A 91,407-nucleotide genomic window follows, 5' to 3' on the forward strand; every position below is an offset into this window, starting at 1 on the left:
CACGGAACGCCTCCCCCCGCACACCCCCGACCCCCCCCCGACCCATCCCGGCGCAAGCCGACGAAGGAGCACCCCATGCCGCAGAAGTACGCCCCACCGGGCCAGTTGTGGCTCTTGCCGCAGTCCCAGCAGGAGAGCCTTGACCTCGACCGCCGCCAGGTGATCGCGGTCGTCGAGCAGGCCTACCGCGCGCTGCGCGACGGAGGCTCGGACAACCCGGTCAAGACGATCATCGACGGACCCGACCACCGCTCGCTCAGCTACTCGATGGTGGCGAGGGACGCCGGCAGCGGCACCGTCTGCTTCAAGGCCGTCCACGAGTTCGACCCGAGACGCACCGAGGACGCCTACTCCTTCCACTCCTTCGTCTTCCTCGTGGACGACACGACCGGGGCGCCGATCGCGCTGATGGACGTGGTGAAGCTCGGTCCCCTGCGGTCCTCCGCCACCACCGCGCTGTTCGCCCGCGCCGCGTGCCCCGACGCCCGGACCGCGCTCGTCGTCGGCACCGGGGTCCAGGGCCAGGCGGCCCTGCCGATGCTCGTCGCCGCGATGCCGGACCTGGAGCGGCTCCAGGTGTTCGGTACGTACCCCGAGGGCCTGCGCGCCGTTCAGGACAGCGTCGAAGGCCGCGAGGTCGAGATCGTCACGGACCTGAGGAAGGCGGCCGGCGAGGCGGACATCGTCATCGGCGCCGCCGGCCTCTCGGCCAGGGAGGAGGTCCGGCGCGACTGGATGAAGCCGGGCGCGGTCGCCGTACTCCTCGGATACGGCGTCCATGCCGACGTCTGCCACGGCGCCGACTACCGCATCGCCACGGACACCGCCCAGATGCACGCCACCTGCGACGACCTGCGCGGCGAGGACGGCACCCCGCCGTCGGTCGACGCGCAGCTGCCCGACATCCTGCTCGGCCTGGCGCCCGCCCGGCGCCGCCCGGAGGACGTGGTCTTCGCCTACAACAGCGGCATGGCGGTCACCGACGCCGCGCTGGGCCGGTACATAGCCGACCTCGCGCTGGCGGCCGGGCGCGGGGACAAGGTCGACTTCTGGTGAGCGGTACCGAAACGACCCGTACCCCCCGAGCCGGCGCGGCGGGCGCGGGCCGGTGGACCGGGAAGTCCCGCGCGCTGCTCAAGCTCGCCTTCCCCCTGATCCTCACCAACTTCGCCTATGTCGCCCTCACCACCGTCGACATCGTCATGCTGGGCCGGCTCGGCGCGGTCGAGATCGCCGCCGCCGGTCTGGCCCTCGCCCTCTTCAACCAGCTGCGCACGACCGGCACCGGCCTGGTGACCGGGGTGAGCAACCTGGTGGCCGAGGCGCGGGTGCGGGACGACAAGGAGCGCGTCGGCGCCCTGCTGTTCGCCGGGTTCTTCTGGGCGACCGTCTGCGGTGTGGTCTTCTGCGCGGCGCTGCTGCTCGTCGGCCCGCTGCTCGTGCTGCTGGGCCAGGACCGGACCGTGGTCGACAAGGCCGGCGAGTTCCTGGTGGTCCTGGCGCCGGGCATGCTGCCCTGCCTGTGGTTCCAGAACCTGCGGCACTTCACCACCGGCCTCAAGCGCCCCGGCCCGCTGCTGGCCATCACGCTGGCCTCGGTCGGCGCCACGATCGGCCTGAACTACGTCCTGATCCACGGCGAGTTCGGCCTGCCCGCCTTCGGATTCGTCGGTGTCGCGATCGCCACCGTCACCGTGTTCCTGCTGTCCTTCCTGGCGTTCGTCGCGGTGATCATGCGTGACGACACCCTCCGTCCGTACCTCACCTCCCCCCACGCTCGGCGCTGGAACGGGGACGCGGTCCGCTCGGTGTGGCGGCTGGGGCTGCCCATCTCGGGCACCTACGCCTCGGAGGCCGGGTTCTTCAGCGTGCTGACCCTGGTCATCGGCTCCCTGGGCGTCGAGGCCCTGGCGGCGCAGACGGTGCTCAACCAGATCGTCTACATCGTCTTCATGGTCTCCGCCGGACTCTCCCACGCGGCCTCGATCCTCATCAGCGAGGCCGACGGCCGTGACGACTACCGGGAAGCCCGGACGCTGGGGCTGCTGGGCACCGCCTGGGGCGTGATCGCGACGCTGCTCGTCGCCGCCGTGTACCTGGCGGTCCCGGAAGCGATCGTGTCCCTGTTCGTCTCGGCCGAGCACGCCGGAAACGCCGACATCGTCGCGCTGACCGTCACGGGACTGCTGATCGCCGCCCTCATGCAGGTCTTCGACGCCACCCAGAACATCGGCAACGGCATCCTGCGCGGCATCGGCGACACGGCCGGTCCCTTCCGCATCTCCCTCGTCGGCTACTGGCTGATCGGCCTCCCCGCGGGCTACCTGCTGGGGATCACGGCCGGCTGGGGCGTCGAGGGCGTCTGGACCGGCCAGACCATCGGCCTCGCCGCCACCGCGGCCATCCTCCTCGCCGCGTTCCTCCGCCGCGTCGAACGGCTCCACCGGGAGACGTCCGGCGCCCCCGCACCCGAACCGGAGCCGTCATGAACCCCCTCCTCGCACCGGCGTCCTCGGCCCCCCTGATCCGCCGGGAGGTGGCGGGACTGCCCCGCTACGATCCCGGCGCCGACCCGGACGAGGTCGCCGCGCTCAGCGGCTCCGGCCGCGTCATCAAACTCTCCAACAACGAGAACCCGTTCGGCGCCTCCCCGGCGGTCGCCGAAGCGGTCCGCAAGGCCCTGGCCGACGGAGTCTCCCGCTATCCCGACCCCTCCGGGCGACGGCTGGCGCAGGCCATCGGGGCGAGCCTGGACGTGCCCGCCGAGCGTGTCGTGCTCGGAAACGGCTCGGAGAACATCCTGGAACTGCTCTGCCAGGCCGTTCTCGACCCCGGTGACCTCGTCGTCACCCAGGCGCCCGGGTTCAGCCTGCACGAGACCTTCCCCCGCGTCATGGGCGCCCGCGTCCGCAAGGTCCCGGTCACCGACGGGTTCGGGTTCGACGCGGACGCCTGGCGCGACGCGCTCGCGGAGGGCCCCAAGCTCGTCTTCCTCGCCAACCCCTGCAACCCCACCGGCGCGATGCTCGCCGCGGGCGAGCTGGAGCGGATCGTGGCCGGCCTCCCGGACACGGCCCTGCTGGTGCTCGACGAGGCGTACGGGGAATTCGCCCGGTCCTGCCCCGGCTACCCGGACGGCCTCGAAGCCCTGCGCCGTCTGGACCGGCCGTGGATCGTGCTGCGCACCTTCTCGAAGGCGTACGGCCTGGCGGGCGTCCGCGTCGGATACGGCATCGCCTCCGACGAAGCCCTGATCCAGGCCCTGGACCGGGTCCGTACCCCGTACAACGTGAACCATCCGGCGCAGGAGGCCGCGATCGCCGCGCTGGGGGACCCCGCGCACCTGGCGGACACGGTCCGTCGCACCGCCCTGGAGATCGCCCGGGTCTCCGGCCTTCTGCGCGACGCGGGACTGAAGGTCGTGCCGTCCGCGGCCAACTTCCTCTTCATCGACACCGGCCGGCCCGCCGACCACGTCGCCCGGGAGCTCCACCACGCCGGGGTCATCGTCAAGGCCTGGCGCGAACCCGGCTACGAGACCTGCATCCGGGCCTCCCTGTCGACGCCCGGGGACAACGACGTCTTCGTCCGCTGCCTGACCGACATCTGCGCGAAGGACACGCCGTGATCACCACCAGGATCTCCGATCTGATCGGACGGACGCCGCTGCTCAGGCTGCCCGTCGCGGAGGGCGGGGCGACCGTCCTGCTCAAACTGGAGCAGTTCAACCCCACCGGAACCGCGAAGATCCGGATGGCCAGGAACATGGTCGACGAGGCGGAGGAGGCCGGTCTCCTCGCTCCCGGCGGCTGGGTGGTGGAGTCCACCTCCGGCAACACCGGGCTCGGTCTCGCCCTCATAGCCGCCGAACGCGGCTACAAGTTCACCGCCGTGGTCGACAACCACTCCAGCGTCGACAAGCTCCGGGGCATGCTCGCCTACGGCGCCGACATCCTCAACGTCGCCGGGGACGAGGGCGGTCTGGCCACCGCCGAACGCGACACCACGGCCGAGCGGCTCGCCGCGGAGCACGGCGCGTACTGGACCGCCCAGCACCGCAACGAGGGCAACCCCAACGGCTACCGGCCGCTCGCCCGCGAACTCCACGACGACCTGGGCGACGACATCGACTACCTGTACGGCGCCGTCGGCACCGGCGGTTCGCTCTGCGGAACGGGCCGCTTCCTCCGTGAACGCATCCCGGACCTGAGGATCGTCGGCGTCGAACCGGTGGGCTCCGTCGTCTTCGGCGGCCCGGGGGCGCCCTACCACCAGTCCGGCACGGGCACCCCCGAGGGGTCGGAGATCGGCCGCGTCGTCGACTACGACGTCTTCGACGAGGGGCTCAAGGTCAGCGACTCGGAAGCCTTCGAGACCTGCCGCCACCTGGCCCGGAACTTCGGTGTCCTGATCGGGGGTTCGGCCGGAGGCGTGGTGTACAAGGCGCTGGAGCGGGCCCGGACCGCGCCCGCCGGCACCACCATCGTCGTCCTGGTCTGCGACGGCGGGGACAAGTACCTCGACACCGTCTTCAACGACGAATGGATGGCGGACCACGGCCTGTTCGACGAGCAGGTCGCCCGCCGGCTGGACGCCCTTCTGCGGTAGCCGCCGACCCGAGGGCACCGTTCCGACGGTGCCCCCGGAGGCACCGGGCACAGCATTTTCTCCCTCCCTACCACCTGATAATGTGCGGACGATGAAAACGAAAACGATTACCATTACTTGTGTGGCGGCGACACTGCTCGCCCTCACCGGATGCGGCACGGACACGGCCTCGGGCGGAGGCAAGCAGGACAAGCCGTCGGCGGCCGCGTCGAACGCGACGTCCTACCCCCTCACGCTCAAGAACTGCGGCACCGACGTGACCGTCAAGGCCGCGCCGAAGAAGGCCGTCACGCTCAACCAGACCGCCGCCGAGATCCTCATCCACCTCGGGGTGGGCGACCGGATCGCCGGCACGGGCTACGAGATCGAGAAGACGCCGCCCGCGATCGCGGAGCGGTACGAGAAGATCCCGGTCCTCTCCGCCCCCGGAGCCGAGATCAAGCACGAGAAGCTGCTGGAGGCCCAGCCGGACTTCGTGTACGGCTCCTTCGCCAGCATGTTCACCAAGGAGCAGTCCGGCGAGCGCAAGCAGCTCCACGACCTGGGCGTGCCGACCTACCTCACCGAGTTCGACTGCACCTACCACGAGAGCGTGGCGAACGCGGACTTCTCGATGCTGTTCGAGGAGTACCGCCGCCTCGGCAGGATCATGGGCGTGCCCGAGGCCGGCCAGAAGCTGGCGGCCGAGCAGAAGGCCGTCGTCGACAAGGCGGTGGGCGCCGTCGAGAAGCGGGACAAGCCGCTCAAGGTGATGTGGTTCTACTCCACCTACGAGGGCACCCCCTGGGCCGCCGGCCCCGGTGGCCTGCCGCAGCACATATCCGAGCTCGTCGGCGTCGAGAACATCTTCGCCGACGCCAAGACCAAGTGGGCGGAGGTGAGCTGGGACGAGGTCGCCGCGCGGAACCCCGACGTCATCATCCTGGCCGATCTGACCCGGGGCGAGCCGAACGACACCGCCGAGGAGAAGATCGAGCTCCTCAAGAAGGACCCGCTCACCAGCAAGCTGGCCGCGGTGAAGGGCGACAGGTTCATCACCATCCCCGGCAGCCACATGGACCCCGCGTACGGCAGCGCGTCCGCCGTCCCCGCGCTGGTCGACGGCCTCAACAAGCTCGGGTGAACCGTCCCACCATGACGTCCAGCCCGCTCAGGACCGTCGCGCGCACCGGAGCCCCGCTCACCACGGGGGAGAAGGCTCCGGTGCACCGGCGGCGCGCCTCGACGGTGGCGCTCCTCCTCCTGGCCGGCACCGCGCTGCTGGTCTCGATCGTCCTCGCGTCGCTGTTCGGGAGCGCGGACATCCGGCCGCTGGACGTCGTCTCGACGATCCTGCGGCACATCGGACTGGGCGGCATCGCCCCCACCGCGCCCCTGCCGGGTCTGCTGGACGCCCTCATCTGGGAGTCCCGCTTCCCGAGGGTCCTGCTCGCCGCCGCCGTCGGCATGGCCCTGGCGGTCTCCGGCGCGGTCCTCCAGGCGGTCACCAGGAACCCGCTGGCCGACCCGTACCTGCTCGGCGTCTCGTCCGGCGCCTCCACCGGAGCCGTCGCGGTCCTCGTCCTCGGCATCGGCGGCAGCGTCTCCCTCTCCACCGGCGCCTTCGCCGGCGGACTGGTCTCCTTCGGCCTGCTGCTGCTCCTGCTCCGCGGAGGACGTGTCGCCAGCCCGTCCCGCGTCGTGCTCACCGGAGTCCTGGTGTCGCAGTTCTTCGCGGCGGTCACCTCGGTCATCCTCATGGTCAACGGCGACGCCAACTCCACCCGCGGCTTCACCTACTGGCTGCTCGGCACCCTCGGCGGCGCCCGCTGGGAGGGGGTGACGGTCACGGTCGTCATCATCCTGGCCGGAGTGGTCGCCGTGCAGTTCTTCGCGCCCGCCCTCGACGCCTTCACCTTCGGCTGGGACTCGGCCACCGCCCTGGGGATCAACGTCACCGCGGCCCGCGTCTGGCTCATGGTGCTCACCTCCGTGATGACGGCGGCGGCCGTCGCCGCCTCCGGCGCGATCGGCTTCATCGGACTGCTCGTCCCGCACGCCGTCCGGATCCTGGCCGGCCCGACGCACCGCTCCCTGCTGCCGCTGTCCGCGATCTCCGGGGCCGTCTTCCTCATCTGGGTGGACGTGTTCGCCCGTACGGCGTTCGCGCCGCACGAGCTGCCCGCCGGCGTCATCACCGCTCTGCTCGGCGCCCCCGCCTTCGCCCTGGTCCTCAAGCGTCTGGAGTCCTGATGGGACGCATCGACACCACGGAACTCCGCTTCTCCGTCAAGGGCAGACGCCTCCTCGACCGCATCGGCATGGAGGCCCACGACGGCAAGGTCACCGGTCTCCTCGGACCCAACGGCTCGGGCAAGTCCACCCTGCTGCGGCTGCTGGCCGGACTGCGCCGTCCCGAGGGCGGAGCCGTCCGCTACGACGACACCGACCTGACGGCGCTCGGCCGCCGGGCGCTGGCACGCCGGCTCGCCGTCGTCGAGCAGGACGTGACGGCCCACCACCAGGTCACCGTCCGGCAGGTCGTGGAACTGGGACGCACCCCGTTCCGCGGCCGCTTCGACGCCCTCGGCGAGGAGGACCGGAGGATCGTCGACGCGGCGCTGGAGCGGACCGACCTCACCGACAAACAGCGGCGCAGCTGGCACACCCTCTCCGGAGGCGAGAAGCAGCGCGCCCAGCTCGCGCGGGCCCTCGCCCAGGAGCCCCGGGAGATCCTTCTCGACGAACCGACCAACCACCTCGACATCCGTCATCAACTCGAACTCCTCGACCTCCTCACCTCGTTGGACGTCACCTGCGTCGTCGCCCTGCACGACCTGAACCTCGCCGCGCGGTACTGCGACCACCTGGTCCTCCTCCAGGACGGCGGGGTGGTCGCGGCGGGTGCCCCGGAGAGCGTGCTGACCCCGGACCTGATCAAGTCCGTCTACGGCGTCGAGGTCCTCGTCGACCGCGAACCGGCCACCGGAACCCTCCGCGTCACCTACCTGGCCACGGCCACCCGGTCGACCACGGAGCGGGAGAAGGAGCGCGACCCCAGGTAGGGAGCGGCGTCCGCAGCCGCTCACCACAGCCCTGACACCCTTGACGGCGCCGGCAGGACGGCGAAGGGACCACCGATTCCGAACCGGTGGTCCCTTCGCCGTCCTGCCTGTCGTCGTGCCCCGCTGCGCCGCACTGCCGCGAGGCCCGATCGCGCGCCGAACCCCTCGGGGGGCGTTCACCACCCGAGGGGTGTCGATACCTAGCGGGCGCTGCTGCTGTAGGGGAGGAGGGCCATCTCGCGGGCGTTCTTGATGGCCGCGGCGATCTGGCGCTGCTGCTGGGCGCTGACCCGGGTGACGCGGCGGCTGCGGATCTTGCCGCGGTCGGAGATGAACTTCCGCAGCAGGTCGGTGTCCTTGTAGTCGACGTAGGTGATCCCGGCGGCGTCCAGCGGGTTGGGGCGGGACTTCAGCGGCTTGTGGGGGGTCTGTCGGCGTGCCATGGGTGTGGGTGGGTCCTTCGGTGGTGTCGGTGGGTCAGGTCGGAGGTGTCGGTGGGTCAGGAGACCGGGTCGAGAAGGGAGTCGAAGGCGGCGGGGAGGGCCTTCCACGCCTCGGGCCCCGCCGCGTACTCGGCGTCGGTGAGCAGGCAGGACTCCAGAAGCTGCTCCAGCCCCTGACGGTCGAGGCCGGGGGAGGTGAAGACGAGGTGCTGGCCGCAGTCGCCGTGCTCCGGGTGCCAGTCGAGCGCGGCCGCCGCCCGGCGCATCGGCGGGACCAGCTCCCAGGCCGCGTCGGGCAGCGAGGCCAGCCAGGGGCCGGCGTTCTCCACGCACAGGGCGCCGCCTGCGGCGTCCCAGGCGAGGAGGGTGTCGGGGCGGTCGGCGAGCCAGAACCGGCCGCGGCTGCGGGCCGCCGCGCAGCACAGGTCCTCCAGTGCCTCGTACAGACGCCCGGGGTGGAAGGGGCGGCGGCGGTGCCAGACGAGGGTGGTGACCCCGGCCTCGTCCGCCTCCTGGGGCAGCAGCGCGCAGGCCGGGTGCTGGGCCGCCGCCGCGGCCTCCACGTCGAAGCCCGCGAAGGCGAGCTCGGCGAGTTCGCCGGAGCCGGCGGCCACCTGTCGGGCGGTCGGGTGGAGCTGGGCGAGCAGCGCGCGGTCCTCGTCGTCGGCGTCCTCGCTGTCGACGAGGGCGAGGACGGGGGCGTACTCCAGCTGGCGCGCCCAGGTGTCGCCGACCGTGCGCTGGTCGGTGGCCGCGGCGGCGAGGCCGGCCTCCGCCAGGTCGTCGCCGTTGGCGAGATAGGGCAGGACGAGGGCGGGGTCGACCGCGGTGATGACGCCGGTGAGGTCGAGGGCGCCGGCGCCGTGGGCGACGACGACCTCGGCCATCGCCCTGGGCTCCACGGAGTCCCACAGTTCGACGACGGCGAGCCGGGTCAGCCCGCCGTGGGCCAGCCGCTCCAGCTCGGGCACCAGGTCCTCGCGCAGCGCGCAGCAGGCGCAGTCGTTGACCAGGGGCGTCTCGCCGCGCGACAGCTCGCCGCCGGAGTCGCGCACGACCCGCTGCACGGTGCCGTCCGGTGCGGTGGACAGGTCGTGGTGCAGGGCGACGCTGCCGGGGACGGAGCGGAGCAGCCGCTCCACGACCTCGGCGCGGGCGTCGGAGTGGAGTCCGCCGACGATGACGACGGGAAGGGTCACTTGCGGCCTCCGTAGCGGCGCTCGAAGCGCTCGACGCGGCCGGCGGTGTCCAGCACGCGGGCGGTGCCCGTGTAGAAGGGGTGGCTGACGTTCGAGATCTCGACGTCGACCACCGGGTAGGTGTTGCCGTCCTCCCAGTCGACGGTCTTGTCGCTGGTCATGGTGGAGCGGGTGAGGAAGGCGTGATTCGCGGCCTTGTCGCGGAAGACGACGGGGCCGTAGGCGGGGTGGATGCCGGGCTTCATGGCGGTGTCCTTGCTGGGGTCGAGGTGAGGGGTGGGGTCGGGGTGGGGGGTGGGGTCAGCGCTCTTCGCGGAAGTCGACGTGACGGCGGGCCACCGGGTCGTACTTGCGCAGCACCATCCGGTCCGGGTCATTCCGCCGGTTCTTGCGGGTGACGTAGGTGTAGCCGGTGCCGACGGTGGAGCGGAGCTTGATGATCGGGCGTACCTCGTTGCGAGCCATACGGGTACTATACGGGAATGGAAATCATTTCCAACAAGCCCCATCGTGTAGAGAGCAGGTAGCACCTTGTCCGCCCACTGCCAGCTGACCGGCGCCGAGCCGGGCTTCGGCAACAAGATCTCCCACTCGCACCGGCGTACCTCGCGCCGTTTCGACCCCAACATCCAGCGCAAGCGCTACTGGCTGCCCAGCGAGGGCCGTCACGTCCGCCTGACCCTGAGCGCGAAGGCGATCAAGACCGTCGACGTGATCGGCATCGAGGCCGCCGTGGCCCGCATCCGCGCCCGGGGAGTGAAGGTCTGATGGCGAAGAAGAGCAAGATCGCGCAGAACGAGAAGCGCAAGGCGGTCGTCGCGCGGTACGCCGCCCGGCGGGCCGAGCTGAAGGAGATCATCCGCAGGCCGTCCTCGACGGACGAGCAGCGCGCCGAGGCCGTGGCGGAGCTGCGCGGGCAGCCCCGCGACGCGAGTGCCACCCGGGTGCGCAACCGCGACAGCGTCGACGGCCGCCCCCGCGGCCACCTGCGGAAGTTCGGACTCTCGCGGGTCCGGACGCGCGAGCAGGCTCACGCCGGCTTCCTGCCCGGAGTCACCAAGTCCTCCTGGTAGGCGCGGCTCCGGAAGGCGTGGGCCCACACCTTCCAGGGGGGTGTGGGCCCACGCCCTTCCCCGCCGGGGCCCGGACATCGCCGGCGGAATTCGGAAATTGGATTTTCCGATTCCCTGAATTCAAAGTGAAAATCGTTACCGAATTCAGAGTGCGGGATATTTCCGCGGGGAGTGTGTCTCGCGTGGCGACAGTGCGGACAGCGGCGTAGAAAAGAGGTCGTGCGCCGCACACGGGGTGCGGCGACGGAGATCGTGGAGATGAGAGACGTGGCGACTGCTCTGGAGCACCGACCGCACCCCGGACACGACCACCGGCACGGCGAGGGGTGCGGGCACGTGGCGCTTCCCCATGGTGATCACGTCGACTACGTGCACGACGGCCACCTGCACCGCGACCACGACGGGCACGTCGACGAGTGCGAGGCCGCGGAGCACCACGCGCACGCCGATCACGCCCATGCGCACGGAGAGGGCTGCGGGCACGTGGCCGTGCCTCATGACGGGCACCTGGACTACGTGCACGACGGCCACCGGCACGCGGCGCACGACGGCCACTGGGACGACCACTGAATTCTCTCGCCGGCCCCGATAATCCTCCCTGAGGCAATGCACCCCGCGCGGGGTGCATTGTTTTTTGCCCTGAGATCGGCGCGACTTCTCTCGATTTCCTCGCCGTCCGGATCCGGGCCTCAGGTGGCGGGAGCCGTGCGTTCCCGTGCCCCCTGGTCGGCAGGCGCACCCGCGCCGCGGCCCGACGGGGCGGCACCCCCTGTCCCGGTTCCGGCAACGAACGTTGTCCGTCCACGGCACCCGCTTCCAGCATGGGGACGCGTAGTCACCACCGCGGTCGAGCGGATCACCGGCGCCCCGGCCCGCCGCGCGCGGCGGGCCCGGACCTCCTCCGGCGCCCCGCCGCGCACGCCCGGCGAACCGGTGCGCGCCCACCCTGATCCGCCCGATCCCCGCCGCAGGAAGAGGAGTTCACCCATGCGTCCCACGACCGCCCGACCGTCCGGCGGAAGCCGATGAGCGTCCGGACCGACACCCCCGAGGCGGCACCCCGGAAGTCCGGCGACCGGCTGCCGTTCGCGGTCCACCTGCTCGCGTTCAGCCTCTTCGCCATGGGCAGCGCCGAGTTCCTGCTCGCCGGAGTGCTGCCCGACGTCGCCGAGGACCTGGACATCACGCTCTCCTCCGCCGGGGTGCTGATCTCGGCCTTCGCGATCGGCGTCGTCATCGGAGGGCCGCCCCTCGCGGTCCTCACCCTGCGCTGGCCGCGCCGCACCACCCTGGTCGTCTCGCAGGGCGTGTTCGCGATCTGCGTGGCCGTCGGCCTGGTCACCGACAGCTTCGCGCTGCTGACCGTCACCCGCTTCCTGTGCGGTCTCGCCTACGCCGGGTTCTGGGCGGTCGCCGCGGTCACCGCGATCAGCCTGGTCACCCCCGACCGCACCGCGCGCGCCTCCGGGGTCGTCGTCAGCGGACTCAGCGTCGCCATGGTCGGCGGAGGTCCCGCCGGCGCCCTGCTGAGCCACTTCACCGGCTGGCGGGGCGGGTTCTGGGCGGTGGTCGTCCTCACCGTCCTCGGCGCGGTCGCGACCGCCGCCGCCGTCCCCGCGACCAGGCCGGCCCGGGAGCCGAGCGTCGGCCGGGAGCTGCGCACCATGCGCAGGCCGCAGCTGTGGGTCGTCTACGCCGCGACGCTGCTGAGCACCGCCGCGTACATGATCTCGTACAACTACCTCGCCGCCTTCCTCACCGACGTCACCGGCGTCGACGCGGTGTGGGTGCCCCCGGTCCTGGTCCTCTTCGGCATCGGTGCCTTCGTCGGCCTGTCGATCGGAGGCCGGATCGCCGACCGCCGTCCGCACCAGGCGCTCCTCCTCGGCGCCGTCGGCATCCTGGTCACCTCGGTGCTGCTCGCGCTCCTCGCCGACCACACGATCCCGGTCGTCGTCCTGGTCCTGCTGCTGGGCGTCGCCGGCTTCGTGCTCAACCCGGCCGTCTACGGACGGGTGTTCGCGGTGGCGGCGGACGCGCCGACCCTCGCCGGCGCCACCGCCGTCTCCATGTTCCAGCTCGGCATCAGCATCGTGCCCGTCCTGGCGGGCGTGGCCCTCGGCGCCGGTGCCGGACTGACCGCCCTCCCCTGGCTGGGGGCCGCCCTGGCCGCCCTCACCGTCCCCGTCGTCCTGATCGACCGGACGATGACCCGCACCGGGGCGCGCGCCCCGCACCCGGGCGAGGGCTGACAGCTCCCCCCGTCGCAGGTCCGCGCCGCGCTCCCGGCCCGCCCCCGTGCCGGGAGCGCGGCGCGTGGTCCGAAAGCAGCACCCCTGGTTGCGACTTGGGGGACCGGAGGCTCTCATACGGACATGCAGCAGTCGTCGTCCCTCTCCCAGGTCCTGTCCGCCGTCGGCCCCCGGCTCAGGAGGGTCCGCACCACCCGCGGCGTCACCCTCGCCGCGCTCGCCAGGACGACCGGCATCTCCAAGAGCACCCTGTCGCGCCTGGAAGCGGGGCAGCGGCGCCCCAGCCTTGACCTGCTGCTGCCCATCGCCCAGGCGTTCCAGGTCCCGCTGGACGAGCTGGTGGGCGCGCCGGAGGTGGGCGATCCGCGGGTCAGGCTGAAACCCCATGCGGTCGGCGGCAACACCGTGCTGCCTCTGACACGTCAGCCGGGACCGCTGCAGAGCTACAAGATGATCCTGCCCGCCACGCGGGACACGCCCGACCCGTGCACGCACGAGGGGTACGAGTGGCTGTACGTGCTCTCGGGCCGCCTCCGCCTCGTGCTGGCCGACCACGATCTGGTGCTCGACCAGGGGGAGGTGGCCGAGTTCGACACCCGCCTGCCGCACTGGTTCGGCAGCACGGGGCAGGGGCCGGTCGAGGTGCTGAGCATCTTCGGGCGGCAGGGCGAGCGGATGCACGTCCGTGCCCGACCCTCGCACCGGACGCCCGCCTCCGGCACGTGAACCGGAGGCGGGCGTCCGGGTGCGGGGGAGCGCCGAGGGGTGGGGAACGGGCGGAGTGGGTAGCTCGTGGGGCGTCCGGGGTGCGCCCGGTCCGGTGGACGGGCGTTCGGTTAGGGTGACCTTGCTGGACGTCCGGCTCGGTGGTGGGGGCGGGTTCGGGTGCCGGTACGGTGGGATCCAGGCGACGGAACGGGCAGAGGCGGAGCGCAGGTGAGAGGCGGAGACCGGGCTGGTGCCCGTCGCGGGACCGGTGTGGCGGGACCCTCGCCGCGGGTGACCGGAGCGAGGCGCCGTGGGTGAGATCCTGCGCGTGGCCGGAGCCCTGTACGTGATCGTTCTGCTCCGGGCCGGGGGGACCTTCGCCGTCGGCTGGCTCGCCGGCGCCGGCGCCAGGCGCGGCAGGTTCGCCGAGCGGATGTCCTCCGCCAAGTTCCAGCGCGCCGAACGGGCCATCCAGCGGTGGGGCGCGCCCGTCGTGGCCGTCTCCTTCCTGACCGTGGGCTTCCAGACCGCCGCCAACTTCCTCGCCGGCACCATGCGGATGCCGCTGCCGCGCTACCTTCCCGCGCTGTTCGTCGGCGGAGCGGCCTGGGCCCTGCTCTACGCCGTCTTCGGGATCGGCGCGATCGCCGCACTGGGCGCGCTGTTCGCCCGGCACACGGCACTGGGCGTGGCGGGCGTGGCCGTCCTCCTGCTCGCCGCGTGCGGACTCGTCGTCCTCCGGAGGCGCAGGGCGGTGGCGACCGCCCCTGAGGCGGACGCGCCCGGACAGTCCTGAGGGCCGGGACGCGTCGTCCGCCGCGGGACCCCGGTCAGGAGACGCCGGCGTTCACCACGTCGAGGGCGGGCACCGGACGGGGGGAGCCGTCGGTGTCTATGGCGACGAAGGTGAGGAAGGCGGTCGCGACCTCGGTGGCGGGGCCGGAGCTGTTCCAGCGCTCGGCGGTCACGCGGACGCCGACGGTCATCGAGGTCCTGCCCGCCCGTTCCAGACCGGCCTCCACACTGAGCAGGTCCCCGGCCCGGACCGGGGCGAGGAAGGTCATCCGGTCGACCGACACGGTCACCGCCGGTCCGTCGGCGTGACGCCCGGCGGCCGCCGCGGCGGCGTCGTCGATCAGCTTCATCATGACGCCACCGTGGATGGTGCCGTACAGGTTGGTGTCGTGCTCGCTCATGATGTGGGCGAGCACCACCCGGGAGTCGTCCGGGGTCTTGGCGGGACGGGGGGATGCGGAGACGGCACGATCGGCCACGTCAACTCTCCTTCGCGAGTCGCGGCGGGCTGCACCGCGCGCACGGGTCGCCGGCGCGCGGACAGCGGGCAGGTCTTCGGACTCGCGGGCCCGCCCACCGGATCTCCACCCGGCGGAACCCCTACTGGCCGTCGCTTCCCAGACCCTTCCAGGACCCAGTGCGTAGGACGGCGGTCGTTCCCGCTCACCGCTGCGGGGCAGTCCCGGATTCCCACCGGGTTCCCTCTTACGACGCGTCCCGTACGGCTGACGGGGGCGAACCAGCTGCACCTGCCAGCGTACGCGCCGCCGCCGCCCCCGCGGACCCTCCCCCCGGCTTGACCTGCTATTCCGTGCGCAGAGCCGTGGCCGTGCGGGTCCTGGCCGCCCACCCGGCGGGGAGGAGGGCCCCCAAGACGGCGATGAGCGGCCCGCCGAGGGCCAGGGGGAGGAGTTCGGCCGCGCCGTACACGTCGACGACGGAGGCCGGGAGGCGGAGCCCCACGCCGTCGGCCATCGCGGGCATGATCCGGCCGTGCAGGGCGACCCCGAGCGGCACGCCCAGGACGCCCGCGACCGTCCCGGTCACGGCGACCGAGGTGAGGACCATCGCCACGGTCTGACGGGGGGTCATGCCGAGCGCCTTGTGCACCCCGATCTCCCGGACGCGCTCGCGGGTGTCGAGCAGCACGCCGTTGAGGACGCCGAGCGCGGCGACGGTGACGAGGACCAGGGTCAGGAGCGCGGCCAGCGCGTTGAGCGTGACGACCATGTCGCCGCCCGAGCGGAGCGCGCCGGCCCGTGCGGTGAGTCCCAGGGGGGCCAGGCGGGCGTTCAGCGCCTCGACGTAGGCCGGTACGCCGGTGCCCGGGGCGACCGCGACATGGTGGCTCGTCGAGGTCCGGTCGGGGTGCGCGGGGGCGACGGTCGCGAAGTCGGTGAACACCTGCATGCCGTCGTTGCGCGGGTCGAGGACCTCGCCCACGATCCGTACCGTGACCGGTTCGGCCATGCCGCTCAGGGTGACCGTGTCGCCGACGCGGGTGCCGGTCGCGGTCAGGAAGGGGGTCGGGACCACGGCCTCGCCCGGCTTCCCGAACCAGCGGCCCGAGACCATCGTGTAGCCGCCCCAGGAGGCGTCGCCGGTGAAGGCGACCACCTCGACCAGCCCGGTGAGGCCGGCCACCGTCGCCCGTACCGTCGTGGCGCTGTACTGCCTCCCGGTGCCCGCGGTCCCGGCGATCGCCGCGGTGACGGCGGCGGGATCGGCCTTCGGGGTCCGCTCCGGCGCCGCCGTGCCGGGCGGCCCGAGGGCGGGCCGCGGCTCGGGCACGGTGACGTCCGCCACGTCGTGGGTCCTGGCCTTCATCACCTCGCCGAGCGAGGCGCCCATCCCCACGGTGAACGTGACGGCGGCCGCGCCGAACAGGATCGCCGTGCCCATGGCCAGCGCGCGGACCGGCCGGGCGAAGGGCCGCATCAGGCCCAGGGCGACCGGCTGCGGCAGCGGCAGGCGCCCGGCCGCGCGGGCCGCCCGGCCGCCGCGCCCCGCCGGTACGGCCCGCCCGACGGCGAGCGCGTCGACCGTGCGCAGCCGGCCCGCCCGCCAGGCGCTCGCCCACGCGGTCGCCGCCACCAGACCGAGCACCCCGGCGATCACCGCCAGGTCGACGGAGGGCGTCACGGCCAGGGAGGAGGTGCCGTACACCTCCTCCGCCTCGGCCAGCACGGGCACCGCGAGCAGATGGCCGACGAGCACACCGGCGGTCGTGCCGACGGCGGCCGGCACCAGCGCCTGGCCCAGATACGCCCGTACGACCTGGGCCGGGGTGCAGCCGACGGCCTTCAGGATCCCGATCCGGCGCGTCCCCGTCCCGACCGCCGACGCGACGACGTTGCCGACGACGAGCACCGACATGACCAGGCCGAGCGCGCCGAACGCCACGAGGAAGGGGACGTAGAGCGCGGTGTCGCGCTCGGCGCCCTCCGCGACGGCCAGCCACGACCGCTCGCCCACGGCCGCCCCGGCCGGCAGCCCGGCCGTCACCGCCCTCCCGCCCGCGGCGACGGCCCCCTCGGTGCCCGCGTCGGCGAAGCGGTACAGCATCTGGAAACCGCCGCCGCCGGGCGGGATCAGCGCCGGCGTCTGGTCCGGGACCACCCACGCGTCGGCGGTCCCGGTGACCGAGCGGGCGATTCCGACCACCGTCAGCGCCTGACCGCCGGACGGCCCCGGGAACTCGATCCTCAGACCCAGGACGGGGCGGACCGGGGCGTCGGGGGAGAGCACGATCTCGCCCGGGCCCGCGGCCCACCGCCCGTCGACCAGCGCCACCGCGTCCACCTCCCGGCCGGGGTCGGGCCGCCCGACGACGGTCACCGGCCACCCGGGGCCCGACGCGTCCGCCCGCGGCGCGATCGTCGCGGTACGGAACGGCCCGGCTGCCGCGCTCACCCCCGCGGCCCCGCCGGAGCCCGCCAGCCGCCCGGCGCTCACCGCGCCCGCGTCGAACTCCACGGACAGGTGCGCGCCGTGCTGCCGGGCGAAGGCGTCACGGAACGGCGCGCCGGAGACCATGATCAGGGAACCGGCCAGGACGGACGCCGCCACCGCCGCCATCGTGGCGAGCCCGATCACCACCGTCTGCACCCGGCGTCGCCGCACCCCCGCGCGCATCACCCTGCCGAGTGCGCTCACCGGACCTCCCCGGCGGCGCGGGCCCGCGCCGGACGGACGTCGGCGGTGGCGGACGGCGACGGGCCGCCCGCCGGGCCGTCCTCGGTGAGCCGGCCGTCGGCGATCCGCACCGTGCGGTCCGCGCAGGAGCGGGCGAGGGCCAGATCGTGGGTGACGACGACGAGGGTCTGCCCCTCGGCGTGGAGGCCGGCGAGCAGCGCGCCGACGTCCTCCCCGGCGGCCGTGTCCAGCGCCCCGGTCGGCTCGTCGGCGAGGAGCAGCGCCGGCCGGTTCATCAGCGCCCGCGCCACGGCGACACGCTGGCGCTCACCGCCGGACAGCCGTCCGGGCAGGGCGCGGGCGTGCCGGTCGATGCCGAGGCGCTCCAGGAGCCCGGCGGCCCGCACCTCGGCCTCGCGCCGTCCGGTGCCCGCGAGACGGGCGGGCAGCACGACGTTCTCGGTGACGGTCAGATCGTCGAGCAGGTGGAAGAACTGGAAGACCATGCCGATCCTCGCGCGCCGGTGCAGCGCCGCCCCGGCCTCGCCCAGCCCGTCCACCCGCACCCCCTCGACGGTGACGGTGCCCGCGTCGGGCCGGTCCAGGCCCGCGATCAGGTGGAGCAGCGTCGACTTGCCGCTGCCGGAGGGGCCGAGGACCGCGACGGCCTCGCCGGGCATCACGGTCAGCGACACGTCCCGCAGAGCGGGCGGCCCGTCGTCGTAGCGGCGGGTCACCCCGCGCAGTTCGATCACCGGTGCGGTCACGGAAGGCTCCTCGGATACGTCGGATTCATCGGATACGGGGGAGGGGCGGGTGCGGCGAGGGACACGGACGCCACGGGGACGGGGGCGGAGGCGCGGCCCGGTCACGGCGGCGCAGGCCACCGGGTACGGGCAGCCCGCGCCGGTCGTCCGAACGCTAGGAGCCGGGCCGCCCGGCCCGCGTCCGCCGCCCGGACCGCATTCCGTACCGCGTCGGCATGACGCCCCGGGACGTCATCCCCGCGATGTAGGCGAGCGGTGTACGCGCGCCGCCGGAACCCGCCTCCGAGGCGGATCCCACCGGAGCGGGCGACGGTGACAATGAGCCGGTGATGAACGTGCGTACGACCGCGACCCGGCTGCGGGGTCTGGCCCGCGACGCGGTCCGCGACGCGATGGTCCCCACCGGCCCGCCCCCGCGGCTCAGCCGCCGCGCCCGGTACGCCGACCTCGTCCTGGCGCTGTTCTTCGGCGTCGCGACCGTCCACTACGGCATCGACAACATCGGCGTCGTCGTGATCCGCGAGAGCCCGCCCGGTGACGTGCACATCCTGGCCCGGCCGTCCGGTCTCGCCGGCGGCGCCCTGATGGTGTCGCTCGCCGCCCTCGCCTCGGGAGCCCTCGCGCTCCGCCGCCGTCAGCCGCTCGCCGTGCTGTGCGTCGTGACGGCCGCGACCCTGGCGACACCGCAGAGCGTGCTCCGGCTGACCTTCTACGCGTTCGTCCTCGCCGTCTACAGCGCCGCCGTGTACAGCCCGTACCGGGTGGCGACCCTGGCGGCGCTGCCGGTGTCGGTCCTGCTCGTCGGCACGTCGGGGAACGCGGTGACGCCGATCGTCCCCAACGAGTACATCGCCCTGCTCATCGTGGTCCCGCTGGCGATGGCCGCCGTCGGCGTGCGCACCTGGAGGCTGCGCACCGACGAGAGCCGCACCCGGATCTCCGCGCTGGAACGCGAACAGGCCGAGGCGCTGAGGAGGGCCGTCGAGCACGAGCGGGCCAGGATCGCCAGGGAACTGCACGACGTCGTCACCCACAACGTCAGCGTCATGATCATCCAGGCGGGCGCGGCCCGCACCGTCATGAAGACCTCGCCCGAGCAGGCGGGCGAGGCCCTGCTCGCCGTCGAGGCGAGCGGCCGGTCGGCCATGACCGAACTCCGGCACGTCATGGGGCTGCTCACCATGGCCGGTGAGGACGGGGGACGGGACGGGGAGGCGGAGCAGGACGGCGCTCCGGCGGAGGACCTGGCCCCGCAGCCGGGCCTGGAGCGGCTGGACGCGCTGGTCGGACGGGTGCGGGACACCGGGCTTCCGGTGTCGGTGACGGTGTCCGGGGCGCCCCGCGAACTGCCGTCCGGCATCGGGCTCGCCGCCTACCGGGTGGTGCAGGAGGCGCTGACCAACGCGGTGAAGCACGCGGCGGGCGCGTCGGCCGCCGTGACCGTCGCGTACGGCCGGGGCCGGCTGCGGGTGGAGGTCACCGACACCGGCGGCCGGCCGGGCCCCGGCGCGGCCACCGGCGACGGCCGGGGCCTGATCGGCCTGCGTGAGCGTCTCGCCGTCTACGGCGGGACGCTGGCCGCGGGCGCCCGGCCGGCGGGCGGCTACCGTGTGGTGGCCGTGATCCCCTTGGAGGCACCGTGACCGAGCCGCCGCCGCGTGTGGTGCTCGCCGACGACCAGACCCTGGTCCGCACCGGTTTCCGGATGATCCTCGGCGCCGACGGCATCGACGTCGTCGCCGAGGCGACCAACGGCGCCGAGGCGGTGGAGGCGGTCCGCCGCACCCGTCCCGACGTGGTCCTGATGGACATCCGGATGCCGGAGATGGACGGCCTGGAGGCCACCCGCAGGATCCTCGCCGGAGGTCCGGACGAACCGCGCGTCATCATCCTGACCACCTTCGACCTCGACCGGTACGTCTACGCCGCCCTGACCGCCGGGGCCAGCGGTTTCCTGCTCAAGGACGTCACGCCCGAGCACCTGGCCTCCGCCGTCCGCACGGTCCGCGCCGGAGACGCCCTCCTCGCGCCCGCCATCACGCGCCGGCTGGTGGAGCGGTTCACCCGGCGCGGCGACGAGGCGGTCGCGCTCCACCGCGACCTCGCCGCGCTCACCCCGCGCGAGCTGGAGGTGCTGGGGCTGCTGGCGCGCGGGCTGAGCAACGCCGAACTCGCCGCCCGCCTCCACCTGGCCGAGGCGACCGTCAAGACCCACGTCGCCCGCATCCTCGCCAAGCTCGGACTCCGCGACCGCGCCCAGGCCGTCATCGTCGCGTACGAGACGGGGCTGGTGAGCGCGGGCGAGGGAACGGCGGACGAGCAGGGGACGGGGTAGCGGTAGGCGAGCGGGGGACTCGGTAGCGGCGCGGCCGGGCACGGTCCCCGTCGCACCGGCCGACAGGGGCCCCCGAGACGCCGGGTGCCCGTGAGGCGCGTCTCATCGGCGTCCGCCCGCCTTGCTATGCAACCAGTTGCATAGCAAGATCGGAGGCATGGCGCTCGAACACGCGATCCTCGTCTCCCTGCTGGAGAAGCCGGGGTCCGGATACGAACTGGCCCGGCGGTTCGAGCGGTCCATCGGCTACTTCTGGACCGCCACCCACCAGCAGATCTACCGCGTCCTCAAGCGGATGGAGAACGACGGCTGGGTCGCCGCCCGCGAAGTGCCCCAGCAGGGCCGGCCGGACAAGAAGGAGTACTCCGTCGCCGACCTCGGGCACGCGGCGCTCAGCTCCTGGCTGCACGAGCCGATCGAACCCGAGAGCGTACGGCACGACCTGGCCGTCAAGATCCGCGGCGCCGCCTTCGACGACCCCGCGGGCCTCGTCCGCGAGGTCGAACGGCACCGGCGGACGCACACCGACCGCCTCGCCCACTACCTCGCGGGCGAGGCACGGGACTTCCCGCCGCACACCGGCCCCGCCACGCCCCCGGACTCCGGCCTCGCCACGTCCACGGAGGGCGACCGCATCACCTCCACGGACTCCGGCCCCGCCGCCCGCCCGGACGCCGAGCGCGAGCTCCAGCACGTCGTGCTGCGGGGCGGCATCGCGTACGAACGCATGATGATCGCCTGGCTCGACGACGTCCTCGCCACCCTGCACCGCTTCTGAGACCCTCCCGGTCCTCGCCCCTCATCCACCCCTCCTTCCCTCAAGGCGGAACCCATGGCCGACGCGCTGCTCTTCAACCCCCGCACCTACGACCCCGCGCACTTCGACCCGGAGACCCGCAGGCTGCTGCGCGCCACCGTCGACTGGTTCGAGGAGCGCGGCAAGCGCCGGATCATCGAGGACTACCGCAGCCGCGCCTGGCTCGGCGACTTCCTCGACTTCGCCGCGAAGGAAGGGCTCTTCGCCACCTTCCTGACCCCCGCCGCCGAGGCCGGCGACCACGCCGACAAGCGCTGGGACACCGCCCGCATCGCCGCCCTCAACGAGATCCTCGGCTTCTACGGGCTCGACTACTGGTACGCCTGGCAGGTCACGATCCTCGGCCTCGGCCCGGTCTGGCAGAGCGACAACGCCGCCGCCCGCGCCCGCGCCGCCGAACTCCTCGACCAGGGCGAGGTGTTCGCCTTCGGCCTCTCCGAGAAGGCGCACGGCGCCGACATCTACTCCACCGACATGCTCCTCACCCCCGACGGCGAGGGCGGCTTCCGCGCCACCGGCTCCAAGTACTACATCGGCAACGGCAACAAGGCGGGGCTCGTCTCCGTCTTCGGCCGCCGCACCGACGTCGAGGGGCCCGACGGCTACGTCTTCTTCGCCGCGGACAGCCGCCACCCCGCCTACCACCTGGTCAAGAACGTCGTCGACTCCTCCAAGTTCGTCAGCGAGTTCCGCCTGGAGGAGTACCCGGTCGCCGCCGAGGACGTCCTGCACACCGGCCGCGCCGCCTTCGACGCCGCCCTCAACACCGTCAACGTCGGCAAGTTCAACCTCTGCACCGCCTCCATCGGCATCTGCGAGCACGCGATGTACGAGGCCGTCACCCACGCGCAGAACCGGATCCTCTACGGCCGCCCCGTCACCGCCTTCCCGCACGTGCGGCGCGAACTCACCGACGCCTACGTCCGGCTGGCCGGCATGAAGCTCTTCAGCGACCGCGCCGTCGACTACTTCCGCACCGCCGGACCCGACGACCGCCGCTACCTCCTCTTCAACCCGATGACGAAGATGAAGGTGACCACCGAGGGCGAGAAGGTCGTCGACCTCATGTGGGACGTCCTCGCCGCCAAGGGCTTCGAGAAGGACAACTACTTCGCCCAGGCGGCCGTCGAGATCCGCGGCCTGCCCAAGCTGGAGGGCACGGTCCACGTCAACCTCGCCCTCATCCTCAAGTTCCTCCGCAACCACCTCCTCGACCCGGTCGACCACCCGGCCGTCCCCACCCGCCTCGACGCCGCCGACGACGCCTTCCTCTTCCGCCAGGGCCCCGCCCGCGGTCTCGGCTCCGTCCGCTTCCACGACTGGCGGCCCGCCTTCGACGCGTACGACCGGCTCCCGAACGTCGTCCGCTTCCGCGAACAGGCCGACGCGCTCTGCGACTTCGTCCGGACCGCCGCCCCCGGCGAGGCCCAGAGCCGCGACCTCGACCTGCTCCTCGCCGTCGGGCAGCTCTTCGCGCTCGTCGTCCACGCCCAGCTCGTCCTGGAGCAGGCCGCCCTCACCGGCCTCGACGACGACGTCCTCGACGAGCTCTTCGCCGTCCTCGTCCGCGACTTCTCCGCCCACGCCGTCGAGCTCCACGGCAAGGACTCCGCCACCGAGGCCCAGCAGACCTGGGCGCTCGGCGCGGTCCGCCGCCCCGTCGTCGACGAGGCCCGCACCGCCCGCGTCTGGTCCCGCGTCGAAGCCCTCTCCGGCGCGTACGAGATGCGGCCCTGACCCCCGCCGCCCGGGCGGCGCGTTCCGACGCGCGGCCCGGGCCACCGGCTGTCACCCCCACCGCCTACGATGACCGCCCATGAGCACGAGTGACGACGACGGCAGACCTCTCGTCGACGGACGGTTCCGGCTGATCTCCCGCCTCGGCAGCGGCGGCATGGGCACGGTCTGGCGCGCCCGCGACATCGCCCTCGACCGGGACGTCGCCCTGAAAGAGGTCCGGCCGCCGGATCCCGCCGCCGAGGCGGCCCACCCCGGGCTCACCGCCCAGCTGCGCGCCCGGGCGATCCGCGAGGCCAGGGCGCTCGCCCGCCTCTCCCACCCGCACGTCGTGACCGTCCACCACATCGTCGAGCCCGCCGACGGCTCCGCCCCGTGGATCGTCATGGAACTGGTCGAGGGGAACTCCGTCGCCGACCGGCTCGCCGCCGGACCGCTCTCCGTCCCCGAGGCCCTCACCCTCGGCCGGCAGGTCCTCGGCGCCCTGCGCGCCGCCCACGCCGCCGGCATCCAGCACCGCGACGTCAAGCCCGCCAACGTCCTCCTGCGCGCGGGCGGCGGCGCCGTCCTCACCGATTTCGGCATCGCCGTCCTCGACGAGGCCACCTCCCGGCTCACCGCCTCCGGCGACCTCATCGGCTCCGCCGAGTTCATCGCCCCCGAGCGGGTGCGCGGCGAGGAGGGCAACCCGGCCTCCGACCTGTGGTCCCTCGGCATGCTCCTGTACGTGGCGACCGAGGGCCACCACCCGCTGCGCCGCGCCACCAGCCTCGCCACCGTCGTCGCCGTGCTCGACGACCCGATCCCGGCGCCGGTCCGCTCCGGCGCCCTCGGGCCCGTCCTCACCCGGCTCCTCGTCCGCGACCCGGCCCGGCGCCCCGACGGCGCCGAGCTCGACCGCCTCCTCGCCGAGGCGGCGACCGGCCCGGCGGACCCCAGGACCCCCGCCGACGCCACTCCGGCCGTCCCCGCCGACGCCGCCCCCGCGGGCTTCGGCCCCCCGACGCCCACCCCGACCCCGACCCCGACCCCGACCCCGCCGGCGTACACGCCCGCCCCGGCCCATCCGTACGCCCACCCCCACCCCGCCTACCGGCCGCCCGCGCCGCCCACCGTCGCGGCGGGCCGCGTCCCCGCGCCCTCCCGGAAGGGCCGGATCACGATCGCCGCGGCGGGCCTCGCCGCCGCCGCCGGCCTCGCGGTCCTCGCCGTGCAGTTCCTCCCCCTGGGAGGCGACGACGGAGACGGCGGGAACCGGGACGCGAAGGGCGGCACCACCGCCTCCCGCACCCCCGGCACCCCGACCACCACCGCGACGGCCCCCTCCACCGCCCCCACCACGCCGCGCGCGACCCCCGTCGCCACCGGCGACCTCCTCACCCCCGACGGCGTGCGGACCGTCATCGCCGCCTTCGAGCAGGCGACCGGCACCACCACCTTCAAGAACATGAACGTCTACGGCGAGTACGCCTTCGCCGAGATCCCCACCCGTCCCGGAGCCCGCTCCTACGACCGGTACGAGTACCGGAACGGCAAGGTGACGAAGTCCGACTTCGGAAAAGGCACCATCAGCACCTCGCCGGACCAGCAGCCGCTCGACGTCAACGGCCTGCCCTGGGACGACCTGCCCGCCCTGAGCAAGCGCGCCGACCGCGAGCTCAAGGTCGAGGACCCCACCATGCGGTACCTGATCATCGACCGCTGGACCTTCAACGAGAACCGGCCCACCCTGCGCCTCTACCGCATCAACGAGTACAGCGCCACCGGCTACCTGGCCGTCGACACGAGCGGGAAGGTGGTGCACAAGGTGACCGCCGAGGACTGAGGGCAGCCGCCCGGGGCGCACGGGGGACAATGGCCCGCGTGAACCAAGACGACCCGTACCTGTGGCTGGAAGACGTCGACGGCGAGGCGGCCCTCGCCTGGGTGGCCGAGCGGAACACCGAGACCGAGGCCGAGCTCGCCGCCGGGCCCGGCTTCGAGCCCCTCGCCGACCGCCTGCGCGAGGTGCTCGACGCCGTCGACCGCATCCCGTACACCACCCGCCGCGGCCCCCACCTCTACAACTTCTGGCAGGACGCCGAACACGTACGGGGTCTGTGGCGGCGCACCACCCTGGAGCAGTACCGCAAGGACGCCCCCGAGTGGGAGACGCTGCTCGACGTGGACGCGCTCGCCGAGGCCGAGGGCGAGAAGTGGGTGTGGGCCGGGGCCGGGGTGCGGCGCCCCGCCCACGACCGGGCACTGGTCCGCCTCTCCCGCGACGGCGGCGACGCCGTCGTGGTCCGCGAGTTCGACCTGACCTCCCTCGCCTTCGTCGAGGACGGCTTCACCGTGCCCGAGGCCAAGACCAGCATCGGCTGGATCGACGCCGACACCGTCTTCGTCGGCACCGACCACGGCACCGGCTCGCTCACCGACTCCGGCTACCCGCGCACCGTCCGCCGCTGGCGGCGCGGCACCCCGCTCGCCGGGGCGCCCACCGTCTTCGAAGGCCAGGCAGCCGACGTCTCCGCCTGGGCCTGGCACGACGACACCCCCGGCTTCGAGCGCTCCTTCGTCGGCCGCTCCCTCGACTTCTTCCGCAGCGAGACCCACCTCGTCACCGACGACGACCGGCTCGTCCGGATCGAGGTCCCCGAGGACGCCGAGGTCTACGCCCACCGCCGGCACCTGATCGTCACCCTCAAGTCGCCCTGGCTCGGCCACCCCGCCGGCGCCCTCCTCGCCTTCGGCTTCGACGCCTTCCTCGCCGGCGACCGTACCGCGGAGGCGCTCTTCACCCCCGACGAGCGCACCGCCCTCGCCGGCCACTCCTGGACCCGGCACCACCTGATCCTGGAGACCATGCGCGACGTCAGCACCCGCATCGAGGTGCTCACCCCGCGCGAGGAGGGCGGCTGGTCGCGCTCCCCGCTCGCCGACGTACCGCCGCTGTCGGCGGTCTCCGTCACCGACACCGACCCGGACGTCTCCGACGAGTACTTCCTCGACGTCTCCGGCTTCCTCCAGCCCTCCACCCTCACCCGCGGCACCATCGGCGGCGACAGCGAGATCCTCCGCCAGGCCCCGGCCCGCTTCGACACCGCGGGCCTCTCCGTCGAGCAGGCCTTCGCGGTCTCCGACGACGGCACCCGCGTCCCCTACTTCGTCATCGGCCCCGACCGCGCCCAGGGCCCCGGCCCCACGCTCCTCTACGGCTACGGCGGCTTCGAGGTCTCCCTCACCCCGTCGTACGCGGCGCTCACCGGCCGCGGCTGGCTGGAGACCGGCGGCACGTACGTCATCGCCAACATCCGCGGCGGCGGCGAGTACGGCCCCGACTGGCACCAGGCCGCCCTCGGCGCCCACCGGCACCGCGCCTTCGAGGACTTCGCCGCCGTCGCCCGGGACCTCGTCGCCCGCGGCCTCACCACCCCGGCGCAGCTCGGCGCCGCCGGCGGCAGCAACGGCGGCCTCCTTATGGGCGCCATGCTGACCCGCTACCCGGAGCTGTTCGGCGCCATCGTCTGCCAGGTGCCGCTGCTCGACATGGTCCGCTTCCACAAGCTGCTCGCCGGCGCCTCCTGGATCGCCGAGTACGGCGACCCCGAGGACGAGGCCGACCTGCCGCACCTGCGGGAGCTCTCCCCGTACCACCGGCTCGCCGCCGACGCCCCCTACCCGCCGGTGCTGCTCACCACCTCCACCCGCGACGACCGGGTCCACCCCGGGCACGCGCGCAAGGCGGCGGCGCGGCTGCGCGAGCTGGGCCACCCGGTGCTCTTCCACGAGAACACCGGAGGCGGCCACGCGGGCGCCACCGACAACGCGCAGGCCGCCCGCAACAAGGCCCTGATGTACACCTTCCTGCGCAAGCACCTCACCCCGGAAGGGTGAGGGGAGGGCTCAGAGCCAGCCGTGCCGCTGGGCCTGGAGCGCCAGCTGGAAACGGTTGGTGGCGCCCAGCCGGGCCATCAGCACCTGGATCCGGCGGAAGAGGGTGCGGCGGCTGACCCCGATCTCCCGGGCGATCACCTCGTCCGCCGCGCCCCCGGCGAGCAGCCACAGCAGCCGCCGGTCGGCCGGCGGCAGCCCGCCCGGGAGCGCGGTGCGGCCGTGCAGCGGCAGCGCGTCCCGCCAGGACTGCTCGAAGAGCGCCACCAGCGCCGAGAGCAGTCCGCACGGCTGCACCACCAGCATCGTGTGGTGCACGTCGGCCTCCCTGATCGACAGCGAGACCAGCCCGTAGGCGTCGTCGATCAGCACGAGCTTCACCGGCACCGAGGGCAGCACCCGGGCCTTCTCGCCCGCCGCGATCACCGGCTCGATCGACTCCTCCAGCTGCCCCGGCCGCTCCAGCGAGGCCCGCGAGTAGATCACCCGCTGGGTCACGCCCCGGGCGAGCGTCGCGAGGGCGTCCTCGGTCGAGTCCGGGATCAGCAGGTACGGCGGCGAGTCCATCTGCCGGATCTGCTGCCGGGCGCTCGCCCACGCCTGCCGCAGCCGGGGCGCGATCGCCGCGCCGGTCACCACCTCCACCGGATGGTCGTCGTACCCGGCGAGCCGCTGCCGCCGGAACGCCTCGAAGGCGCCGCCCACCGTGATCCGCGACTCGTCCAGCTCGGCGGCCCGGTGCCGGCCCAGGATCTCCAGGCCCGCCGCCGGCGGCACCGGGGCCACCGTGCCGCCCCGCTCCACCACCGGGCTCGCGAGCCCCGCGTCGACCAGCTCCCCGTACGCCTCCGCCAGCGCGGGCCCGGTCAGACCCGCCGCGGCGCCGACCACCTCCAGCGGCGCCGGAGCCCGCTCCAGGAGCGCGTGGTACACCCGCGTCGCCGGCTCGCCGAGGCCCAGGAGCAGCAGGGCCTCGCCCAGTCTCGCCTTCGTCATGGCACCCATTCTGGCCGTCGCCGGCGCCGCCGGGTGTCCGATCGGTGCCACTGGCACGAACGGGCCCCATGGCGGTCCCGAGCGGTCTACGGTCCGTGACAGCCGCCGGCGCCCGGCGGTTCCCCGGCACACACGCACACACGCACACACGCACTCACGCACTCACGCACTCACGACGAAGGAGCCCGACGTGGCGAAGGGTCGCAAGAACGGCCTGTACACCGGCATCTCCGAGGAGCTGTCCGCGCTGATGCGGACCGGCTGGGCCGACACCGAGCGGCACGACCTCCAGCTCTCCGAGCAGGCGCCGTACGCCGCCGCCCGCCGTGCCGCGCTCTCCGCGCGGTTCCCCGGCGAGCGCCTCGTGATCCCCTCCGGCAACCTCAAGGTCCGCTCCAACGACGACACGTACCCCTTCCGCCCGTACTCCGGCTACGTCCACATGACCGGCGACCAGGCCCGCGACTGCGCGCTCGTCCTGGAGCCGCGCGAGGACGGCGGCCACGACGCGTACTGCTACCAGCTGCCCCGCGACGGCCGCGACGACGACACCTTCTGGATCGGCTACACCGCCGAGCTCTGGATGGGCCGCCGGCTCTCGCTGGCCGAGGCCGAGACCGTCCTCGGACTGCCCTGCCGGGACGTCCGCGAGGCCGCCGCCGAGCTGGCCGCCGGCGCGGGAGTGCCCACCCGGATCGTCCGCGGCGTCGACCCCGCCCTGGAGGCGGCCGTCACCACCGACGAGGAGCGGGACACGGACCTGGAGGACGTCCTCAGCGAGCTGCGCCTGGTCAAGGACGCCTGGGAGATCGGCGAGCTCCGCAAGGCCGTCGACTCCACCGTCCGCGGCTTCACCGACGCCATCGGCGACCTCTCCACGGCCGTCGCCACCTCCGAGCGCTGGATCGAGGGCACCTTCTTCCGCCGGGCCCGCCTGGAGGGCAACTCGGTCGGCTACGGCTCCATCTGCGCCGCCGGCGAGCACGCCACGATCATGCACTGGACGTCCAACGACGGCCCGGTCCGCCCCGGCGAGCTGCTGCTCTTCGACGCCGGTGTCGAGACGAACTCCCTCTACACCGCCGACGTCACCCGCACCCTCCCCATCAGCGGCACCTTCACCCCCGTCCAGCGCCAGGTGTACGACGCCGTGTACGAGGCCCAGCAGGCCGGCTTCGACGCGGTGAAGCCCGGCGCCCCCTACCGCGCCTTCCACGAGGCCGCCCAGCGGCACCTGGCGGCCCGCCTGGTGGAGTGGGGCTTCATCGAGGGGCCGGTGGACCGCGCGTACGAACTCGGCCTCCAGCGGCGCTTCACCATGGCGGGAACCGGCCACATGCTGGGTCTCGACGTGCACGACTGCGCCACCGCACGCACCGAGGAGTACGTCGACGGCGTCCTCGTGCCGGGCATGGTCCTCACCGTCGAACCGGGCCTCTACTTCCAGTCCGACGACCTGACGGTGCCCGCCGAGTGGCGCGGGATCGGGGTCCGCATCGAGGACGACCTGCTGGTCACCGAGACGGGCCACGAGAACCTGTCGGACGGCCTGCCCCGCACCTCCACCGAGGTGGAGGAGTGGATGGCCCGCGTCGCGGGCTGAGCCCGACACCTCCCCGGCGGACCGGAGTACGGCTCCGCCGGGGTGGGCGACGGCCACGCGCCTGCGTGCGAGGCCGCCGTCCGAGCCCCCGCCGGGCTCACGGCTCCCTCGCGGACACCCGGTCGACCAGCTCGGCCAGGGCGTCCGCGAGGGCGTCGAGCCCGGGACCGGCCGGGCCGCCCGGCTCCGTCATGTACAGGTCCCGGCGGATCTCCACCATCAGGGCGGTGACCCGCGGGTCACGCCCGTAGTGCCGCAGCGGCACGTACGTCCCCGCGAAGGGGCTGTCGACGCCCGTCCCGCCGCACCCGGCGAACGCCTCGCGGGCCGCCTCCAGGAGCCACGCGGGGGTGTGGAAGGGGTCGGTGCCCAGGCAGACGGGCGGCCTCGGGCCCGCGCCGTGCAGCTCGTACGGCAGTGCCCGGCTCGGGTACGAGTGGACGTCGACGAGCACCGCCCGCCCCGTCGCGGCGAGCCGGTCGTCGACCGCCTCCGTCATCGCCCGCGCGTACGGCTCGAAGTACCGCTCGATCAGGGGCCGTCCGTCGAATCCGGCCGGCCGCAGCTCCTCGCCGTGGGTGGTCCGCGTGTACACCGCGCCCATCCCGCTCGCGAGCATCTCCTCCCGCTCGTCCGGGAACCGCTCGGGGTCCACGACGAGCCGGGAGAGCCCGTTCACGAACCGCCAGGGCGCGAGCCCCGCGGCGGCGGCCGCGAGGCCGGCGATCTCCTCGGTGTGGGCGTCGGTGATGTGGTCGAGTTCCCGGCCGAGCGCCGCGTCGTCCGGCACGAGCCCGGACCTCACCTCGGCCGGTATCTCCCGTGCGGAGTGCGGGACATGGAGAAGGACCGGCGAGTCGGCGGCCCCCGGGTGGAGCCGGAAGGGGGTGGCGGGGGAGCGGGTGGCGGAGGGGGTGTCGGGCACGGCGTTCGTCTCCCTGCTGCTGGACCGGGACCTGCTCGTCAACCCGATGATCATGACACTCCGGGGCCCGGGTGGTTTACGGATGATCTTCGCCGGATCGGTGATCATGACCGGTCGGCGAGCCGCGAGAGTGACGCCCGTGAACCCCCAGAACCCCCAGAACGTCCCGCACGGGAACCTCCCGGCCCGCCGCGCCGTGCTCGCCGGTACGGCCGCCCTCGCCGCCGCGTCCGCCGTCCCCGCTTCCGCCCTCCCCGCGTCCGCCGCCGCTTCCTCCCCGGCACCCGCCGCCGCCCCCGGACGGGCCCCCGCCTCCGCCCCCTCCGCCGACTGGCGGACCTGCCTCACCGTCGCCCGGGCCGTCCTGGTCCGCGACGAGGACGACGAACCCCTCGTCCCCCGCTACCTCGACATCCTGGTGAACGGCGGCCTGCCGCGCTCGGGCCGCCCGCCCCGGAGGATCCTGGTCGTCGGCGCGGGCCCCGCCGGACTCACCGCCGCCCACCTGCTGCGCGCCGCCGGCCACCGGGTCACGGTCGTGGAGGCCAACGCCAACCGGGTCGGCGGCCGGATCAAGACCTTCCGCACCGGCGGCCACGAGAACGCCGCACAGCCCTTCGCCGACCCCCTCCAGTACGCGGAGGCCGGCGCCATGCGCATCCCCGGCAGCCATCCCCTGGTCACCGGGCTCGTCGCCGACCTCGGCCTCACGCTCCGCCCCTTCCATCTGGTCGACGTCGACGCCGGGGGCCGCCCCGCCTCCCGCACCTGGCTCCTCGTCAACGGCGTCCGCGTCCGTCGCGCCGACTACGCCCGCGACCCGCGCGCGGTCAACCGCTCGTTCGGCGTGCCCGCCGCGTACGAGACCGTGCCCGCCGCGCAGATCGTCCGCGCCGCGCTCGCCCCGGTCCGCGCCGAGATCGACGGCAAGGAGGGGAGTGCGCTCGTCGAGGGCTGGGCGCGGGTGATCCAGCGCTACGGCCACATGTCGATGTACCGCTTCCTCACCGACGAGGCGAAGCTGGACGAGCGGACCGTCGACCTGATCGGCACCGTCGAGAACCTCACGTCCCGGCTCCACCTCACCTTCCTCCACTCCTTCGTCAACGCCGCCCTGATCAGCCCCGACACCCGCTTCCACGAACTCCCCGGCGGCAGCGGCACCCTGGTCGACGCCCTGTACGAGCGGGTCCGCGACCTGGTGCGCCTCGACCGCAGGGCCACCCGGATCGTGCAGGACGAGCGGCGGCGCACGGTCACCGTGGAGACCGTCTCGGAGGGCCGCGACGGCGCCCCCGTCGTCCGCGAGAGCTTCACCGCCGACCTCGCCGTCGTCACCGTCCCGTTCTCCGGGCTGCGGCACATCCCGGTCAGCCCGCCGTTCTCGTACCACAAGCGCCGTGCCGTCACCGAGCTGCACTACGACGCCGCCACCAAGGTCCTCCTCGAATTCAGCCGCCGCTGGTGGGAGTTCGACGAGGACGACTGGCGGCGCGAGCTGGACGCCATCCGCCCCGGGCTGCACGCCGACTACCGCCTCGGCCGCACCCCCACCGACGGCTCCCTGATCGGCGCCCACCCCTCCGTGCCGCGCGGCCACCTCACCCCCGCCCAGCGCGCCCACTACGCCGCCTGCCGGCCCGTCGCCCGCGACCAGCCCGAGGCGGCCGGGGTGATCGGCGGCGGCTCCGCCACCGACAACCCCAACCGCTTCGCCTACCAGCCGTCGCACCCGGTGGAGGGGAGCGGGGGCGGGGTCCTCCTCGCCTCCTACAGCTGGGCCGACGACGCCCTCAAGTGGGACTCCTTCGACGACGCCGAGCGCTATCCGCGCGCCCTGGCCGGACTCGCGGAGCTGTACGGGCAGCGCGTGGAGGTCTTCTACACGGGCGTCGGCCGCACCCAGTCCTGGATGCGGGACCCGTACGCGTACGGCGAGGCGTCCGTCCTCCTCCCCGGCCAGCACACCGAGCTCTTCCCGCACGTCCGGGGCCCGGAGGGCCGTCTCCACTTCGCCGGCTGTCACACCTCGGTCAAGCCGGCCTGGATCGAGGGCGCCCTGGAGTCGGCGGTACGGGTGGCCCTGGAGGTGCACCAGGCCGGGTGAGCGGGCGGCGGCGCCCGTCGGCAGCCGCCGCCGCCGGCGCCCGCGCCCGCGCCGGCGGCTGACGGTCCGGCCCGGTGAGGCGACGGCCGGGCCGCCGCTGCGGCGGTCGGGGGGAACGGCACAATGCGATCATGATGCAGTCGTTCCTGCCCGTCCTCGAACGGGTCGCCGAGGAGATCGAGGGCCTGGCCGGCCGGGGCCGGCCGGCCGACTACATCCCGGCGCTCGCGGCCGGTGATCCCCGCAGCTTCGGGATGGCCGTGGCCGAGGTGGACGGCAGTGTGTACGGGGTGGGGGAGTGGCAGCGGCCCTTCTCCACCCAGTCCGTCACCAAGGTCTTCAGCCTCGCCCTCGCCCTCGCCAAGGAGGGGGAGGAGCTGTGGGAGCACGTGGGCCGCGAGCCCTCCGGCAACCCCTTCAACTCGCTCGTGCAGCTGGAGTACGAGCAGGGCATCCCCCGCAACCCCTTCATCAATGCCGGCGCGCTCGTCGTCACCGACCGGCTCCACCGGCTCACCGGCGACGCCTCCGGAGTCCTGCGGGACTTCCTCCGGGCCGAGAGCGGCAACCACGACCTCGACTTCGACCGGGACGTGGCCGCCTCCGAGGGCGAGCACGGCGACCGCAACGCCGCCCTCGCCCACTTCATGGCCTCGTACGGAAACATCACCACACCCGTCCCCACCCTGCTGCGCGAGTACTTCCGGCAGTGCTCGGTCGAGGCGTCCTGCGCCGACCTCGCCGTCGCCACCGGTTTCCTCGCCCGGCACGGCGTCCGCGCCGACGGCAGCCGGCTCCTCACCCGCAGCCAGGCCAAGCAGATCAACGCCGTCATGCTCACCTGCGGCACGTACGACGCCGCCGGCGACTTCGCCTACCGGGTGGGGCTGCCCGGCAAGAGCGGCGTCGGCGGCGGGATCATCGCCGTGGTGCCCGGCCGCTGCACCCTGTGCGTGTGGAGCCCCGGCCTCGACGAGCGGGGCAACTCGGTCGCCGGGGTCGCCGCCCTCGACCGCTTCACCACCATCACCGGCCTCTCCGTCTTCTGATCCGCGCTCCCGGAGGGCCGCCGGTCCCGGCCCGGCTGGCGAGGGCGTCCTCCACGGGGTACAGATCCGGTGGGGGCGCCGTGCGCGCCCGGAGCGAGGAGGTCGCCGTGGACAACCGCACCACCGGATTCGTGCAGTCCTTCAACCGCCGCGCCGGCTACGGGTTCGTGCTGCCCGTCGGCTCCGAGGAACCCGTCCACTTCCGGGCGGAGGACATCGAGGGCGGTGTCCGCTCGCTCTCCGAGGGCCAGCAGGTCACCTTCGTCCTCGTCCTCGGAGAGGGCCGGTTCGAGGCGCGGGAGATCCGCACCTGACCCCCGGGTCGGGCCTCCCCCGGACGGAGCAGCCGCCCGCCGCCGCCCCGGGACCGAGCGGCACGGCTCCGGCCGCCCGGGGGCGGCGCTCTCGGGCCGGTGCATGACAAGGCGGGTACGGCCTGCCGGGCGGCGGCGCCCGTGCCAGGGTGGAGGCATGACCATCGAAGTGCGTCCGGCCTCCGTCTACGAGGACGTCCGCGCCGTGATCGGCCCCAAGTCGCCCACGGCCAACGTGTGTTTCTGCCTGAGCTACCGCATCCCGTCCAAGCTCAACAACGAGCTGCGCGGGCCGGCCAGGGGCGAGTACGTCGCCGGCCTGTGCGCCGAGGAGCCTCCGCCGGGCGTCCTCGCCTACGAGGACGGCGAGCCTGCCGGCTGGGCGGCCGTGGCGCCGCGCTCGGAGACCACGTTCGCCCGGAACCGGAAGATCCCGCACGTCGACGACCTGCCGGTCTGGTCGCTCTGGTGCGTCCGGGTCCGCCCCGGCCACCGCAAGCGGGGCGTCAGCCACGCCCTGATCGCGGGGGCGGTCGACTTCGCCCGCGCGCACGGGGCGCCGGTCGTGGAGGCGTACCCGCTGGACAACGGCGACGCCCGGGTGGACATGACGATGGCGTACGCCGGGCTGCGGAGGAACTTCGAGCGGGCCGGCTTCGTGAAGGCCGCCGACACCACCTCGGTACTCGCCGGCCATCCCCGGATCCTGATGCGCCTCGATCTGCGCCGATGACGGATCCCGCGCTCTCTCCCTCTTCAACGTATAGCGCACGGGGGGCCTTGCGGCAAGGCCCCCGGAGTGACGCACAATCGGCGACTGAACAGCACAAACAGATGGGGGAACCTTCATGTTCGATGCCGATGTCCTGGTGATCGGCGGCGGGCCGACCGGGCTCGTGCTCGCGTCCGAGCTGCGCCTGTGGGGCCTGCGGCCGCTCGTCCTGGAGAAGGCGGCGGAGCCCAGCGGGCACAGCCGCGCGCTCGGGCTGCACGTCCGCAGCATCGAGGTGATGGACCAGCGCGGTCTCCTCGACCGCTTCCTCGCCCGGGGACAGCAGTACCGGGTGGGCGGCTTCTTCGCCGGGCTCGGCACCAGCTGGCCCGAGGATCTCGACACGGCCCACTCCTACGTCCTCGGCATCCCGCAGAACGTCACCGAGGAGCTGCTCGACGAGCACGCCCGCGAGGTGGGCGTGGAGATCCGGCGCGGCCGGGAGCTCGTCGGGTTCGACCAGGACGCGGGGGGCGTGACTGCGGAGCTCGCCGACGGCACCCGGCTGCGGGCCCGCTGGCTGGTCGGCTGCGACGGCGGCCGCAGCACCGTGCGCGCCCTGACCGGGATCGGCTTCCCGGGGGTGCCCGCGCGGTACGAGACGCTGATCGCCGAGGTGCGGATCGGGGTCCCCTGGGAGGAGGTCGTGCCCGTCGTGGCGGAGGTGCGCAAGACGCAGATGCGGTACGGCGTGATGCCGCTCGGCGAGGGTCTTTTCCGCGTGATCGTGCCCGCGGCCGGGCTCTCCGGCGACCGCTCCGCGCCGACGCTCGACGAGCTGAGGGAGCGTCTGATCGCGGTGGGCGGAACCGACTTCGGGGTCCACGAGCCCCGCTGGCTGTCCCGGTTCGGCGACGGCACCCGGCAGGCCGAGCGGTACCGCGAGGGCCGGGTGCTGCTCGCCGGCGACGCCGCGCACATCCACCCGCCGACCGGCGGCCAGGGCCTCAACCTCGGGGTGCAGGACGCCTTCAACCTCGGCTGGAAGCTCGCCGCCGAGGTGCTGGGCTGGGCGCCGGAGGGGCTGCTCGACACGTACCACTCCGAGCGGCACCCGGTCGCCGCCGCCGTGCTCGACAACACCCGTGCCCAGATGGAGCTGATGTCGGAGGAGCCGGGTGCGCGGGCGGTGCGCCGGCTGCTGGCGGAGCTGATGGAGTTCGACGAGGTCAACCGGCACGTCATCGGGAAGCTCACCGCCGTCGACCTCCGCTACGACTACGCCGGGGAGGGGGAGGACCCGCTGGTCGGGCGGCGGCTGAAGGACGTGCCGCTGAAGGAGGGGCGGCTCTTCGAGGCGGCGCGCGGCGGGCGCGGACTCCTGCTCGACCGGACCGGGGCGCTCTCGGCGGAGGGCTGGGAGGACCGGGTGGAACGCGTCACCGGGTCGGACGTCGGACCCGACGTACCGGCGGCGCTGCTGCGGCCCGACGGGCACGTCGTCTGGGTCGGCGACGACCCGGCCGAGCTGCGGGAGCGCCTGGAGCGCTGGTTCGGGGCGCCGGCCGCGAGCTGACCGCGCCGCCCGCCCGCCCTCCGCGCCGATGGCGAGGGCAGGCGGGCGGCCGCCGGGGTGGGGAGGTGGGTCGGAGGGCGGACGGTCGCCGGTTCGGGGGCGTTCTTACGCGGGAGGCCGAGGGTGTCGGGGACGAGCCGGCGGCTCCCACGACTCGCCCCCTGGACCCGGGCCCCGGCCTCCGGGCCCTGGGACCGGCCTCCCGGCCCCGGACCCGCTCCGCCAGGAACCGCGCCCCGCCCTGACCCCCTCGCATGCCCGTCCGGCAAACCTTTGGCCGCACATTCACCGAATCAGGTGACTGAGGTCGAGGCGAAACGTCCCTCCCGCCCCGCCTACGGCCACGCTCGACGTGACACTTGGACCCACCCTGTGGAGCGTCCGATGCAGCTGATCCCCCGTCACGACCCCCACCTGTCCGTCCGCTCGGCCGGAGCCCTGACCGTCGCCGTCATCAGCGGCGAACTGGACCTCGTCCTCGTCCGCCACCTGCGACCCGAACTCGACGCCCTCGTCCGCGAGGCCGACGCCCTCGCCGTCGACATCCGCCCGCTCGCCTTCTGCGACGCCACCGGCCTCGGCCTGCTCGCCCACTGTGCCCGGAGCGCCCGCGCGCGCGGGGCGCACTGGCAGCTCGTCTGCGACCAGCCGTGGATCCTCCGCCTGGTCCGCCTCACCGGCCTCGACGACCTGCTCGCCCCCGATCCCGTCCTGCGCCCGCTGCCCGCGCCGCCGCTGCTCTCCGGTCCCCGCGCGCGGGCCGAGCACCCCGTCTGAGGCCCCGCGATACGGTCGGCCCCATGTCTGAAGTCCGGTTGACCACGCCCTCCTTCCTCGTCCTCGGCATCATCGACAAACTGGGCGAGGCCAGCCCGTACGACGTCAAGGTCGAGGCGGCGCGGACCGTGGCACCCTTCTGGTCCGTGCCGCACGCGCAGGTCTACGCCCAGTGCGACCGGCTCCTGAAGGCCGGACTGCTGTCGGAGGCGCGCCAGGAGGGCGGCCGCAACCGCCGTCTGATGCGGCTCACCGAGGAGGGGGCGGCAGCGCTGCGGGGCTGGCTCGCCGACCCCTCCTTCGTGCCGGTCGAGGCGCGCGAACGGGGCATCCTCAAGCTCTGGTTCGGAGCGAGCCCCGGCGTCCACGCCCCCGTCCAGGCCGAGGAGCACCGGCGCACCCTGGAGGAGTACGAGGGGCTGGCCGCGGAGGTCGGCGAGCTGCTCACCCGGGGGCAGCGCGAGGCGCTGGAGTTCGGCATCCGGTACGAGCGGATGATGGTCGACTTCTGGAGCTGGGTCGGCGACCGCGCACCGGAGGACGGTGGCGCCGAGAGTGTCGACCAGCACTGACCCCTGGTAACAGCTGTTTGTTACCGACCGGTTGACCCCGGCCTCGACCGGCCCTACCTTCCTCCATAGTCCAGAGTGGACTATTGCCGAGGGGGAGGAGCCGCCATGGGGCGTCCGACCAGCACCAGACGCGGAAGGGTCGCCATCGTCGCGCTGACGGCGGTCTGCCTCGCGTACGCACCGATCGCCTTCACCGAGCTCTGGCCCTACGCCCGGCCCGGCGCACCCGCCCTCGGTGAGTGGGTCCTCGGCCGCACGGTCTCGCCCGAATTCGTCGCCGAGGCCGTCCGCGACCGGATGGGACCGTACGAGCGCAGCCTGGTGCCGCTCATCGTCCACTCCGTCCTCGGTGGCCTGCTGATGCTGCTCGGCCCCGTGCAGCTGCTCACCGCCGTCCGCCGCCGCATCCGCCTCCACCGGGCCCTCGGCATCGTCTTCGCCGTCACCGTGTACGTGTCGATGGCCGGCGCGGCGCTCTACCTCGTCCGTACACCGCCGGAGCAGGCGTTCAGCGGCGCCGCCTTCTGGGTCGTCCTCGCCGTCATCCTCGTCGGCACGGTCGGCAGCGTCACCTTCGGCATCCTCGCCGCCCTCACCGGCTACCCGGACCTCCACCAGCGCTGGCTGCTGCTCTGCTACGGCTTCCTGATGACCGCTCCGCTGCTCCGCCTCGAATGGGGCTTCCTGCCCACGCTCTACCCGGGGCTGACGATCCAGGAGATCAACCGGGTCGCGATCATGCACCTCGGCGCGCTGGTCTCCTTCGGCGCGCTGCTCGCCACCCGGGCCCTCGACCGCCGCACCTCCGTCCCCGGCCTCACCGGCAGCTGGGCGCCCGGACCGGTGCTGGTCCTCGCCCACCTCGCGGGCGCCGCCGGCCTGGCCGCGCTCGTCCCCGCCTTCCTCGACCAGGGAGCCGAGGGCCGCCGGCTCCTCCTCGCCTACGCGGTGCCGTACGCCGTCATGTACGCCGTCCTCGCCGCCCGCGCCGCAGGGGCGCGGCGCGCCGGCAACGGCTGGGCCCGCGAGGAGTGGCGCCTCCACCTCGGCGCGCTGCTCCTCGCCCCGGCCTTCTCGGCGGTCATGGTGCCCGTCCTGGAGCGGGCCATGGACCTGGACCGCGCGACCGCCCTCGTCGCCGCCGCCGGGATCGGCTGCGGCATGCTCGCCTACACCGCCGTCACCGTCGTCAGCCTCCGTGTCCTCGCGGGCCGTGAACTCCTCCGCCGGCGGCCGGGCCCGCAGCCGGCGGCGGCCACCCCCGCTCCGGAATCCGCCGTCGTCGCCCCGGCCGGGGAGGAGGTCCGATGAGCACGTCCGCCGCCACCCCGGCCGGGGCCGCCCCCGCGGCCGTCACCGGGCCCGCGCCCGGGCGCCCCGGGCGCGAACTCTCCGCCGCCGTGGCCGTCCTGAGCACCGTCGTCGCCGTCGTCAGCCTCGGCGTCGGCTCCCTCCTCGCCGTCGCGGGCGCCGCCGGACACGGGGCAGGGGCCTGGGCCTCGCCGGAACCGCTCAGCCCCGCCCTCATCGGCGCGGCCATGGTCGGCGTCGCACCCGCCCTGTTCACCCTGCGCCGGGCCGCGACCTGGGAGGAGGTGCGGAGCCTCTACCTGCCGCTGGTCGTCGTCATGGTCGGCCTGCTCGCCGTCACCCTCCTCAACGCGGGCTCGCTCCGCGTCGCCGAGGGCGGCCCGCTCTTCCTGGTGCTCTTCAGCCTGGGCTGGGTGCCGGTGGTGGCCGTCCTCGCGCTCGCCGCCGTCGGCTGCCTCGCCGCCCAGTACCGCAAGCCGGCCGGGGAGCCCTCCCGTACCCCGCTCGCCCCGGTCCCCGGCTGGTCCAAGCCGCCGCTGGCGGTCCTCGGTTCCGGCTGGCTCGGCATCGGCGCGGGACTCCTCGTCCTCCCGGGCTTCTGGAGCGCCTTCGTACCGTGGACGGTGAACCGCGCCGACGCCCAGGGCCTCGGGGTGTGGGCGCTCGCCCTCGGCGTCGGCGTCCTCACCTCGCTCGCCGAGGACGACCTGGCCCGCAGTCGCCCCGCCGTCCGTGCCGTGCCACTCGTCGCCGTCGTCTGCGGGGTCGTGCTCGCCGTGCGCGCACCCGCCGTCGACTGGACGTCGGGCGGGGCCGTCTCGCTCCTCGCGCTCCTCGCCGGGCTGCTGGTGACGGGGGTGACCGGACAGCTGCTGCTGGGGCGGGCGGACCGGGCGGCCGGAGATCCCGGGCTCCGCGTGCGGTGATCGAAACCCCGTGGAGGGGGCGGGGGCGGAAGCGTGATGATGGCCGGATGACCGCGCAGACGCTCCCACCCGTGGACACCCTCATCGTCGTCGACGTCCAGTCGGCCTTCGTCACCGGCGACGGCGCCGTGCCCGACGCCGCCCGGCTCGTCGACCGCACCGCCGGGCTCCTCGCCCGCGCCCGCGCCGCCGGCGCGCTCGTCGTCCACCTCCAGAACGACGGGCCGCCCGGCGCGGAGGACGAACCCCACACCCCCGGCTGGGAGCTGCACCACCCGGTCGTCCCCGGACCCGCCGAGGCCGTCGTCCGCAAGCCGTACGACGACGGCTTCCGGGAGACGGGGCTCGGTGCGCTGCTGGCCGGGCACGGCACCCGGGCCGTCGCCGTCTGCGGCGTGATGTCGGAGATGTGCGTCCAGGCGACCGCCCGTACGGCGCTCGACCGGGGCTATCGCGTCGTGGTCCCGTACGACGCCCACGCCACCCAGGACTGCCCGCCCGTCCCCGGCGTCGCCGACACCGTCCCCGCGGCGGTCGTCTCCCGGGTCGCCGCCTACGCCCTCGGCTCCGACGCGGAGGTCACCGACCCGGCCGCCGCCGTCTCCTTCACCGCCCCGGCCGGCCCGCGCGGCCCCGGGGACGCCGGGCGAGGAACGGCCGCATGACCGCGCCGCGCCACCGCCGGGCCGGCGAGGCCGACCTCGCCACGCTCGTACGCCTCCGCGACGACGCCGCGCGCTGGATGCTGTCCCGGGGCATCACCGGCCAGTGGAGCCCCGGCGAGCTGGGCGAGGACCACTTCCGCCGGGTCATGGACCACGGCGAGGTCTGGATCGCCGAGTGCGCCGGGCGGGTCGCCGGAGCCTGGGAGCTGTGGTGGGACGACGAGGCGGCCTGGGGGCCGCAGCCGCCGGTCGCCGGCTACGTCCACCGGCTCATGGTCGACCGTGGCGCGGAGCCCGGAACCGGACGGCTGCTGCTGGCCGCCGCCGAGCACCGCGTCACCGAGGCGGGCCGCACGCGTCTGCGCCTCGACTGCCTGACCACCAACACCGCGCTCACCTCCTACTACGAGCGGGCCGGCTATCGGGCGGTCGGCCGCAAGGACGGCAAGCCGCAGCCGGGCGGCCCGCCGAAGTCCTTCACCCTGATGGAGAAGGTGCTGGTGGAGACGGAGCCCCCGGCCCTCGTGCCGGTCTAGGAGGCGCTCTCCTCCCCGGCGGCCGGCTGGATGCCGGCGAGGAGGTTGAAGGCGCCGGTGAGCAGGTTGAGGCTGACGACGCCGACCACCTCGGCGATGACCCGGTCGCTCCACCCGTGTGCCCGCACCTCGGCGACGTCCGCGTCGCCGAGGCCGCTCGGTTCGGCGAGGACCTTCAGGGCGAGGGCGATGAGGGCGGCCTCGCGCGGGTCGGTGGACGTGCCCTGCCGGGCCAGCGCGAGGTCCGACTCGCTCAGCCCCGCCGCCCGCCCCGCGGCCTCGTGCGCCTCGCGGCAGGTGCCGCAGCCGATCCACTCCTGGACGGCGAGCGACAGCTTCTCGCTCAGCGCACGGGGGATCCTCACCCGCTTCATCGCGCGCGACAGCCCGAGGTAACCCTCGATCACCGCAGGCGAGTTGGCCATCGTGGAGACCATCTCACCCGCCGAACCGTGCCGTTCGACGATGTCCGCGAGCAGGTCGCGGGCCCGCCCCTGGGCCTGGGCGGGGGTGAGCGCCGGCAGGCGGCGGGCGGTGGCGCCGGTCGTGGTCATGGAATCCTCCTCGTTATACCCATGGGGGGTATAACGAGACGGGGTCGGAGATCGTTCCCGGGGGGTGACCGCCGATCCCCCGGATCGTTTGGCCGGGCATGAACGCGCCCCTCCCGGCCGCCCTGCTGGCCGCCCTGTTCCTCGCCGCGCCCACGGCCGGAGCCGTCCCGCCCGGAGCCGTCCCGCCCGCCGCCACCGGAGTCCCCGACGCCCCCGTCACCACCCTCCGGCTCACCGTCTCCGGCCCCGCCCCCGCCCCCGCCACGACGGCGCCCTCGCCCGACGCCACGACCCCCTCCGCTCCCGCCGCACGCTCCGTCACCCTCCACTGCGACCCGGCCGGCGGCGACCACCCCCGGGCCGCGTCCGCCTGTTCCGACCTGGACGCGAGTCAGGGGCGGGTCGAGCGCGCCTCCGACACCGCGTGCACCCTTCTTTACGACCCCGTCGAGGTCCGCGCCGAAGGCGTGTGGCGCGGCAGGCCGGTCTCCTTCACCCGCCAGTACGGCAACACCTGCGAGCTGAACGCCCGCACCGGCGCCGTCTTCGCCTTCTGGCCCCGCCCCGGTCCCGCCCCGGTCCCGCCCCCGGCCAAGGCGCCCGCGCGCGGGGGCGGCCGTACGCGGCCGAACGGATGCGCCGCGCAAGCCCCCCGAAGGCACCTCGGTTAGGGTGAGGCGGTAGGGATCGCCCCCAGGGCCAAGCCGATGCGTAGGTCGATGCGTGGACGCTCATCAGTCGTCGCCGAGCAGGGTTCCGCAGCCGCCGCGAGCGGCCGTCGGGGACGCGGGCGTGCTCCGGGAACTGCTGCCCATCGCCCTGTGGCGCGAGGACGCCGAGGGCCGCATCGTCGAGTGGTCGCTGGCCGCCCAGGAGCTCCTCGGCCACCGTCCCGAACACGTTCTCGGCCTCCCCGCCGCCCCCCTCCTCGTCCCGGACGCCAACCGGGAGCTCGCCGAGGGGCTCACCCGCCGCGTCCAGGCCGGCGAGACGATGGTCGGCACGCTGCCGGTCCGCCACCGCGACGGGCACATGGTCCCGATGGAGATGTGGATCGTGCCCGCCGCCGATCCCACGGGCCGGCCCGGCGCGATGCTCATCGCCGTGGAGACCTCCGAGGTCCTGCGGATGCGGGAGAACCTCGCCGCCATGGAGAGCCTCTTCACCCAGTCGCCGATAGGGCTCGCCCTGCTCGGCCCCGACCTGCGCTTCCTGCGGGTCAACGACGCCCTGGCCCGGATGAACGGCGTCACCGCCGCCGAACACGTCGGCCGCCGCCTCACCGAGGTGGTGCCCGGCGTCAACGCCGCCGGGCTGGAGGCCCTGATGCGGCAGGTCCTCGACTCCCGTACGCCGGTCGTCGACGCCCGGCGGGTCGGCCGCACCCCCGCCGACCCCGACCGCGACCACATCTGGTCCTGCTCCTACGCGCCGCTCGTGGACCGGGGCACCCGCTCGGCGGCGGCCTCCGGCACCACCCCCGGCCGCTCCGACGGCACCGACCGCGCACCCGGCGTCAACCACACGGACGCCGCCGCCGACCCCACGGGCCGGGCCGGGCGCCCCCTCGGTCTCATCGCCTCCCTCGTCGACATCACCGAGAGCCAGGAGGCGCACATCGAGGTCGAGCGGGCCCGCCACCGCTTCGCCCTGCTCTCCGAGGCGGGCGCGCGGATCGGCACCACCCTCGACCTGCGGCAGACCGCCGAGGAGGTCGTCCGCTTCCTCGTGCCGCAGCTGTGCGACTCCGCCGACGTGCAGATGCTGGAGTCCGTCCTGGAACCCGACGACCCGGCCGCCTCCTCCCGGGGCGTACTGCGCCGCATCGCCGCCGTCTTCCCCGAACCGGTGCCGCCGAGCCCGCTCCTGGCACCGGGCCAGACTTTCCAGCTGCCCGCCGGCTCCGCGTACGAGCGGCTGGTCCTCGACGGCCGCCCCACCTTCCTGAGCGCCGCCGACATCCCGGTCCTCTTCCCCGGCAAGGCCGCCGCGTCGCTGCGCGACTACCTGTCGACCGGCTTCGGGTCCGCCCGTACTGTCCCGCTCGTCGCCCGGGGCCAGGTGCTCGGCGCCGTCACCGTCACCCGCCTCAAGACGCGTGAACCCTTCGACGACCAGGACGCGGTGCTCATCGACGAGGTCGTCGCCCGGGCGGCGCTCAACATCGACAACGCCCGGCTCTACACCACCCAGCGGGCAGCCGCCCTCGCCCTCCAGCGCAGCCTCACCAACAGCGCCCTGCCCGCCGTCACCGGTCTCGAACTCACCGGCCGCTACCTTCCCGCGAGCGCCCACGACGTCGGCGGAGACTGGTTCGACGTGATCGCGCTGCCCGCGGGGCGCACCGGCCTCGTCATCGGCGACGTGATGGGCCACGGCATCCACGCCGCCGCCGTCATGGGCCAGCTCCGTACCGCCGTGAGGACCCTGGCGCGCCACGACATCCCGCCCACCGAGATGCTGCGCTCCCTCGACGCCGTCGTCGCCGACCTCGGCGAGGACACGATGGCGACCTGCCTGTACGCCGTGCACTCCCCGGCCACCGGCCTCTGGACGATCGCCCGGGCCGGCCATCCACCGCCCGCCGTGGTCTCCCCCGACGGGTCGGTCTCCTTCCTCCAGGGACCGCCCGGGACCCCGCTGGGCACCGGCGCGCACGACTTCGGCACCGAGGAGTTCCCGCTGCCGCCCGGGGGCCTGCTCGCGCTCTACACGGACGGTCTGATCGAGGCCAGGGACCGGGATCTCGACGAGGGCATGCGCCAGCTCGGCCGCGCCCTCGGCCGGGCCGACGGCCCGCTGGAGGAGATCTGCGACGCCGTCCTCGGCCGGCTGCTCGTCGGCCCGGCGCAGGACGACGTGGCCCTCGTCCTCGCCCGGACGACGGCCGGCTGACGCGTCCTCCGGGGAACCGCCGTCACGCGGTCCGGACCGCGTGACGGATCCGGTACAGGTCGCGCAGGAGGGCGATCTCGGCGCCGTGGTGCAGAAGTTCCTGGTTGACCCACCAGACGATCTCCAGGAAGGGCTCCTCGGCGTCGCTGCCGTGCGGGTAGGTGCAGTGTCCGACGGTGTCGAGCTCCTCGTCGCCCACCGAGAGCAGCGCCGTGCGCCACGCCTCGGCGGCCGTGTCGAAGGCGGCGATCGCGCCGGCGGCGTCACCGGCCGCCCGGTGGTCGTCACGGGTCAGCGAACGGGTGCCGTTCGTGTGGTCGGCGCGGAGCTCCAGCAGCTCGCCGAGATGCGCCAGCCGCCAGGCGAGGGTGGTGAAGGGCGGCGGCACGGGATGCGGGTACGGGGAGGTCTCCCGGCCCCATTCGCCGGCGCCGGTCAGCAGCTCGGCGGCGGGACCGGGGCCGTCGGCCGACCGCCGTAGCGACCAGCAGCCGGGCGCCGGCTCCCACAGGTACTCGTCGTCCGTCATCGGGCCCACCGGCACGTCCGTGCCGTTGCCGCTGTCCACCACAGGACCGGACAGACGGTCCGTCAGCCGCTGCCGCGCGAAGTCGAACTGGGCGAGGAGGGGGACGAGTCGGGCGGGGATCGCCATGGTGCGGCTCCGGAAGGGTGCGGGGACGGGGCGCCCGTACCCTGCCACGCACCCGCCCACCCCCGCACCCGAGTTACCGGCCCCCCGACCGGCGCTCGGCGCCGCCCCGGCCCATCGACTCCACCAGCGGCAGCATCCGGTGGGCGACCCGCTCGCGCAGCGCGATCTCGGTACGGGTGCGGACCACCCCGGGCAGCTGGATCAGCCGCTGGATGACGTCCTCCAGATGGCCGGCGTCGCGGGCCACCACCCTGGTCAGGAGATCGCCCCCACCGGTGATCGAGAACGCCTCGACGATCTCCGGCACCGCGGCGAGCGCGTCGCCGACCTCGTCCAGATGCCCCTGGGTGACCTCCACGTGCACGAAGGCCAGCACCGGATGCCCCAGCGCGGCGGGGGAGAGGACCGGGCCGGTGGCCGTGATCACCCCGTCCCGTTCGAGCCGGTCGATCCGGGCCTGGACGGTGCCCCGGGCGATGCCCAGGATCCGCGCGTACTCCCGCACGCTGGTGCGCGGCTGCTCGATCAGCAGCCGCAGGATGCGGGTGTCGAGTTCGTCCACCGCCATGACGTGCCGGCCTTCCTGTCTCCCGCCGGGCCGGCCCCGGCGGGACGGTCCGCCCGGCGGGCCGATCCGCCGGGACGGTCCCGACTGTAACCGGCGCGGAGGCGGTGGCTCCGGAGGGGCGCGTACGGCCCCTCCCCGCGCGCTCATCCCGTCCCCGGCCGGGTCGGGGTCGTCCGATCGGCTGACCCCGCGGTCCGCCGGGCGGGGCCGCACGACCATCCGCCGGGCCGACCGTACGGCCCTCGGACCGCACCCAGGATGGAGTGCAGAGCGGGACGGCGCGACGGCCTCCCGGTCGTGCGGGCCGGTTCTCCACCGGCCCGATCCCGCCCCGTAGCAGTCCGAGGAGTGACCGACCATGAAGCAGATCTCGAAGCGAGCCCGTGTCCTGACCGGTGGCGCGGCCCTGGTCGCCCTGGGCGCCGGCGCCTTCGGCACGGTCTCCGCCAACGCCGCCGCCCCGGCCGCCGCTCCCGCCGCCGCCGTCGCCAAGGCCGACGCGAAGAAGAAGAACACCACCACGAGCACCCACCTGACGATCGACGCCGCGACCGAGGCCGCGCAGGCCGCCCTCGACGCCGCCGAGAAGGAGAACCAGCGCGTCTCCGTCGCCGTCGTCGACCGCGACGGCAACACCCTCGTCACCCTCCGCGGCGACGGAGCCGGCCCGCAGTCCTACGAGTCCGCCGAGAAGAAGGCGTACACCGCCGTCTCCTGGAACGCCCCGACCACCGAACTGGTCAAGCGCCTGGAGCAGGCCCCCAACCTCAAGGACATCCCCGGCACCCTCTTCCTCGGCGGCGGCGCCCCCGTCACCGCGAAGAACGCCCCCGTCGCCGGCATCGGCGTCGCCGGCGCCCCCTCCGGCGACCTCGACCAGAAGTTCGCCCAGGCCGGCGTCGACGCCCTCGCCAAGTAGGCCGGCGCCCCCGGGGTTCCCGACCCCGACGGTGTCCGGGCACGCCCGCCCGGACGCCGTCGGCCCCCTCCCCGGGGCCGTCCGGCCCGTCCGCCGCACGGCCCCGGCGACGCGACCGCCCCGGACTGCCCACCCCCGCGACCGCCGCGGTGTCGCCCCGCCCGGCCCCGCCCCCGCGACCGCCCGCCCCCGCACCCGCCCCCGCGCTCCGCCCCCCGCACGCCCCCGCCAACGACCCTGAGGAGACCGCCGTGACCGCCACACCCGATCGCCGGCTCCTCGCCGCCGCCCGCCGGGGCGACGCCGTCGGCGTCCGCGCCGCGCTCGCCGACGGCGCCCGGACCGAGACCCGCGACGAGGAGCTGCGCTCCCCGCTGCTGCTCGCCGTGGCCGGCGACCACGTCGAGGCCGCCCGCGCGCTCGTCGCCGCGGGCGCCGACGTCAACGCCCTGGACGCCCGGCACGACAGCCCCTGGCTGGCGACCGGCGCCACCGGCAGCGTCACCATGCTGCGGGTGCTGCTCGCCGCCGACCCCGCCCCCGACTTCCGGCTGACCGACCGCTTCGGCGGCACCAGCCTCATCCGAGCCGCCGAACGCGGCCACGCGCCCTACGTCGGGGCCGTTCTGCGCGACACCCCGACCGACGTCGACCACGTCGACGACCTCGGCTGGACGGCGCTCCTGGAGGCGGTCATCCTCGGCGACGGCGGCCCGGCCCACCAGAAGGTCGTCGCGCTGCTGCTCGCGGCCGGCGCCGACCCCGGGCTGGCCGACGCGTCCGGCACCACCGCCCAGGAGCACGCCCGGCGGCGCGGCCACACCGCGCTCGCCGACCGGCTGCAAAACCCCCAGGCGGCCCAGGCGGCCCAGGCAGCTCAGGCAGCTCAAGCAGCCCAGGCCGCACAGGCGGCCCCGGCCGCACCCGCCGCCCTCGCCTGACCTGGTCCACTGGCCCGCAGCCGGGCCAATGCGACGCGCGAAGACCGAGCCAATGGCCCACTGGTTCTCCGTCGATTTGAGCCAAGGGCCCGGTCGGTGTTTCCCTTGTATCCATCAGACAACTTCGGCGCCGCGGCGCCGGGACGGCGACGAGGCCGTCCCGGACGGCGGCGCCTTCGTCGTGTCCGTGCGCGCCCCACCACCCCGGGGACCGCCCGCGGGCGGGCGAGCGGCAAGACGAGGGGGCGGCCGACCGTCGTGAAGAGGATGTTCATGGCTCCGGACCCGGGGCTTCTCCGGCTCAGGACCGGCCTGCGGGCCGTCCTCGGCATCGGGCTCGCGGTGACCGTGGCCGAGCTGGCCGGTTTCTCGCTGACCGCGTCGATCACCGGAGGACTGGCGGCGCTGCTCGCCCTGTTCACCGTCACCGACGCCACCGTCCGCCGCCAGGCCGCCACCACCCTGCTGCTCCCGCTCGCCGGCTTCCCGGTCCTCGCCCTGGCCACCCTGCTGCACGACCACACCCTCCTGCGGGACGCGGCCTTCCTCCTCGTCGTCCTCTGCGGCGTCTACGCCCGGCGCTGGGGCCCGCGCGGCCACGCGCTCGGCATCTTCGCCTTCATGAACTTCTTCAGCACCCAGTTCCTGCACGCCGTCCCCGGTCAGCTCCCCGAGCTGTACGCGGCCGTCGGCATCGCCCTCGCGGCTGCCGGGACCGTGCGCTTCGTGCTCTGGCCGATCGAGCGGCGCACCCCGCCGCCGGCCGCCCCCGCCCCGCTCCCCGGCAAGGGCCTCGCCCGGATCACCACCCGGCAGGCCGTCCAGGCGACCGCCGCCTGCGCGGTGGCGCTCGGCATCGGCCAGGTGCTCTCCGAGGACCGCTGGTACTGGGCCGTCGGCACCACCTGGTGGATCTTCGTCAACACCGTCTCCCGCGGCGAGACCCTGGTCCGCGGCTTCCGCCGTTTCCTCGGCACCCTGCTCGGCATCGCCGTCGGCATGGTCGTCGCCATCCCGCTGCACGGCGCTCCGCTGCCCACCGCCCTGCTGGTGGCGGTCTGCGTCTTCGGGATCTTCTACACGGCGCCGCTCTCCTACAGCTGGATGATGCTGGCCGTCACCGTGATGGCCGGCCTGCTCTACGGCCTCCTCGGCGTCCTCGACCCGGCGCTCCTCGTGCTGCGCCTGGAGGAGACCGCCGTCGGCGCGGTCTGCGCCGCCCTCGCCGTCCTGCTGATCCTCCCGGTCACCACCCACGCCATCAACGACGCCTGGATCCAGCGCGCGCTGCGGGCCGTCCACGCCGCCACGGCCGCCTCCGAGCGGCGGCTGGCCGGCGACGAGCGGGCCGACCCGAGCCCGCACGTCGCCGAGCTCGATCTGCTCCTCGGCCGGGTGCGGCTCTCCGTCGCCCCGCTCGTCCACCCGCTCAGCCCGTTCCGCGAGCGCAAGGGCCGCGCCCGCCAGGTCCTCGCCCTGCTCGACGAGTGCGCCGCCGAGGTGCGCGGCCTCGCCGCCGGCGCCGCCGACCCGGACGCCAGCCACGACGCCCGCCTCGCCGCCGCCTGCTGGCGGGTGGAGACCGCCGTCGAAGGACTCACCTCGCCCGGCGCGCCGGAGCCCGCCCCGGTCCGGCAGGCCGAGGGGCCCGACCCGGCCCACCACCCGGCCCCCGCCGCCCTCGGCCACGTCAGCGGCCTGGAGCGCCTGCTCGCCGCCCTCGACGAGCCGCTGCGCACCCCGCCGGGCTCCCTCCTGGTCCGCTCCTGACACCGCCGGCCGACAGCTGATCGAACTTGGTCTAGACCGCCTGCTACCGTCGGCCCGAGACGGCCGGTCGCAGCGACCGGCCTTGGGGCAGGGAGGCGCCGTGGGCGGGACCGACGAGACACGTGAGCGGGGAGCGGGACCGGCCAGGGCCTACCTCGGCTCCTTCACCTCGGCCGGCGGCCTCGGCGTGCTCGCCGCCGACGTTGACCCGGGGACCGGCGCGCTCACCGTCACCGGCTCGACCGACGCCGTCGCCGACCCCTCGTACCTCGCCCTCGCCGACGGCGTCCTCTACGCCGTCTCCGAGACCGAGCCGGGCGCCGTCGCGGCCCTCGCCCCCGGCGGGCCCGCACCGCGCCCGCTCGGCGCCCCCGTACCCGTCGACGGCGCCGGCCCCACCCACCTGGCCGTCGCCGCCGGCCACCTCCTCACCGCCAACTACACCTCCGGCAGCGTCACCGTCCTGCCCCTCGGCGCCGACGGCACGCCCGGCCCCGCCACAGGCGTCCTGCACCACGAGGGCGGCGGCCCGGTCGCCGACCGCCAGGCCGGGCCCCACGCCCACCAGGTCCTGCCGGACCCGAGCGGCCGCTGGACGGTCAGCGTGGACCTCGGCACGGACTCGGTGCGGGTCTGCGCCCTCGACCCCGCCGACGGCACCCTCCGCCTGCACCGGGAGACCGCGCTGCGGCCCGGGTACGGCCCCCGCCACCTCGCCTTCCACCCCGCGGGAGGCCACGCCTACGTGGTCGGCGAGCTGGAGCCCGCCGTCACCGTCTGCCGCTGGGACGCCCAGCGCGGCGAGCTGACGCCGCTGGCGGAGATCCCGCTCGTCCACGCGGACACCGCGGGGCCCGCCTACCCCTCGGCCGTCGTCGTGGCGCCCGACGGGCGGTTCCTGTGGGTGGCCGTGCGCGGGACCGACACGATCGTCGTCCTCGTGCTCTCCCCGGCGGGCGACGAGGCGATCCGCTCCGCCACGGTGCCCTGCGGCGGCCGCTGGCCCCGTGACCTCGCCCTCGACCCGTCCGGGCGGCGGCTGTACGCGGCGAACGAGCGCTCCGGCGACGTCACCTGGTTCGACGTCGACCCCGGCACCGGTACGCCGGTCCGCGCGGGCTCCGTCGAGGCCCCCGCGGTCACCTGCGTCGTCTTCGGCTGACGCGCCCCGCCCCCGGCACACGCGAGGGCCCGCACCGGACGGTTCCGGTGCGGGCCCTTCGGGTGGTTCCGGGGCGGGTCAGAGCGCGGGGGCCGCGCCCTGCTGCGGCAGGCCGAGCACCGACGCGTACTGCGACAGCACCAGCTTGCCGATGGCCGGGTAGGCGCCCAGGGCCTCGGCCGCGGGGCAGCCGGCCTCCTTCGACGCCTCGTCGAGCAGACCGTCGGCCAGCTCCGGGCCGATCAGGTACGGGGCGAGCGCCAGCTGCACCGCGCCCGCCTCGCGCAGCTGCTCGGCCACCGAGGCGATCGAGCCCTCCTGGTCGAGCGCGGCGGCCATCACCGGCACGGCGAGCCGGGCCGCGAGCAGCATGCCCGTGATGCCGGCCGCCTGCACGGCCTCCTCGCCGCCGACGGTCGCCAGGACGATGCCGTCCGCGGCCGTGGCGACGGTGAAGAGCCGGGCGCGGTCGGCGCGGGCGAGGCCCGCCTCCGACAGGCGCACGTGCAGCGCCTCGGCGAGCAGCGGGTGCGGACCGAGCACGTCGGTCAGCTCGGCGGTGTTCCCGCTGTCCATGATCGCCTGGCGGATCTGGCGCATCACGGCGCTGTCCGGGCCGGCGAGCAGCGGTACGACGATCGCGGCCGGGCCCTCGGGGGCCCCGACCTCGCGGCCGGCCGCCACGGCGATCCGGTACCGCTCCTCACGCAGCTCCGCTGCGGCGGTCAGCACGCCGGCGAGCGTCGGGTACTCCGCGCCGTCGCCGTCCACGAACCCGATCGCGGCCTCCAGGCCGGGCAGCTCGGACCGGGCGATGCTGACCAGCTCGTCGGCGAGTGAGCGTATGGCGGCCGAGGGCGCGCCGGGAACGGCGAGCACCAGGGCGGGAGCGCCCTCGGGCGCCGCCGCCGGGTCGGGGCGACGGTGCCGCCCGGACGGGCGGGGGCGCGGCATTCGTACAGGCAGGCCGTTGGCGGGCCCAGTGGGGGAGCTCATGGCGCCGCATGCTACTGGCTTTGCGGACGGCGGCGTTCGGTGAGGTGGCGCCCCGCGCCTTCTGTCCCCCTATGTCCGGTCCCCTGTGCACCGCATACCGGACTCGGACCCCGTGCGGAGCCTCGGCACGCCTTCGACCAGCGGCGATGCCTCCGGCCCGGGTGCCGCCGTCAGGCGATCCGGAGCAGCGCGGGGTCCTCGGGGAGCCGGATCCCGGCGCCCGCGAGCCCGGTGGCCAGCGTCACCGCCCCGTCCAGCGGATCGCCCGCGGGGGCGACGGCGACGACCCCGGGCAGTCGGTCCGCGAGCGCCGCCCGCAGCGGTACGAGGAGCGGCTCGCCGAGCCGGAACAGTCCGCCGGTCAGCGCCACGGCGGAGCCGGGGCCCGGCGGGCAGGCCGCTTCCGCGGAGTCGGCGATGTGCTCGGCGGCCCGTTCCAGGATCCCGGCGGCCACCGGGTCGGACCCGGCATGGGCCGCGACCTCCGGGGCGAAGGCGGCGAGGACGGCGGGCCGGTCGGTCCGCGGGTAGAGCGCGGCGGGCAGCCCCGCCGCCGGGCCGTGCAGTTCCTCCGCCCGGGCCAGCAGCGCCGCGGAACCGCCGCGCCGCCCGTCGTACGCCCGCATCGCGGCCTCCAGGCCGGCCCGGCCGATCCAGGCGCCGCTGCCGCAGTCGCCCAGGAGGTGGCCCCAACCGTCGGCCCGGCGCCAGCCCTTCAGGTCGGTGCCGAGCGCGATGAGGCCGGTGCCGCCGGCCACGACCGCGCCGGGCCGCGCGCCGAGCGCCCCGGCGTAGGCGGTGACGGCGTCGGCGGCGAGCGCGGTGCCGCGTACCCCCCAGGCGTCCGCGAAGGCCCCGGGGAGGACCGCCCGCAGCTCCTCGCCGAGGGTGGCCATCCCGGCGGCGCCCACGGCGGCGGCGAGCACCGGCCGTCCCTCCGCGCAGCGCGCCCGCAGCGCGGCGACGGCCGGCAGCACCGTTTCCAGGAAGTGGCCGGCCGAGATCCCGCCGGGACCGGTCCGCACGGGGCCTGCGGCGGCCTCCCTGCCGAGCACCGCGCCGTCGGAGGCCCGGGCGAGGGCGACCCGCAGTCCGGAGCCTCCCGAGTCGACGCCGACGACCACCGCGTCCGGCGGCCCGCCGGCGCTCGCGCTCCCGGGCTCGTGCCGGGGCTCGTTATGGGACTCCACGCTCGTGACCGTCCTCACCGGGTGGGGTGTCTGGGGCCCGCAGTCTAGGCCGGGGGCCGGTGTCGGTGTAGGCCGCTAGAGTGACGGACCGTGACTGCGAGACCGTTGAACGAACTGGTGGAGCCCGGTTGGGCGAAGGCCCTGGAGCCCGTCGCGGGCCGGGTGGCCGAGATGGGGGACTTCCTGCGGGCGGAGGTCGCCGCGGGCCGGACGTATCTGCCGTCGGGGGCGAACGTCCTGCGGGCGTTCCAGCAGCCCTTCGACGACGTGCGGGTCCTGATCGTGGGTCAGGACCCCTACCCCACGCCGGGGATGGCGATCGGTCTGAGCTTCGCCGTGGCGCCGGAGGTGCGGCAGCTGCCGGCCAGCCTCCTGAACATCTTCTGGGAGATGCACCAGGACCTGGGCCACCCCCGGCCCTCCAACGGCGACCTCACGCCGTGGACCCGGCAGGGCGTCCTGCTGCTCAACAGGACGCTCACCACCTCCCCGCGCAACGCGGGCGCCCACCGGAACAAGGGCTGGGAGGAGGTCACCGAGCAGGCCATCCGCGCCCTCGCCGCCCGGGGCACGCCGCTGGTGTCCATCCTCTGGGGCCGGGACGCGCGCGACGCCCGTCCGCTCCTCGGCGGTCTGCCCGCCGTCGAGTCGGCGCACCCGTCCCCGCGCTCCGCCGACCGGGGCTTCTTCGGTTCCCGTCCCTTCAGCCGGGCCAACGAGATGCTGGTCGCCCAGGGAGCCGAGCCGGTGGACTGGCTGCTGCCCTGAGCGGTACGCCGACCGCCGTGGGGCGGCGGGGAGTTCAGACCACCGCCGCCCTGACGCACAGGACGTCCGGCAGGTGGTCGGCGAGGAGGCGCCAGGTGTCGCCGTCGTCGTCGCTGGCGTACACCTCGCCGTTGCGGTTGCCGAAGTAGACGCCCGCCGGGTCGGCGTCGTCGGTGCACAGGGCGTCGCGGAGGACCGTGCCGTAGTGGTCGCCCCGCGGGAGGCCCTTGTCCAGGGGCTCCCAGCTCGTCCCGGCGTCCCTGGTGCGGTAGACCCGGCAGCGGCGCTCCGCCGGGACCCGGTCGGAGTCGGCGGTGATGGGGAAGACGTAGGCGGTGTCGGGGTGGTGCGGGTGCGCGGCGACGGCGAAGCCGAAGTCGGAGGGGAGCGGTCCGCCGATGTCGGTCCAGCTGCCGCCGGCGTCGTCGCTGCGGTAGACGCCCCAGTGGTTCTGGAGGTAGAGCCGGTCGAGGTCGCCCGCGTCCTGGGCGATCTTGTGCACGCACTGGCCGAACTCGGGGTGCGGGTCGGGCCGGAAGACGGCGGAGACGCCGTCGTTGGACGGGGCCCAGGAGGCGCCGCCGTCCCGGCTGCGGAAGACGCCGGCCGTGGAGACGGCCACGGTGACGGCGTCGGGGTCGCGGCGGTCGGTGACGACCGTGTGCACGGCCTCGCCGCCCCCGCCCGGCTCCCACGCGGAGCGGGTGGGGTGCTCCCACAGCGGACGGACCAGGGCGAAGGACTCGCCGCCGTCGTCGGAGCGGAAGAGCGCGGCGGGTTCGGTGCCCGCGTACACGACGCCGGGGGAGTGGGCGGGGGCCGGGTGGAGCTGCCAGACGCGCTCCAGGGAGGCGCCGGTGTCCTGGGGGAACCTGACGGCGGGCGCGGGCGGTTCGGTCCAGGTCCGGCCGAGGTCGTCGGAGTGGAAGACGGACGGGCCCCAGTGGGCGCTGTCGCCGCCGACCAGCAGTCGCGGGGTGTCGGGCCGGGTGTCGATGGCCACCGAGTAGACGGCCTGGGCGGGGAAATGGGGATCGTCGAACTCCCAGCGGCCGTCGTGCCTGCGGCCGATGAAGAGTCCCTTGCGGGTGCCTACGGTGAGAAGTACGTCGGGCATGGGGCCCACCTCCAGGACGCCGTTGTCGCGGATACCGGCCAGTCTGCACCCGGCCACTGACAACGGCGCCCGGACACCCCGTGACCGGACGGTCACGGGGTGTCCGGGCGCTGTCGGGGACGGTTCAGATCGCCCAGGCGTACTGCGGCGGCGCGACGACCGAGGCGCCGAGTTCGCGGGCGGCGCGGCGGGGCCAGGAGGCGTCGCGGAGCAGCTCGCGGCCGAGCAGGACGGCGTCGGCCTCGCCGTTGGCGACGATCTTCTCGGCCTGCGAGGGTTCGGTGATGAGCCCGACGGCGGCGACCGGCAGTCCGGTCTCGGCCCTGACCCGGGCGGCGAAGGGCACCTGGTAGCCGGGGCCGACGGGGATCCGCGCGGGGCCGCCGTTGCCGCCGCTGGAGACGTCCAGCAGGTCGACGCCGTGCTCGCGGAGCAGCGCGGCGAAGCGCACGGTCTCGTCCGGGGTCCAGCCCGCCTCCTCCAGCCAGTCGGTGGCGGAGACGCGGAAGAGGACGGGCAGTTCCTCGGGCCAGACGGCCCGGACCGCGTCGACGACCTCCAGCGCGAGCCGGGTGCGGTTCTCGAAGGAGCCGCCGTAGGCGTCGGTGCGGTGGTTGCTGTGCGGGGAGAGGAACTCGCCGATGAGGTAGCCGTGGGCGCCGTGCACCTCGACGACCTCGAAGCCGGCGTCCAGGGCGCGGCGTGCCGCGTCGGCGAACTGTCCGACGATCTCCCGGATGGCGTCCTCGGTCAGCTCGGTGGGCACCTGGTGGTCGTCGGCGTAGGGGACGGGGCTCGGGGCGACCGGCTGCCACGCCTCCTCGGCCGGCGCGGGGCCGCGGCCGAGCCAGGGGCGCTCGGTGGCGGCCTTGCGTCCGGCGTGGGCGATCTGGATGCCGGGGACGGTGCCCTGGGCCTTGAGGAAGGAGGTGATCCGGCGCAGCGCCTCGGTCTGGGTGTCGTTCCACAGGCCGAGGTCCGCGGGGCTGATCCGGCCCTCGGGGGAGACGGCGGTGGCCTCGACCAGGATCAGGCCGGCGCCGCCGGTGGCGCGGGCGGCGTAGTGGGCGAAGTGCCAGTCGCCCGCGACGCCGGCGTTCGGCCCGAAGACCTCCGCCGAGTACTGGCACATCGGCGCCATCCAGACGCGGTTGGGGACGGTCAGCGAGCGGAGGGTGTAGGGCTCGAAGAGGGCGGCGCTCATCGCGGACTCCGTTTCGGAAACGGCCGGGGAGCCGGACCTGGGAGAGCCCGGCGGGATGCTCGTACGATACCCATCGTAGTACGGCGACTGTCAAACTACGAGGATCCTCGTACAATGAGGGTCCGCGCGGTGACGACCGCCCGGTACCACCCTCCGGCGCGGCCGGAGGGGAGAGCAGCAGTCGGAGAGAGTGGAGCCGCCGCCATGACGCCCCCCGCCAGTCACCGCCTCCTGGAGCACCCCACCCGTGAGGAGATCCGCCTGGAGCCGGTGCTGCACGCGCTGTCCGACCCCGTGCGGCTGCGGATCGTGCGTGAACTGGCCGCCGCCGAGACCGAGCTGAGCTGCTCGTACTTCGTCCTCCCGGTCACCAAGTCGACCACCACCCACCACTTCCGGGTGCTCCGGGAGGCTGGCGTCATCCGGCAGGACTACCGCGGCACGGCCAAGCTCAACGGGCTCCGCCGCGCGGCCCTCGACACTCTCTTCCCCGGCCTCCTCGACACCGTCCTGGCGGCGGCCGAGGCCCAGTCCGCCCGGCACGGCGGGGAGGAGGCCGCCGCGACCGGCCCTGTCACAGCGACCGCATCCGGTTGATCTCGGCCGTCTGCTGCGCGATCACGTCGTTCGCCATCTCCTCCACCTGGATGTTGTTGCCCTGGCCCAGGGCCTCGGCCGCCATCGTCACCGCACCCTCGTGGTGCGTCACCATCAGCGTGACGAACAGCTTGTCGAAGGCCGCGCCCTTCGCTGCCTTCAGCTCCGCGAGCTGCGCCTCGGTCGCCATGCCCGGCATCGAGTGATGGGCGTGCTCGCCCTGGTCCCGGGGTCCCCCATGGGTCTTCAGCCACCCCTCCATCGCGCCGATCTCCGGCTGCTGCGCCGCCGCGATCCGCTCCGCCAGCTTCTCGACCGGGGACGAGCCCGCCCGCCCCGGGGCCAGCGCGGTCATCGTCAGGGCCTGCCGGTGGTGGACGATCATCATCTGCACGTACCGGAAGTCCGCGCCGTTCGGCCGCTCGTCCGGAAGCAGGCTCGCCGCCTCCTCGGGTGACACCCGCCGGGCCGGCTCGCCGGGCCTGCCCGGCACCACGACCTCCGCGGCCGCGCCGGTCGCCGCGGGCTTCGGTGCCGCGCCCGCGGGCCCCGACTCGCAGGCTCCCAGGGTGAGTGCGGCCAGCGCGGCGAGGGTCGCGGCGACGGCGGCGCGCCGGTGGTGACGGGTCAGCAACGGTACCTCCAGGGGGATTTGCGGGTACAGGGGCCGTTCCTAGCAGTTCTTGCCGGGGAGTTGCTCGGAATCCTTCATTACATCTGTGTTGCCATCTGTTGGGATGTGCACGCCAAGGAACATACTGCCGGGGTCCAGCACCGTTCAGCATTGAACGGAAAACACGGAGGACGGAGTGACTTCGTTGCCTACCCCGCAGAGTCCACGGTCCAGGATCAGACGCCTCGGCGCGGCCACCGCCGCCGCCGGCCTCCTGGCGGCGCTGCTCGCCACCGGAACGGCCACCGCCACCCCCGACCCCGGAGACGCGCAGGTCCAGGCGCCGGTCTCGGCGGAGCAGGCGGCGGAGGCGCGAGCCGCGATCCGGAGCGGCGAGATACCCGGCGTCGACGAGATCGTCCGCTCGCAGAACATCACGCACCTGGCGAACATCCCCAAGGACGCCCTCAAGAGCATCAACACCGACCTGGCCTTCCAGGGCAAGTACGCCTTCGCCGGGAACTACGACGGCTTCCGCGTCTTCGACATCAGCGACCCGAAGGCCCCGAAGACCGTCGCCCAGGTCCTCTGCCCCGGTTCCCAGAACGACATCTCCGTCTCCGGGGACCTCCTCTTCCTCTCCACCGACTCCTCCCGCAGCGACGACTCGTGCGCCAGCACGACACAGCCCGCCTCGGTCAAGGAGTCCTGGGAGGGCATGAAGATCTTCGACATCAGCGACGTGACCAACCCGAGGTACGTCGCCTCCGTCGAGACCGCCTGCGGCTCCCACACCCACACGATCCTGCCCCAGCGCAAGGACGTGTACGTGTACGTCTCCTCGTACTCGCCCAACGCGGCCTTCCCCGACTGCCAACCCCCGCACGACGGCCTCTCGGTCATCAAGGTGCCCCGCAAGGCGCCCCAGCAGGCCCGTGTCGTCGCCTTCCCCGTCCTCTTCCCGGGCGAGGGCCCCGACGGCGGCGGCAACCCCGGCAGCCCGACCAACCCCGGCGTCTCCAAGACGACCGGCTGCCACGACATCACCGTGCTGCCCGGCAAGGACCTCGCGGCCGGCGCCTGCATGGGCGACGGCATCCTCTTCGACGTCTCCGACCCCGAGCGCCCCCGGGTGATCGACCAGGTCCAGGACAACGTCAACTTCGCGTTCTGGCACTCCGCGACCTTCAACCAGGCGGCGAACAAGGTCGTCTTCACCGACGAGCTGGGCGGCGGTGGCGGCGCCACCTGCAACGCCGCCGTCGGGCCGAACCGCGGCGCCAACGGCATCTACGACATCGTCGGCAAGGGCAAGCACCGCCAGCTCGTCTTCCGCAGCTACTTCAAGATCCCGCGCCACCAGGCCGACACCGAGAACTGCGTCGCCCACAACGGCTCGCTGATCCCGGTCAAGGGCAAGGACCTCATGGTCCAGGCGTGGTACCAGGGAGGCGTCTCCGTCTGGGACTTCACCGACTCCCGGCGCCCGAAGGAGATCGGCTACTTCGACCGCGGCCCGGTCTCCGACACCGCGCTCACCACCGGCGGCTCGTGGTCCGCGTACTACTACAACGGCCACGTCTACTCGAACGAGATCGCCCGGGGCCTCGACGTCCTGAAGATCTCCGACCGCCGCACCGACCCGGCCAAGCGGATCCGGATGGACGAGCTCAACGTCCAGACCCAGCCGGACTACTTCGAGGACTTCGACGGCCACGGCCACGGCCACGGACACGACCGGGACTGATCCCGGACGGGTCAGCGCATGCCGTCGGGCGGACCGCCGCCCGGCGGCACACCGCTCTCCCACGCCAGTCCGTAGCGGTGGAAGAGCTCCGCGCGCAGCCGCGCCATCGGCATCGGCGCGCCCGGCAGAAGCACCGCCACCACCGCGCCCATCAACAGCGCCCGCAGCAGCGGATAGTCCCGGTCCACGTCCTCGGAACCGTACCGCTCCACCGTGTCCCGCAGCAGGAACGCGAGCCGCTGCTGCTCCTCGCACCGCACGAAGCCCTCGGCCTGGAGGATGCCGGCCATGTGGGTCCGCATCAGCGTCGGCCGGTCCACCGCGAGCCCCAGGATCGCGTCGATCGCCCGGGCGAGCCGTTCCGCGCCGCCCTCCGTGCGCGGCTCGCGCTCCAGTGCCTCGGCGAGCGTGAGGTGCATCAGCCGGTGCACGGCCGACTGGAGCAGCTGCCGCTTGCCGGGGAAGTAGTACGAGACGAGACCCCGGGCCACCCCGGCCCGTTCGGCGATGTCGCCGAGGGTCGTGGCCTCGTAGCCGTGCCGCCCGACCAGCTCGACCGTGGCCGCCAGGATCCGTTCCCGCGAGCGTCGCCGAAGCTCTTCGTTGACCGACGGGCTACGCGGCGTCATGCTGGGCTCCTGCGTTGACTGGCTCTCGGCCAATATACTCAGCGTGGTTCGCCGCCCCGCCCTCGTGGCGCGACGGCGAGGAGGCCGCCTGCCCTGGACGACACGGGGGATCGTCCAGGCCGGGCGGCTTCGTCACGTCTCCTTCCCGTCGCCCGCGCGCTCACCGCCGGGGAGGGGCCCCCGGTCGGGGCTCCGGCGGTACGTCACCACCGCGACGGCCACGCAGCACCAGCCCAGCAGCCAGCCTGCCAGTACGTCCGACGGCCAGTGCACGCCCAGGTAGAGCCGGGTCCAGCCGACCCCGAGCACCGAGACGACGGCGAGCCCGGCGAGCGTGCCCCAGCCCCGCCACGGCTCCCGCCCGACCACCGCGACCACCCACAGCAGCAGCCCGCAGACCACCGCCGCCGTCATCGCGTGACCCGACGGGAAGGCGGCGAACGAGCCGGAGTCCACGGGGTCCCGCCACTCCGGCCGGTCCCGGCCGACCAGGGCCTTCACCGCCTGCTGCAGGCCGGCCGCCACCGCCACGGTCCCGGCCACCCACAGCGCCAGCCGCCGGCGCCCGTACCGGAACAGCGTCAGGGCGACGGCCAGCGCCAGCAACCGCAGCGTCAGGGGGTCCCACACCCAGTCGCTGAGCACCCGGTTGACCCGGGTGAAGCACGGGTGCGCCAGGGCGCTGCGGTGCAGCGCCTCGACGACCGCGAGGTCGAAGGAGAGCAAGGGGGACCAGCCGGCCACCACGAGGACGAGCAACAACAGGGCCAGAACACCGGACACCACGGCGGAAGTACGCATTCCACGATCCTGCCGGACCGGCCGCCGCGAACCACCACGCGCAACACCGGGACGCCCGTCGACGGGCGTTCGGGACGACACGCTCCTAGTCCAGCGCCGCCAGGCCCGGGTAGAAGGCGACCAGCAGCGGGACGACCGGGACCAGGGCGGCGGTCGCGGTCAGACGGAGGCGGTGGGCGGCGGTGAGGCGGGGCGCGGCGGTGAGCAGCCGGTCGACGCGGCGGGGGAGTCCGGCCTCGGGGCCGCTGCCGGGCGCCGCGGCGAACACCCCCCGCTCCTCGTTCAGTTCCACCAGGGCGAGCGCGACGGTGAGCCGGCCGAAGCGGCGCGATGCCACGTCGTCGGCGGCCAGTTCGACCAGCCGGTGCATCTCCTCCCGGAAGGCGGCGAAGACCGGGATACCGGGGAAGCCGGCGGCCAGCGCGCCGGAGCAGTTGAGCAGCCAGTCGTGCCGGGCGCGGGCGTGGCCCTGCTCGTGGGCGAGGACCGCGTCGAGCTGGCGGCCCTTCAGACGGCGCAGGGCGGCGGTGGTGATGACGAGCCGCGGGGTGGCGCCGGGCAGCCACCAGGCATCGGGCCGCTCGCCCTCCAGGACGACGAGCCGGCCGCCGCTCTCCTCCTCCCCGGGCAGCTGCGGGGCGCGGACCAGCAGGTCGTCGCGGCGCTGCCGGCGGCGGGCGCGGGCCAGGCCGATCTCGCGCCCCAGCATCGCGCCGGACCACAGGCCGGCGGCCGCGAGGACCACGGCGATCACCGCCGACCAGGGGCCGCCGCCGGTGGAGAGTTCGTACGCGTCGATCACCGCGCGCGGGGCGGGCGCGAAGACCTGTCCGCGCACGGCCTGCCAGGCGGCGGCCGCACTGAGGGTCATCGAGAGCGCGAAACTGACCAGGACGGCGGCCACCACGCACTGCCAGACCCAGAGCGCCACGACCGGTTCTCGCTCGACCCAATGGGCCCGCGCGAGCATCCGCGGCGCGGTGAGAGCGGTCAGGACGCCGAGCAGCAGCAGTGCGAGGGAGACCGACATGGCGCCAGCCTATGAGGGGGGTGCTCCCCGGGGGTACGGCCGCACCGGCCAAGTGACGCACGCCACGGTTTCTGTTCCGGCCGGCCCGAACGGCCATGCGGGGCACGGCACTCAGACCATGGAGAGCATCGCGAGCATGGCCAGTCCCATCGACAGCCGGCACACCAGGGTCAGTTCCGGCGTCGCCCACGCGGGACCGCCTCCGCCCGCGGCCCCCGCCACGCGCGCGTGCGGGGCGACCGGGACGAGCCGGGCGCCGGTGCGGAGCACGTACACCATGAAGTAGAGGAGCAGCCCGCCGGTGAGCGGGGGGATGCCGCCGGCCGTGCCCGCCCCGTGCGCCGTGTGGACCGCCTGCGCGCCGCCGGTCGCCGGGGCCATCGCGAGCGCCATGTAGAGCATGGCCAGGGAGCCGACCGCGTGGTGCAGCCGGTGTCCGCCGCGCCGCGCCGAGAGGAGGTCCGACGCGGCCAGCGCGCCGAACAGCGCCGCGTACACCGCCCAGCTCCAGGGCGGCGGGCCGACGGCCGCCGAGGGCAGCGCCATCGCGGCCATCCCGAAGCCCATCACCGCCTCCGCCCGGGCGGCCCGGCGCTCCTCTCCGGAGCACGTCCGCATCCGCAGCAGGCAGTACGCCCCGATGGCCGCGCAGAGCGCGACGAGCAGCCAGCCGGACAGGGCCGGTCCGTGCACGGCACACCTCCCCCTCGACTCCACCCCCACCGAGAGCTGCCCGCGGCGCGGTGCCCGCACGCGGGCGCACGGGCGCGCACAGGCGTACGAAAGGGAGCGCGGAGGCGCGCGTTAGGCTCGGAACGATCGCGTACGCCGATCCGCAGCACCCGAGGGGAGCCCCGCACGATGGACACCGCCACGCCCGTTCCCGGCACCGCAGAGCACCGGGAGACCGGCACCGTCACGTACCGGCAGGCGGTGCTCGACGACGTCCCCGTCGTGGTGCCGCTCGTCGAGTCGGCCTACCGGGGCGACGCGAGCCGGGCCGGCTGGACCACCGAGGCGGACCTGCTCGACGGGCAGCGGACCGACCCGCAGGGCGTGGCGGCGGTGATCTCCGCCCCGGGCAGCGTGCTGCTCCTGGTGGAGCGGGACGGCGAGACGGTCGCCTGCTGCCAGCTGGAGCACCGCGGCGAGGCCGCGTACTTCGGCATGTTCGCCGTCCGTCCCGAGCTCCAGGGCGCCGGCCTCGGCAAGGCGATCATCGCGGAGGCCGAGCGGCGGGTCCGCGCGCTGTGGGACGTGCGCGAGATGCACATGACGGTGATCACCGCCCGGGAGGAGCTGATCGCCTGGTACGAGCGGCGGGGCTACCGGCGCACCGGTGAGACGAGCCCCTTCCCGTACGGCGACGAGCGCTTCGGCCTGCCCCGGCGCGAGGACCTCCGCTTCGAGCTCCTGGTGAAGCCTCTGGCGGAGCCGTCGGTCTGATCCTTCCGGCGGAAGCACACCTGCACCCCCCGGCCGACAGGAAAAAATGCGGTCGGGTGGGTGTCTCACGAGAGAATTTCTCTTGCTCCCCTTGCGGGGATCACCCCTGCGTGGATACGGTTCCTTTACGCAAGGTTCTCCTGTGGAGGAAGAGGCATGACGGAAATTCTTGTGCAGGACGTGACCGGTGAGGGGATAGCCACCGACACCCGTGTGATCGACCACCCGGCGTGGGCCGAGCTCAAGAACGCCGTGGAGGAGATCCGGGTCTGGCAGCGCGCCGACGGCTCCGTGGACTTCGAGACCGAGGGCGCCCCCGCACGCGCCCTCGTCGAGCTCACCGTGGACCGGCTGGTCGCCGCCGTCGAGCAGCTCTCCCCGCTCGTGCCGCACGACGCCGCCTACCACCGGGCGCTCGTCGCCGACCTGCGCAAGTGGTCCGAGGGCGGATTCGCCGTCCCGGACTTCCTGGACTCCCTCATGGAGTTCCACCCGGCCGCCGGCCGCGCCGACGGGCTCCAGCACCTCGTGCTCTTCCCGATGTACACGCAGAACGGCAACCCGGACCGCAACTTCGAGGCCGTCGTCCTGCGCATGGTCTGGCCCGAGTGGCTGGCCGAGCTGGAGGGCACCCGCTACGACAACCCGGGCTTCTGCGGCATCACCTTCGAGGACTTCACCGCCGGGTACGACACCAACTCGGCCGTCCTCTTCCCGGAGACCGTCGCCGTCCGCGAGGTCCCCGAGCGCTTCACCTGGGGCGGCATCTTCTGCGACCGCGAGGCCGCCCGCTTCCGCAAGGTCACCGAGGCCGCCGTCGACACCCTGGGCCTGAAGCTGCCCGCGGACATCGCCGCGATGCTCGACGACCAGACCCGCTGCGAGCAGGCGTTCGTCCTCTGGGACCTGGTCCACGACCGCGCCCACAGCCGCGGCGACCTGCCCTTCGACCCCTTCATGATCAAGCAGCGCCAGCCGTTCTGGATGTACGGCCTGGAGGAGCTCCGCTGTGACCTCACCGCCTTCAAGGAGGCCGTGAAGCTCGAGGGCGAGGGCAACGAGCACGGCCGCGACGTGCAGTACGCGGTCCTCTTCGACCGGATGTTCCGCTTCCCGCTCACCGGCGACCGCGTCCGCAACTACGACGGCCTGGGCGGCCAGCTCCTCTTCGCGTACCTCCACAAGAACGACGTGGTGCGCTGGACGGACAACGTCCTCACCATCGACTGGGAGCGCGCGCCCGAGGTCACCAACCGCCTCTGCGCCGACATCGAGAAGCTCTACCGCGACGGCATCGACCGCCCGAAGCTGGTCCACTGGTTCAAGGCGTACGAGTTCGTCTCCGGCTACCTCGCCCCGCACCCGGGCTCCAAGTGGGCCAAGGGCCCCGACGCCCTGGACCTCACTCTCCCGCCGCGCAAGCTCGTCGACGACGTGCTTCCCGACGAGTTTCCCCTGAGCATGTTCTTCGAGGCCCTCGCGAAGAAGCTCAAGGGCGTGATCGCCGGGACCAAGGGCATCACGGCCGCGGACGTCACGGGCACCGAGCGGGTCGCCGCGTGAGCGACGCCCGCCAGGACACGGAGGAGGCGGCACCCATGAACGCCGAGACGAACGGCGGCCCCCTCGACGGGCTCGTCATCGCGGTGGCCGGCGCGGCCGGCCCCGCGGGCCGCGCGGCCCTGCTCCGCCTCGCCGGCGCCGGCGCGACCGTGGTCGGCGCCGACGCCGACCCCGCCCGCCTCGCCGAGGCCGTCGAGGCCGCCCGCCAGGCCCACGGCGCCAAGGTCGTCGGCGACACCGTGGACCTCCTCGACCTCGACGCCACGCGCGCGTGGGCCGACAAGACGGAGAAGGAGTTCGGGCGCGTCGACGGACTCGTCCACCTCGTGGGCGGCTGGCGCGGCGCCTCCTCCTTCACCGAGACCGACCTCAAGGACTGGGACTTCCTGGAGAAGCTCCTCATCCGCACGGTGCAGCACACCTCCCTCGCCTTCCACGACGCCCTGCTCCGCAGCGGCGGCAGCGGTCGCTACGCCCTGATCAGCCAGGTCGGCGCGCACAAGCCGCAGGCCGGCAACGCGGCGTACAACGCCGGCAAGGCCGCCGCCGAGGCGTGGACCCTCGCCATGGCGGACTCCTTCCGCAAGCTGGGGGGCGAGGACGGTCCGCAGGCCGCGGCTGCCATCCTGGTGATCAAGGCATTGGTGCACGACGCCATGCGCGCCGAACGCCCCAACGCGAAGTTCGCGGGCTTCACCGACGTCAAGGACCTGGCCGACGAGATCGCCGGCCTGTGGGCGCGGCCCGCCCAGGAAGTGAATGGACAGCGCCTGTGGCTGACCCCCGAGCCGTGACCGCGGCCCTCGGACACCGGACCGACGCCCGTCGTCACCACGACCCGTCGGTCCGGGGCTTCGCCAGCGACAACTACGCCGGCGTCCACCCCGAAGTGCTCGCCGCGATAGCCCTCGCCAACGGCGGCCACCAGGTCGCCTACGGCGAGGACGACTACACCGACCACCTCCAGCGGATCGTGCACAGCCACTTCGGTCCGCTCGCCGAGGCGTTCCCGGTCTTCAACGGCACCGGCGCGAACGTGACCGCCCTCCAGGCGCTCACCGACCGCTGGGGCGCCGTCATCTGCGCCGAGTCCGCCCACATCAACGTGGACGAGGGCGGCGCGCCGGAGCGCATGGGCGGCCTCAAGCTGCTCACCGTGCCGACCCCGGACGGCAAGCTCACCCCCGAGCTGATCGACCGGCAGGCCTGGGGCTGGGAGGACGAGCACCGGGCGATGCCCCAGGTCGTCTCGATCACCCAGAACACCGAGCTGGGCACCGTCTACACCGTGGACGAGATCCGCGCCATCGTCGAGCACGCCCACTCCAAGGGCATGAAGGTCCACCTCGACGGCGCCCGGATAGCCAACGCGGCCGCCTCCCTGGACGTACCGATGCGCGCCTTCACCAACGCGGTGGGCGTCGACGTCATCTCGTACGGCGGCACCAAGAACGGCATGCTCTTCGGCGAGGCCGTGATCGTCCTGAACCCGGACGCGGTCAGCCACATGAAGCACCTGCGCAAGCTGTCCATGCAGCTCGCGTCCAAGATGCGCTTCCTGTCGGTGCAGCTGGAGGCGCTGCTCGCCAAGGACCTGTGGCTGCGCAACGCCCGGCACGCCAACGCGATGGCCGCCCGCCTCGCCGAGGGCGTGCGCTCCCTGGACGGTGTGGAGATCCTCTACCCGGTGCAGGCCAACGCGGTCTTCGCGCGCCTCCCGCACGAGGTCAGCCGCCGGCTCCAGCGGCGCTTCCGCTTCTACTTCTGGGACGAGACGGCCGGCGACGTGCGCTGGATGTGCTCCTACGACACCACGGAGGACGACGTCGACGCCTTCCTCCAGGCGCTGAAGGAGGAGCTGGCCCGCTGAGGCCGCCCACCACGAGAACGGCCGGGCGGAGTCACCCCTGACTCCGCCCGGCCTTTCTCCGGTCCTTCTGGTGCAATGGAATGAATCGCCCGGTGCCCTATGCTGAACTTACCCCGCGGTGGTCCCGCCGCGGGCCGTGACCCCAGCAGCAAGGAACGGCGAACCATGCCCCTGAAGCTCACCGTCTCCGACGAGGTGCGCGCCCTCGTCCCCGGCTTCACCCACCTCGCCATCGAAGCCCGCGGGCTCGTCAACGGCCCGAGCGACGCGATCAGCTCGGCCCTCCTCGACGAGGCCGCCGCCCGGCTCGCCGCCCGCCTCGACGGCCGCACGCCGGACCAGGACCCGCACGTCGCCGCCTGGCGCGCCGCGTACACCGCCTTCGGGGCCAAGCCCTCCCGCACCCGCAACTCCGCGGAGGCGCTCGCCCGCCGGGCGTCGGCGGATGGCGGACTGCCCCGCATCAACCGGCTCGTGGACGCCTACAACGCGATCAGCGTCGCGCACCTCATCCCGGTGGGCGGCGAGGACCTGAACCGGATCGAGGGCGGCATGCGGCTCGTCCGGGCCACCGGCGAGGAGGAGTTCGTCACCGTCCAGGGCGGCCAGGAGACCGTGGAGCACCCCGAGCCGGGCGAGATCGTCTGGTGCGACGAGCGGGGTGTGACCTGCCGCCGCTGGAACTGGCGCCAGGGCCCGCGCACCCGCATCGACGACGACACGACCGACGCGGTGTTCCTGCTGGAGTCCCTCGACCCCATGACCCGCGAGGAGCTGCTCACGGCCGGCCAGGAGCTCGCCGACGCGCTCCAGAAGGTCAGCCCGGGAGCGCTGATCACCGTCCGCGACCCCGAGTGAACCGGACCGGCCAGGGCCTGTCCGACCCTTCCCGTCGGGTCCGGCCCCGATGGTCGGACGGGCCCTAGTTCCCGGACGCCTTCAGCTGCTCCGGGGTCGGCGCCGTGCCGCCCAGGTGCGCGGGGATCCACCAGGTGTCCGCGGCGTCCTTGGGGCGCACCGGGTAGGCGCGCTGCGCGGCCTCGAGGAGCTCCTGGACGCGCTCGCGCAGCCGCCGGGTGATGGCCCCCGCGTACTGGTCGGCGGGGGCCTCCACCGGCTCGCCGACGCGGATCGTCACCGGGATGTGGGCCCGCTTGAAGTTCCGCGGCCTGCCCTTCGTCCAGACCCGCTGCGTCCCCCACAGGGCCATCGGGATGAGCGGCACCCCGGCCTCCTGCGCGAGCCGGGCCGCGCCCGACTTGAAGCTCTTCAGCGTGAAGGACTCCGAGATGGTCGCCTCGGGGAAGACACCGACGATCTCGCCCTTCCGCAGCGCCTCCAGGGCGTGCTGGTAGGCGTGCTCGCCCTGCGCCCGGTCCACCGGGATGTGCTTCATGGCGCGCATCAGCGGCCCGGAGACCTTGTGCCGGAAGACGGACTCCTTCGCCATGAAACGCACCAGACGCTTCTGCGGCAGCGCGGCCAGACCGCTGAAGATGAAGTCCAGGTAGCTGATGTGATTGCTCACCAGGACGGCGCCGCCGGTCCGCGGGATGTGCTCCGAACCCTGTGTGTCGATCTTGAGGTCGAGCGCCTTGAACATGGTGAGCGCTGCGCCGACCACCGGTCGGTACACGAGTTCTGCCATGGGAGAGGTACCCCTTCGTCTGTGCCTTTGGGAGGGCTCTCCCGGCGAAGTTACGCGGCCGTAGGTTTTCGGCTTTGGGCAGATCGTGCCGCATGTGGGGCGCCGTGACCAGTCCATGCGGCTTCGTACGGGGAGATTCTCGTCACTCGCGGTGGTCGTGGCGGGAATGCGACGGTGCCGTGCGACGCTGCACCGGAGAAGGCGGGACGCGGGAGCGAGGGACAGGGATGACGGCGGAGGCCACCGAACGGCTCGGACCGGGACAGCTCGGCGGCGCGGAGCTGGGGGAGCGCGCGACCCTCGTCCAGTTCTCCAGCGCCTTCTGCCAGCCCTGTCGCGCCACCCGCCGCACCCTCGCCGAGGTGGCCGCGATGGTGCCGGGCGTCGCGCACGTGGAGATCGACGCCGAGGAGCGCCTCGGGCTCGTCCGGGCGCTCGGGGTCACCCGTACCCCCACCGTCCTCGTCCTCGACGCGGCCGGCCGGATCGTCCGCCGGGCCGCGGGACAGCCCCGGAGGGCCGACGTCATCGCCGCCCTCGGTCACGCACTGTGACCCCCGGCGGCCGGTCTGACGCGGTGACACATCTCCCACATCCCGGTACGCACTTGACCCGGACCGTCACCCGTCGTCACCCTGACGGGGTGACCGGTGAACTCCTTCTCTTCGGCCGGGCCCACGTGGACCTGGGCCGTCATGCGAGCGCGCGCTGTCCGGGTGTCTGAGACCCCAGGACCCCGCTCCATGCCGCCCAGCACGAAGGACAACTCCATGACGGTTTCGCCCGAGCTCCGCACGGTACCCACGATCGCTGCCCCCAGGTCCGCCTCGCCGGACCTGCTCCGCTCCGTCTTCCGCCGCCACGCCGCCGGTGTGGCCGTGATCACCGCCCACGGGGAGCGCCCCGTCGGCTTCACCGCCACCTCGCTCAACTCCGTCGCGGCCGACCCGCCGCTGATCTCCTTCGGCGTGGGCACCGGTTCCTCCAGCTGGCCCGTGGTCGCCGAGGCCGACCACATCGGCGTGCACATACTGGGCGACCATCAGGAGGAGCTCGCGACGACCTTCGCGCGCAGCGGCGCCGACCGGTTCGCCGAGCCGACCCGCTGGCGCCGGGGCCCGGAGGGCGTGCCCGTGCTCGACGGCGTCCTGGCCTGGCTGGTCTGCCGGGTGGTGGCCCGGGTGCCCGCGGGCGACCACCGGATCGTGATAGCGCAGGCGGTGGCGGGTGACCCGGAGGGCGCGGGCCGACCGCTGCTCTACCACCACGGGCGCTTCAACGCGCTGCGCGACTGAGAGTTCCCGTGCCGGCCGCGCTCGCCGCGTTGGCAAGGTCACATTCCTGAGCGCTTGCTTAATGGTCACGAACTGGGTGTACTGGCGAGTAATATATGGTCGGGGCGTCCGGCGCCCCGACCGGAAACCCGCCCTTCAGGCGCCTATGCTGCGAGCAACAAGGCAGCCCAGTTATGACGATGCAGTAGGAGAGCCGGCGTGAGCTTGAGGATCGTTGTCTGTGTGAAGTACGTGCCGGACGCCACTGGCGACCGGAAGTTCGCCGACGACCTGACGGTCGACCGCGAGGACGTCGACGGTCTCCTGTCGGAGCTCGACGAGTACGCGGTCGAGCAGGCGCTGCAGATCGCCGAGGAGGCGGACGACGCCGAGGTCACCGTCCTCACCGTCGGCCCCGAGGACGCGCGCGACGCGCTGCGCAAGGCGCTGTCGATGGGCGCCGACAAGGCCGTCCACGTCGACGACGAGGACATCCACGGCTCGGACGTCATGGCCACCTCGCTGGTGCTCGCCAAGGCGATCGAGAAGACCGGCTACGACCTGGTCATCGCCGGCATGGCCTCCACCGACGGCACCATGGGCGTCCTGCCGGCGATCCTGGCCGAGCGCCTGGGCGTCCCGCAGGTGACCCTGCTCTCCGAGGTCAAGGTCGAGGACGGCAAGGTGACGGGCCGCCGTGACGGCGACACCGCCTCCGAGGCGCTGGAGGCCTCCCTCCCGGCCGTCGTCTCCGTGACGGACCAGTCGGGCGAGGCCCGCTACCCGTCCTTCAAGGGCATCATGGCCGCGAAGAAGAAGCCGGTCGAGGAGCTGGAGCTCGACGACCTGGAGCTCGACGCGGACGAGGTCGGCCTGGAGGGCTCCTGGACCGCCGTGGACTCCGCCGACGAGCGTCCGGCGCGCACCGCGGGCACGATCGTCAAGGACGAGGGCGAGGGCGGCAAGCAGCTCGCCGAGTACCTCGCGAGCCAGAAGTTCATCTGAGGCTCCCGCGAGCCGTGCTGTCCCCTCAGGCCGTCCCCCTTTTCGTTCGCAGGAGATTGAAGTCCCATGGCTGAGATTCTGGTCTACGTCGACCACGTCGACGGATCCGTCCGCAAGCCCACCCTGGAGCTGCTGACCCTCGCCCGCCGCATCGGCGAGCCGGTCGCCGTCGCGCTGGGCAACGGCGCCGCCGACACCGCCGCCGTCCTCGGCGAGCACGGTGCCACCCGCGTCCTGACGGCCGAGGCCGCCGAGTTCGCCGACTACCTGGTCGTCCCGAAGGTCGACGCCCTCCAGGCCGCCTACGACGCCGTGTCCCCGGCCGCCGTGCTCGTCCCGTCCTCCGCCGAGGGCAAGGAGATCGCGGCCCGCCTCGCGGTCCGCATCGGCTCCGGCATCATCACCGACGCCGTGGACCTGGAGGCCGGTGACGAGGGTCCGGTCGCGACGCAGTCCGCGTTCGCCGCCTCGTACACGACCAAGTCCCGCGTCTCCAAGGGCACCCCGGTCATCACCGTCAAGCCGAACTCCGCCCCGGTCGAGGCGGCCCCGGCCGCCGGCGCCGTCGAGGCCCTCGCGGTCTCCTTCGGCGAGCTGGCCACCGGCACCAAGGTGACCGCCCGCACCCCGCGCGAGTCCACCGGCCGCCCGGAGCTGACCGAGGCCGCGATCGTGGTCTCCGGTGGCCGCGGCGTCAACGGCGCCGAGAACTTCGCCGTCATCGAGGCCCTCGCCGACTCGCTCGGCGCTGCCGTCGGCGCCTCCCGCGCCGCCGTCGACGCCGGCTGGTACCCGCACTCCAACCAGGTCGGCCAGACCGGCAAGTCGGTCTCCCCGCAGCTGTACATCGCCGCGGGCATCTCCGGCGCGATCCAGCACCGCGCCGGCATGCAGACCTCGAAGACCATCGTCGCCATCAACAAGGACGCCGAGGCGCCGATCTTCGACCTCGTCGACTACGGCGTGGTGGGCGACCTCTTCGACGTCGTCCCGGTCCTGACCCAGGAGGTCCAGACCCGCAAGGGCTGACGACCAGCGCTTCCGCAGGTCCCGGGGGCCGCACGGCGAGTTTCGCCGTGCGGCCCCCGGCCGTTTCGGACAACCATTGACGCAGGTCCCGGCGGACTACTAACTTCGCTATACGGATTATTGATTCCGTGCAGCGGAAAACAGGAGGGAACAGGGATGGGTCAGCAGGAGAAGGTGTCGACGAGCCTCGCGGGCGCGGTGAGCGAGGGCATCAGCTCCTCCCTCGCCGCGGTGGACGCCGAGCTCGACCGCCGCTACCCGGGTGACCCCGGCACCCGCCAGCCCGTCCACACCGTCTACGTCCCCGGCAACGTCTTCGACGCCGGCACCATCCGCTCCTGGGGCGACCAGGCGCTCGCCGCGCTCGACGAGCACGCCCCGGACGCGGCCTCCTTCGCCGCCGTCCTCGGCCTCTCCGACGACCTCGCGGAGGACGTCTACACCCGCGTGCGGACCAAGCTGGAGCGCGAGCCCATCGAGGACCTGCGCGTCGACTTCGAGGACGGCTACGCCGGCGCGGACGAGGACCAGGACGCGGCCCGCGCCGCCCGCCTGATCAACGAGGCGTACGCGAAGGGCACCGCCGCCCCGTACATGGGCATCCGGATGAAGTGCATGGAGGCCGCCGTCCGCGACCGCGGCATCCGGACCACGGACGTCTTCCTCACCGGTCTCCTGGAGAACGGCGGCCTGCCCGACGGCCTCGTCCTCACCCTCCCCAAGGTCACCTACCCCGAGCAGGTCACCGCCTTCGTCCGGCTCCTCGAAGCCTTCGAGAAGGCCCACGGCCTCGACGCCGGCCGCCTCGGCTTCGAGATCCAGATCGAGACCAGCCAGTCCATCCTCGCCGCCGACGGCACCGCCGCCGTCGCCCGCATGATCGACGCCGCCGAGGGCCGCGCCACCGGCCTCCACTACGGCACCTTCGACTACAGCGCCTGCCTCGGCGTCTCCGCCGCCTACCAGGCGAGCGACCACCCGGCCGCCGACCACGCGAAGGCGATCATGCAGGTCGCCGCCGCCGGCACCGGCGTACGCGTCTCCGACGGCTCCACCAACGTGCTCCCGGTGGGCTCCACCGCCCACGTCCACGAGGCGTGGAAGCTCCACTACGGCCTCACCCGCCGTGCCCTGGCCCGCGCCTACTACCAGGGCTGGGACATGCACCCGGGCCACATCCCGACCCGCTACGCCGCCGTCTTCGCCTTCTACCGCGAGGGCTTCGAGACCGCCGCCAAGCGTCTCTCCGCCTACGCCAACCACGCCGGCGGCGACGTCATGGACGAGCCCGCCACCGCCAAGGCGCTTTCCTCCTACCTGCTCCGCGGCCTCCAGTGCGGCGCCCTCGACACCGCCGAGGTCGACGCGCTCACCGGCATGACCCGCGCCGCCCTGGAGCGCTTCGCCGCCCCGCGCCGCGGCGACCTCACCGCCAGCGCCGGCTGACCCCGCTCAGCAAGGCGACGGAGGCACCTCGCCCGAACCCCGGGCGAGGAGCCGCGTCCCGATGACGACCCGGCGGGGCGGCTCGGCCGCCCCGTCCAGACGCCGGAACAACTGCTCGGCGGCGGTCCTGCCGAGCGCCGCCGGGTCCTGCGCGATCACCGTGACGCCCAGCACGTCGCCGAGTTCGACGTCGTCGAAGCCGACCAGCGCCACCGGCGCCCCGCCGCCACGAGCGGTCCGCTCGGCGAGCACCCGCACGGCGGTGACGGTGACCCGGTTGTTGCCCGCGAAGAGCGCCGTGACCGGATCAGGCCCGGAGAGCATCCCGGTGAGCGCCGCCGACACCCGCTCCGGATCCGTCGAACCCGGCGCCACCCACCGCTCGTCGACCGGCAGCTCCGCGTCCTCCATCGCCGCCCGGTAGCCGCGCAGCCGCTCCGCCGCGGTGTGGATCCGCGGCCGGTCGCCGACGAAACCGATCCTCCGGTGCCCGTGGGCGATCAGGTGCGCCACCCCCGCCCTGGCCCCGCCGAAGCTGTCCGAGAGGACGGCGTCCGCGTCGATGAGCCCGGCCGGACGGTCGGCGAAGACCGTCGCCACGCCCGCCCGGATCTCCGGCTCCAGATAGCGGTGGTCGTCCCCGGCCGGGATCACGATCAGTCCGTCCACCCGGCGCGCGCACAGCGTCAGCGCCAGCTCCTGCTCGCGCTCCGGGTCCTCCGCGCTCGAACCGTTGATCAGCAGGGTGCCGTGCGCCCGCGCGACCTCCTCCACGGCCCGGCTGAGCTGCCCGTAGAACGGGTCGGCCAGATCCTCCAGGACGAGCCCGATGGTCGCCGTGCGCCCCTTGCGCAGCACCCGTGCGCTGTCGTTGCGGCGGAAGCCGAGCGCGTCGATCGCCTCACGGACCCGCCGCTCGGTCTCGGGGGTGACCCCCGGCTCGCCGTTCACGACCCGCGAGACGGTCTTGAGGCCGACGCCGGCCCGGGCGGCCACGTCCTTCATCGTGGGCCGGTTGCCGTAGCGGGGCTCGGGGCGGGGGGTCTCGGCCACGGTGCGGGGTTCCTCCGTTGTGGGGTGCCGGCGGGCGCCGTCCGGCGGATCATGCGCCTCCGGAGCGAGCATAGAGCCTGGAAAACGTTGTCAGAGCTGGGCGGGCAGGTTCCCGGTCCCGCGTGGCCGGTCCGGGCCGTAAGGCGTGCGCGGCAGCGTGAGAACCTACCCGCATGCCCACCACCCCCGCGCCCGCCCCCGCCCACGCCCCGGCCCGCGGCCCCGTCGCCGCGCTCGACATCGGCGGCACCAAGATCGCCGGGGCGCTGGTCGACGCGGAGGGACGGATCCTGGCCCGCAGCCGGCGGCCCACTCCGGCCCAGGAGGACGCGGAGACGGTGCTGGGCGCGGTCGGCGAGGTGCTCGGCGCCCTCACGACCTCCCTCCTCTGGGACGCCGTCGAGGCTGTCGGCATCGGCAGCGCCGGCCCCGTGGACGCCGCCCGGGGCACGGTCAGCCCGGTCAACGTGCCCGGCTGGCGCGACTTCCCCCTGGTCGAGCGGGTCCGACGGCTCACCGGCGGCAGGCCGGTCACCCTCGTCGGCGACGGCGTCGCCATGACCGCCGCCGAGCACTGGCTCGGCGCCGCCCGGGGCCACACCGACGCGCTGGGCCTAGTCGTCTCGACCGGCGTCGGCGGCGGCCTGGTTCTCGGCGGGCGGCTGCACCCGGGCCCCACCGGCAACGCCGGCCACATCGGCCACCTCAGCGTGGACCTGGACGGCGACCCCTGCGCCTGCGGTGGCCGCGGCTGCCTCGAACGCCTCGCCGCGGGTCCCCACATCGCCCGCCGCGCCCTCGACGAGGGCTGGCGGCCCGGCCCCGACGGCGACACCTCCGCCGCCGCGGTGGCACAGGCCGCGCGAGCCGGCCACCCGGCCGCCGTCGCCGCCTTCGAGCGGGCCGCCCGCGCCCTCGCGGCAGGGATCGCCGCCACCGCGCACCTGGTGGAGATCGACATCGCGGTGATCGGCGGGGGAGTGGCCGGAGCCGGGGACGTCCTCTTCGCTCCGCTCCGGCGCGGCCTGGCCGACTACGCCACGCTCTCCTTCGCGCGCGGTCTGACCGTCGTCCCCGCCGCCACCGGCACCGACGCGGGCCTCCTCGGCGCCGCCGCGGCCGCCCGCGCGGCGCTCTGACCGGGCACCGCGCTCACTCGCGTAGGGGAGACGCCCGGGCCTCCGCCCGCTCCGGCACGCGCTGCTCCACCACGACCAGGAAGGTGTCGGACGCCAGGTCCATCACGACCCGGGCCGGCACCCCCTCCTCGCGGCACGCGCCCGCGTACTCCTCGGCGGGCCAGTGGCCCCGCGGCCCGCCCGCCGGAAACCGCTCCAGAACCGTACGGTCCATTTCCGCACCCCCTCGTGCTCGCGTTGTCAACGACGTCCGGGCCGGAAGCGTTACGCATCGGCTCGGACGTGTGTTCGTGGTTTCCGTGGCAGGGTGTTGCGGGCAAGCCACAGGGGGCCGTCGATGAGGGGGGAATCGTGATCGTCTGGATCAACGGTGCTTTCGGCGCGGGGAAGTCCAGCACCGCGCGCGAACTGGTCGGACTGATCCCGCACAGCACGCTGTACGACCCCGAGGCGACCGGCGGGGAGCTGCGCCGGCTCCTCCCCGCCAAGCGCCTCGCCGAGGTGGACGACTACCAGGACCTGCCCATCTGGCGCCGGCTCGTCGTGGACACCGCCGCCGCCCTGCACGCCGAGGTCGGCGGGGTGCTCGTCGTCCCGATGACGCTGCTCCGGCAGGAGTACCGCGACGAGATCTTCGGCGGGCTCGCCGCCCGCCGGATCGACGTCCGGCATGTGCTTCTGGCATCGGAGGAAACGATCCTGCGGAGCCGTATCGACACCCGCGCCGACCACGGCGACCCGGACGTCGACGCCGACGTCCGCCGCTGGTGCCACGACCACCTCCCGGCCTACCGGGAGGCCGCCGCCGGCTGGCTCGGCGCCGACGCGCTCGCCGTCGACACCACGGCGCTCACCGTCGCCGAGACCGCACGGGCCGTCGCCGACGCGGTCCAGGGCGGCCGCGCGGCCTCCTGCGGCATCGTCCAGACACCGGAACCGACCCGCGAGACGCTGGCCGCCGGAGTCCTCCTCTTCGACGAACAGGACCGCTTCCTCCTCGTCGACCCCACCTACAAGCCCGGCTGGGAGTTCCCCGGCGGCGTCGTCGAGGCCGGCGAGCCGCCCGCCCGCGCCGGGATGCGCGAGGTCGCCGAGGAGATCGGCCTGGAACTCGACGCCGTCCCCCGGCTGCTCCTCGTCGACTGGGAACGCCCCCAGCCACCCGGCTTCGGCGGCCTCCGGCTCCTCTTCGACGGCGGCCGGCTCGGCGCCCGCGACACCGCCCGGCTGCGGCTCCCCGGCGCCGAACTGCGCGCCTGGCGCTTCGTCACCGAGCAGGAGGCCGCGGACCTCCTCCCGCCGGTCCGCTACGACCGCCTCCGCTGGGCCCTGCGCGCACGCGAACGCGGCACCGTGCTCAACCTGGAGGCGGGCGTCCCGGTGGGCTGACCGCCCGCCGTCAGGGCGCGACGGCCCCGGCCGCCGCGGCCGCCGACAGCCGCTCCGCCGTCTCCTCCGTCACCGCGGGCCCGTGCCCGCAGCACAGCACCGCGGGACGCAGCTCCGCCAGCCGGCGCAGCGACGCGAGCGCGAGCGCGCGGTCTACGTGCATCACGCCGAAGGTCACGCCCTGCACCGACGCCACGGTGTCGCCCGCGAAGAGCACGCCGTGGCGGGGGAGATGGACGGCCATCGAGCCCGGTGTGTGCCCGGGGGTGTGGACCGCGACCGCGCCGTCACCGAAGCCGAGCGCGTCGCCGTCCTCGACCTCCCGGTCGACCCGCGTCGGGGGTGCCTCCGGGCAGGTGAGGCCGTGTTCCCAGATCGGGCGCTCCCACTCCAGCAGGTCGGGGTCGGGCACCGGCAGCTCGCCGCGCACGTACGGCGCGTCGAGCCGGTGGGCGACGATCTCGGCGCCGTGCCGGTCCGCCAGCTCCCGCGCCGCGCCCACGTGGTCGCGGTGGCCGTGGGTGAGGACGATCCGGGCCAGCCGGTCCGGATCGAGGCCGGCCGCCCGTATCGCCGCCGTCGTGCGGTCCGCCGAGCCGGCCCAGCCGGCGTCCACCAGGGTCAGTTCCGTGTCGTCCCGCCACAGGTACGCCTGCCCGATCGAGTAGTCGAGCAGGTGGAGCCGGGGCGTGATCCTCTGGAGTTCCATGCGCCGAACGTAGACGCCGTCCCCCGGCCGCCGGGGCCCTCTACGCTCTCCGCGAGCTTCGCTCGACGCTGAATCGCCGGAGCGGTCCGCGGGGGACCGCTCCGGCGGTTGTCCGGTTGTCCGGCTGTCCGGCTGTCCGGGTGTCAGGCGCGGCGGCCGGCCGCGTAGTTGACGAGGAACAGTGCCTCGGCGACGGAGAGCCGCTCCAGCTCCTCCGGCGAGACGGACTCGTTGACCGCGTGGATCCGCGCCTCCGGCTCGCTCAGGCCGATGAGCAGGATCTCCGTCTCCGGGTAGAGCGTGGCGAGCGTGTTGCAGAGCGGGATCGAGCCGCCCATGCCGGCCGCCTGCATCTCCTGGCCCGGGTACGCGACCCGCATGGCCTCCGCCATCGACGCGTACGCCGGGCTGGCGGTGTCCGCCTGGAAGGGCTGGCCCTGGCCGACCTGCTCCAGGGTCACGCGCGCGTTCCACGGCGTGTGCGCCTCGATGTGGGCGTAGAGCAGCTTGGTCGCCTCGGCCGCGTCCTGGCCGGGCGGCACCCGCAGGCTGATCTGGGCGCGGGCGGTCCGCGGGATCGACGGGGTCGCGCCCGCCACCGGGTGGCAGTCGATGCCGATGACGGTGACGGCCGGGCGGGCCCAGATCCGGTCCGCGACCGAGCCGGCGCCCGGCAGGTCCACGCCCGGCAGCACCTTGGCGTCCGCGCGGAACTGCTCCTCCGGGTACTGCAGACCGTCCCACACGGCGTCGGCCGGCAGACCGTCGATCACCGTCGAACCGTCCTCGGCCCGCAGCGAGTCCAGCACCCGGATGAGCGCGGCGAGCGCGTCGGGCGCGGCACCGCCGAACTGGCCCGAGTGGAGGTTGCTCTCCAGGGTGTCGATCTGGACCCGGATCATCGTCATGCCGCGCAGGGTCGCGGTCACCGTCGGCAGCCCGACCCGGAAGTTGCCCGCGTCGCCGATCACGATGGTGTCGGCGGTCAGCAGCTCGGGGTGCTGCTCGGCGTACCGCTCCAGGCCGCCGGTGCCCTGCTCCTCGGAGCCCTCGACGATCATCTTCACGGTCACCGGCACCCCGCCGTTGGCCTTCAGGGCCCGCAGCGCCAGCAGGTGGAGGATGAAACCGCCCTTGCAGTCGGCGGCGCCGCGCCCGTACCAGCGCCCGTCCTCGCGCTCGGTGAGCCGGAACGGCGGCGTCTCCCACGCCGATTCGTCGAGCTTCGGCTGTACGTCGTAGTGGGCGTAGAGCAGGACGGTCGGTGCTCCGGCCGGGCCCGGCAGCACGCCGTACACCGACTGCGAGCCGTCCGGGGTGTCGAGCAGCGCCACATCGCGGAAGTCCTCGGCGCGCAGGGCGTCGGCGACCCAGTTCGCGGCGGCCTCGCACTCGCTGCGGGGCGCCACGGCCTCGTCCGCGACCGACTCGAAGGCGACCAGCTCCGCCAGCTCGGTCCTGGCCCGAGGCATCAGGGACCGGACGGTCTCGGCGATCGGATTCGGCGTCATGGGCACGCTCCTCGTGGGTGCGACGTTGAGTGCAAGAGGGAGCGAACGGCGTATCTGGTGGTACGGCGATCGCACCGTCGATCCTACGACCGGACTGTGGCCTACCGAGTCGTAGGATGCGGGAAGCAGACGCCGGTCGGATCAGGAGCAGAAGCACATCGTGAGCAGCGAGCACGCAGAGAACACCGGTCCGGAGCACACCGAGCCGCTCGTGCCCGGCGAGCCGGCCCCGGCTGCCGGCCCGTCCGACGCGGTGGCGGGCGAGGAGCCCGGCCTCGTCGCGGCGACGGAGGCGGTGACCGAGGCGGCAGCGGAGGCGGTGACCGAGGCGTTGACCGAGGCGGAGTCGGACACCGGCACCGGCACCGGCACCGGCACCGACACCGGCCCGGACGTCGCGGACGGTCTCGAAGGTCTCGATCCGGAGCGGCCGGACGTCTGGGACGTCGTGGTCGTCGGCGCCGGTCCCGCCGGAGCGTCGGCGGCCTACGCGGCGGCCGTCGCCGGCCGCCGGGTGCTGCTCCTGGAGAAGGCCGAGCTGCCCCGGTACAAGACCTGCGGCGGCGGCATCATCGGCCCCTCCCGGGACTCGCTCCCGCCCGGCTTCGAACTGCCGCTCCAGGACCGGGTGCACGCCGTCACCTTCTCCCTCGAAGGGCGCTTCGCCCGCACCCGGCGCTCCCGCCGGATGCTCTTCGGACTCATCAACCGGCCCGAGTTCGACGCCCAGCTCGTCGAGCACGCGCAGAAGGCCGGCGCCCAGCTGCGCACCGGCGCCACCGTGGTCCGGGTGGAGCAGCACGGCCCGGCGGTGCCGGACCGGCGGACGGTCGCGGTGGTCCTCGCCGACGGCGAGACCGTGCTCGCGCGGGCCGTGGTCGGCGCGGACGGCAGCGCCAGCCGGATAGGAGCCCATGTCGGGGTGAAGCTCGGCCAGGTCGACCTCGGCCTCGAGGCGGAGATCCCGGTGCCGCCGTCGGTGGCGGAGGACTGGAAGGGCCGCATCCTGATCGACTGGGGCCCGATGCCGGGCAGTTACGGCTGGGTGTTCCCGAAGGGCGACACGCTGACCGTGGGCGTCATCTCGGCGCGCGGCGAGGGCGCGGCGACCAAGCGGTATCTGGAGGACTTCGTCGCCCGGCTCGGCCTCGCCGGCTTCGAGCCCACGATCTCCTCGGGGCATCTGACCCGCTGCCGCGCCGACGACTCGCCGCTCTCCCGCGGCCGGGTCCTGGTCTGCGGCGACGCGGCGGGCCTGCTGGAGCCGTGGACCCGTGAGGGCATCTCGTACGCGCTCCGCTCCGGCCGGCTCGCCGGTGAGTGGGCGGTGCGGGTGGCGGAGGCCGGCGACGCGGTGGACGCCCGCCGCCAGGCGCTGAACTACGCCTTCGCGATCAAGGCGGGCCTCGGTGTGGAGATGGCGGTCGGCCGGCGGATGCTCGCCGTCTTCGAGCGCCGACCGGGGCTGCTGCACGCGGTGATCACCGGCGTCCGGCCCGCCTGGAAGGCGTTCGCGGACATCACCCGGGGCTCGACAACGCTGGCCGGCATGGTCCGTTCGAACGGTCTGGCCCGGCGGGCCCTGGAAGTGCTCGACAAGCGCATGGACACCGAGGCGGGCGTCGGCCCGGCGGGCCGGGGCGTGGGTCGCAGGGACGAGGACGGGGCGGACGGGGACGGCGCGGGCGGCGAGGAGCTCGCCGCCGAGCGACGGGAGACCGAGGCGTCCTGACGCGGACGCTCGTCCCGTGGTGAGGGTGGGTGCGGACCGGGGTCCGTGCCCACCCTCACGCGTTCGGGGCGGCGGTGATGCGGAAGACGGGGTGCTTCGGTGCGACGGCGCGCAGCTCGTCGTCGGTGGAGTCCGGGCCGACGCCGGCGAAGAAGATGCCGACCTCGGCCTTCCAGCGCTTGAGGTAGGCGCGCAGCACCTCGACCTTGGCGTCGTCGGCGACCTCGGTCGCGGTGAACGCCTCGACCTGCTTGCCGAGGTGCAGCTCGCCGCCGCCGACCGCCCGCATGTTGCGGGTCCACTGGACGTGGCCGCGCGGGGCGACCAGGTAGCGCTCGCCGTCGAGGGTGAGGACGTTGACCGGGGTGGTCCGCCAGGCGCCGCTCTTGCGGCCCTTGACGGCGAGGACGCGCGAGCCCCAGACGCTGATGCCCCGTCGGGTCAGCCACGCGACGGCGCGGTTCATGACGTTGACGGTGAACCAGCCGGGCTTCATGACGTGGGTGGGAGCGGTGGACACGGAGGCCTCCTGGGGCGCGGCGTGGAAGTCTTTCGGGAGCGGTGCTCTCGATTCGTATCGCTTGAGTGAATCGTGAGCACTGCTCTCGCTTGAGAACAGTCTGCACGGATCGGCGCTCACAAGCAAGAGCACTGCTCTCGTTTCAGTGCGGCGATCCGAAACGTGGCACACTGCTCTCCATGACCACCGTTCAAGGAGCCCGCGCCCGCGCCCGGACCGAGATCACCGCCGCCATCAAGGACGAGGCCCGCCGGCAGCTCGCCGCCGAGGGCGCCGCCAAGCTCTCGCTGCGCGCCGTCGCCCGCGAGCTCGGCATGGTCTCCTCCGCGCTCTACCGCTACTTCCCCAGCCGTGACGAGCTGCTGACCGCGCTCATCGTCGACGCGTACGACTCCGTCGGCGCCGCCGCCGAAGCGGCCCACGCCACCGCCGTGCGCGCCCGGCCCCGCGACCACCTCGCCCACTGGACCGCCGTCTGCCGCGCCGTCCGCGCCTGGGCCGTCGCCCACCCCCATGAGTACGCCCTGATCTACGGCTCCCCGGTCCCCGGATACACAGCCCCCCAGGACACGGTCGGACCGGCCGCCCGGGTCGGCCTGCTGCTGGTCTCGGTCGCCCGGGCGGCGTACCAGGACGAGGGCGTCGCGCTGCCGCCGCTCCCGGACGGCCTCGCCCCGGAGGCGGCGCGGCTCGCCGCCGATGTCGCCCCCGACCTGCCGCCGGCGCTCGCCGTCGCCCTCGTCTCCGTCTGGGCCCAGCTCTTCGGCCTGGTCTCCTTCGAGGTCTTCGGCCAGTTCAACCGGGTCGTCGAGGACCGCGACGCCTTCTTCTCCGCCGCCGCCGAACGGCTCGGCCGCGAGGCCGGTCTGCTGCCGCGCCCGAGCCGCTGAGCGACGGCGGAGGTCCGGCCGGGCACCGGCGCCGGCGGCCTCACGGTCGGCGTGACGGCGATCATCGGCGACCTGATCCCGCGCCGGGAGCGGGGCAGGTCGGCGGGAGGATCAGACCGCCGAGGTCTCCCGCCACAGCCGCAGCAGCTCCGCGTCGCCGCTGACGGCCACCTCCGTCGCGGGCACCCGGTTCCACAGCGCCAGGTAGAGCCGTTCTGCCGTCCCCGAGATCTCCGCGTCCACGGGGCCCGCCGCCGCGCGCTCCGTCACGGGCGGCGCCGCCGAGAGCCGTACCGTCCACACGTCGCCGGTGTCGGTCGCCCGGATCCGCAGCGAGCGCGGGGCGGCGGTCCTGACCCGGCTGCGGTCGCGGCCGTGGAAGCCGGTGAGGAGCTCGTCGACGCCGTCGGCGGCGAGCCTGGCCTCGACCGGCCGGGGCCCCGCCGGGAGCGCCGACTCGGCGTCGGCCCGGTGGACGGTCGTCTCGTGGGCCTGCCGCCGGGCCCAGAAGGCGAGCGGTGACGGGGCCGGGAAGAAGGCCCAGGCGGCCAGGGACTCCGGTGCGGCGCGCAACGCGGCGACCAGCGCGGTGTGGCCCTCGCGGTAGTGGGCGAGGAGGGCGGCGCCGTCCAGCCGGGGTTCGTCGCCCTCGGGACGGTACGCGGTCAGACCCTCGGCGACGAAGCCGGTCGCCCAGCGGTGCACCACCGTGGTGTGCCGCAGCAGGTCGCGGACCCTCCACCCGGGGCAGGTCGGGACCTCGGCGTCCGTCCCGGCCGTCTCCGCCGCGTCGGCGAGCGCCACGCCCGCCGTCTCCAGCGCCTCTATGTGCTCCGCGACCTTCATCGTTCCCCCGTCTCACGCATGCGTCCCGCCCGGGGTCCGTCCCCGCCACGGCCGGGTCCCGGCCGGTCCGGCGGGCGGCCCCGATCATGGCAGACTCAGGCGCATGAACGGCAAGGCGACGACGACGCGTACTCGGCTGGACAGGGGGCGCAGCGCGCTCGGACCCGCGCTGGAACTGGTGCACACCGGGCGGGCGCCGACGCGGGCCGTCCTCACCGCCGAGCTCGGGGTCACCCGCGCCACCGCCGGGGCCGTCGCCGCCGAGCTGGAGGCCCTCGGGCTGATCCGGGTCGACTCCAACCCGGGAGCCGGTGCGGGTTCGCAGGGCCGTCCCTCGCACCGCCTCGCCGTCGACGAGAAGGGCCCCGTGGTGCTCGCCGCGCAGGTCCACGCGGACGGCTTCCGGGCCGCGCTGGTCGGGCTCGGCGGCACGCTCGTCGCCACCGTCCCCGGTTCGGTGACGGTCTCCGCCGACCCCGCGCAGGTCCTCGGCGCCGTCGTCGACGCGGGCGCCGCGCTGCTCCGGGAGTCCGGCCGGCGCTGCGTCGGCGCGGGACTGGCCGTGCCGTCGGCCGTCGCCGAGCCCGAGGGCACCGCGCTCAACCCGCTCCACCTCGCCTGGCCGGCCGGCGCGCCGGTCCGCCAGATCTTCGCCGACCGGATCCGGGAGGCCGGCATCGAGGGCCCGGCCTTCACCGGCAACGACGTGAACCTCGTCGCGCTCGCCGAGCACCGGCACGGGGCCGGACGCGGTGCCCGCGACCTGCTCTGCGTGGCCACCGGCCACCGGGGCGTCGGCGGAGCGCTCGTCCTCGACGGGCGGCTCCACACGGGCAGTGCGGGTCTCGCCCTGGAGGTGGGCCATCTGACGGTCAATCCGGACGGCGTCCCCTGCCACTGCGGCGGCCGCGGCTGCCTGGACGTCGAGACCGACCCGCTCGCCTTCCTCACGGTCGCCGGCCGGGAACCCGGCCCCGAGGTGTCCCTGCTCCAGCAGGCCCGCGACCTGCTCAGGACCGCGCCGGACGACCCCGGGGTGCGCGGTGCGGTCGAGGAGCTGATCGACCGTCTCGGCCTGGGGCTGGCCGGCCTGGTGAACATCCTCAACCCGGACCGGATCATCCTCGGCGGGCTCCACCGCGAGCTGCTCGACGCCGACCCGGAGCGGCTGCGCGCGGTCGTCGCCGACCGCAGTCTGTGGGGCCGCAGCGGCGGCGTACCGATCCTGCCCTGCACCCTGGACCACAACAGCCTGGTGGGCGCCGCCGAACTGGCCTGGCAGCCGGTCCTCGACGACCCCCTGGCCGCGCTCGCCGGCGTCCCCGCCTGAACGGGGGACGCACCTCGCCGCGCCGGCCCCGGGAGCAGGCGGGCGGCGGGTAAAGGGGTGGGCGAGGGCGTCCCCGACCGGTAACGTCCCCTTCCATGATCACTTCCGATGCCGAACTCCCGCCCCGCCTGGGCAGCCTCACCTTCCACGGCCCGCTCTCCGAGGAGCGGGCCGAGAGCCTCGTCCGCCGGATCGCCGAGTCGGCCCCCGCCGACGTCCTCGACATCGGCTGCGGCTGGGGCGAGTTGCTGCTCCGGATCCTCGACGCGGCCCCCGGCGCGAAGGGCATCGGCGTCGACATCAACGCCGAGGACCTGGCCCGGGGCCGGGAGCTCGCCGCGGAGCGAGGTCTCGCGGACCGTACCGTCTTCGTCGAGGAGTCCGCGCGCGGCAGCGAGCGCGGCCCGGTCGACGCGATTCTCTGCCTCGGCTCCAGCCAGGCCCTGTGCGATCCGGAGCTGCCGCACGACCCCGCGGAGGCGCTGCGCGAGCTGCGCCGGCTGGTCCGGCCCGGTGGCGTGGTCGTGCTCGGCGAGGGCTTCTGGGAGCGGACCCCCACCGAGGCGGAGCTCGCCGGGATGTGGCCCGACGCGAGCACCGGCGACCACTTCCCGCTGCGGGAACTCGTCGACCTGGCGATCGCGGCGGGGTTCCGTCCGGCGTGGATCGAGACGGCGAGCCGCGACGAGTGGGAGACCTTCGAGTCCGGCTACCGGTACGACACGGAGCGGTGGCTCGCCTCCCACCCGGACCACCCGCTGGCCACCGAGACCCGCGAGCGCGTCGACCGGCAGCGGGGCTGGTGGCTGAACGGCTACCGGAACGTCCTCGGCATGGCCTACCTGACCCTCGTCGCCACCGTCTGACCCGCGGCCCCGGCCGACCGCCGGGCCACCACTGCCACCGTCTGACCCGCGGCCCCGGCCGACCGCCGGGCCACCACTGCCACCGTCTGACCCGCGGCCCCGGCCGACCGCCGGGCCACCACTGTCTCCGGGCCATCACTCCGGTCGGGCCCACCACGCCGCCGGTCACCGCTCCCGGCCGGCCGTCGGCGCGTGTCAGGTCCCGGCGCCGCTCGCCGCGAGCGCCGGGGTCTCGACGGGCCCGCCCAGGGGCACGCCCGCGAGACGGCTGTACGAGACGATCGGGGCGAGCGGCACGAGGTCGAATCCGAACCCGGCCGCGGCGCCGGCCACGGCCGGTCCGGCGGCGCACGGCGGCGCGGTCAGGGTGAACCAGACGACCTTGCCGCTCGCGCCCCGCGGGCGGACGCCCCAGCTGTCGCTGAGCGCCCCGACGATGGCGAGGCCGCGGCCCGAGGTGGCGAGCGCTTCCGGATCGCCCCACAGGTCCTCGGCGGCGGACTCCGCCGCCACCGGTATCCGGGGGTCGTTGTCCCGGACCGAGACGGTCAGCCGGTCGAGCAGGAGTTCCAGCTCGACGGTGCACTCCTTGTCGGGCTGCGCATGGCGGTGCACATTGCTCAACAGTTCGGTCACTCCCAGTGCGACGGGATCGACCAGGTCGTCGAGGTGCCAATGGCGCAGATGGGCGGCGACGATCCTGCGGATCTGTCCGATCCGCGACGGCAGGGCCTGGAGCTCCACCGCGTAATACCTGCTCGGCTCGCTGATCACGGCTGCGACTCCCCGAAGTGGTCCAGAAGAAGACGGAGATTCGGATCTGTCATGCGGTACGGCAGGGCGGCGCACTGAGCACAGTGTCACCACCGTTCCACCCTCAGTGAGGTGGTTCCAGCGTGAACCAGCCGTCACGGCCCCGCAACCCGCCGCGAGCTTCCCCAGGTCAGCGACCCGGACGGGCGTTCACCTGCCGCCGGCCGCCCGCTTGAGCGCTGCGAGGAAGCGGCCCGCCTGCTCGGCGTCCCGGTCGTCGTCCTCCCCGGCGGCGTCCATGGTCAGGCGGTACCGCGTGCCGTTCACGGTCGCCACCGTCTCGTCCGCCTTCGCGAACCACGGGCGGCCCACCCGCACCGCCTTCACGGGCGCGCTGTCGATCTCGGAGCCGTAACTCGTCAGCAGCGCGAGCCGGCCGTCCTCGATGCGGACCTCCCCGGCCCGGGTGAGCGAGCGCGGCCAGCGCGCGATGCGTACGCCCCTGGCACTGAACTCCGGTTCCGTCATGCCGGTCCACCCCTTCCGCGTACCCGTCCCTCCCAGTGTGCCGGGCCGTCGGCGCGGGCACCAGGGAGTGTCGTACGACCGGTCCCCAAGCCGATCCTATGGAACGTCAAAGAGAACGTTTGCCCAGGTGAGAGCGGTATCGTCGAGGGTGGGAAGCCAGGGTCCGCCCCGGCGGGACAGCGAGGAGAAACCGTTGAGCACCACCCCCCGACCCCCCTACGCCGTGGACGCCGCCGCCACCGTGGACGTCGACCGCAGCGACGCGGCCTACCGCGCGTGGCTGAAGGAGGCCGTCCGCAAGGTCCAGGCCGACGCCAACCGCTCCGCCGACACCCACCTCCTGCGCTTCCCGCTCCCCGAGAAGTGGGGCATCGACCTCTACCTCAAGGACGAGTCCACCCACCCCACCGGCAGCCTCAAGCACCGCCTCGCCCGCTCGCTCTTCCTGTACGCGCTCTGCAACGGCTGGATCCGCCCCGGCAAGCCCGTCATCGAGGCGTCCAGCGGCTCGACCGCCGTCTCCGAGGCGTACTTCGCCAAGCTCATCGGCGTGCCCTTCGTCGCCGTGATGCCCCGCACCACCAGCCCCGAGAAGTGCCGGCTGATCGAATTCCACGGCGGACAGTGCCACTTCGTCGACGACTCGCGGACGATGTACGAGGAGTCGGCGGCGCTCGCGGCCCGCACCGGCGGTCACTACATGGACCAGTTCACCTACGCCGAGCGGGCCACCGACTGGCGCGGCAACAACAACATCGCCGAGTCGATCTACCAGCAGCTGCGCCTGGAGCGGTACCCCGAGCCGGCCTGGATCGTCGCCACCGCCGGCACCGGCGGCACCTCCGCCACCATCGCCCGCTACGTCCACTACACCCAGCAGGACACCCGGATCTGCGTGGCCGACCCGGAGAACTCCTGCTTCTTCGACGGCTGGGTTCACCACGACCCCGACGCCACCTCCGACTGCGGCTCCCGCATCGAGGGCATCGGCCGCCCCCGGATGGAGCCCAGCTTCGTGCCCGGTGCCGTCGACCGGATGATGAAGGTCCCTGACGCGGCGAGCGTCGCCGCCGTCCGCGCCCTGGAGACCGCGATCGGCCGCAAGGCGGGCGGCTCCACCGGCACCGGCCTGTGGAGCGCCTTCAAGATCGTCGCCGAGATGGTCGCCGAGAAGCGCACCGGAAGCGTCGTCACCCTCCTCTGCGACCCCGGCGACCGCTACCTCGACAAGTACTACTCGGACGCCTGGCTGGCCGGGCAGGGCCTCGACATCGCCCCGTACGCGGCGGCTATCGAGCGGTTCCTGGAGACGGGCGTCTGGCCGGAGTGAGCCGCAGGTCCAGCAGGGCCGCCGCACGGCGGAAGGACAGGCCCAGGCCCGGCGCCGCCAGCCGCAGACCCGCGCGGAACGGGGCCGGGCCGTCGGCGGCCATCGTCCAGCGCAGCCGCGTCCCCTGGCCCCGGGGGCTCATGGCCCACTCCTCGGCCAGCGCGGACACGGCCGGCGCGTTGGTGAGGTCCACGCGGTAGGCGTACCGCAGGTCGGGTTCGGCGGCGAGGATCGTCTCCTCGAAGCGGACGCCGCCGCGCAGCCGTATCGTGCGGCGCGCCCCGTCGTCCAGGGGGACGGCCGAGGCGACCGGCGTGAACCAGGCGGGCAGGCTGCCGACCTCGACCGCTATCGAGCGGTAGACCGCCGGGGGAGGAGCCTGGAGCGTGGCCTCGAAGGCGAGGCGGACGGGCGCGGTGGCGGTGAAGCCGAGCTCCACCGGCCGCAGTCGGCGTGGCATGGACCGGACCTCCGGGAGGGGGGCGAGGGGAGCCAGCACCCTAGCTGACACCGCGTCAGGACGAAAGGCCGTTCGACGAGAGCCGGCTCAGTTCCGGTGGCCGTGGCGCAGCAGCCCGTCCAGGGCCCGGCCGAACACCACCCGCCCGGCCCGCGCCAGCACCCCGTCGAAGGCCGACGGCACCCCTCGTACCGTCAGCTCCTCCGTCCAGACCACCCGCGAGCCGCCGGGCTCCGCCGCCACCTCGATCTCCGCCCAGCCGCGCACCAGCCGCCCGTACTTCTCCAGCCGGCACACCCCCGGCCGGTCCCCGAGCGGCGGCTCCCAGCGGGCCACCTCCATCGGGTCGTCGAAGCCGAGCGGGCCGAGGCCGGTGCGCGCGGTGAACCGCGTCCCCACCCGGCTCGGCCCCGGCGTCAGGACCCTCGTCCGGGTCAGCGGCACCTGGCGGCCGTGCGCCGGCCAGTCGGTGAGCCGCCGCCACACCTCGTCGGGACCCAGCGGCACCGAGCGCACCACCCGGAACCGGCTCACGCCGCCGTCTCTCCGGCCACGAGGAGTCCCGGCACGTGCTCCGCGACCTCGGACCGCACCTCCGCGGCCATGCCCCGGTCCGTCACCCAGGTGTCCACCTCGTCCAGCGTCCCGAACGAACTCAGGCCCACCGTGCCCCACTTGGTGTGGTCCGCGACCACCACCACCCGGCGCGCCGCACGGATCAGACAGCCGTTGGTCTCCGCCTCCGCCAGGTTCGGCGTCGACAGGCCCGCCTCGACCGAGAGACCGTGCACCCCGAGGAAGAGCAGGTCGAAGTGGAGCGAGCGGACCGCCCGGTCCGCCACCGGGCCCACCAGCGCGTCCGACGGCGTCCGCATCCCGCCGGTCAGCACCACGGTCGGCGCCCGGCGGCCCTCGCCCGACGCCGGCCGCGCCTCGTGGAAGACGTCCGCCACCCGGACCGAGTTCGTGACCACGGTCAGGTCGGGCACGTCGAGCAGCCGCCGCGCCAGCGCGTACGTCGTCGTCCCGCCGGACAGCGCGATCGCCGAACCCGGCACGACCAGCGCCGCCGCCGCCCGGGCGATCTCGTCCTTCGCGCTCGGCTCCAGCACCGACTTCGCCTCGAACCCCGGCTCGTGCGTGCTCGGATCCGCCACCGGCACGGCCCCGCCGTGCACCTTCGCGACCATGCCCTGGCGGGCCAGCGCGTCGAGGTCGCGGCGGATCGTCATGTCCGAGACGCCGAGCCGCCGGGTCAGCTCGTTCACCCGTACGCCGCCGCGCCGCCGCACCTCGTCGAGGATCAGGGCGCGCCGCTGCTCCGCGAGGAGGTTCTGATTGTCAGTCACCGCCGGGGCCGGTCCTTCCGCAGGAGACGAGGGGATGGCTGTCGGATTCGGTGAGAGACCGTGCGCGGGCGCACGCTCGTCCGCGATCCTGGAGCCGACGTCGCATCCTCCCACTCACGAGAGGAAGACTCCTAAGTGTCCCCTGCCACACCCGCCCCCGAGCACGGGGGCGCGGCGCTCGAACTCCTCGTCCACGGAGTCGGCGGAGCCACCCCCCAGTCCATGCTGGACGACCCCAGGACCGTCCGGGTCACCGGCGACGAGACCGCCGCCGTGCACCGGCGCGCCGACGACCTCGACGCCGAGGACCATCCCGGGCGGTACGCGGCCGGGCCGGTACCCGAGGCGTACGTCTGGTCCAACCTGACCTCCGGCGACGGGGCCCGCGCCCTGTGGCTGCTGCTCCTGCCCTTCATGGTGGTCAACCTCGCCCACTGGATGCGGCCGCCCGCCCCCGGCCGCCCCGGACTCGTCCGGCTCTACGGAGTCCTGGTCCGCCTCCTCGCCCTCAGCCTCACCGTCCTGCTCACGGCCGCCGCCTGCGAGGTCGCCCTCGACCTGACGGCCTGGCAGTGCGCCGGCACCACCGCCTGCGCCGACGGACGGGCCTGGCTCGGCTTCGTCTCCGCCGACCGGGCCGGCTGGTGGTCGGGGCCCGGCCGCCGCCTCGCCCTCGCCGCCGTCCTCCCCGCCGCGCTCGTCGCCCTGCTCTGGTACCTCTCCCGCCGCACCTGGAGCGCCTACGAGGCCCAGCGCCCGCCCACCGAGGACACGCCCCCGGCCGGCGAAGCGCCTCCGGCCGGCGACGCTCCTCCCGCCTCCGACGCGCCTCCGGCCGCCGAGTCGCCCGCACCCGCCGAGGCCTCCGGCCCCGCCCCCGTACCGCCCGAGGGTCCGCGGCCCGCGCTCGGGCGGCCCGGGTTCTGGTACGGGAGGCGGCTCGTCGCCCGGCTGCGCGCGGCGCACACCGCCGCCGGCTTCCTCACCGTCGCGGGCGCGCTGGCCGTCGCGCCCTCCCGTCACGACACCGGCGCCCTCGCCGCCACCGGACTCGCCCTGCGGGCCGCCCTGCTGGGGTGCGCCGCGCTCGTGCTGTGGGCCGTCTGCGCCCGGGGCCGCAGCGAACGCCGGCTCGACCGGCGCGTCGAGAGCGCCCTCGTCACCCGGCTGCCCGCCACCGCCCTCACCCTCCTCGCCCTGACCGTCCTGCACACCGGCTGGGCCCGGCCCGGCTGGAGCTCGGCCGGCACCCTCCCGGGGAACGCCCTCTTCGGGATCCTCACCCTCGCCCAGGGCGGCCTGGTCGTCGCCCTCGGTGTCGTCGCCCTGCTGCTCCAGCGGGAGCGGCGCGACCCGCGCACCGCCCTCGCCGGGCTCGGCGGACCCGCCACCGCCATGCTGGCCTGCGCGCTGGCCGGGGTGATGTCCGGCGGTGTCGCCCAGTGGGTCGCCGACCGGCTCGACGGCGGCGCCACCCCCGGCACCGACGGCAGCCCGCTCGCCGGACCGCCGGTGCTCCTCAGCTGGCAGGCGTCCGTCATCCCGGTCCTGCTCCTGCTGCTGCTCGTGCCCGCCGCCCTCCTCGGCGTCCGCACCGCGCTCGCCGGCCGCCGGCTGCGGGCCGCCGTCGAGGCCGACTACGCCGGAGAGCTCCCCGATCCGGTCCGTACCGGCCAGATCGCCGCGAGCCGCGCCCGCGCTTCGCTCACCGACTCCGCACCCGTCCTGATCGCCGTCGTCTCCGGGACCGCCCTGCTGCTCGGCGCCGCCTCCGTCGCCGGCGCCTGGGCCAGCGACGAGGTCCCCGGCAGCGCCTTCTCCGGCGCCCACCCCGCGATCGCCGCCCTCGCCACGACCACCCAGGCGCTCGGCTCCTGGATGATCGGCTTCGGCTTCCTGCTCTTCGTGACCTGGGGCCGCCGCGCCTACCGCGACGCCCACGCCCGCCGCACCATCGGCATCCTCTGGGACGTCGGCACCTTCTGGCCGCGCGCCGCCCACCCCTTCGCGCCGCCCTGCTACGCCGAGCGGGCCGTGCCCGACCTCACCTGGCGGATGCGTTCCTGGACCCGGCACACCGGCGGCCGGCTCGTCATCTCCGGCCACTCCCAGGGCAGCGTCCTCGCCGCGGCCGCCGTCTGGCAGCTGCCGTCCGCCACCCGGGCCCGGGTCGCCCTGCTCACGTACGGCTCACCGCTGGAGCGGCTCTACGGCCGCTGGTTCCCCGCCTACTTCGGCCCCGACGCGCTGCGCGGCCTGCACCGGGCCGTGCACTGCTGGACCAATCTGCACCGCGCCACCGACCCGATCGGCGGCCCGGTCCGCGTCCCGGCCGAGGACGGCCGCCCGGGAGTCGACGCCCCGGTGCTGCGCGACCCGGTCGCGTACGGGCGCACCCGCGCGCATCCGCTGCCCGAACCGCTCCTCGGCCACTCCGACTACCAGGCCGACCCGGCCTTCGCGCTCTGCCGTGCCGCGCTCCTCGACCGGCTGCTGCCCGCGATACCCCGTCAGCGGGGGGTGGACGAGGCGGCGGATCAGGGGAGTTCGGGCAGGTCCTCCGGGTAGAGCAGGGTCAGGTCGTCGGGGGGGGCCCCCGCGCGCCCCCCCCCCCCCCCCCCCGGCCCCCCCCCCCAACCCCCCCCACCACCCCCCCCCCCCCCCCCCCCCGCCCACCCCCCGCCCCCCCCCCCCCTATAAGAATAAC

Annotated in this window: 91 protein-coding genes, 1 pseudogene and 1 riboswitch; of the genes and pseudogenes, 59 read left to right on the plus strand and 33 right to left on the minus strand. The window is 74.3% G+C overall.

The features are described from left to right. Positions 1-75 precede the first annotated feature (75 nt). The 7 genes from ACFYT9_RS20260 to ACFYT9_RS20290 all read left to right on the plus strand — a co-directional run bounded on the left by ACFYT9_RS20260 (position 76) and on the right by ACFYT9_RS20290 (position 7,652). Entirely contained in the window at positions 76-1,056 is a 981-nt protein-coding gene (locus tag ACFYT9_RS20260) for an ornithine cyclodeaminase (RefSeq protein WP_389165669.1), read from the plus strand. After that, positions 1,053-2,489 (plus strand): MATE family efflux transporter, encoded by a 1,437-nt coding sequence (locus ACFYT9_RS20265; RefSeq protein WP_389165672.1) that lies wholly within the window; start codon positions 1,053-1,055, stop codon positions 2,487-2,489. Before ACFYT9_RS20260 ends, ACFYT9_RS20265 begins: the two co-directional genes overlap by 4 nt. Continuing rightward, positions 2,486-3,628, plus strand: coding sequence for a histidinol-phosphate transaminase (hisC, locus tag ACFYT9_RS20270; protein WP_389165675.1), 1,143 nt, complete (start codon positions 2,486-2,488; stop codon positions 3,626-3,628). The genes ACFYT9_RS20265 and hisC overlap by 4 nt, the downstream gene beginning before the upstream one ends. Then, positions 3,625-4,608 carry a PLP-dependent cysteine synthase family protein gene (locus tag ACFYT9_RS20275; RefSeq protein WP_387280009.1) on the plus strand — a complete coding sequence of 328 codons (984 nt, stop codon included), beginning with the start codon at positions 3,625-3,627 and terminating at the stop codon, positions 4,606-4,608. Before hisC ends, ACFYT9_RS20275 begins: the two co-directional genes overlap by 4 nt. A gap of 121 nt (positions 4,609-4,729) precedes the next feature. After that, positions 4,730-5,731: an ABC transporter substrate-binding protein gene (locus tag ACFYT9_RS20280; RefSeq protein ID WP_389165678.1), complete on the plus strand. Its 1,002-nt coding sequence runs from the start codon at positions 4,730-4,732 to the stop codon at positions 5,729-5,731. A gap of 80 nt (positions 5,732-5,811) precedes the next feature. Then, complete coding sequence (locus ACFYT9_RS20285; RefSeq protein ID WP_389165835.1) at positions 5,812-6,840, plus strand: FecCD family ABC transporter permease; 1,029 nt, start codon at positions 5,812-5,814, stop codon at positions 6,838-6,840. After that, positions 6,840-7,652 carry an ABC transporter ATP-binding protein gene (locus ACFYT9_RS20290; RefSeq protein ID WP_389165680.1) on the plus strand — a complete coding sequence of 271 codons (813 nt, stop codon included), beginning with the start codon at positions 6,840-6,842 and terminating at the stop codon, positions 7,650-7,652. Before ACFYT9_RS20285 ends, ACFYT9_RS20290 begins: the two co-directional genes overlap by 1 nt. A 200-nt stretch (positions 7,653-7,852) precedes the next feature. Here the strand turns inward: ACFYT9_RS20290 and rpsR are convergent, their stop codons facing one another. Genes rpsR through rpmG form a run of 4 tightly spaced genes read right to left on the minus strand, consistent with a single transcriptional unit; the run spans position 7,853 to position 9,759 of the window. After that, a complete protein-coding gene (rpsR, locus tag ACFYT9_RS20295) occupies positions 7,853-8,095 on the minus strand; it encodes a 30S ribosomal protein S18 (RefSeq protein WP_389165683.1) in 243 nt (80 codons plus the stop codon). 56 nt (positions 8,096-8,151) lie between these two features. After that, positions 8,152-9,294, minus strand: coding sequence for a CobW family GTP-binding protein (locus tag ACFYT9_RS20300; RefSeq protein ID WP_389165686.1), 1,143 nt, complete (start codon positions 9,292-9,294; stop codon positions 8,152-8,154). Next, entirely contained in the window at positions 9,291-9,539 is a 249-nt protein-coding gene (locus ACFYT9_RS20305) for a type B 50S ribosomal protein L31 (protein ID WP_387279997.1), read from the minus strand. The genes ACFYT9_RS20300 and ACFYT9_RS20305 overlap by 4 nt, the downstream gene beginning before the upstream one ends. Before the next feature lie 55 nt (positions 9,540-9,594). Further along, entirely contained in the window at positions 9,595-9,759 is a 165-nt protein-coding gene (rpmG, locus tag ACFYT9_RS20310; protein WP_389165691.1) for a 50S ribosomal protein L33, read from the minus strand. 66 nt (positions 9,760-9,825) lie between these two features. Here rpmG and rpmB point away from each other — a divergent pair, with 66 nt between their 5' ends. From rpmB to ACFYT9_RS20340, 6 genes are all read left to right on the plus strand, one after another. Further along, entirely contained in the window at positions 9,826-10,062 is a 237-nt protein-coding gene (gene rpmB, locus ACFYT9_RS20315) for a 50S ribosomal protein L28 (protein WP_389165694.1), read from the plus strand. Further along, positions 10,062-10,367 carry a 30S ribosomal protein S14 gene (rpsN, locus tag ACFYT9_RS20320; protein ID WP_389165698.1) on the plus strand — a complete coding sequence of 102 codons (306 nt, stop codon included), beginning with the start codon at positions 10,062-10,064 and terminating at the stop codon, positions 10,365-10,367. The genes rpmB and rpsN overlap by 1 nt, the downstream gene beginning before the upstream one ends. Positions 10,368-10,625: 258 nt before the next feature. After that, positions 10,626-10,937, plus strand: a complete 312-nt coding sequence (locus tag ACFYT9_RS20325; RefSeq protein WP_387280017.1) for a hypothetical protein — start codon at positions 10,626-10,628, stop codon at positions 10,935-10,937. Positions 10,938-11,392: 455 nt separating this feature from the next. Next, positions 11,393-12,619, plus strand: a complete 1,227-nt coding sequence (locus ACFYT9_RS20330; RefSeq protein ID WP_389165701.1) for a Cmx/CmrA family chloramphenicol efflux MFS transporter — start codon at positions 11,393-11,395, stop codon at positions 12,617-12,619. Between the two features lie 123 nt (positions 12,620-12,742). Then, positions 12,743-13,345 carry a helix-turn-helix domain-containing protein gene (locus ACFYT9_RS20335; protein WP_389165704.1) on the plus strand — a complete coding sequence of 201 codons (603 nt, stop codon included), beginning with the start codon at positions 12,743-12,745 and terminating at the stop codon, positions 13,343-13,345. Positions 13,346-13,637: 292 nt separating this feature from the next. Beyond that, on the plus strand, positions 13,638-14,123 hold the full coding sequence (locus ACFYT9_RS20340) for a DedA family protein (protein WP_376602068.1): 486 nt from the start codon (positions 13,638-13,640) through the stop codon (positions 14,121-14,123). A 34-nt stretch (positions 14,124-14,157) separates the two neighbouring features. On the opposite strand, the gene ACFYT9_RS20345 is transcribed toward ACFYT9_RS20340, so the two are convergent. The 3 genes from ACFYT9_RS20345 to ACFYT9_RS20355 form a co-directional block, all read right to left on the minus strand. Further along, positions 14,158-14,601, minus strand: a complete 444-nt coding sequence (locus tag ACFYT9_RS20345) for an acyl-CoA thioesterase (protein WP_376602069.1) — start codon at positions 14,599-14,601, stop codon at positions 14,158-14,160. A 70-nt stretch (positions 14,602-14,671) separates the two neighbouring features. Then, positions 14,672-14,830: riboswitch (cobalamin riboswitch) on the minus strand. Positions 14,831-14,926: 96 nt separating this feature from the next. Next, the gene (locus ACFYT9_RS20350) at positions 14,927-17,278 is read right to left on the minus strand and encodes an ABC transporter permease (protein ID WP_389165708.1); all 2,352 of its coding nucleotides are present in this window, start codon (positions 17,276-17,278) and stop codon (positions 14,927-14,929) included. Beyond that, positions 17,275-18,024 carry an ABC transporter ATP-binding protein gene (locus ACFYT9_RS20355; protein ID WP_389165711.1) on the minus strand — a complete coding sequence of 250 codons (750 nt, stop codon included), beginning with the start codon at positions 18,022-18,024 and terminating at the stop codon, positions 17,275-17,277. Before ACFYT9_RS20355 ends, ACFYT9_RS20350 begins: the two co-directional genes overlap by 4 nt. A 329-nt stretch (positions 18,025-18,353) precedes the next feature. Here ACFYT9_RS20355 and ACFYT9_RS20360 point away from each other — a divergent pair, with 329 nt between their 5' ends. From ACFYT9_RS20360 to ACFYT9_RS20385, 6 genes are all read left to right on the plus strand, one after another. After that, entirely contained in the window at positions 18,354-19,667 is a 1,314-nt protein-coding gene (locus tag ACFYT9_RS20360) for a sensor histidine kinase (RefSeq protein ID WP_389165714.1), read from the plus strand. Continuing rightward, a complete protein-coding gene (locus ACFYT9_RS20365) occupies positions 19,664-20,359 on the plus strand; it encodes a response regulator (RefSeq protein WP_389165717.1) in 696 nt (231 codons plus the stop codon). The genes ACFYT9_RS20360 and ACFYT9_RS20365 overlap by 4 nt, the downstream gene beginning before the upstream one ends. Before the next feature lie 157 nt (positions 20,360-20,516). Continuing rightward, on the plus strand, positions 20,517-21,137 hold the full coding sequence (locus tag ACFYT9_RS20370; RefSeq protein ID WP_389165720.1) for a PadR family transcriptional regulator: 621 nt from the start codon (positions 20,517-20,519) through the stop codon (positions 21,135-21,137). 54 nt (positions 21,138-21,191) lie between these two features. Further along, positions 21,192-22,913 (plus strand): acyl-CoA dehydrogenase family protein, encoded by a 1,722-nt coding sequence (locus ACFYT9_RS20375; RefSeq protein ID WP_389165722.1) that lies wholly within the window; start codon positions 21,192-21,194, stop codon positions 22,911-22,913. A gap of 79 nt (positions 22,914-22,992) precedes the next feature. After that, positions 22,993-24,738, plus strand: a complete 1,746-nt coding sequence (locus tag ACFYT9_RS20380; RefSeq protein ID WP_389165725.1) for a serine/threonine-protein kinase — start codon at positions 22,993-22,995, stop codon at positions 24,736-24,738. A 29-nt stretch (positions 24,739-24,767) separates the two neighbouring features. After that, positions 24,768-26,792, plus strand: a complete 2,025-nt coding sequence (locus ACFYT9_RS20385) for a prolyl oligopeptidase family protein (protein WP_389165727.1) — start codon at positions 24,768-24,770, stop codon at positions 26,790-26,792. A 9-nt stretch (positions 26,793-26,801) separates the two neighbouring features. Here the strand turns inward: ACFYT9_RS20385 and ACFYT9_RS20390 are convergent, their stop codons facing one another. Next, positions 26,802-27,785: a LuxR family transcriptional regulator gene (locus ACFYT9_RS20390; RefSeq protein ID WP_389165729.1), complete on the minus strand. Its 984-nt coding sequence runs from the start codon at positions 27,783-27,785 to the stop codon at positions 26,802-26,804. 190 nt (positions 27,786-27,975) lie between these two features. On the opposite strand from ACFYT9_RS20390, the gene ACFYT9_RS20395 reads away from it, so the two are divergent. Then, on the plus strand, positions 27,976-29,388 hold the full coding sequence (locus tag ACFYT9_RS20395; protein ID WP_389165731.1) for an aminopeptidase P family protein: 1,413 nt from the start codon (positions 27,976-27,978) through the stop codon (positions 29,386-29,388). Between the two features lie 97 nt (positions 29,389-29,485). On the opposite strand, the gene ACFYT9_RS20400 is transcribed toward ACFYT9_RS20395, so the two are convergent. Beyond that, the gene (locus ACFYT9_RS20400; protein ID WP_389165734.1) at positions 29,486-30,313 is read right to left on the minus strand and encodes an N-formylglutamate amidohydrolase; all 828 of its coding nucleotides are present in this window, start codon (positions 30,311-30,313) and stop codon (positions 29,486-29,488) included. Between the two features lie 106 nt (positions 30,314-30,419). Between ACFYT9_RS20400 and ACFYT9_RS20405 the strand changes: the two genes are divergently transcribed. The 11 genes from ACFYT9_RS20405 to ACFYT9_RS20455 all read left to right on the plus strand — a co-directional run bounded on the left by ACFYT9_RS20405 (position 30,420) and on the right by ACFYT9_RS20455 (position 40,858). Further along, entirely contained in the window at positions 30,420-32,420 is a 2,001-nt protein-coding gene (locus ACFYT9_RS20405) for a flavin monoamine oxidase family protein (RefSeq protein WP_389165838.1), read from the plus strand. Positions 32,421-32,551: 131 nt separating this feature from the next. Beyond that, the gene (locus ACFYT9_RS20410) at positions 32,552-33,469 is read left to right on the plus strand and encodes a glutaminase (protein ID WP_376602541.1); all 918 of its coding nucleotides are present in this window, start codon (positions 32,552-32,554) and stop codon (positions 33,467-33,469) included. Between the two features lie 107 nt (positions 33,470-33,576). Continuing rightward, the gene (locus ACFYT9_RS20415; RefSeq protein ID WP_387279927.1) at positions 33,577-33,783 is read left to right on the plus strand and encodes a cold-shock protein; all 207 of its coding nucleotides are present in this window, start codon (positions 33,577-33,579) and stop codon (positions 33,781-33,783) included. A 157-nt stretch (positions 33,784-33,940) separates the two neighbouring features. Continuing rightward, positions 33,941-34,516 carry a GNAT family N-acetyltransferase gene (locus ACFYT9_RS20420; RefSeq protein ID WP_376602539.1) on the plus strand — a complete coding sequence of 192 codons (576 nt, stop codon included), beginning with the start codon at positions 33,941-33,943 and terminating at the stop codon, positions 34,514-34,516. 115 nt (positions 34,517-34,631) lie between these two features. Further along, positions 34,632-36,071: a rifampin monooxygenase gene (gene rox, locus ACFYT9_RS20425; RefSeq protein WP_389165738.1), complete on the plus strand. Its 1,440-nt coding sequence runs from the start codon at positions 34,632-34,634 to the stop codon at positions 36,069-36,071. A gap of 384 nt (positions 36,072-36,455) precedes the next feature. Next, a complete protein-coding gene (locus tag ACFYT9_RS20430; protein ID WP_376602537.1) occupies positions 36,456-36,848 on the plus strand; it encodes an STAS domain-containing protein in 393 nt (130 codons plus the stop codon). Positions 36,849-36,871: 23 nt separating this feature from the next. Further along, positions 36,872-37,420 carry a helix-turn-helix transcriptional regulator gene (locus ACFYT9_RS20435; protein ID WP_389165742.1) on the plus strand — a complete coding sequence of 183 codons (549 nt, stop codon included), beginning with the start codon at positions 36,872-36,874 and terminating at the stop codon, positions 37,418-37,420. A gap of 105 nt (positions 37,421-37,525) precedes the next feature. Further along, on the plus strand, positions 37,526-38,731 hold the full coding sequence (locus ACFYT9_RS20440; RefSeq protein ID WP_389165745.1) for a DUF2306 domain-containing protein: 1,206 nt from the start codon (positions 37,526-37,528) through the stop codon (positions 38,729-38,731). Beyond that, positions 38,728-39,657 (plus strand): hypothetical protein, encoded by a 930-nt coding sequence (locus ACFYT9_RS20445; protein WP_389165746.1) that lies wholly within the window; start codon positions 38,728-38,730, stop codon positions 39,655-39,657. The genes ACFYT9_RS20440 and ACFYT9_RS20445 overlap by 4 nt, the downstream gene beginning before the upstream one ends. A gap of 47 nt (positions 39,658-39,704) precedes the next feature. Beyond that, positions 39,705-40,322, plus strand: a complete 618-nt coding sequence (locus tag ACFYT9_RS20450; RefSeq protein ID WP_389165748.1) for an isochorismatase family protein — start codon at positions 39,705-39,707, stop codon at positions 40,320-40,322. Continuing rightward, a complete protein-coding gene (locus ACFYT9_RS20455) occupies positions 40,319-40,858 on the plus strand; it encodes a GNAT family N-acetyltransferase (RefSeq protein WP_389165750.1) in 540 nt (179 codons plus the stop codon). Before ACFYT9_RS20450 ends, ACFYT9_RS20455 begins: the two co-directional genes overlap by 4 nt. Here ACFYT9_RS20455 and ACFYT9_RS20460 read toward each other — a convergent pair. Continuing rightward, complete coding sequence (locus tag ACFYT9_RS20460) at positions 40,855-41,412, minus strand: carboxymuconolactone decarboxylase family protein (RefSeq protein WP_389165753.1); 558 nt, start codon at positions 41,410-41,412, stop codon at positions 40,855-40,857. The two genes, ACFYT9_RS20455 and ACFYT9_RS20460, sit on opposite strands and share 4 nt — an antisense overlap. Positions 41,413-41,510: 98 nt before the next feature. On the opposite strand from ACFYT9_RS20460, the gene ACFYT9_RS20465 reads away from it, so the two are divergent. Beyond that, the gene (locus tag ACFYT9_RS20465) at positions 41,511-42,083 is read left to right on the plus strand and encodes an SSI family serine proteinase inhibitor (RefSeq protein ID WP_389165755.1); all 573 of its coding nucleotides are present in this window, start codon (positions 41,511-41,513) and stop codon (positions 42,081-42,083) included. Positions 42,084-42,135: 52 nt separating this feature from the next. Continuing rightward, a complete protein-coding gene (locus tag ACFYT9_RS20470) occupies positions 42,136-44,307 on the plus strand; it encodes a SpoIIE family protein phosphatase (RefSeq protein WP_389165757.1) in 2,172 nt (723 codons plus the stop codon). Between the two features lie 22 nt (positions 44,308-44,329). On the opposite strand, the gene ACFYT9_RS20475 is transcribed toward ACFYT9_RS20470, so the two are convergent. Next, positions 44,330-44,962 carry a DinB family protein gene (locus ACFYT9_RS20475; RefSeq protein WP_387279909.1) on the minus strand — a complete coding sequence of 211 codons (633 nt, stop codon included), beginning with the start codon at positions 44,960-44,962 and terminating at the stop codon, positions 44,330-44,332. A 73-nt stretch (positions 44,963-45,035) separates the two neighbouring features. Next, the gene (locus ACFYT9_RS20480) at positions 45,036-45,530 is read right to left on the minus strand and encodes an Lrp/AsnC family transcriptional regulator (RefSeq protein WP_376602904.1); all 495 of its coding nucleotides are present in this window, start codon (positions 45,528-45,530) and stop codon (positions 45,036-45,038) included. 358 nt (positions 45,531-45,888) lie between these two features. Between ACFYT9_RS20480 and ACFYT9_RS20485 the strand changes: the two genes are divergently transcribed. The 4 genes from ACFYT9_RS20485 to ACFYT9_RS20500 all read left to right on the plus strand — a co-directional run bounded on the left by ACFYT9_RS20485 (position 45,889) and on the right by ACFYT9_RS20500 (position 50,322). Further along, the gene (locus ACFYT9_RS20485; protein ID WP_389165760.1) at positions 45,889-46,449 is read left to right on the plus strand and encodes a heme-binding protein; all 561 of its coding nucleotides are present in this window, start codon (positions 45,889-45,891) and stop codon (positions 46,447-46,449) included. Between the two features lie 251 nt (positions 46,450-46,700). Then, positions 46,701-47,390 (plus strand): ankyrin repeat domain-containing protein, encoded by a 690-nt coding sequence (locus ACFYT9_RS20490; protein ID WP_389165763.1) that lies wholly within the window; start codon positions 46,701-46,703, stop codon positions 47,388-47,390. 267 nt (positions 47,391-47,657) lie between these two features. Beyond that, positions 47,658-49,160, plus strand: a complete 1,503-nt coding sequence (locus ACFYT9_RS20495; protein WP_389165765.1) for an FUSC family protein — start codon at positions 47,658-47,660, stop codon at positions 49,158-49,160. Between the two features lie 100 nt (positions 49,161-49,260). Beyond that, positions 49,261-50,322 (plus strand): lactonase family protein, encoded by a 1,062-nt coding sequence (locus tag ACFYT9_RS20500; RefSeq protein ID WP_389165768.1) that lies wholly within the window; start codon positions 49,261-49,263, stop codon positions 50,320-50,322. A 78-nt stretch (positions 50,323-50,400) separates the two neighbouring features. On the opposite strand, the gene ACFYT9_RS20505 is transcribed toward ACFYT9_RS20500, so the two are convergent. After that, positions 50,401-51,318, minus strand: coding sequence for a sirohydrochlorin chelatase (locus ACFYT9_RS20505; protein WP_376604344.1), 918 nt, complete (start codon positions 51,316-51,318; stop codon positions 50,401-50,403). A 170-nt stretch (positions 51,319-51,488) separates the two neighbouring features. Continuing rightward, complete coding sequence (locus ACFYT9_RS20510) at positions 51,489-52,508, minus strand: N-acetylglucosamine kinase (RefSeq protein ID WP_389165770.1); 1,020 nt, start codon at positions 52,506-52,508, stop codon at positions 51,489-51,491. A gap of 90 nt (positions 52,509-52,598) precedes the next feature. Between ACFYT9_RS20510 and ACFYT9_RS20515 the strand changes: the two genes are divergently transcribed. Further along, positions 52,599-53,276 carry a uracil-DNA glycosylase gene (locus tag ACFYT9_RS20515; RefSeq protein WP_389165772.1) on the plus strand — a complete coding sequence of 226 codons (678 nt, stop codon included), beginning with the start codon at positions 52,599-52,601 and terminating at the stop codon, positions 53,274-53,276. Between the two features lie 34 nt (positions 53,277-53,310). Here the strand turns inward: ACFYT9_RS20515 and ACFYT9_RS20520 are convergent, their stop codons facing one another. Next, positions 53,311-54,393, minus strand: a complete 1,083-nt coding sequence (locus ACFYT9_RS20520; protein WP_389165775.1) for a WD40/YVTN/BNR-like repeat-containing protein — start codon at positions 54,391-54,393, stop codon at positions 53,311-53,313. Between the two features lie 124 nt (positions 54,394-54,517). Continuing rightward, positions 54,518-55,597 (minus strand): NADH:flavin oxidoreductase/NADH oxidase, encoded by a 1,080-nt coding sequence (locus ACFYT9_RS20525; RefSeq protein ID WP_389165778.1) that lies wholly within the window; start codon positions 55,595-55,597, stop codon positions 54,518-54,520. A gap of 204 nt (positions 55,598-55,801) precedes the next feature. Here ACFYT9_RS20525 and ACFYT9_RS20530 point away from each other — a divergent pair, with 204 nt between their 5' ends. Further along, on the plus strand, positions 55,802-56,194 hold the full coding sequence (locus ACFYT9_RS20530; protein ID WP_376602312.1) for an ArsR/SmtB family transcription factor: 393 nt from the start codon (positions 55,802-55,804) through the stop codon (positions 56,192-56,194). On the opposite strand, the gene ACFYT9_RS20535 is transcribed toward ACFYT9_RS20530, so the two are convergent. Next, a complete protein-coding gene (locus tag ACFYT9_RS20535; RefSeq protein WP_387279939.1) occupies positions 56,172-56,828 on the minus strand; it encodes a DUF305 domain-containing protein in 657 nt (218 codons plus the stop codon). The genes ACFYT9_RS20530 and ACFYT9_RS20535 overlap by 23 nt on opposite strands. A 184-nt stretch (positions 56,829-57,012) precedes the next feature. On the opposite strand from ACFYT9_RS20535, the gene ACFYT9_RS20540 reads away from it, so the two are divergent. Continuing rightward, entirely contained in the window at positions 57,013-58,554 is a 1,542-nt protein-coding gene (locus ACFYT9_RS20540) for an LVIVD repeat-containing protein (protein ID WP_389165840.1), read from the plus strand. 11 nt (positions 58,555-58,565) lie between these two features. Here the strand turns inward: ACFYT9_RS20540 and ACFYT9_RS20545 are convergent, their stop codons facing one another. The 4 genes from ACFYT9_RS20545 to ACFYT9_RS20560 form a co-directional block, all read right to left on the minus strand. Further along, on the minus strand, positions 58,566-59,183 hold the full coding sequence (locus ACFYT9_RS20545; RefSeq protein ID WP_389165781.1) for a TetR/AcrR family transcriptional regulator: 618 nt from the start codon (positions 59,181-59,183) through the stop codon (positions 58,566-58,568). Positions 59,184-59,315: 132 nt separating this feature from the next. After that, positions 59,316-59,984 carry a phosphatase PAP2 family protein gene (locus ACFYT9_RS20550; RefSeq protein WP_389165784.1) on the minus strand — a complete coding sequence of 223 codons (669 nt, stop codon included), beginning with the start codon at positions 59,982-59,984 and terminating at the stop codon, positions 59,316-59,318. Positions 59,985-60,069: 85 nt separating this feature from the next. After that, positions 60,070-61,014, minus strand: a complete 945-nt coding sequence (locus ACFYT9_RS20555) for a M56 family metallopeptidase (RefSeq protein WP_389165786.1) — start codon at positions 61,012-61,014, stop codon at positions 60,070-60,072. Positions 61,015-61,125: 111 nt separating this feature from the next. Next, the gene (locus ACFYT9_RS20560) at positions 61,126-61,707 is read right to left on the minus strand and encodes a DUF5134 domain-containing protein (RefSeq protein WP_389165788.1); all 582 of its coding nucleotides are present in this window, start codon (positions 61,705-61,707) and stop codon (positions 61,126-61,128) included. A 168-nt stretch (positions 61,708-61,875) separates the two neighbouring features. On the opposite strand from ACFYT9_RS20560, the gene ACFYT9_RS20565 reads away from it, so the two are divergent. The 5 genes from ACFYT9_RS20565 to ACFYT9_RS20585 all read left to right on the plus strand — a co-directional run bounded on the left by ACFYT9_RS20565 (position 61,876) and on the right by ACFYT9_RS20585 (position 66,751). Beyond that, on the plus strand, positions 61,876-62,460 hold the full coding sequence (locus ACFYT9_RS20565; protein ID WP_376602318.1) for a GNAT family N-acetyltransferase: 585 nt from the start codon (positions 61,876-61,878) through the stop codon (positions 62,458-62,460). A gap of 156 nt (positions 62,461-62,616) precedes the next feature. Further along, positions 62,617-64,023 carry a DUF6421 family protein gene (locus ACFYT9_RS20570; protein WP_387279949.1) on the plus strand — a complete coding sequence of 469 codons (1,407 nt, stop codon included), beginning with the start codon at positions 62,617-62,619 and terminating at the stop codon, positions 64,021-64,023. 35 nt (positions 64,024-64,058) lie between these two features. Further along, on the plus strand, positions 64,059-64,817 hold the full coding sequence (locus ACFYT9_RS20575) for an SDR family NAD(P)-dependent oxidoreductase (protein ID WP_389165791.1): 759 nt from the start codon (positions 64,059-64,061) through the stop codon (positions 64,815-64,817). Further along, complete coding sequence (locus ACFYT9_RS20580; protein WP_376606049.1) at positions 64,814-65,893, plus strand: threonine aldolase family protein; 1,080 nt, start codon at positions 64,814-64,816, stop codon at positions 65,891-65,893. The genes ACFYT9_RS20575 and ACFYT9_RS20580 overlap by 4 nt, the downstream gene beginning before the upstream one ends. Before the next feature lie 165 nt (positions 65,894-66,058). Beyond that, on the plus strand, positions 66,059-66,751 hold the full coding sequence (locus ACFYT9_RS20585; RefSeq protein ID WP_389165794.1) for a B3/4 domain-containing protein: 693 nt from the start codon (positions 66,059-66,061) through the stop codon (positions 66,749-66,751). A 64-nt stretch (positions 66,752-66,815) separates the two neighbouring features. Here ACFYT9_RS20585 and ACFYT9_RS20590 read toward each other — a convergent pair whose 3' ends face one another. Further along, the gene (locus ACFYT9_RS20590) at positions 66,816-67,541 is read right to left on the minus strand and encodes a lysophospholipid acyltransferase family protein (protein ID WP_376604401.1); all 726 of its coding nucleotides are present in this window, start codon (positions 67,539-67,541) and stop codon (positions 66,816-66,818) included. A 227-nt stretch (positions 67,542-67,768) separates the two neighbouring features. On the opposite strand from ACFYT9_RS20590, the gene ACFYT9_RS20595 reads away from it, so the two are divergent. The 5 genes from ACFYT9_RS20595 to ACFYT9_RS20615 all read left to right on the plus strand — a co-directional run bounded on the left by ACFYT9_RS20595 (position 67,769) and on the right by ACFYT9_RS20615 (position 72,295). After that, positions 67,769-68,095, plus strand: coding sequence for a TlpA family protein disulfide reductase (locus ACFYT9_RS20595; protein ID WP_376604403.1), 327 nt, complete (start codon positions 67,769-67,771; stop codon positions 68,093-68,095). A 216-nt stretch (positions 68,096-68,311) separates the two neighbouring features. After that, positions 68,312-68,836 carry a flavin reductase family protein gene (locus ACFYT9_RS20600; protein ID WP_376604405.1) on the plus strand — a complete coding sequence of 175 codons (525 nt, stop codon included), beginning with the start codon at positions 68,312-68,314 and terminating at the stop codon, positions 68,834-68,836. 198 nt (positions 68,837-69,034) lie between these two features. After that, complete coding sequence (locus ACFYT9_RS20605) at positions 69,035-69,820, plus strand: electron transfer flavoprotein subunit beta/FixA family protein (RefSeq protein WP_376604407.1); 786 nt, start codon at positions 69,035-69,037, stop codon at positions 69,818-69,820. Between the two features lie 66 nt (positions 69,821-69,886). Beyond that, positions 69,887-70,849, plus strand: a complete 963-nt coding sequence (locus tag ACFYT9_RS20610; RefSeq protein WP_376604409.1) for an electron transfer flavoprotein subunit alpha/FixB family protein — start codon at positions 69,887-69,889, stop codon at positions 70,847-70,849. Positions 70,850-71,005: 156 nt separating this feature from the next. After that, complete coding sequence (locus ACFYT9_RS20615) at positions 71,006-72,295, plus strand: DUF6986 family protein (RefSeq protein ID WP_387276025.1); 1,290 nt, start codon at positions 71,006-71,008, stop codon at positions 72,293-72,295. Positions 72,296-72,301: 6 nt separating this feature from the next. Here the strand turns inward: ACFYT9_RS20615 and ACFYT9_RS20620 are convergent, their stop codons facing one another. Continuing rightward, a complete protein-coding gene (locus tag ACFYT9_RS20620) occupies positions 72,302-73,348 on the minus strand; it encodes a LacI family DNA-binding transcriptional regulator (protein WP_389165796.1) in 1,047 nt (348 codons plus the stop codon). Positions 73,349-73,521: 173 nt separating this feature from the next. Here ACFYT9_RS20620 and ACFYT9_RS20625 point away from each other — a divergent pair, with 173 nt between their 5' ends. Further along, entirely contained in the window at positions 73,522-74,487 is a 966-nt protein-coding gene (locus tag ACFYT9_RS20625; RefSeq protein WP_389165798.1) for an ROK family protein, read from the plus strand. A 13-nt stretch (positions 74,488-74,500) separates the two neighbouring features. On the opposite strand, the gene ACFYT9_RS20630 is transcribed toward ACFYT9_RS20625, so the two are convergent. Continuing rightward, positions 74,501-74,701, minus strand: coding sequence for a hypothetical protein (locus ACFYT9_RS20630; protein ID WP_389165801.1), 201 nt, complete (start codon positions 74,699-74,701; stop codon positions 74,501-74,503). Between the two features lie 137 nt (positions 74,702-74,838). Between ACFYT9_RS20630 and ACFYT9_RS20635 the strand changes: the two genes are divergently transcribed. Beyond that, positions 74,839-75,876: an NUDIX domain-containing protein gene (locus tag ACFYT9_RS20635; protein WP_387276019.1), complete on the plus strand. Its 1,038-nt coding sequence runs from the start codon at positions 74,839-74,841 to the stop codon at positions 75,874-75,876. Positions 75,877-75,886: 10 nt separating this feature from the next. Here the strand turns inward: ACFYT9_RS20635 and ACFYT9_RS20640 are convergent, their stop codons facing one another. Both ACFYT9_RS20640 and ACFYT9_RS20645 read right to left on the minus strand, forming a co-directional pair. Further along, positions 75,887-76,585 (minus strand): MBL fold metallo-hydrolase, encoded by a 699-nt coding sequence (locus ACFYT9_RS20640; protein WP_387276017.1) that lies wholly within the window; start codon positions 76,583-76,585, stop codon positions 75,887-75,889. A 143-nt stretch (positions 76,586-76,728) separates the two neighbouring features. Continuing rightward, positions 76,729-78,096: a dipeptidase gene (locus tag ACFYT9_RS20645; RefSeq protein ID WP_389165804.1), complete on the minus strand. Its 1,368-nt coding sequence runs from the start codon at positions 78,094-78,096 to the stop codon at positions 76,729-76,731. Between the two features lie 448 nt (positions 78,097-78,544). Here ACFYT9_RS20645 and ACFYT9_RS20650 point away from each other — a divergent pair, with 448 nt between their 5' ends. Next, a complete protein-coding gene (locus tag ACFYT9_RS20650; RefSeq protein ID WP_376600255.1) occupies positions 78,545-79,828 on the plus strand; it encodes a geranylgeranyl reductase family protein in 1,284 nt (427 codons plus the stop codon). A 55-nt stretch (positions 79,829-79,883) separates the two neighbouring features. On the opposite strand, the gene ACFYT9_RS20655 is transcribed toward ACFYT9_RS20650, so the two are convergent. After that, the gene (locus ACFYT9_RS20655) at positions 79,884-80,324 is read right to left on the minus strand and encodes a nitroreductase family deazaflavin-dependent oxidoreductase (protein ID WP_387276033.1); all 441 of its coding nucleotides are present in this window, start codon (positions 80,322-80,324) and stop codon (positions 79,884-79,886) included. A gap of 203 nt (positions 80,325-80,527) precedes the next feature. On the opposite strand from ACFYT9_RS20655, the gene ACFYT9_RS20660 reads away from it, so the two are divergent. Further along, complete coding sequence (locus ACFYT9_RS20660; RefSeq protein WP_389165806.1) at positions 80,528-81,238, plus strand: TetR/AcrR family transcriptional regulator; 711 nt, start codon at positions 80,528-80,530, stop codon at positions 81,236-81,238. A 21-nt stretch (positions 81,239-81,259) separates the two neighbouring features. Beyond that, positions 81,260-81,346 (plus strand): annotated as a pseudogene (locus ACFYT9_RS20665) (transporter); the annotation flags it as partial. Positions 81,347-81,349: 3 nt separating this feature from the next. Here ACFYT9_RS20665 and ACFYT9_RS20670 read toward each other — a convergent pair. Further along, positions 81,350-82,084, minus strand: coding sequence for a maleylpyruvate isomerase family mycothiol-dependent enzyme (locus ACFYT9_RS20670; RefSeq protein ID WP_389165808.1), 735 nt, complete (start codon positions 82,082-82,084; stop codon positions 81,350-81,352). A gap of 103 nt (positions 82,085-82,187) precedes the next feature. Between ACFYT9_RS20670 and ACFYT9_RS20675 the strand changes: the two genes are divergently transcribed. Both ACFYT9_RS20675 and ACFYT9_RS20680 read left to right on the plus strand, forming a co-directional pair. Then, positions 82,188-83,414, plus strand: coding sequence for an ROK family protein (locus ACFYT9_RS20675; protein WP_376600246.1), 1,227 nt, complete (start codon positions 82,188-82,190; stop codon positions 83,412-83,414). Between the two features lie 95 nt (positions 83,415-83,509). Next, positions 83,510-84,280 carry an SAM-dependent methyltransferase gene (locus ACFYT9_RS20680; RefSeq protein ID WP_389165812.1) on the plus strand — a complete coding sequence of 257 codons (771 nt, stop codon included), beginning with the start codon at positions 83,510-83,512 and terminating at the stop codon, positions 84,278-84,280. A 195-nt stretch (positions 84,281-84,475) separates the two neighbouring features. Here ACFYT9_RS20680 and ACFYT9_RS20685 read toward each other — a convergent pair whose 3' ends face one another. Next, complete coding sequence (locus tag ACFYT9_RS20685) at positions 84,476-85,054, minus strand: ATP-binding protein (protein ID WP_376600243.1); 579 nt, start codon at positions 85,052-85,054, stop codon at positions 84,476-84,478. Positions 85,055-85,243: 189 nt separating this feature from the next. Beyond that, positions 85,244-85,561, minus strand: a complete 318-nt coding sequence (locus ACFYT9_RS20690; RefSeq protein ID WP_376600241.1) for a hypothetical protein — start codon at positions 85,559-85,561, stop codon at positions 85,244-85,246. A 193-nt stretch (positions 85,562-85,754) separates the two neighbouring features. Here ACFYT9_RS20690 and ACFYT9_RS20695 point away from each other — a divergent pair, with 193 nt between their 5' ends. Further along, complete coding sequence (locus tag ACFYT9_RS20695; protein ID WP_376600239.1) at positions 85,755-86,891, plus strand: PLP-dependent cysteine synthase family protein; 1,137 nt, start codon at positions 85,755-85,757, stop codon at positions 86,889-86,891. Here ACFYT9_RS20695 and ACFYT9_RS20700 read toward each other — a convergent pair. The 3 genes from ACFYT9_RS20700 to ACFYT9_RS20710 form a co-directional block, all read right to left on the minus strand. Continuing rightward, a complete protein-coding gene (locus tag ACFYT9_RS20700; RefSeq protein ID WP_376600237.1) occupies positions 86,851-87,351 on the minus strand; it encodes an SRPBCC family protein in 501 nt (166 codons plus the stop codon). The genes ACFYT9_RS20695 and ACFYT9_RS20700 overlap by 41 nt on opposite strands. Before the next feature lie 87 nt (positions 87,352-87,438). Further along, complete coding sequence (locus tag ACFYT9_RS20705; protein WP_389165815.1) at positions 87,439-87,885, minus strand: SRPBCC family protein; 447 nt, start codon at positions 87,883-87,885, stop codon at positions 87,439-87,441. Further along, a complete protein-coding gene (locus ACFYT9_RS20710; protein ID WP_387276007.1) occupies positions 87,882-88,700 on the minus strand; it encodes a DeoR/GlpR family DNA-binding transcription regulator in 819 nt (272 codons plus the stop codon). Before ACFYT9_RS20710 ends, ACFYT9_RS20705 begins: the two co-directional genes overlap by 4 nt. A gap of 135 nt (positions 88,701-88,835) precedes the next feature. On the opposite strand from ACFYT9_RS20710, the gene ACFYT9_RS20715 reads away from it, so the two are divergent. Further along, complete coding sequence (locus ACFYT9_RS20715) at positions 88,836-91,268, plus strand: hypothetical protein (RefSeq protein ID WP_389165819.1); 2,433 nt, start codon at positions 88,836-88,838, stop codon at positions 91,266-91,268. Positions 91,269-91,407 lie beyond the last annotated feature (139 nt).

Origin of the sequence: Streptomyces sp. NPDC004435 (genome assembly GCF_042873895.1) — a bacterium.
In the GTDB taxonomy this organism is placed as follows: Bacteria; Actinomycetota; Actinomycetes; order Streptomycetales; family Streptomycetaceae; genus Streptomyces.

Coding starts and splice junctions, on each gene's coding strand:
- ACFYT9_RS20260 (WP_389165669.1), top strand. CDS start 76: ATGCCGCAGAAGTACGCCCCACCGGGCCAGTTGTGGCTCTTGCCGCAG.
- hisC (WP_389165675.1), top strand. CDS start 2,486: ATGAACCCCCTCCTCGCACCGGCGTCCTCGGCCCCCCTGATCCGCCGG.
- ACFYT9_RS20290 (WP_389165680.1), top strand. CDS start 6,840: ATGGGACGCATCGACACCACGGAACTCCGCTTCTCCGTCAAGGGCAGA.
- rpsR (WP_389165683.1), bottom strand. CDS start 8,095: ATGGCACGCCGACAGACCCCCCACAAGCCGCTGAAGTCCCGCCCCAAC.
- ACFYT9_RS20305 (WP_387279997.1), bottom strand. CDS start 9,539: ATGAAGCCCGGCATCCACCCCGCCTACGGCCCCGTCGTCTTCCGCGAC.
- rpmG (WP_389165691.1), bottom strand. CDS start 9,759: ATGGCTCGCAACGAGGTACGCCCGATCATCAAGCTCCGCTCCACCGTC.
- rpsN (WP_389165698.1), top strand. CDS start 10,062: ATGGCGAAGAAGAGCAAGATCGCGCAGAACGAGAAGCGCAAGGCGGTC.
- ACFYT9_RS20325 (WP_387280017.1), top strand. CDS start 10,626: ATGAGAGACGTGGCGACTGCTCTGGAGCACCGACCGCACCCCGGACAC.
- ACFYT9_RS20330 (WP_389165701.1), top strand. CDS start 11,393: ATGAGCGTCCGGACCGACACCCCCGAGGCGGCACCCCGGAAGTCCGGC.
- ACFYT9_RS20335 (WP_389165704.1), top strand. CDS start 12,743: ATGCAGCAGTCGTCGTCCCTCTCCCAGGTCCTGTCCGCCGTCGGCCCC.
- ACFYT9_RS20360 (WP_389165714.1), top strand. CDS start 18,354: ATGAACGTGCGTACGACCGCGACCCGGCTGCGGGGTCTGGCCCGCGAC.
- ACFYT9_RS20370 (WP_389165720.1), top strand. CDS start 20,517: ATGGCGCTCGAACACGCGATCCTCGTCTCCCTGCTGGAGAAGCCGGGG.
- ACFYT9_RS20375 (WP_389165722.1), top strand. CDS start 21,192: ATGGCCGACGCGCTGCTCTTCAACCCCCGCACCTACGACCCCGCGCAC.
- ACFYT9_RS20380 (WP_389165725.1), top strand. CDS start 22,993: ATGAGCACGAGTGACGACGACGGCAGACCTCTCGTCGACGGACGGTTC.
- ACFYT9_RS20385 (WP_389165727.1), top strand. CDS start 24,768: ATGGCCCGCGTGAACCAAGACGACCCGTACCTGTGGCTGGAAGACGTC.
- ACFYT9_RS20390 (WP_389165729.1), bottom strand. CDS start 27,785: ATGACGAAGGCGAGACTGGGCGAGGCCCTGCTGCTCCTGGGCCTCGGC.
- ACFYT9_RS20405 (WP_389165838.1), top strand. CDS start 30,420: ATGACCGGTCGGCGAGCCGCGAGAGTGACGCCCGTGAACCCCCAGAAC.
- ACFYT9_RS20410 (WP_376602541.1), top strand. CDS start 32,552: ATGATGCAGTCGTTCCTGCCCGTCCTCGAACGGGTCGCCGAGGAGATC.
- ACFYT9_RS20420 (WP_376602539.1), top strand. CDS start 33,941: ATGACCATCGAAGTGCGTCCGGCCTCCGTCTACGAGGACGTCCGCGCC.
- rox (WP_389165738.1), top strand. CDS start 34,632: ATGTTCGATGCCGATGTCCTGGTGATCGGCGGCGGGCCGACCGGGCTC.
- ACFYT9_RS20430 (WP_376602537.1), top strand. CDS start 36,456: ATGCAGCTGATCCCCCGTCACGACCCCCACCTGTCCGTCCGCTCGGCC.
- ACFYT9_RS20435 (WP_389165742.1), top strand. CDS start 36,872: ATGTCTGAAGTCCGGTTGACCACGCCCTCCTTCCTCGTCCTCGGCATC.
- ACFYT9_RS20440 (WP_389165745.1), top strand. CDS start 37,526: ATGGGGCGTCCGACCAGCACCAGACGCGGAAGGGTCGCCATCGTCGCG.
- ACFYT9_RS20445 (WP_389165746.1), top strand. CDS start 38,728: ATGAGCACGTCCGCCGCCACCCCGGCCGGGGCCGCCCCCGCGGCCGTC.
- ACFYT9_RS20450 (WP_389165748.1), top strand. CDS start 39,705: ATGACCGCGCAGACGCTCCCACCCGTGGACACCCTCATCGTCGTCGAC.
- ACFYT9_RS20455 (WP_389165750.1), top strand. CDS start 40,319: ATGACCGCGCCGCGCCACCGCCGGGCCGGCGAGGCCGACCTCGCCACG.
- ACFYT9_RS20460 (WP_389165753.1), bottom strand. CDS start 41,412: ATGACCACGACCGGCGCCACCGCCCGCCGCCTGCCGGCGCTCACCCCC.
- ACFYT9_RS20465 (WP_389165755.1), top strand. CDS start 41,511: ATGAACGCGCCCCTCCCGGCCGCCCTGCTGGCCGCCCTGTTCCTCGCC.
- ACFYT9_RS20475 (WP_387279909.1), bottom strand. CDS start 44,962: ATGGCGATCCCCGCCCGACTCGTCCCCCTCCTCGCCCAGTTCGACTTC.
- ACFYT9_RS20480 (WP_376602904.1), bottom strand. CDS start 45,530: ATGGCGGTGGACGAACTCGACACCCGCATCCTGCGGCTGCTGATCGAG.
- ACFYT9_RS20485 (WP_389165760.1), top strand. CDS start 45,889: ATGAAGCAGATCTCGAAGCGAGCCCGTGTCCTGACCGGTGGCGCGGCC.
- ACFYT9_RS20495 (WP_389165765.1), top strand. CDS start 47,658: ATGTTCATGGCTCCGGACCCGGGGCTTCTCCGGCTCAGGACCGGCCTG.
- ACFYT9_RS20505 (WP_376604344.1), bottom strand. CDS start 51,318: ATGAGCTCCCCCACTGGGCCCGCCAACGGCCTGCCTGTACGAATGCCG.
- ACFYT9_RS20520 (WP_389165775.1), bottom strand. CDS start 54,393: ATGCCCGACGTACTTCTCACCGTAGGCACCCGCAAGGGACTCTTCATC.
- ACFYT9_RS20525 (WP_389165778.1), bottom strand. CDS start 55,597: ATGAGCGCCGCCCTCTTCGAGCCCTACACCCTCCGCTCGCTGACCGTC.
- ACFYT9_RS20530 (WP_376602312.1), top strand. CDS start 55,802: ATGACGCCCCCCGCCAGTCACCGCCTCCTGGAGCACCCCACCCGTGAG.
- ACFYT9_RS20545 (WP_389165781.1), bottom strand. CDS start 59,183: ATGACGCCGCGTAGCCCGTCGGTCAACGAAGAGCTTCGGCGACGCTCG.
- ACFYT9_RS20550 (WP_389165784.1), bottom strand. CDS start 59,984: ATGCGTACTTCCGCCGTGGTGTCCGGTGTTCTGGCCCTGTTGTTGCTC.
- ACFYT9_RS20555 (WP_389165786.1), bottom strand. CDS start 61,014: ATGTCGGTCTCCCTCGCACTGCTGCTGCTCGGCGTCCTGACCGCTCTC.
- ACFYT9_RS20565 (WP_376602318.1), top strand. CDS start 61,876: ATGGACACCGCCACGCCCGTTCCCGGCACCGCAGAGCACCGGGAGACC.
- ACFYT9_RS20570 (WP_387279949.1), top strand. CDS start 62,617: ATGACGGAAATTCTTGTGCAGGACGTGACCGGTGAGGGGATAGCCACC.
- ACFYT9_RS20575 (WP_389165791.1), top strand. CDS start 64,059: ATGAACGCCGAGACGAACGGCGGCCCCCTCGACGGGCTCGTCATCGCG.
- ACFYT9_RS20585 (WP_389165794.1), top strand. CDS start 66,059: ATGCCCCTGAAGCTCACCGTCTCCGACGAGGTGCGCGCCCTCGTCCCC.
- ACFYT9_RS20590 (WP_376604401.1), bottom strand. CDS start 67,541: ATGGCAGAACTCGTGTACCGACCGGTGGTCGGCGCAGCGCTCACCATG.
- ACFYT9_RS20595 (WP_376604403.1), top strand. CDS start 67,769: ATGACGGCGGAGGCCACCGAACGGCTCGGACCGGGACAGCTCGGCGGC.
- ACFYT9_RS20600 (WP_376604405.1), top strand. CDS start 68,312: ATGACGGTTTCGCCCGAGCTCCGCACGGTACCCACGATCGCTGCCCCC.
- ACFYT9_RS20610 (WP_376604409.1), top strand. CDS start 69,887: ATGGCTGAGATTCTGGTCTACGTCGACCACGTCGACGGATCCGTCCGC.
- ACFYT9_RS20615 (WP_387276025.1), top strand. CDS start 71,006: ATGGGTCAGCAGGAGAAGGTGTCGACGAGCCTCGCGGGCGCGGTGAGC.
- ACFYT9_RS20625 (WP_389165798.1), top strand. CDS start 73,522: ATGCCCACCACCCCCGCGCCCGCCCCCGCCCACGCCCCGGCCCGCGGC.
- ACFYT9_RS20630 (WP_389165801.1), bottom strand. CDS start 74,701: ATGGACCGTACGGTTCTGGAGCGGTTTCCGGCGGGCGGGCCGCGGGGC.
- ACFYT9_RS20640 (WP_387276017.1), bottom strand. CDS start 76,585: ATGGAACTCCAGAGGATCACGCCCCGGCTCCACCTGCTCGACTACTCG.
- ACFYT9_RS20645 (WP_389165804.1), bottom strand. CDS start 78,096: ATGACGCCGAATCCGATCGCCGAGACCGTCCGGTCCCTGATGCCTCGG.
- ACFYT9_RS20655 (WP_387276033.1), bottom strand. CDS start 80,324: ATGAAGCCCGGCTGGTTCACCGTCAACGTCATGAACCGCGCCGTCGCG.
- ACFYT9_RS20660 (WP_389165806.1), top strand. CDS start 80,528: ATGACCACCGTTCAAGGAGCCCGCGCCCGCGCCCGGACCGAGATCACC.
- ACFYT9_RS20670 (WP_389165808.1), bottom strand. CDS start 82,084: ATGAAGGTCGCGGAGCACATAGAGGCGCTGGAGACGGCGGGCGTGGCG.
- ACFYT9_RS20675 (WP_376600246.1), top strand. CDS start 82,188: ATGAACGGCAAGGCGACGACGACGCGTACTCGGCTGGACAGGGGGCGC.
- ACFYT9_RS20680 (WP_389165812.1), top strand. CDS start 83,510: ATGATCACTTCCGATGCCGAACTCCCGCCCCGCCTGGGCAGCCTCACC.
- ACFYT9_RS20690 (WP_376600241.1), bottom strand. CDS start 85,561: ATGACGGAACCGGAGTTCAGTGCCAGGGGCGTACGCATCGCGCGCTGG.
- ACFYT9_RS20700 (WP_376600237.1), bottom strand. CDS start 87,351: ATGCCACGCCGACTGCGGCCGGTGGAGCTCGGCTTCACCGCCACCGCG.